The organism is Enterobacter cloacae complex sp. P29RS (assembly GCF_014893445.1).
Taxonomy (GTDB): Bacteria; Pseudomonadota; Gammaproteobacteria; order Enterobacterales; family Enterobacteriaceae; genus Enterobacter; species Enterobacter intestinihominis.
Window position 1 is genome coordinate 1 of sequence record NZ_JADBPZ010000018.1, and the last position, 111698, is coordinate 111698.

Consider the following 111698-nt stretch of genomic DNA (forward strand, 5'->3'; position numbering starts at 1 on the left):
TTTCGTCCGAGGACATTAAGAATCCATGTCACTTTGAGTGCCCACACAGATTGTCTGATAAATTGTTAAAGAGCAGTGCCGCTACGTTTTCGCTGCGGCGCGGGGTGTGCATATTACGCTTTCCCGCTTCAGAGTCAAGCGTTTATTTTGCTTTTCTCTGCTGACCCGGCGGCTTGCGTGCCGTTGTTCCGTGTCAGTGGAGGCGCATTATAGGGAGTTCTTCTGAAGTGACAAGAGGTAATTTAAAAAAAGTTTCTGACCGTGTTTTTTTTCACCAAAAGCGATGAGATCAAGCTACAAATTGTTCTAATTGATGTATCTGCAACCACAATCACACCTGAGATGGCATAATTAGCCGCATCAATATTTAAGGAATAAAAGCGATGCCATTAAGCGCACAACAGCTGGCAGCTCAAAAAAACCTGTCCTATGTGCTGGCAGAAAAGCTGGCTCAGCTGATCTTAGCGGGTAAATATGCCCCAGGTAGCATCCTGCCCAGCGAGATGGAGCTGGGGGATCAGTTTGGTGTAAGCCGTACCGCCGTTCGCGAAGCGGTAAAAACATTAACGGCGAAAGGGATGGTGCTTCCACGCCCGCGCATTGGCACCCGCGTTATGCCTCAGGGGAACTGGAACTTTCTCGATCAGGAGTTACTCACCTGGTGGATGACCGAAGATAACTTTAATCAGGTCGTCGATCACTTTCTGGTCATGCGCAGCAGTCTTGAGCCTCAGGCCTGTCTGCTTGCCGCCACGCTCGGCACAGCAGAGCAAAAAGCGCAGCTCAATACTTTTATGGAAGAGATGGTGGATCTGAAAAAGCACTTTAACCGCGAGCGCTGGATAGAGGTCGATATGGCCTGGCATGAACATATCTATAATATGAGCGGAAATCCTTTCCTGACCTCCTTTGCTTCTTTATTCCATTCTGTGTACCACACTTACTTTGCCTCTATCACACAGGATGAGGTGGTGAAGCTGGATCTGCATCAGGCGATAGTCGATGCCATTCAGGAAAGCGACGGGCAGCGAGCCCTGAGTGCGTGCCAGGCGTTGCTGGCCGCGCCAACCCACCAGCAGGTAAATAAATGACAGAGAAAAAAGCACGCAGTATGGCCGGATTGCCGTGGATTGCAGCCATGGCGTTCTTTATGCAGGCACTGGATGCCACTATCCTCAATACCGCCCTTCCCGCAATAGCCCAAAGCCTTAACCGCTCCCCACTGGCGATGCAATCCGCCATCATCAGTTATACCCTGACGGTGGCGATGCTCATTCCGGTCAGCGGCTGGCTGGCCGATCGTTTCGGCACGCGCAAAGTGTTTATGCTGGCGGTGACGCTGTTCACCCTCGGTTCTCTGGCTTGCGCCCTCTCTACCTCTCTGACGGAACTGGTTATCTTCCGCGTTCTACAGGGGATAGGCGGCGCGATGATGATGCCCGTCGCGCGTCTGGCGTTATTGCGCGCCTATCCGCGCAGCGAACTGCTCCCGGTGCTCAACTTTGTGACTATGCCGGGGCTGGTCGGCCCGATACTTGGCCCGGTTCTCGGCGGCGTACTGGTGACCTGGGCAAGCTGGCACTGGATCTTCCTGATTAATATTCCGATTGGTGTGGCAGGGCTAATCTATGCCCGCAAATATATGCCGAACTTCACCACACCACGACGCAGCTTTGATATGGGCGGCTTCTTCCTGTTTGGCCTGAGCCTGGTCCTGTTCTCCAGCGGGATGGAGCTGTTTGGCGAGAAAATCGTAGCGACGTGGCTGGCGCTGGCCATCATTCTTAGCGGTATTCTGCTGTTCCTTCTATATATCCGTCATGCGCGTCGCCATCCGACACCGCTTATCTCTTTATCTCTGTTTAACACCCGAACGTTTTCCGTCGGGATCGCGGGCAATATTGCCTCGCGTCTGGGCACGGGCTGCGTACCGTTCCTGATGCCGCTGATGCTCCAGGTCGGTTTCGGCTATCCGGCCCTGATTGCTGGCTGCATGATGGCCCCCACAGCGATGGGCTCAATTCTGGCAAAATCGACGGTCACGCAGGTGCTGCGCTGGTTTGGCTATCGTAAGACGCTGGTTGGCGTGACGATCTTTATTGGATTGATGATTGCGCAGTTCTCCCTGCAATCTGCGGCGTTACCCATCTGGATGCTGATCCTGCCGCTGTTTGTGCTGGGTATGGCCATGTCGACGCAGTTTACGTCGATGAACACCATCACCCTTGGGGACCTCACCGACGAGAATGCCAGCAGCGGCAACAGCGTACTGGCGGTCACTCAACAGCTGTCGATCAGCCTCGGGGTTGCCGTGAGCGCGGCGGTACTGCGGTTTTATGAAGGGTTTGACGGTACAAATACCGTTGAGCAGTTCCACTATACCTTTATCACCATGGGCGCGCTTACCGTGGTATCGGCGGTGGTCTTTATGTTGTTAAAACCAAAAGACGGCCGGAACCTGATTAAAGAGCGTCATAAAGATAAGGCTAAACCGAACCGCGTTCCATCAGAACAGGAGTAAGCTGCAAACGTTGCTGTTGCAGCGTGGGCTGAGCCATGCGGTGGATCAACACATCGATGGCCAGCTCACCCAGTTCATCCTTCGGCTGATGAATGGTGGTCAGCGGCGGCGTCATGTAGCGCGCCAGTTCGATATCATCATAACCGACGATCGCCATGTCGTCCGGAACACGTAATCCCGCCTGATACAGCGCCTGATAAGCTCCGAATGCCATCGCATCGTTACCGATAAACACCGCCTGCGGGCGCGACTCTTGCGCCAGCAGTTTCTGCATTGCTTCAAATCCACCATTAAATTCGAAATCGCCGGTGATGCGATAGCCATCAGGAATGGCAAGCCCCGCCCGTTCCATGGCCGAAAGATAGCCTTCCAGACGCAAGCGCGCCGGGGTTTTATCCAGCGGGCCGGTAATACAGGCGATGCGGGTATGGCCTTTATCTATCAGATGCTGGGTCGCCATATCGCCACCCAGCAGCGAGTTATCCTGGATCAGATCGCTGGTGCCATCGAACGGCGCCCAGTCCATCATGACCGTAGGAATAGAAGGGTAGCGCTGAATGATCTCTTTCGAGGGTTGATGCGTTTCGGTACAGAGCAGCAGCAGCCCGTCGACGCGTTTTTGCATCAGCGTCTCCAGGTTTCGGTTCATGCGCTGCTCATCGCCTTCGGTATTGCACAGCACCAGGCTGTAGCCGCGCTCGAAGCAGCTGCGCTCCACGCCGCGCACCAGTTCAGAATAAAAAGGGTTGGTACTGGCGGTGATCAGCATGCCGATGGTGCGCGTCTGGTTAAGCTTCAGGCTGCGGGCCAGCGCAGACGGCGCATAGTTGAGTTCTTTAATTGCAGCGTCAACTTTCTCCCGAATCGCCTCGCTGACGAAGCGATCCTTATTGATAACGTGGGAGACAGTCGAGGTAGAAACGCCCGCCATACGGGCGACATCTTTCATTGTGGCCAAGCGTTACCCCTGCTGACTTAAGAATTCATCAATCTCTTTACGCCATGGAACAGAAGGCTGAGCGCCTTTACGCGTCACCGCAATCGCAGCGGCGGCATGCGCGAAGCGAATCGCGTCATCCATTGCTTTTCCTTCCAGCAGCGCCGTTACCAGCGCACCGTTGAAGGTGTCTCCTGCGGCGATGGTATCAATGGCTTTGACCTTAAAGCCCGGCACGCGACGGCCTTCGCCATTGACGCTTGCCCACACCCCACGGCTGCCGAGGGTGATGATCACGGTGCCGATGCCTTTATCATGCAGCGCAAGCGCGGCACGCGCGGCATCGTCATCATTTTCGACACGGATACCCGTCAGCTTTTCCGCTTCGGTTTCGTTCGGGGTGATGATATCCACCAGCGCCAGCAGCTCGTCTGATAATACACGGGCAGGCGCCGGGTTAAGTACGACAGACGTATGATTTTCATGCGCAATTTTCGCAGCGGCCAGCACGCTTTCAACCGGTGACTCTAGCTGCATCAGCAGAGCTTCCGCTCCGGCGATGATCCCACGCTGCGCTTCGACGCGTTCAGTCGTTAACGCGGCATTAGCCCCCGCATGAATACCGATGACATTCTCACCTTCCGCATTGACGAAAATCAGCGCCACGCCGGTAGATTCCCCTGCAACCACGCTGACGGGTGCGATGTCGATGTTGTCGCTTGCCAGCTGTTTGCGTACGCGCTCGCCGGTATCGTCATCACCCGTACAGGCGATAAACGCGATATTTGCCCCGCTGCGTCCGGCGGCAACTGCCTGGTTTGCACCCTTACCGCCGAACGCGACCTGATACTGATTGCCGGTGACGGTTTCGCCCGGAGTGGGGAACGTTTCAAGGTTAAGAATGTGATCGGCATTGATACTGCCAAGGACGACGAGGTTGCCTGCGGTTTTCATGTATTGAGGTGTCCATCTGAGAGCGCCACCGGTATTACCCGGTGGCGTATGCCACACTTTTCTTTTATTTGGTGTCCCTCAGGCAGCCAGCGACTGCCTGAATCGCCTTTACTGCTTAATGACCAGTTTCAGGTCAACAGGATATTTGGCCTGAACTTTTTCGCCCTTCAGCACTTTATCGGCAGTTTGCACGCCAGTCGCGCCAATCTGCTCAGGCAGCTGAGCAATGGTCGCAGCCAGTTTGCCATCATTTACTGCTTTTTCACCATCCGGCGTGCCGTCAAATCCGACAACCATCACATCTGATTTACCCGCAGTCTGGAGCGCACGCAGCGCACCGAGCGCCATTTCGTCGTTCTGTGCGAATACCGCCTGCACATCAGGATGCGCGGTCAGCAGGTTCTGCATGACGTTCAGACCCTTTGTACGGTCGAAGTCTGCCGGCTGGCTCGCCAGCACGTTAAATTTGTGCGCCGCTACAGCCTGCTGGAAACCTTCACCACGTTCACGGGCCGCGGAAGTCCCGGCGATACCCTGCAACTCGATCACTTTCGCGCCTTCACCTGCTTTCTTCGCGATGTAGTCACCGGCGATTTTGCCGCCCAGTACGTTATCAGACGCAATATGGCTAACAACGTCGCCTTTGGTCGCCTGACGGTCCAGGGTGATTACCGGGATCTTCGCCTGGTTTGCCATCTTCACGGCGTTACCGACCGCGTCGGAATCGGTTGGGTTGATCAGCAGGATTTTGGTACCACGAACGGTTAAGTCCTGAACGTTAGCCAGCTCTTTCGCCGGGTTGTTCTGAGAATCCAGCACCACCAGGTTGTAACCCAGTTTGTCTGCTTCTTTCTGCGCGCCATCCTTCAGGGAGACGAAGAACGGGTTGTTCAGGGTAGAGACAACCAGCGCGATGGTATCTTTCGCCATGGCGTTAGCACTTACGGTTGCGCTCAGCGCGACAGCAGAAACCAGGGTAGCCAGTTTTTTCATGTTCATATCTAAGATGTCCTGTAGTGTCGTCAGTTACTGTTTTTTGTTGTCTACCAGTACCGCCAGCAAAATCACCACTGCCTTAACGATCATCTGGTAATAGGAGGAAACACCTAACAAATTCAAGCCATTATTCAGGAAACCGAGGATCAGTGCGCCGATCAATGTCCCAACAATGCGACCTTTACCGCCCGCAAGGCTCGTACCACCCAGAACCACTGCCGCGATGGCATCCAGCTCATAGCCCGTACCCGCCGTTGGCTGCGCGGAAGAGAGGCGCGCCACTTCGATGATGCCCGCCAGAGATGCCAGCAGACCGCACAGGGAGTAAACGATAATTTTAACTTTGTTGACGCTAATACCGGACAGACGCGTTGCCGATTCGTTACCGCCCAGCGCATAAATATAACGACCCAGACGGGTATGATGCAGCATGTACCATGCCGCCAGGAAGACGATAGCCATGATCCAGACTGGCGTCGGGATACCCAGCGGGCGTCCGATACCAAACCAGCCAAATAGATCGGCGTTTTCGGTAAAGCCGGTATTCACCGGGCTACCGTTGGTGTACACCATGGTGACGCCGCGCAGCAGCAGCATCATCACCAGCGTGGCAATAAACGCCTGTACGCGGCCTTTTGCCACAATCACGCCGGTTACCGCGCCAATTGCCGCACCTGCCGCCAGCGCAGCAGCAACGGCCACCAGCGCGTTGACCTCAATACCGACAATCGACGCGGCAATCGCACCGGTGAGCGCCAGCAGGGAACCGACGGACAGATCGATACCCGAGGTCAAAATCACCAGCGTCATCCCGACCGCCATAATGGCGTTGACGGAGGTCTGCTGAAGAATATTGAACAGGTTATTAACGGTAAAAAAGTTCGGGCTCATGGTCGAGACAATCGCGATCAGCACCAGCAGGGCAATCAGCGATTTTTGTTCCATCAGCCATGCCTTTGTGAAATAGCGGCGACCAGAAACAGCCTGGGTAGTCATCTTCTTACTCCTGATTCACGCGATTAAGCTTGCCCACAGCGGCAGCCATCAGAACTTCCTGGGTGGCCTGCTCGCGAGTGAATTCACCACCGAGATGCCCTTCATGCATGACGATAATGCGATCGCTCATGCCTAATACTTCTGGCATCTCGGAAGAGACCAGAATGATGCTCAGACCGTCGGCCTTGAATTGGTTAATCAGCTGATAGATCTCTTTTTTCGCGCCCACGTCAACGCCGCGAGTTGGCTCATCGAGGATCAGTACTTTCGGGCGCGTCATCAACCCGCGGGCAATCGCCACTTTCTGCTGATTACCGCCGGACAACAGGCCAATCGCCTGCTCCATCGATGGGGTTTTAACGTTAAAGAGACGGATAAAATCGCTGACCGCCTGCTGCTCATCTTTATGTTTCAGGCTGCCGCCGCTGCGGCTGAAATAGCGTAGCGCGGTCAGGGACATGTTCTCTTTTACCGACATGCCCAGCACTAAGCCGTCACGCTTACGGTCTTCGGAGATATAGACAATGCCGTTCGCCAGGCCATCCTGCGGCGAGCGGGTGACCACCTCATGGCCGTCAAGGGTAACGTAGCCGCTGGTGCGCGGCAGTGCGCCATAGAGCACTTTCATCAGTTCGGTACGTCCCGCGCCCATCAGGCCCGCGACGCCAAGGATCTCGCCCTTGCGCAGGGTAAAAGAGACGTCATCCACGCCCGGCCCGCAGAGGTTATCCACCTTCAGGCGGATCTCTCCTGGCGCTTTGTCCAGACGCGGATACTGGTCTTCGAGCTTACGTCCCACCATCATTTCAATCAGCGAATCTTCGGTCAGCGTGGCCACTTCACGCTCGGCAATGAACTGCCCGTCGCGGAAGACGGTGACGTCGTCGCAGATCTCGAAAATTTCTTTCATGCGGTGAGAGATATAGACAATGCCGCGCCCCTGGGATTTCAACTCACGGATCACGCGGAACAGGGATTCGGTTTCGGTATCGGTCAGGGCGTCGGTCGGTTCATCCATAATGATGACCTTCGACTCGAAGCTCAGCACCTTCGCGATCTCCACCATCTGCTGATCGCCGATGGAAAGGTCGCCCACCAGTCGGTCGCTCTTAAAGCGCAGATTCAGCTTCGCCAGCAGTTTGTCCGCTTCGGCATACATGGTTTTCCAGTCGATTTTGCCAAACCGGTTCACGAACTCACGGCCGAGGAAGATGTTCTCCGCAATGGTGAGCTGCGGGATCAGGTTCAGCTCCTGGTGGATGATGCCAATGCCCGCTTCCTGAGAGGATTTCGGGCCGTTGAAGGTGGTCTCTTTACCCAGCCACAGCAGCGAACCGGCATCGCGTTGATAGATCCCGGTCAGCACTTTCATCATGGTGGATTTGCCGGCGCCGTTTTCGCCCACCAGCGCCATTACACGCCCGGAATAGACGTTCAGCGCCGCGCCAGAGAGGGCTTTAACGCCCGGGAACGACTTATCGATCCCTTTGAGTTGCAGTAATGCGTCCATGATGGCCTCAGAAGGTGACGCCAGCACAGAGAATGATATTCGCATACGGGGAACACTCCCCGCTGCGAATCACCGCCTGACTGTCTGCGGTTTGTTGTTTGAACTGCTCGTGCGTTGTGTAACGAATTTCTATGGTGTTTCCCTGGTGCTGTTGCAGTTGCTCAATGTGGCTGAGCAACGTTTCGTGGAGTTGCGGATTATGTTGTTTGATTTCCGCCGCGAGAATGGCCGCCTCAACCTGCATCTCCGCCGTCACGACTTCCAGTACCTGCATGAACGAGGGTACGCCCTGCGTTAACGCCATATCGATACGGGTTGTGCTGCGCGGAACCGGTAAGCCTGCATCGCAAACCACCAGCGTATCGGTATGCCCAAGACGGGAAATCACCGATGATATTTCTGAGTTGAGTACTGTGCCTTTCTTCATTTTTTGCTCCACTAGCGAAACGTTTCGCTAAAAACAGTGTAGCCGCAGAAGTGTTCAGAAAACCATCATGACGTAACGGATTTGTGATCGGCGTCGAAACGTTTCGCTAAGTGAAATATTGAGGTGATTTTGGCGGGTATGTTGAGGATCTGGTAGGCCGGGTAAGCGCAGCGCCACCCGGCATTTTTTAAAAGGACTTAAATCTCGACCTGCGTCCCCAGCTCAATCACGCGGTTAGGCGGGATCTCAAACTGGTCAGGCGCACGCAGGGCGTTACGTTGCAGGATGAAATACAGCTTGCCGCGCAGGCGCAGATACCATGGGCGCTTGCCGATGATCAGCGACTCGTGCGACATAAAGAACGATGTCTCCATCATGCGGCAACTCAGCCCTTCCAGACCGCAGCGGTGGAATACCTCTTCCACGTTCGGCGTTTCGCGCCAGCCGTAGCTTGCCACCACGCGCCAGAAGGTTGGCGACAGCTGCTCAATCTGTACGCGTCGCACGTTGTGAACATACGGCGCATCTTCGGTGCGCAGCGTCAGCAGGATCACGCGCTCGTGCAGCACTTTGTTGTGCTTAAGGTTATGCATCAGCGCAAACGGGATCACGTTCAGCGCACGAGACATATACACCGCCGTACCCGGCACACGCACCGGCGGGGATTTCTCCAGCGAGGCGATCATCGCCTCCAGAGAATTACCGTGCTCATGCATACGACGCAGCAGGCGGAAACGTTCGCTCTTCCACGTCGTCATCACGATGAACATCACCAGACCCAGCGTCAGCGGCAGCCAGCCACCGGAGACAATCTTATCGAGGTTCGCAGAGAACAGCGGTACGTCGATGCAGAGGAAGCCAACCAGGATCAGCCCCACGAGGAACTTATTCCAGTGCCAGTTACGGTACGCCACGGTGGTAGAGAGAATAGAGGTCAACACCATCGTTCCGGTCACCGCGATACCGTACGCCGCCGCCAGGTTACTGGAGTGCTCGAAGCTGACGATAACAATCACCACCGCGAAATAGAGCAGCCAGTTGACGAACGGAATGTAGATCTGGCCTGACTCCATCTCAGAGGTATGGATAATGCGCATTGGGGAGAGATAACCCAAACGCACGGCCTGACGCGTCAGGGAGAATACGCCGGAAATAACAGCCTGAGAGGCAATGACCGTCGCCAGCGTCGCCAGGATCAGCATCGGAACCAGCGCCCAGTCCGGCGCCAGCAGGAAGAACGGGTTTTTAATCGCTTCAGGATGGGCAAGCAGCAGCGCGCCCTGGCCGAAGTAATTCAGCACCAGTGAAGGCAGAACAACGCTAAACCAGGCGACGCGAATTGGGAGTTTCCCGAAGTGGCCCATATCTGCATACAGCGCTTCAACACCGGTAATGGAAAGCACTACCGCGCCCAGCGCCACAAACGACACCACTTTATATTCCAGGAAGAAATGCACCGCCCACATTGGGTTCAGCGCGTGCAGGACATCCGGGTTGGCAATAATACTGCGTAAGCCCAGCGCCGCCAGGATCAGGAACCAGGCCAGCATAATAGGCGCGAACAGCTTACCCACCAGCCCGGTACCGTGTTTTTGTATAGCAAACAGCAACGTCAGCACGATAATAGCGAGTGGCACCACCCACGTATCAAGCTGTGGCGCGACAATCTCCAGCCCCTCTATGGCCGACATCACCGAAATCGCTGGCGTAATCACGACTTCCCCATAGAAGAAGCTGCCGCCAATCAGGCCAATGATGACCAGCACGGAGGTCATTCTTGCAGACGTATTGCGCCCCGCAAGGGACATCAGGGTCAGAATACCGCCCTCGCCCGCGTTATCAGCCCGCATAACGAAAGAGAGATACTTAAGGGAGACCACCAGGATCAGCAGCCAGAAGATGAGCGAGAGGAAACCAAATACGGCGTCACGCTCTACACCAAAACCAAACTGACCGGACAAACATTCACGAAGCGTATAAAGCGGGCTGGTGCCGATATCACCGTAGACAACCCCGATCGCTGCAAGCGTTACTGCGGGTAATGATTGCTTATTATCAGTGCTCATAGACTAGTCTTTTCGTTTGAATAACAAATGTGTGCTTAGTCCCTTGGCCCACAAAAAGCGCACAGTATGCACGATTCAATGCAAAATCGTACCCCTAAATGCAGCCGCATTAATGTAGCGCAAAGAAAATAGCGCCGCACTTCAGCCTATTACCAGGCCAGACCGAAACGTCTATACTCGCTTCAATTAGCCGCCACGACGGCGAAAGGATGCAAAACTATTATGGCTCACTCACATTTATTAGCAGAAAGAATTTCCCGCCTCAGCAGTGCGCTGGAGAAAGGCCTTTACGAGCGTAGCCACGCCATTCGCCTCTGTTTACTGGCGGCGCTGAGCGGGGAAAGCGTGTTTCTGCTGGGTCCGCCGGGCATTGCCAAAAGTCTGATCGCACGCCGCCTCAAATTCGCTTTCCAGAACGCTCGTGCATTCGAGTATTTGATGACGCGTTTCTCCACGCCGGAAGAAGTTTTCGGCCCGCTCTCCATTCAGGCGTTAAAAGATGAGGGACGCTATGAACGTCTGACGGCGGGCTATCTCCCGGAAGCGGAAATCGTCTTTCTTGATGAGATCTGGAAAGCCGGCCCGGCCATTCTGAATACCCTGCTGACGGCAATCAACGAACGCCGCTTCCGCAACGGCGCGAGCGAAGAGAAGATCCCCATGCGGTTGCTGGTGGCCGCGTCTAACGAACTTCCCGAAGCCGACAGCAGCCTGGAAGCACTGTATGACCGCATGCTGATCCGCCTGTGGCTGGATAAAGTCCAGGACAAATCGAACTTCCGCTCAATGTTGGTAAGCCAGCAGGACGAAAACGAAAATCCGGTGGCACCATCATTACAGGTCACGGACGAAGAGTATGACCAGTGGCAGGAAGAGATAGGCAAAATTAAGCTGCCCGATGCCGTCTTTGAGCTGATCTTCATGCTGCGCCAGCAGCTTGATTTATTGCCCTCCGCGCCGTACGTCTCCGACCGTCGCTGGAAAAAAGCCATTCGTCTGCTTCAGGCAAGCGCCCTGTTCAGCGGCCGCGATGCTGTCGCCCCCATCGATCTAATCCTGCTGAAAGACTGTCTGTGGCACGACGCAGAAGGGATGAATCTGATGCAGCAGCAGCTGGACGTTTTGATGACCGGGCACGCGTGGGGTCAGCAATCCATGCTTAATCAACTGGGGGCGATTGCCCAACGTCGTCTTCAGCTTCAGCAGCAGCAAAGTGACAAAACCGCGCTGAAGGTGAACCGTCTTGGCGGGATGTTTGCCCGTAAACCGCACTATGAACTGCCAGCCGAGCTGACTGACGCCTCGCTCACGCTTCTTCTTCAGCAGCCGCTAAAGCTTCATGATATGCAGGTGGTGCACGTGACGATCGAACGCGTTGCGCTGGTTCAGTGGCTGGATAAGGGCGGCGAGATCCGCGGTAAACTCAACGGTATCGGCTTTGCACAGCCGCTGTCGATGGAAGTCGACAGCAGCCAGCACCTTGTGATCCGCGACGTCAGCCTTCAGGGATCGCGCCTGGCGCTGCCGGGCACGGCCTCTGACAGTCTTCCGGAGGAGATCAAACAGCAGCTCGAAGCGCTGGATAACGAATGGCATCAGCAGCACACGCGCTTCAGCGAGCAGCAGAAATGCCTCTTTATCCATAGCGACTGGTTAGGTCGCATTGAAGCCAGCTTGCAGGATGTCAGCGCGCAGATTAAACAGGCGCGTCAATGCTAACGCTGGACACGCTTAACGTCATGCTGGCGGTTAGCGAGGAAGGGTTGATCGAAGAGGTCGTCATTACCCTGCTCGCTTCACCGCAGCTGGCGGCCTTCTTTGAAAAATTCCCGAAGCTCAGAAAGGCAATGACGGACGATCTTCCCCGCTGGCGCGATAACCTGCGCCAGCGGTTTAAGGAGACGGAAGTCCCGCCGGAACTGACAGAGGAAGTGGCTGGTTACCAGCAGTGCCAGCGGCTTTCAACGCCGCAGTTTATTGCCCAGCTACAGCAAACCCTGACGCTGCTAGATAACGTTCACTCCCCGTTTGCCAGCCAGGCCAGAGCGCTGGTCACGGACAACCCCAGCTTTACTCCCGCCCTGCATACGCTGTTTTTACAGCGCTGGCGGCTCAGTCTTGTCGTTCAGGCCACCTCTCTCAACCAGCAGTTGCTGGACGAAGAGCGCGAACAGCTGTTAAGCGAAGTTCAGGAGCGGATGACGTTAAGCGGCCAGCTAGAACAGGTGCTGGTGGAGAATGAAAACGCCGCCGGTCGACTCTGGGATATGAGTGCCGGTCAGTTAAAACGTGGCGATTATCAGTTGATCGTGAAGTACGGCGACTTTCTGGCACAACAGCCGGAGCTGATGAAGCTTGCTGAACAGCTTGGTCGTTCCCGGGAGGCCAGGTCAGTTCCAAAGAAAGATGCGCCGATGGAAACCTTTCGTACGCTGGTACGCGAGCCGTCCACCGTACCGGAGCAGGTGGACGGCTTACAGCAAAGCGATGATATCCTGCGCCTGTTGCCTACGGAACTCAGCACGCTGGGAATGACCGAACTGGAGTATGAGTTTTATCGTCGGCTGGTGGAAAAACAGCTTCTTACCTATCGGTTGCATGGCGAAGCCTGGCGCGAAAAAATCAGCCAGCGCCCGGTGGTGCATCAGGACTTTGATGAGCAACCGCGCGGTCCATTCATTGTTTGCGTAGATACGTCCGGATCGATGGGGGGATTTAACGAGCAGTGTGCAAAAGCGTTCTGCCTGGCTCTGATGCGCGTGGCGCTCGCCGATCGTCGTCGCTGCTACATCATGTTATTTTCCAGCGAAGTGGTGGGGTATGAACTGACCAGCCCACAGGGGCTGGAGCAGGCGATCCGCTTTTTAAGCCAGCGCTTTCGCGGCGGCACCGATCTGGCCAGCTGTTTTCGCAGCATCATTGAGCGCATGCAGGGCGGAGACTGGTACGACGCGGATGCGGTGGTGATTTCCGATTTTATTGCCCAGCGGCTGCCGGACGACGTCGTGAATAAAGTGAAGGAGATGCAGCGCGTGCACCAGCACCGTTTCCATGCCGTGGCGATGTCTGCACATGGAAAACCCGGCATCATGCGCATCTTCGATCACATCTGGCGCTTTGATACCGGGTTGCGTAGCCGCCTGCTCAGACGCTGGCGACGTTAATTAAAGAAGAGAACCGACGCTCTCACGTACCTGCTGCGGCCAGACCCCACACTGTACCTGACCGATATGGGACAGTTGCAACAGCAGCATGGTCAGACGAGACTGGCCAATACCACCGCCGATGGTCTGCGGCATTTCACCGCGCAGCAGCGCCTGGTGCCATTCCAGTTGCAGACGATCTTCATCACCGGTCACGGCCAGCTGACGCTTCAGTGCTTCAGCATCCACGCGGATCCCCATCGAAGAGAGTTCAAACGCATCTTCCAGAACCGGGTTCCAGACCAGAATATCGCCGTTCAGACCGGCATATTCGCTCTCGCCCACGGTGCTCCAGTCATCGTAATCCGGCGCACGGACGTCGTGACGTTTACCATCAGACAATTTCCCGCCAATGCCGATCAGGAATACCGCGCCCAGCTCTTTGGCGATCGCGCGTTCACGGCCTTTGGCATCCAGATCCGGGAAACGGCTCAGCAACTCCTGACTGTGAACAAAGTGGATCGTTTCCGGCAGGAACGGTGCCAGACCAAACTCTTTGCTCACGGCCGCTTCGGTCGCTTTGATCCCGGCGTAGATCGCCTCAACGGTGGATTTCAGCGTACCGACGTGACGCTCTCCGTCACCCATTACGCGCTCCCAGTCCCACTGGTCAACGTAGACAGAGTGAATGGGGGAGAGGCGGTCTTCATCGGGGCGAAGGGCTTTCATATGCGTGTAAAGCCCTTCGCCCGCGCTGAAGTCGTGTTGTCCCAGGGTTTGACGCTTCCACTTCGCCAGGGAATGAACCACTTCGAACTGGGCGTCTGGCAGTGTTTTCACTTTTACCTGTACCGCTTTTTCGCAACCAGACAAGTTATCCTGCGTCCCGTCACCCACGCGGCTCAGAATCGGCGCCTGCACTTCAATAAGGCCAAGCTTCTCTTCCAGCTGGCGAGAAAAATGGGATTTAACGAAACTGATCTGGCGTTGTTTTGCGATGTAAGCGGTTTTCATTATTTATACTCCTGCGTCCTGTTGATACTGATTAAGCAACAGAACAGGCGCTTAATTCAATAACCCATCAACAAAAAGCCACCTTCACTTTTGATTCGTTAAAATAAGACGCTAGAATAGAAGGAATCATTAATCTTCATAAGAAAAACCTATGGAAAATTATCAGATCGACAATCTGGACCGCGGCATTCTGGAAGCGCTCATGGCCAACGCACGCACCGCGTATGCCGAACTGGCGAAACAATTTGGCGTCAGCCCGGGGACCATTCACGTTCGCGTAGAGAAAATGAAGCAGGCCGGGATCATCACCGGCGCACGCATTGATGTCAGCCCGAAGCAACTCGGCTACGACGTCTGCTGCTTCATTGGCATTATTCTGAAAAGCGCCAAAGATTACCCCTCCGCGCTGGAGAAGCTGAACGCGCTGGATGAAGTCACTGAGGCGTACTACACCACCGGGCACTACAGCATCTTTATAAAGGTCATGTGCCGATCCATCGACGCTCTCCAGCAGGTACTTATCAACAAGATCCAAACAATCGATGAAATTCAGTCCACCGAAACCCTAATCTCCCTGCAAAACCCGATTATGCGTACTATCCGCCCGTGAACGGGCAATTTCATTCCCACATTTTCCACAGGTAGATCCCAGCTCGTTCACAGCGTACAATGGCCGCCTCTTTATCTGAGCGAGCGATCAATGGCGGACATTACTCTTATCAGCGGCAGCACCCTGGGCGGTGCGGAATATGTAGCGGAACATCTGGCTGAGAAGCTGGAAGACGCGGGCTTTTCTACACAAACGCTGCACGGACCGCTGCTGGAAGATCTACCGACTGACGGGGTCTGGCTGCTGATCACCTCCACGCACGGCGCGGGCGATCTGCCGGATAACCTGCAACCTTTATATGACGAACTGCTGGAACAACAGCCCGATCTGTCAAACGTCCGGTTTGGCGCTGTAGGGATCGGTAGCCGTGAATATGACACTTTCTGTGGCGCAATAGAGAAAGTAGAAGCTGCGGTGACCGCCTGCGGAGCAAAACAGCTGGGTGAAACACTGAAGATCAACATCCTCGATCATGATATTCCCGAAGATCCAGCCGAGATCTGGCTCGCGGAATGGAAAAATTTACTCAAAAACGATTAAAGATCGTGCGATCAGATGTGGATAACTCTGGTTAAAAGCTCGTATTAACCCGTAGTTATCCAAAGAACAACGTTAGTTTAGTTTTTGACCTGTGCATAAAGTGGCGATCTGATCCCAGCTTATACGGTCCAGGATCACCGATCATTCACAGCAAACGATCCTTCCTAACTGCATGATCTTATTTATGGGATCGGACTTATCCACAAAGGTCTGCGATCCTAATAAGAGATCACAATAGAACAGATCTCTAAATAAAAAGATCTTCTTTTTAATAGCCCAAGATCCCAATGCTTTCTCGAAAGACTAAAGTTGAGTAGAATCCACGGCCCGGGCTTCAATCCATTTTCATACCGCTTTACGCGAGGCAGACCACCATGTTTTATCAGGATCCTTTTGACGTCATCATCATTGGCGGGGGTCACGCAGGCACTGAGGCCGCAATGGCCGCAGCGCGAATGGGTCAGCAGACCCTGCTTTTGACACACAATATCGACACGCTGGGACAAATGTCCTGTAATCCGGCGATTGGCGGCATTGGGAAAGGACACCTGGTAAAAGAAGTGGATGCACTTGGCGGCCTGATGGCGAAAGCGATCGATCATGCGGGCATTCAGTTTAGGATACTAAACGCGAGTAAAGGTCCGGCTGTTCGCGCCACCCGTGCACAGGCAGACCGCGTGCTTTACCGTCAGGCTGTGCGCACCGCGCTTGAAAACCAACCGAACCTGATGATCTTCCAGCAGGCTGTAGAAGATCTTATCGTGGAAAACGATCGTGTTGTTGGCGCCGTGACCCAGATGGGTCTCAAGTTCCGCGCAAAAGCGGTGGTGCTGACGGTCGGGACATTCCTGGACGGTAAAATCCATATTGGTCTGGACAACTACAGCGGTGGCCGTGCGGGCGATCCGCCGTCGATTCCGCTGTCTCGTCGTCTTCGTGAGCTGCCGCTGCGCGTAAGCCGCCTGAAAACCGGCACGCCGCCGCGTATTGATGCGCGTACCATTGATTTCAGCGTTCTGGCACAGCAGCACGGTGATAACCCGATGCCGGTGTTCTCGTTCATGGGCAATGCGGCGCAACATCCGCAGCAGGTGCCGTGCTACATCACGCACACCAATGAAAAAACCCATGACGTGATCCGCAGCAACCTCGATCGCAGCCCAATGTACGCCGGCGTGATCGAAGGGATCGGCCCACGTTATTGCCCGTCGATCGAAGATAAAGTGATGCGCTTTGCCGATCGTAACCAGCATCAGATCTTCCTCGAACCTGAAGGGCTGACCTCGAACGAAATTTACCCGAACGGCATCTCCACCAGCCTGCCGTTCGACGTGCAGATGCAGATTGTGCGTTCAATGCAGGGGATGGAAAACGCGAAGATCGTTCGTCCTGGCTACGCTATTGAGTACGATTTTTTCGATCCGCGTGACCTGAAGCCGACGCTGGAAAGCAAATTCATCCAGGGTCTGTTCTTCGCAGGCCAGATTAACGGCACCACCGGGTACGAAGAAGCTGCCGCACAAGGGCTGCTGGCCGGTCTGAATGCCGCTCGCTTCTCTGCCGAGAAAGAGGGCTGGGCACCGGCGCGTTCTCAGGCTTACCTGGGTGTTCTGGTCGACGATCTCTGCACGCTGGGGACCAAAGAACCGTACCGCATGTTTACTTCTCGTGCGGAATATCGCCTGATGCTGCGCGAAGACAATGCCGATCTGCGTCTGACCGAGGTGGGCCGCGAATTGGGTCTGGTGGATGACGAACGCTGGGCGCGCTTCAACGAGAAGCTGGAGCGTATCGAACAGGAACGTCAGCGCCTGAAAACCACCTGGGTGAATCCGCAGGCGGAAACTGCTGCTGAAGTGAACGCTCACTTAACTGCGCCGCTTTCGCGCGAAGCCAGTGGTGAAGATCTGTTGCGTCGTCCTGAAGTCACCTACGAGAATCTGGTCAAACTGACCGCGTTCGCACCGGGCCTTGAAGACGCTGAAGCGGCTGAACAGGTCGAGATTCAGGTGAAATACGAAGGTTACATCGCGCGTCAGCAGGATGAGATCGAAAAACAGCAGCGCAACGAAAATACGCTACTGCCGGAAATGCTGGACTATCGTCAGGTGACGGGGCTTTCCAACGAAGTGATCGCTAAGCTGAACGATCACAAACCTGTGTCGATTGGCCAGGCCTCACGTATCTCCGGTGTCACACCTGCCGCGATTTCGATTCTGCTGGTGTGGCTGAAAAAGCAGGGTATGCTGCGCCGCAGCGCGTAATTAACATTGCTTTTGGCGGGTGGCGCTTCGCTTACCCGCCCTACTTAATCGTAGGCCCGGTAAGCGGCTGTGCCACCGGGCGAAAAATCTCTTAACAGGTATCCACCGTGCTCAATAAACTCTCTCGTCTGCTGGAACAGGCAGGTATTTCGCTCACCGATCACCAGAAAAATCAGCTGGTGGCCTATGTCGATATGCTGAACAAATGGAATAAAGCGTACAACCTCACCTCCGTACGCGATCCCAACGAGATGCTGATTCGCCATATTCTCGATAGCATCGTTGTGGCGCCGTATCTTACCGGTGAACGTTTTATCGACGTGGGCACCGGTCCGGGCTTGCCGGGCGTTCCGTTGTCTATTGTTCGACCGGAGAGTCATTTCACGCTGCTGGACAGTCTGGGCAAGCGCGTACGCTTTTTACGACAGGTTCAGCATGAGCTGAAGCTGGAAAACATCACGCCCGTGCAGAGCAGGGTAGAGGAGTTCCCGGCAGAGCCACCGTTTGACGGCGTTATCAGCCGCGCGTTTGCCTCACTCAATGACATGGTGAGCTGGTGCAAACACCTGCCGGCGGATAAGGGCCGTTTTTATGCGCTGAAAGGGCAACTTCCGGGGGACGAAATAGAGCAGCTTCCGGACGGTTTTGCAGTGGAATCCATTGAAAAACTCCAGATCCCTCAGCTCGAAGGTGAGCGTCATCTGGTGATAATTAAGCCAAACACATTTTAAAAAATTAATAAAAAATGTGGAATTTGTGCTGTTCTGATGGTGTTAAAAAGCAGCACATCCAGTCTGATTTGGCCGTAGTTAATTTAACCTTGTTGTCACCATGGATTTTCTTATGGTTAACCTGAAGTGATTCGTTCACCCTGAAGATAGTCAACCATGAAAATATCAGCCTGCTAAAAATGGGTAAAGGCAACAAGAATGAGATGTTAAATATTTATTAAGAATGTCAATAAAAGGTTTTTGTTGTATACGGCTCTGTTTTAAAAATAGTTGCGATTTTTTTGCTTTAATTTCAATCGGATGAAATAAATCGTTTTACGTCTTTGATAAATACCACTTTATCGCAAATGTGTATTTTGTGATCTCGTGCACGCTTTATCACCAACGTTTCCGCGCTGTTTGCAGTTTTGCCTGAAGGTTGGCACTGAGTTCAAAAGTTGAAAAATAGGACTGGGGAAAAATATTTAAACATTTATTCACCTTTTCGCTACTTAATGTTTGAAATCACGGGTACGCACCGTATAATTTGACCGCTTTTTGATGCTTGACTCTGAGCCTTAAAGGACGTTTTATACGACACGCGGCATACCTCGAAGGGAGCAGGAGTAAAAACGTGATGTCTGTGTCGCTCTTGAGTAGAAACGTTGCTCGTAAGCTTCTGTTCATTCAGTTTCTGGCTGTGATAGCAAGTGGACTGCTGTTTAGCCTCAAAGACCCCTTCTGGGGCATCTCCGCCGCGTGCGGAGGTTTGGCGGTGGTTCTGCCAAACGTGTTGTTTATGATTTTTGCCTGGCGTCATCAGGCGCATACACCCGCCAAAGGCCGCGTGGCCTGGTCCTTCGCTCTCGGCGAAGTGTGTAAGGTGTTGCTGACCTTTGCTCTACTGGTGATGGCGCTGGCGGTTTTGAAAGTGGTATTCATGCCGCTGATAGCAACGTGGGTTTTGGTGCTGGTGGTACAAGTTCTGGCTCCAGCTGTAATCAATAACAAAGGGTAAAAGGCATCATGGCTTCAGAAAATATGACGCCGCAGGATTACATAGGTCACCATCTGAATAACCTTCAGCTGGACCTGCGTACATTCTCGCTGGTGGATCCACATAACCCCCCGGCCACCTTCTGGACGATCAACATCGACTCCATGTTCTTCTCGGTGGTTTTGGGTCTTCTGTTCCTGGCCATGTTCCGCGGTGTTGCTAAACGAGCGACCAGCGGTGTTCCAGGGAAATTCCAGACGTTCATCGAGATGATCATCGGCTTCGTCCATGGCAGCGTCAAAGACATGTACCATGGTAAGAGCAAGCTGATTGCTCCGCTGGCCCTGACCGTGTTCGTTTGGGTCTTCCTGATGAACCTGATGGACCTTCTGCCTATCGATTTCCTGCCGTGGATCGGCGAGCATGTCTTCGGTCTGCCTGCCCTGCGCGTGGTTCCGTCTGCCGACGTGAACATCACCCTGTCGATGGCGCTGGGCGTATTTATCCTGATTCTTTTCTACAGCATCAAAATGAAAGGCGTAAGCGGCTTTGTGAAAGAGCTTACCTTGCAGCCGTTCAACCACTGGGCGTTTATTCCGGTCAACCTGATCCTGGAAGGCGTTAGCCTGCTGTCCAAACCTGTTTCACTGGGTCTGCGACTGTTCGGCAACATGTATGCGGGTGAGCTGATTTTCATTCTGATCGCGGGTCTTCTGCCGTGGTGGTCACAGTGGATTCTGAATGTGCCATGGGCCATTTTCCACATCCTGATCATTACGCTGCAAGCCTTTATCTTCATGGTTCTGACGATCGTCTATCTGTCGATGGCGTCTGAAGAGCACTGATTTTTTACCAACACTACTACGTTTTAATTGAAACAAACTGGAGACTGTCATGGAAAACCTGAATATGGATCTGCTGTACATGGCTGCCGCTGTGATGATGGGTCTGGCGGCTATCGGTGCTGCGATCGGTATCGGCATCCTCGGGGGCAAATTCCTGGAAGGCGCAGCGCGTCAACCTGATCTGATTCCTCTGCTGCGTACTCAGTTCTTTATCGTTATGGGTCTGGTGGATGCAATCCCAATGATCGCTGTAGGTCTGGGTCTGTACGTGATGTTTGCTGTCGCGTAGTAGTTGTTTTAAAACCCCAAGCCACAGAAATTTAAGAGGTATTGTGCTGTGAACATGAACGCAACAATCCTCGGCCAGGCCATCGCGTTTATTCTCTTTGTCTGGTTCTGCATGAAGTATGTATGGCCGCCTTTAATGGCTGCCATCGAAAAACGTCAGAAAGAAATTGCTGACGGTCTGGCTTCCGCAGAACGCGCTAAGAAAGATTTGGACCTTGCACAGGCCAACGCGACAGACCAGCTGAAAAAAGCGAAAGCTGAAGCTCAGGTAATCATTGAACAGGCTAACAAACGCCGTTCTCAGATCCTGGACGAAGCCAAAGCTGAAGCAGAACAGGAACGTACTAAGATCGTGACACAGGCTCAGGCTGAAATTGAAGCTGAGCGTAAACGTGCTCGTGAAGAACTGCGTAAGCAGGTTGCGATTCTGGCTGTTGCTGGCGCCGAGAAGATCATCGAACGTTCCGTGGATGAAGCTGCTAACAGCGACATCGTGGACAAACTTGTCGCTGAACTGTAAGGAGGGAGGGGCTGATGTCTGAATTTGTTACGGTAGCTCGCCCCTACGCCAAAGCAGCTTTTGACTTTGCTGTCGAACACCAAAATGTCGATCGCTGGCAGAATATGCTGGCGTTTGCCGCTGAGGTGACGAAAAACGAACAAATGGCCGAGTTGCTTTCTGGTGCGTTAGCGCCTGAAACCCTCGCCGCGTCGTTTATCGCCGTGTGCGGAGAGCAACTGGATGCCAACGGCCAGAACCTGATTAAGGTGATGGCGGAAAATGGTCGTCTCCGTGTGCTCCCGGATGTTCTCGAGCAGTTTGAGCACTTACGTGCCCTTAGTGAAGCTACCGCTGAAGTTGAAGTAACTTCCGCGACTGAACTGAGTGATGAACAGCTTGCGAAAATCACCGCCGCGATGGAAAAACGTCTGTCACGCAAAGTTAAGCTGAATTGCAAAATCGATAAGTCTGTAATGGCAGGCGTAATCATCCGTTCGGGTGATATGGTCATTGATGGCAGCGTACGCGGCCGTCTTGAGCGCCTTGCAGACGTCTTGCAGTCTTAAGGGGACTGGAGCATGCAACTGAATTCCACCGAAATCAGCGAACTGATCAAGCAGCGCATTGCTCAGTTCAGTGTTGTGAGTGAAGCTCACAACGAAGGTACTATTGTTTCTGTAAGTGACGGTGTTATCCGCATCCACGGCCTGGCCGATTGTATGCAGGGTGAGATGATTTCCCTGCCGGGTAACCGTTACGCTATCGCACTGAACCTGGAGCGCGACTCCGTAGGTGCCGTTGTGATGGGTCCATACGCTGACCTTGCCGAAGGCATGAAGGTTAAGTGTACTGGCCGTATTCTGGAAGTGCCGGTTGGCCGTGGCCTGCTGGGTCGCGTTGTTAACACCCTGGGTGCGCCAATCGACGGTAAAGGTCCGGTTGAGCACGATGGCTTCTCCCCAATCGAAGTTATCGCACCAGGCGTTATCGACCGTCAGTCCGTTGATCAGCCAGTGCAGACGGGTTATAAGTCCGTTGATGCCATGATCCCAATCGGTCGTGGTCAGCGTGAACTGATCATCGGTGACCGTCAGACCGGTAAAACCGCGATGGCAATCGACGCCATCATCAACCAGCGTGATTCCGGCATCAAATGTGTGTACGTGGCTATCGGCCAGAAAGCGTCCACCATTTCCAACGTGGTTCGTAAACTGGAAGAGCACGGCGCACTGTCTAACACCATCGTTGTGGTAGCTACCGCGTCTGAATCTGCTGCACTGCAATACCTGGCACCATACGCTGGTTGCGCAATGGGCGAATACTTCCGTGACCGCGGTGAAGATGCGCTGATCGTATACGATGACCTGTCTAAACAGGCTGTTGCTTATCGTCAGGTTTCCCTGCTGCTCCGTCGTCCACCAGGACGTGAAGCATTCCCGGGCGACGTATTCTACCTCCACTCTCGTCTGCTGGAGCGTGCTTCCCGCGTTAACGCGGAATACGTCGAGAACTTCACCAAAGGTGAAGTGAAGGGTAAAACAGGTTCTCTGACCGCTCTGCCGATCATTGAAACCCAGGCGGGTGACGTTTCTGCGTTCGTTCCGACCAACGTAATCTCCATTACCGATGGTCAGATCTTCCTGGAAACCAACCTGTTTAACTCCGGTATTCGTCCGGCGGTTAACCCGGGTATCTCCGTATCCCGTGTGGGTGGTGCTGCTCAGACCAAGATCATCAAGAAACTGTCCGGTGGTATCCGTACCGCGCTGGCACAGTATCGTGAACTGGCTGCGTTCTCTCAGTTCGCATCCGATCTGGACGAAGCAACCCGTAAACAGCTGAGCCACGGTCAGAAAGTGACCGAGTTGCTGAAGCAGAAACAGTACGCGCCAATGTCTGTTGCTCAGCAGGGCCTGGTACTGTTCGCGGCTGAACGCGGTTACCTCGAAGATGTGGAACTGGCGAAAATCGGTAGCTTCGAAGCCGCTCTGCTGGCTTACGTCGACCGTGATCACGCTCCGCTGATGCAAGAGATCAACCAGACCGGTGGCTATAACGACGAAATCGAAGGCAAGCTGAAAGCTATCCTCGATTCCTTCAAAGCAACCCAATCCTGGTAATCGTCCGGCGGCTTGTCTCAGGACAAGCCGTCTGGCATTGAGGAGAAGCTCATGGCCGGCGCAAAAGAGATACGTAGTAAGATCGCAAGCGTCCAGAACACGCAAAAGATCACTAAAGCGATGGAGATGGTCGCCGCTTCCAAAATGCGTAAATCGCAGGATCGCATGGCGGCCAGCCGTCCTTATGCAGAGACCATGCGCAAAGTGATTGGTCACCTTGCAAACGGTAATCTGGAATATAAGCACCCTTACCTGGAAGAACGCGACGTTAAGCGCGTGGGCTACCTGGTGGTGTCGACTGACCGTGGTCTGTGTGGCGGCTTGAACATTAACCTGTTCAAAAAACTGCTGGCGGATATGAAAGGCTGGTCCGATAAAGGCGTTCAGTGCGATCTGGCACTGATTGGCTCTAAAGGCGTCTCTTTCTTTAACTCCGTTGGTGGCAACATTGTCGCTCAGGTGACCGGTATGGGTGATAACCCGTCCCTGTCCGAACTGATCGGCCCGGTAAAAGTGATGTTGCAGGCCTACGATGAAGGCCGTCTGGACAGACTGTACGTTGTCAGCAACAAATTTATTAACACCATGTCTCAGGTGCCTACGCTCACTCAGATGCTGCCGTTACCGGCATCAGAAGATGACGAGCTGAAACAGAAAGCCTGGGATTACCTGTATGAACCCGATCCGAAACCGCTGCTGGATACCCTGCTGCGTCGTTACGTTGAATCTCAGGTTTATCAGGGCGTTGTAGAAAACCTGGCCAGCGAGCAGGCCGCACGAATGGTGGCGATGAAAGCCGCGACCGATAATGGCGGCAGCCTGATTAAAGAGCTGCAGTTGGTTTACAACAAAGCTCGTCAGGCCAGCATTACTCAGGAACTCACCGAGATCGTCTCGGGGGCCGCCGCGGTTTAACCAGGTTTACGAATTACGTAGAGGATTCAAGATGGCTACTGGAAAGATTGTCCAGGTAATCGGCGCCGTGGTGGACGTCGAGTTCCCTCAGGACGCCGTACCACGCGTGTACGACGCGCTTGAGGTACAAAATGGTAACGAGAGCCTGGTGCTGGAAGTTCAGCAGCAGCTCGGCGGCGGTATCGTGCGTACCATCGCCATGGGTTCTTCCGACGGTCTGCGTCGTGGTCTGGAAGTGAAAGACCTTGAGCACCCGATCGAAGTCCCGGTAGGTAAAGCAACACTGGGTCGTATCATGAACGTATTGGGTCAACCAATCGACATGAAAGGCGACATCGGTGAAGAAGAGCGTTGGGCTATCCACCGCGCGGCACCTTCCTACGAAGAGCTGTCCAGCTCTCAGGAACTGCTGGAAACCGGCATCAAAGTTATCGACCTGATGTGCCCGTTCGCGAAGGGCGGTAAAGTTGGTCTGTTTGGTGGTGCGGGTGTAGGTAAAACCGTAAACATGATGGAGCTGATCCGTAACATCGCGATCGAGCACTCCGGTTACTCCGTGTTTGCGGGTGTTGGTGAACGTACTCGTGAGGGTAACGACTTCTACCACGAAATGACCGACTCCAACGTTCTGGATAAAGTATCCCTGGTTTACGGCCAGATGAACGAGCCACCAGGAAACCGTCTGCGCGTTGCGCTGACTGGCCTGACGATGGCTGAGAAGTTCCGTGACGAAGGCCGTGACGTTCTGCTGTTCGTTGATAACATCTACCGTTACACCCTGGCCGGTACTGAAGTATCTGCACTGCTGGGTCGTATGCCTTCAGCGGTAGGTTATCAGCCTACGCTTGCGGAAGAGATGGGTGTTCTTCAGGAACGTATCACCTCTACCAAAACTGGTTCTATCACCTCCGTTCAGGCGGTATACGTACCTGCGGATGACTTGACTGACCCATCTCCAGCCACCACCTTTGCTCACTTAGATGCAACCGTGGTACTGAGCCGTCAGATCGCGTCTCTGGGTATCTACCCGGCCGTTGACCCGCTGGACTCTACCAGCCGTCAGCTGGATCCACTGGTTGTTGGCCAGGAACACTACGACACCGCGCGTGGCGTACAGTCCCTGCTGCAACGTTACCAGGAGCTGAAAGACATCATCGCCATCCTGGGTATGGATGAACTGTCTGAAGAAGACAAACTGGTGGTAGCACGTGCACGTAAGATCCAGCGCTTCCTGTCCCAGCCGTTCTTCGTTGCGGAAGTATTCACCGGTTCTCCAGGTAAATACGTTTCCCTGAAAGACACCATCCGTGGCTTTAAAGGCATCATGGAAGGCGAATACGATCACCTGCCAGAGCAGGCGTTCTACATGGTTGGTTCCATCGAAGAAGCCGTGGAAAAAGCCAAAAAACTTTAACGCCTTAATCGGAGGGTGATATGGCAATGACTTACCACCTGGACGTCGTCAGCGCAGAGCAACAAATGTTCTCTGGTCTGGTCGAGAAAATCCAGGTAACGGGTAGTGAAGGTGAACTGGGTATTTTCCCGGGTCACGCACCGCTGCTCACCGCCATTAAGCCTGGTATGATCCGCATCGTTAAACAGTTCGGTCATGAAGAGTTTATCTATCTGTCCGGCGGCATTCTTGAAGTGCAGCCAGGCAGTGTGACCGTTCTGGCCGATACCGCTATTCGTGGCCAGGATCTCGACGAAGCGCGAGCCCTGGAATCGAAGCGTAAGGCTGAAGAGCACATTAGCAGCTCTCATGGTGACGTGGATTACGCTCAGGCGTCTGCGGAGCTGGCCAAAGCGATCGCGAAACTGCGCGTTATCGAGTTGACCAAAAAAGCGATGTAACACCGGCTTGAAAAGCACAAAAGCCAGTCTGGATCCCAGGCTGGCTTTTTTTTTCGGCCTTAATTCATGATGAAAAAGATGTAGAATTTTAAGCATCAAACGTTTTTACTTCTCACACAAACTACCGTCAGGATGCGTATGTTAAACAGTGCGATGAGCGTGGTGATCCTTGCTGCAGGCAAAGGTACCCGCATGTATTCCGATCTGCCTAAAGTGCTCCACACACTGGCAGGAAAGCCAATGGTGCAGCATGTTATTGATGCAGCTAATGAATTAGGCGCCAGCCAGGTGCATCTGGTTTATGGACATGGCGGCGATCTGCTGAAAAAAACGCTGCGTGACGACAATCTCAACTGGGTGCTACAGGCAGAACAGCTGGGTACGGGTCATGCAATGCAGCAGGCTGCACCCTTCTTCGCTGATGATGAAGACATCCTGATGCTCTACGGCGACGTCCCGCTGATCTCCGTTGAAACCCTCACTCGCCTGCGTGAAGCCAAACCGCAGGGTGGCATTGGGTTGTTAACCGTCGTGCTGGACGATCCAACCGGCTATGGCCGCATTACGCGTGAAAACGGCAAGGTAACCGGGATTGTTGAGCATAAAGATGCCACTGACGAACAGCGTCAGATTCAGGAGATCAACACCGGCATCCTGATTGCGAACGGTGCGGATATGAAGCGCTGGCTGTCCAAACTCAATAATAACAACGCGCAGGGTGAATACTACATCACCGACATCATTGCGATGGCGTACCAGGAAGGGCGTGAGATTGCTGCCGTTCATCCGGCGCGTATCAGCGAAACGGACGGGGTAAACAACCGTCTACAGCTGTCACGCCTGGAGCGTATTTACCAGTCCGAGCAGGCAGAAAAACTGTTGCTGGCGGGCGTTATGCTGCGCGATCCGGCGCGTTTCGATCTGCGTGGCACGCTGACCCACGGGCGCGACGTTGAAATAGATACTAACGTTATCCTGGAAGGTAACGTCACGCTGGGCAACCGCGTCAAAATCGGCACCGGCTGTGTGATTAAAAACAGCGTGATCGGTGACGACTGCGAAATCAGCCCGTACAGCGTGGTGGAAGATGCCCATCTTGAGGCGGCATGTACCATTGGCCCGTTTGCGCGTCTGCGCCCGGGCGCTGAGCTGCTGGAAGGCGCTCATGTAGGTAACTTCGTGGAAATGAAAAAAGCACGTCTCGGTAAAGGCTCGAAAGCCGGTCATCTGACCTATCTGGGCGATGCGGAAATTGGCGACAACGTAAACATCGGTGCAGGGACGATTACCTGTAACTATGACGGTGCCAATAAGTTTAAAACCATCATCGGTGATGACGTGTTTGTAGGTTCCGATACCCAGCTGGTGGCGCCTGTTACCGTGGGCAAAGGCGTGACCATTGCCGCCGGGACAACCGTTACGCGCGATGTGGCCGAGAACGAGCTGGTGTTAAGCCGCGTTCCGCAGGTCAGTAAGCAGGGCTGGAAACGCCCGGTGAAGAAAAAGTAACGACAATATACACCCCTCACCCTGACCCTCTCCCCATAGGGGAGAGGGGAACTGAATGGTGCGGTTTTCACCCTCTCCCCTATGGGGAGAGGGCTGGGGTGAGGGGATAACATAATCCTCCCCCCACCAGCAGTACCCATAAAAATAACCCCACTCTCTACAAGGCTCGGGGTGCCCGGAAAGGGCAAATACAGGTCAGCGACAACGCATGGCATAACGCCATAATCAGGAAATCTAACTATGTGTGGAATTGTTGGCGCAGTTGCGCAGCGTGATATTGCTGAAATCCTTCTCGAAGGTTTACGTCGTCTGGAATACCGTGGTTATGACTCAGCCGGTCTGGCTGTCGTCGATGCAGAAGGTCATATGACCCGTCTGCGTCGTCTCGGTAAAGTGCAGATGCTGGCCCAGGCGGCGGAGGAACATCCGCTGCACGGTGGCACCGGTATTGCGCATACCCGCTGGGCGACTCACGGTGAGCCATCTGAAGGCAACGCACACCCGCATGTGTCTGAACACATTGTGGTGGTGCATAACGGCATTATCGAAAACCACGAACCGCTGCGTGAAGAACTGAAAGCGCGCGGCTATACCTTCGTCTCTGAAACCGACACCGAAGTGATTGCTCACCTGGTGCACTGGGAGCTGGCACAGGGCGGTACACTGCGTGATGCGGTGCTGCGCGCTATCCCTCAGCTGCGTGGTGCTTACGGTACGGTGATCATGGATTCCCGTGACCCGTCCACGCTGCTGGCCGCGCGTTCCGGTAGCCCGATGGTGATTGGTCTGGGCATGGGTGAAAACTTTATCGCTTCCGACCAGCTGGCGCTGCTGCCGGTTACCCGTCGCTTTATCTTCCTGGAAGAGGGCGACATTGCCGAGGTGACACGTCGCAGCGTGACCGTATTCGACACGAAAGGCGAGCAGGTTAAGCGCCAGGAAATCGAATCAAACCTGCAATACGACGCGGGCGACAAAGGTGCTTATCGTCACTACATGCAGAAAGAGATCTACGAACAGCCAAACGCCATTAAAAACACCCTGACCGGGCGCATCAGCCATGGTGAAGTGGATCTGAGCGAGCTGGGCGCCAATGCCAACGAAATGCTGAGCAAAGTCGAGCACATTCAGATCGTGGCCTGCGGTACCTCTTACAACTCCGGTATGGTCTCTCGCTACTGGTTTGAATCCCTGGCGGGCGTGCCGTGCGACGTCGAAATCGCATCTGAGTTCCGCTATCGTAAATCCGCTGTGCGCCGTAACAGCCTGATGATCACTCTTTCCCAGTCTGGCGAAACGGCCGATACCCTGGCGGCGCTGCGTCTGTCTAAAGAGTTGGGTTACCTGGGTTCGCTGGCCATCTGTAACGTACCGGGCTCCTCGCTGGTGCGTGAATCCGATCTGGCGCTGATGACTAAAGCGGGCACCGAAATCGGCGTCGCTTCCACCAAAGCGTTCACCACGCAGCTGACCGTTCTGCTGATGCTGGTGGCGAAGCTGGCGCGTCTGAAAGGCGAAGATGCTTCCGTTGAGCATGACATCGTTCACGGTCTCCAGGCGCTGCCGAGCCGTATCGAGCAGATGCTGTCTCAGGACAAGCGCATTGAGGCGCTGGCTGAAGATTTCTCTGATAAGCACCACGCTCTGTTCCTGGGCCGTGGCGATCAGTACCCTATCGCGCTGGAAGGCGCGCTGAAGCTGAAAGAGATCTCCTACATCCACGCGGAAGCCTACGCGGCAGGCGAGCTGAAACATGGCCCGCTGGCGCTGATCGATGCGGATATGCCAGTTATCGTGGTGGCACCTAACAACGAACTGCTGGAAAAACTGAAATCTAACATCGAAGAGGTGCGCGCCCGTGGTGGTGTACTGTACGTCTTTGCGGATAAAGATGCCGGTTTTGCCAGCAGCGACAACATGCACATCATCGAGATGCCGCATGTGGAAGAGGTGATTGCGCCGATCTTCTACACCGTACCGCTGCAACTACTGGCTTACCACGTCGCGCTGATCAAAGGCACCGACGTTGACCAGCCGCGAAATCTGGCGAAGTCCGTTACCGTAGAATAATCCTTCCAGGCTCCGCCATCCGGTGGAGCCTTTTTTTATGACAATCCGTCATTTTCAGCTATTTTATCAGTGTCACATAAAGAAAATATTACTGAAAACAAGCTGTCATAATAATCATTAAGCTTATGATTTATTTATGGATTTTTGCTTAATTTTAAGTGAAATTTTCTTTGTCATAAAACTGTCATATTTCGTACATTTATCTGTCACCTGTTTGTCCTATTTTGCTCATCGTAGCCACTTAAACAATGATTTACGAAATCCTTGCAGGAGACATTATGAAAGTTATGCGTACCACTGTCGCAACTGTTGTCGCCGCGACCTTATCTCTGAGCGCTTTCTCTGCTTTCGCAGCAGCAAGCCTGACTGGCGCTGGTGCAACCTTCCCTGCGCCGGTGTATGCCAAATGGGCGGATACCTACCAGAAAGAGACCGGTAACAAGGTCAACTATCAGGGTATCGGCTCCTCCGGTGGCGTAAAACAAATTACCGCGAATACCGTTGATTTCGGCGCATCCGACGCTCCGCTGTCTGATGAGAAACTGAATCAGGAAGGCCTGTTCCAGTTCCCGACCGTGATCGGCGGCGTTGTGCTGGCTGTTAACATCCCTGGCCTGAAATCAGGCGAGCTGGTGCTGGACGGCAAAACCCTGGGTGATATCTATCTGGGCAAAATCAAAAAATGGGATGACGAAGCCATCACGAAACTGAACCCGGGCGTTAAGCTGCCTTCGCAGAATATCGCGGTGGTTCGTCGTGCTGACGGCTCTGGTACCTCTTTCGTGTTCACCAGCTACCTGGCGAAAGTGAACGAAGAGTGGAAATCTAAAGTCGGTTCCGGCTCTACCGTTAACTGGCCAACCGGTCTGGGCGGTAAAGGCAACGACGGTATCGCTGCCTTCGTACAGCGTCTGCCTGGCTCTATCGGCTACGTAGAGTACGCCTACGCTAAGCAGAACAACCTGGCTTACACCAAACTGGTTTCTGCTGACGGCAAACCGGTTAGCCCGACCGAAGAGAACTTCGCTAACGCCGCAAAAGGCGCTGACTGGAGCAAATCCTTCGCGCAGGACCTGACCAACCAGAAAGGCGACGATGCATGGCCTATCACGTCTACCACCTTCATTCTGGTCCACAAAGAGCAGAAGAAGCCTGAGCAGGGTGCTGAAGTGCTGAAGTTCTTTGACTGGGCATACAAAAACGGCGGCAAACAGGCGAATGACCTGGATTACGCCAGCCTGCCAGACAGCGTGGTTGAGCAGATCCGTGCTGCATGGAAAACCAACGTGAAAGACAGCAGCGGTAAAGCGCTGTACTAACAGGATATTTTTGACGAAGATGGCGGGTGGCGCGCAGCGATCCCGCCCTACGGTTCATCCTGTAGGCCCGGTAAGCGTCAGCGCCACCGGGCATATTCGTAAGACGTCTCATAAAGAAGAGTAATTTATGGCTGCAACCAAGCCTGCATTTAACCCTCCGGGTAAAAAAGGTGACATGATTTTCAGCGCGCTGGTGAAACTGGCTGCGCTGATTGTGCTATTGCTGCTGGGCGGCATTATCGTGTCCCTCATTTTCTCCTCCTGGCCGAGCATTCAAAAATTTGGTTTCGCCTTCCTGTGGACCAAAGAGTGGGATGCGCCGAACGATATCTACGGTGCGCTGGTGCCGATTTACGGCACGCTGGTGACCTCTTTTATCGCTCTGCTGATTGCGGTGCCGGTAAGCTTCGGTATTGCCCTGTTCCTGACGGAGTTGGCACCAGGCTGGCTGCGACGTCCGCTGGGTATCGCCATTGAACTGCTGGCGGCCATCCCAAGTATCGTTTACGGCATGTGGGGCCTGTTTATCTTTGCTCCGCTGTTTGCGACGTACTTCCAGGAGCCGGTGGGTAATGTTCTCTCCGCCGTTCCGTTTGTGGGGGCCCTGTTCTCTGGCCCGGCATTCGGTATCGGTATTCTGGCGGCTGGCGTGATACTCGCCATCATGATTATTCCGTACATTGCGGCGGTCATGCGCGATGTCTTCGAACAAACCCCGGTGATGATGAAAGAGTCGGCCTACGGCATCGGCTGCACCACCTGGGAGGTTATCTGGCGCATCGTCCTTCCGTTCACCAAAAATGGGGTGATCGGCGGCATCATGCTGGGCTTAGGCCGCGCGCTGGGTGAAACCATGGCGGTGACCTTTATCATCGGCAACACCTACCAGCTCGACAGCGTGTCGCTCTACATGCCGGGGAACAGTATTACCTCTGCGCTGGCGAACGAATTTGCCGAAGCGGAATCCGGGCTGCACGTCGCAGCGCTGATGGAACTAGGCCTGATCCTGTTTGTTATTACCTTTATTGTGCTGGCTATCTCCAAGCTGATGATTATGCGTCTGGCTAAAAACGAGGGGGCACGCTAATGGCGACTCTCGACATGCAAAACACCGCTCAGCTTGCGGAATCTCGTCGTAAAATGCAGTCAAAGCGCCGGATTAAAAACCGCATTGCGCTGACGCTTTCCATGGCCACGATGGCGTTCGGCCTGTTCTGGCTGATCTGGATCCTGATGTCCACCATCACCCGTGGTATTGATGGAATGTCCCTGGCGCTGTTCACCGAGATGACGCCGCCGCCAAACACGGCGGGTGGTGGTCTGGCAAACGCCCTGGCGGGCAGCGGCCTGCTGATCCTGTGGGCGACCGTTTTCGGTACGCCGTTGGGCATCATGGCGGGTATCTATCTGGCGGAGTATGGCCGCAAGTCCTGGATCGCTGAAGTCATCCGCTTTATTAACGACATTCTGCTTTCTGCCCCGTCGATTGTGGTAGGTCTGTTTGTTTACACCATCGTGGTGGCGCAAATGGAACACTTCTCCGGCTGGGCGGGTGTGATTGCGCTGGCGCTGTTGCAGGTGCCTATCGTTATTCGTACCACTGAAAACATGCTGAAACTGGTGCCGGACAGCCTGCGTGAAGCGGCTTACGCACTGGGCACGCCGAAATGGAAAATGATTTCGGCGATCACCCTGAAAGCGTCCGTCTCGGGGATCATGACCGGTATCCTGCTGGCTATCGCCCGTATCGCTGGTGAAACCGCACCGCTGCTGTTTACCGCCCTCTCCAACCAGTTCTGGAGTACGGACATGATGCAGCCGATCGCCAACCTGCCGGTGACGATCTTTAAATTTGCGATGAGCCCATTCGCGGAATGGCAGCAGCTGGCCTGGGCCGGGGTGCTGATCATCACCCTTTGCGTACTGTTGCTGAACATTCTGGCGCGCGTCATTTTCGCGAAGCAGAAACACGGTTAAATTTTTGCGGCGCGGCACATCGCGGCGCCGAATGAGGAAATGAGTCAATGAGTATGGTTGATACTGCCCCGGGTAAGATTCAGGTTCGTGATTTGAACTTCTACTACGGCAAATTCCATGCCCTGAAGAATATCAACCTGGATATCGCGAAGAACCAGGTCACGGCATTTATCGGTCCGTCTGGCTGTGGTAAATCCACGCTGCTGCGCACCTTTAACAAAATGTATTCGCTCTATCCGGAGCAGCGCGCAGAAGGTGAAATTCTGCTGGACGGTGACAACATCCTGACCAATACCCAGGATATCGCCCTGCTGCGTGCGAAAGTGGGGATGGTGTTCCAGAAACCCACGCCGTTCCCGATGTCGATCTATGACAACATCGCCTTTGGTGTGCGTCTGTTTGAGAAGCTCTCCCGTGCGGATATGGACGAGCGCGTGCAGTGGGCATTGACCAAGGCCGCATTATGGAACGAAACCAAAGATAAACTTCACCAGAGCGGGTACTCTCTCTCCGGTGGACAGCAGCAGCGTCTGTGCATTGCGCGCGGTATCGCCATTCGCCCGGAAGTCTTGCTGCTGGATGAGCCGTGCTCAGCCCTTGACCCGATCTCAACCGGGCGTATCGAAGAGCTGATCACCGAGCTGAAGCAGGATTACACCGTGGTGATCGTCACTCACAACATGCAGCAGGCTGCCCGTTGTTCTGACCACACGGCGTTTATGTACCTGGGCGAGTTGATTGAGTTCAGCGATACGGACGCGCTGTTCACCCGTCCTGCGAAGAAACAAACCGAAGATTATATTACTGGCCGCTACGGTTGATTTGCCTTAGTGCATGTGGAGAAACCATGGACAACCTCAATCTTAATAAACACATTTCCGGCCAGTTTAACGCAGAGCTGGAAAGCATTCGCACCCAGGTGATGACCATGGGCGGCATGGTCGAGCAGCAGCTTTCTGATGCGATTACGGCAATGCACAACCAGGACAGCGAGCTGGCGAAGCGCGTTATCGAAGGCGATCACAACGTCAATATGATGGAAGTCGCCATCGACGAAGCGTGCGTGCGCATCATTGCCAAGCGTCAGCCAACCGCGAGCGACCTGCGTCTGGTAATGGCGATCATCAAAACTATCGCCGAGCTGGAGCGTATTGGTGACGTGGCGGATAAAATCTGCCGCACCGCGCTGGAGAAATTCTCCCAGCAGCACCAGCCGCTGCTGGTGAGCCTGGAGTCTCTCGGTCGCCACACCGTGCAGATGCTGCACGATGTGCTGGACGCTTTCGCGCGCATGGATCTGGACGAAGCGGTCCGTATCTACCGTGAAGATAAGAAAGTTGACCAGGAATACGAAGGCATAGTGCGTCAGCTAATGACCTACATGATGGAAGATTCCCGTACCATTCCAAGCGTGCTGACCGCGCTGTTCTGCGCGCGCTCAATTGAGCGTATTGGCGACCGCTGCCAGAACATTTGCGAATACATCTTCTACTTCGTGAAGGGACAGGATTTCCGTCACGTGGGCGGCGACGAGCTGGACAAGCTGCTGGCGGGTAAAGATCCGAAAGAGTGATATGTGTGGCGGGTGGCGCTATCGCTTACCCGCCCTACAATCCTTGTAGGCCGGATAAGCGTTAGCGCCATCCGGCTTTGTTTTTTCAGCGAGTAATATCCCACCCGCGCGCCTTCCACAGTTCCGGCAGCTGCGCCAGGTCTGTAAAGGTCGTCACTTTTGGATGATCGATCGGCTTGTTGTGCGGATCGGCGCAGAAGTAAAACACCTCCATCCCCGCATCAATCCCCGACTGCGCGCCCGCAGACGAGTCATCCACCAGGATGCAGTTCTCCACGTTGACGTTCATCGCCTTCGCCGCGTGGAACATCAATGCCGGATCCGGCTTCCAGCGCTGGATATCGTAGCCGCTGAACAGTTTTTCCGGGAAGTGGTGCAACATGTCCAGCTTGCCGAGTGAGTGCTGCATTTTGCTGACCGGGCCGTTAGAGACCACGCAGATCGGCACCGTCATCGCATCCAGCAGCGCGTTAGCGCCGGCGATAACTTCCAGCTCGGCGTCGAAGAGGCGTGCGACCTCGGCGCGGTACACCGGTTCCAGATCCGCTTTCGCCAGATCCACCCCGTGCTCTTCGTTAATGATGTCGATGATCTCGTACAGCTTCACGCCCTTAAAGCGTTTAAACACCTCTTCGAGATCGAGCGTAATGCCAAATTCCTGGAACATGGCGACATACGCGCGGGAACAAATGACCTCACTGTCGACCAGCGTACCGTCACAGTCGAAAAATACCGCTTCAATTCCGGACATGCCTTTCCCTTTTAACAAGTTTAACGTTTACGTACGACAGTTTAACGAGACGCAATCGTTGCCGTATAAGCAAAATCAATGAAAAAAGTATCCCGTAACCGCCACTATTGTCGCATTTTGGTATAGGATAGCGACGAATTTTCCCTCCTTGTTCGGAAATTGATGATGAGTCAACAACACACTACCCAGACATCTGGTCAGGGGCTGCTTGAGCGCGTGTTCAAACTGCGCGAGCACGGCACAACGGCACGCACCGAAGTGATCGCCGGTTTTACTACCTTCCTGACGATGGTCTATATCGTTTTCGTTAACCCGCAAATTCTGGGCGTGGCTGGCATGGACACCAGCGCCGTCTTTGTTACCACCTGTCTGATCGCGGCGCTTGGCAGCATCCTGATGGGCGTTTTCGCTAATCTGCCCGTGGCGTTGGCCCCGGCAATGGGTCTGAATGCGTTCTTTGCGTTCGTGGTGGTTCAGGCGATGGGCCTGCCGTGGCAGGTCGGGATGGGCGCTATTTTCTGGGGCGCGGTCGGCCTGCTGCTGCTGACCATCTTCCGTGTGCGCTACTGGATGATTGCGAACATTCCCGTGAGCCTGCGCGTGGGTATCACCAGCGGTATCGGTCTGTTTATCGGCATGATGGGGCTGAAAAACGCTGGCGTAATCGTGGCGAACCCGGAAACGCTGGTGAGTATTGGTAACCTGACCTCTCACAGCGTGCTGCTGGGCGTGCTGGGCTTCTTTATTATCGCGATCCTGGCGTCGCGTAACATTCACGCTGCGGTGCTGGTCTCTATCATCGTGACCACGCTGCTGGGCTGGATGCTGGGTGACGTGCATTACAGCGGTATTGTCTCTGCGCCACCGAGCGTTTCTACCGTGATTGGTCACGTTGATCTGGCGGGCTCGCTGAACCTGGGTCTGGCCGGAGTGATTTTCTCCTTCATGCTGGTCAACCTGTTTGACTCCTCCGGTACGCTGATTGGCGTGACGGACAAAGCGGGTCTGGCGGACGAGAAAGGCAAATTCCCGCGCATGAAGCAGGCGCTGTATGTGGATAGCATCTCGTCCGTTGCGGGTTCTTTCATCGGCACCTCGTCTGTTACCGCTTACATTGAATCCTCTTCCGGCGTGTCCGTGGGCGGCCGTACTGGCCTGACGGCGGTAGTCGTGGGTCTGCTGTTCCTGCTGGTGATCTTCCTCTCTCCGCTGGCGGGGATGGTGCCACCGTACGCGGCAGCTGGCGCGCTGATCTACGTCGGCGTGCTGATGACCTCGAGCCTGGCGCGCGTGAAGTGGGAAGATCTGACGGAAGCCGTTCCGGCGTTTATTACCGCGGTGATGATGCCGTTCAGCTTCTCGATCACCGAAGGTATCGCGCTGGGCTTTATCTCGTACTGTGTGATGAAGATCGGTACCGGCCGTTTCCGCGAACTCAGCCCGTGCGTGATGATTGTGGCGCTGCTGTTTGTGCTCAAGATTGTGTTTATTGACGCGCACTAAGGTGCGGTTTGTGGTGTCAGGTGGCGCTTCGCTTACCTGACCTACTGACGAGTGTAGGCCCGGTAAGCGCTAGCGCCACCGGGCTTTTTTATCAGGTTTTAACCCGCTTAATATAATCCCCAAACGCAGTCAGCTGACCAGAGAGATGGTCACGCGTACTCTGATCCACCACTTCACCCGTCTGCGGGTCGACTTTGTTCTGAATCACGCCGCCCATAAATTCCGGCTTGTTCATCACCATCGCATCCAGGAACACCAGGATCTGTCGCAGGTGATACTGGCAGCGCGCACCGCCGATGGCGCCCATTGAGCTGGTCTGGATCAGCACCGGTTTGCCTGACAGCGGCTGCTCCGGTAAACGGGATAACCAGTCAATCGCGTTCTTCAGACCACCCGGAACCGAGTAGTTATATTCTGGCGTTACAATCACTACACCATCAGCCTGACGGATCTGCTCGGCTATCGCCTCCACGCTGTGCGGGAACCCTTCTTCCTGCTGAACGTCAGCATCATAAAGCGGGATGTCGCCAATAGACGGCAGGGCGCTGATCTCCATTCCCGCAGGCGCCAGCTGTGGCAGCGTGCGCGCTACCATCCCGTTAAACGAACCTTTGCGCAGGCTTCCCAGTAACGTAACAACTTTCAACGTATCAGACATGATTACTCCTGTTTCATCATGATGACCCTGGACGGATCAGCTATGGGTGTATGCTTTTTCTGCCGGTAAACTGGTTAATCGCATCAGGCGCGCGGCGGGCTCGTTGGCGCGCTCAGGTACATCCGGAAGACTACGCCAACCGCGAATACTGTCAAACTCCCAGATTTTCAGCCGTTCGATGGCGGGGCTCACCGCAACGGACCAGATCAACACGTCCTCAGCGTCGCTGAGCGCCTCTACCAGCGAGGCTTTCGCGGCACGCAGGCGTCCGGAGCCGGGAAGCAGCTGCAACAGGCTGGCGTCGTCTGATGCCGCGCCGCTCAGTTTACGGATGCTCTGGCGAAGGGTGATGAGCTGCGCTCTGGCTTCAACGGGATCGTTCTGGTTACGTATCCACAGCTTTTCATTGCTGGAGAGCGGGTATTCATCGAGCGCGTTAGCACCATGGAAGCTGCGCGTGACGCGTTGCAGCTCCATATCCAGGCCGCAATCACCTTCAGTCGTCAGCGCGACGCCAACAATGTTGCCGGTATACGCAATGGAAAAATGGGGGAGTGCCGGGTCCGCAAAAACCGGGCGACCTTCTGGCTGGGTGAGTATGTCCGGTAATTCGCTGGTGCCGTACAGCATAAAAAGCAGTTCTGCGAGGAGCGCTCTGGAAGCTAAAAACCGCGTCCTGCGGTGTTCAGGTAGTTTGAGCGCCTCACTGTGACAGGCTGAAGAAATTCTGGCCGATACGAGATGCCCTTCCGTTAATGTTCCTCGTGCAAAGTGCGTAGCCATTTTTCGCTCCCTGATAATGGTCGTAGTCGGTTAAACGGTTACATGATTATCGCTTAACTCAGCTTCTGTTTTAATCAGTAAATAGAAATAAGAGAAGCCTGAGGACCGAACTTTACATTATCTTAGGCAAAAACCTGACCTGGCGCGGTATACAGGGCTTTTATAGTTTCGCGCAGCCAGATAATTTTTGGATTATGGCTGTTCCGCTTATGCCAGATTAGCGTAAAGGGTACGGTCAGCTTTTCTGCCTGCGCCTCATCGATGGGAATGGGAAGGCAGACCAGATTACGCTGGTGGAGTTGATTGTAGTGATGGCAGTAGTAGGGCGCAGTGGCAATGTAGTTGTGGTCCGGCTGAGCCGCCATAAACATCGACTGTTCAAAGCCGGGCAGGCTCATGGCGACGTTGCGCTCGCGGCCCATCTCTTTTAGCACTTCATCAAGCGCCCAGGTATCGCTGCGCTCCCAGAAGATGCTGATATGCGGGTAGCGCAGAAACGTCTCAAGGTTCCACGCTTCGTGAAGTGCCGGATGATCTTCTCGCAGATAGACGCACGGACGGTCGCTGAACAGGATTTCGTAGTCAATAAACCACGGCATCAGCTTTAGCAGCTCGCGGGAGCGCGGGTGCGTTTCGCGGCCGGTAAAACCGAGATCGACCTCTCCGCGCGTAATGGCGTCCAGCGAATCATAATCCCACTGGCGCAACTTCACCGTCGCCTGTGGGTAGCGCTCATTCACCTGCTCCAGCAGGGTGTTGAAGCGAATCAGCATCAGCGGCGTTTCGGCGGCGAGCACAAACTTGAGCCCGCCTGGAGAGCTATGGTGGAATTTATCGACGATCTGATTGCCAATCTGCATCCAGTCGGCCAGATCCTGTTCCAGACTCACCGTTAGCGGCGTGGGCAGTAGCCCTAAAGGCGTTTTCACAAACAGCGGATCGTCGAACCAGTCGCGCAGCTTCGCCAGCGATTTACTCACTGCGGACGGCGTCACGTTCATTCGCTTCGCGGCTTTGGTGACGCTGCGCTCCTGCAACAACAACTGCAGGCAAAGTAAAAGATTAAGATCGAGACTGCTGATGGGCTTCTTCATAGTGCGCCGCGGGCTGGATGACCATAAGTAAGGTAATGCAGAGTATGCTACAGCCAATCAGAACCCCGATCAGCATATTCAGCGCGTTAAGGCCGATCACCGCCGCCAGCCAAATCCACAGCGACGAACCGCAGACCTGCGCAATGCCCAGCACCGAGCTTGCCACGCCTGCCCGCAGTGAGAACGGGCCAAGCGCCTGACTCATCGCCACGCCGAAGCCGCCGGAGAATCCGGCGCAGATCAGGGTCATACCCACCAGCATCAGCGCATGTGAGGTGGCGGTCGCCAGAATCACGCCTGCGGCGAGAAACAGCGTCTGTGAAGTGAGCATCAGCGTGCGCTGGCGGAAGATATTGAGCGCAAAGGGCATCGAGAATGAAACTGCCATGCTGACCATCGCATTGAGCGCCATCACCGTCGAATACTCACCGCGATCGAAGCCTATCGTCTCCATCAGTAACACCGGGGAAACGTTTACATAGGTGAGGATCACCGCCACGCTGAGCGTGATGATGGCCAGGCGGCTCAGGAAAAAGCGATTCAGAAGCTTTTCAGCCGGATGAATGGTAGCAGCGTGGTGCGTCTGCTGCGAACCGGGATGGGTCTCTTTCAACACCGTCACGGACAGTATAAAGACGATGGCGCCCATTGTGGCCATGGTCCAGAAAAGGCTCTGCCACGGAAATTTCAGCATGATCAGGTAGCCTACAACCGGTGCCAGCACCGGGATGATGCAGGTAATGCCGTTCAGCATCGACAGCACCCTGGCGCGGCGCTGGGCGCTGAGGGTATCGCGCAGAATGGCAAACGCCACCACGTAACAGCCGCCTGCGCCAATGCCCTGGATAAAGCGCCCTGACAGGAACATTGTGCTTTCCTGAGCCATTGAACACAGTACCGATGCCAGCGTAAAGATAACCGCCCCCGTAATGGCGACGGGTTGACGGCCGGCTCTGTCCGCGATTTTCCCGGCAAATACCATCGACGACGCCATTCCCGCGAGGTAGGCCGAAAACGCGATGTGCAGTTGCGCCTCGCTGGCACCCAGATCGCGGGCAATATGCGGTAGCCCCACCAGATACATATCAATGCCGGACGGATACAGCAGAACTAATGCGAAACTACAAAACAGAAAACGAGCCATAAATCCCCCATAGATGCAGGCAAGCAGGATAGGGGGCATGGGGGGATTAAGCGAGTTGCCATTGGGACAATGGTGATTTCCCTGGAGGAAATCACCATGTTCTATCGGGAATTACTTACCAATACAGAAGCTCGAGAAAATCCGTCCCAGCAGATCGTCCGACGTAAACTCCCCGGTGATCTCGCTCAGATTCTGCTGTGCCAGACGCAGCTCTTCCGCCAGCAGTTCACCCGCCCACGCGCCGATCAGCTGCGCTTTGCCCTGGTCAAGATGGCGTGCCGCCTCTTCCAGCGCCTGCAGGTGACGGCGACGCGCCAGGAAGCCGCCTTCCATGCTGGTATCAAAGCCCATGCTCTGCTTGAGATGGTTACGCAGGTCGTCCACGCCTTCACCGGTCCGCGCCGACAGGCGGATCAGTGAGTGACCATTCACATCGCTGATACCGAGCGTTTCGCCGGTAACGTCGGCCTTATTGCGCACCACGGTGATCGGCAGTTTGGCCGGGAGACGGGCGATAAAGTCTGGCCAGATTTCTGCCGGGTCAACGGCGTCGGTTGTGGTTCCGTCCACCATAAACAGCACGCGGTCGGCCTGCTCGATCTCCTGCCAGGCGCGTTCGATACCGATACGCTCGACTTCATCGCTCGCATCGCGAAGGCCAGCGGTGTCGATGATGTGCAGCGGCATGCCGTCGATATGGATATGCTCGCGCAGGACGTCGCGGGTAGTGCCGGCTATGTCGGTCACGATCGCCGCTTCACGGCCCGCCAGGGCGTTCAGCAGGCTTGATTTCCCGGCGTTGGGGCGACCAGCAATCACCACCTTCATGCCCTCACGCAGCAGGCTGCCCTGGCGCGCTTCGGCGCGAACGGCATCCAGATCGTTCATCACCTGGTTGAGCTGGGCTTCGATTTTGCCGTCAGAAAGGAAGTCAATCTCCTCGTCCGGGAAGTCGATAGCCGCTTCAACATAGATTCGCAGGTGAGTAAGTGCTTCCACAAGGTGATTCACGCGTGCGGAAAATGCCCCCTGCAACGAGTTCAGCGCGGAGCGGGCTGCCTGTTCGGAACTGGCGTCGATCAGGTCGGCAATCGCTTCGGCCTGAGCCAGGTCGAGCTTATCGTTCAGGAAGGCACGCTCGGAGAACTCACCCGGCTTCGCAATGCGCAGGCCAGGCAGGGTCAGAATACGTTTTAACAGCAGGTCGAGGATCACCGGGCCGCCGTGACCCTGAAGCTCCAGCACGTCTTCGCCAGTAAAAGAGTTTGGGCCGGGGAACCACAGCGCAATGCCCTGGTCCAGCGAGGTGCCGTCGGCATCTTTAAATGGCAGATAATCAGCGTAGCGCGGCTTTGGCAGTTTACCCAGCACCGCTTCGGCCACCTCACGCGCCTTCAGGCCGGAGATGCGCAGAATGCCTACACCACCGCGTCCCGGTGGGGTTGCCTGGGCGACGATAGTGTCGTTATGGCTCATGGTTGCTCTCGTTCAATACAAATAAAAAAGGCGGTCAATCGACCGCCCTTATTTTAGCGTTAAGTTACCGAATCAGGACTTTTTCTTTTCGCGGCTATGCAGGCCACGTTTTTCCAGACCACGGTAAATCAGCTGCTGCTGGATGATGGTCACCAGGTTGCTGACGATATAGTACAGCACCAGACCTGACGGGAACCACAGGAAGAACACGGTGAAGATGACCGGCATAAAGGTCATGATCTTCTGCTGCATCGGGTCAGTCACGGTGGTCGGAGACATCTTCTGGATGAAGAACATCGTCACGCCCATCAGGATCGGCAGGATGTAGTACGGGTCCTGTGCGGACAGGTCATGGATCCACAGGGCGAACGGCGCGTGGCGCAGCTCAACGGAACCCATCAGCATGTAGTACAGCGCAAGGAAGATTGGCATCTGAATCAGCAGCGGGAAGCAACCACCCAGTGGGTTCACTTTTTCTGCTTTATACAGGGCCATCATCTCCTGGCTCTGACGCTGTTTGTCATCGCCCAGACGCTCACGCATAGCCTGAATCTTCGGCTGTAGCATACGCATCTTCGCCATGGAGGTGTACTGCGCTTTAGTCAGCGGGTACATGATGCCACGAACGATAAAGGTGATAACGATGATGGAGAAGCCCCAGTTACCCAGGAAGCTGTGGATGAACTTCAGCAGCTTAAACAGCGGCTGAGAGATGAACCACAACCAACCGTAATCAACGGTCAGATCCAGGTGCGGCGCAACGGCAGCCATTTTGTCCTGGATTTCCGGGCCGACCCACAGGGTGCTTGCCAGCTTACCGGTTTGACCCGGCTGCACCAGAACCGGCTGAGATTTGTAGCCGATGGCTGCAATACCGTTGCCGAGGTTCGCGGTGTAGAAGTTGTTCGTACCGTCGTTATTCGGTACCCACGCCGTCGCGAAATACTGTTGCAGCATTGCGACCCAACCGCCTTTAGAGCTGACGTTCAGGTTTTCGTTATCGGCAATGGTGTCGAATTTGTATTTCTCGTACTTGGTATCTGGCGTGGAGTAAGCCGCGCCACGGAAGGTATGCAGCGCAAAGTTGCTGCTTCCGGTGTCACGGTGAGACGGCAGATTGATGGACTGCTTCAGCTGACCAAAGGTAGAGATTTCCAGCGGTTTCGCACCGGTGTTCTGTACGCTGTAGCCCACGTTCACCGCATATTCACCGCGTTTCAGGGTGAAGGTTTTGGTGAAGGTGTTGCCTGCCGCGTCGGTGTAGGTCATCGGAATAACCAGTTCGTTCTGACCATCAGCCAGCACAAAGGTGTCATTCTCGACGTTATACAGTGGACGCGCACCGTTCGCCGGGTTATCCGGGCCATCACGACCGGTCAGGCCGCTCTGTGCCTGGTAGATAAACTCAGGCGTGGTTTCCAGTAACTGGAACGGTTCGGTAGACTTCAGCTCTTTCGGGTAGGTCAACAGCAGCGCCTGCTCAACATCACCACCACGGGTGTTGATAGTCAGCTCAAGCACATCGGTCTTAACCGTAATCTGTTTCCCCTGGCCACTGGCCGGTACGCCCTGGTCGGCGGCGCTACCCGCTGCGGTGGTCGTGGTCTGCGTGGTCTGCTGCTGGGGTTGAGGATTTTTATCCTGCTCCCATGCCTGCCAGATCATGAAAGACACGAACAACAAAGCGATGATAAGAAGATTGCGTTGCGAATCCATCGTTAGTGTTCTCTGGTATCAAAAGGTCCTGGAGGGACGGGGTCGTCTCCACCTGGGTGTAAAGGGTGGCATTTTAATACGCGTTTCACCGTCAACCAACTGCCTTTTATCACTCCAAACCTGCGCAATGCCTCAATTCCGTAGCTTGAGCATGTTGGCGTGAAACGGCAATGTGGCCCGAGTAGCGGACTAATCAGGCGTTGATAGACCCGAATGAGGGCTATCAGGACCCGCGAGCCAGGCGACAGTGGCGGCGCCATAATTTTTCCAACGCTTCCGAGAGAGCACGGTTATCGAGGTCGGCAACCCCTTTTTTAGCCACCACCACGAAATCCATTGAAGGCAGTTCGTGCTGACGTAAACGGAAGCTTTCACGCGTCAGACGTTTAATCCGGTTGCGTTCATGCGCACGCTTAACGTTTTTCTTGGCGACTGTGAGACCGATGCGGGGATGCCCCAGCGAATTTTGGCGGCCGAGGATGGTGATTTGCGGCGTGCCAGCCCGTAGTGGCTGCTGGAAGACGAAAGTGAAATGAGTGGGAGTTAACAAACGTAACTCCCTGGGAAATGCGAGCTTAACCACTCAGGGGTTAGCTTTATTACTTGGAAACGGTCAGACGAGCGCGGCCTTTAGCACGACGACGTGCCAGAACCTGACGACCATTTTTAGTAGCCATACGAGCACGGAAGCCGTGAGAACGGTTGCGCTTCAGTACAGACGGTTGAAAAGTGCGTTTCATGGCGATTTCTACCTAAACTTGAATAAATTCACTGACTTTTGCGTATACCCGAACGAGATTCGAACGACTAACGCCTCAGCGTGGGTGATTAAAGAGGCCGGATTGTAATAATTGTACACTCCGGAGTCAATTCTCTTTCCTTAAATCCCTGCGTATTTCCGCACGATTTCGCGTGGAAAATGAGCAACGAACGACGCAGGAAGATGAGCATCACGCGCCGGGTCGAGGATTATACGGGCTCGCCAACAAAGCGCAAGGATCCTCCTGGATCTTCGTTAGATCATTTAAGCCCAAAATTGTCTGTGCTCATTAAATTTTCCAATATGCGGCCTAAATCGCGAGGCACTCGCGTCAGGATCGTTTACACTTACCCGATTCCGGATCTTCCTGTGGATAAATCGGGAAGAATCTGTGAGAAACAGAAGATCTCTGGCTCAGTTTAGGCTATGATCCGCGGTCCTGATCGGGATCCAGCGATCCTGGCCGGGCATAAACACAACATCGTTCAGGCTCTATCAACGATAGCGTGTATAACCGCAGATAGCGGTTCGCACATCACCCTGATGGGGTCATGTCGATGTGCGCCAACAATCATGAATATTCAATAGTTTTCTTTTATTGTTCGAGTGGAGTCCGCCGTGTCACTTTCGCTTTGGCAGCAGTGTCTTGCCCGATTGCAGGATGAGTTACCAGCCACAGAATTCAGTATGTGGATCCGCCCATTGCAGGCGGAACTGAGCGATAACACGCTGGCTTTGTACGCGCCAAACCGTTTCGTGCTCGATTGGGTAAGGGATAAATACCTTAATAACATCAATGGACTGCTGAACGATTTCTGCGGGTCAGATGCCCCACAGCTGCGTTTTGAAGTGGGCACAAAGCCGGTCACCCAAACCGTTCGTGAAGTTGTCAATGTGGCAGCCCCTGCACAGGCGGCGCCCGCTCCAGCGCCTCGCGTTGCACCGGCTCGTCAGGGCTGGGATAACGTTCCGGCCCCCGCTGAGCCTACCTACCGCTCAAATGTTAACGTGAAACACACGTTCGATAACTTCGTCGAAGGTAAGTCGAACCAGCTGGCGCGCGCGGCGGCCCGCCAGGTTGCCGATAATCCCGGTGGTGCTTACAACCCGCTGTTCCTTTATGGCGGCACGGGTCTCGGTAAAACGCACCTGCTGCATGCGGTGGGCAACGGCATTATGGCGCGTAAGCCCAATGCCAAAGTAGTGTATATGCACTCCGAACGCTTCGTTCAGGACATGGTAAAAGCCCTGCAAAACAATGCGATCGAAGAGTTTAAACGCTACTACCGTTCCGTTGATGCGCTGCTGATCGATGACATCCAGTTCTTTGCCAATAAAGAACGATCGCAGGAAGAGTTTTTCCACACCTTTAACGCCCTGCTGGAAGGCAATCAGCAGATCATTTTGACCTCGGATCGTTATCCAAAAGAGATCAACGGCGTTGAAGATCGTCTCAAATCCCGCTTCGGCTGGGGCCTGACCGTGGCGATCGAGCCGCCGGAGCTGGAAACCCGCGTCGCGATCCTGATGAAAAAAGCCGACGAGAACGACATTCGCCTGCCGGGTGAAGTGGCGTTCTTTATTGCCAAGCGCCTGCGTTCCAACGTTCGTGAGCTGGAAGGGGCACTGAACCGCGTTATCGCCAACGCCAATTTTACCGGTCGTGCGATCACCATCGATTTTGTGCGTGAAGCGCTGCGCGATTTGTTGGCATTGCAGGAAAAACTGGTCACCATCGACAATATTCAGAAGACGGTGGCTGAGTACTACAAGATCAAAGTGGCAGATTTACTGTCTAAACGTCGTTCCCGCTCGGTGGCGCGTCCGCGTCAGATGGCGATGGCGCTGGCAAAAGAGCTCACCAACCACAGCCTGCCGGAAATCGGTGATGCGTTTGGTGGCCGTGACCATACGACCGTGCTGCACGCCTGTCGCAAGATTGAGCAGTTACGCGAAGAAAGCCACGACATAAAAGAAGATTTTTCCAATTTAATCAGAACATTATCATCGTGACGCTATGAAATTTACCGTTGAACGTGAACATTTATTAAAACCGCTGCAACAGGTGAGTGGCCCATTAGGCGGCCGCCCTACGCTGCCTATTCTTGGAAACCTGCTGCTTCAGGTCGCTGACGGTACGCTGTCGCTGACCGGCACAGATCTGGAAATGGAAATGATCGCGCGCGTTACGCTGACTCAGCCGCACGACGCGGGCGCGACCACGGTTCCGGCACGTAAATTCTTTGATATTTGCCGTGGGCTGCCGGAAGGCGCTGAAATCGCCGTGCAACTGGAGGGCGACCGCATGCTGGTGCGCTCTGGCCGCAGCCGTTTCTCCCTCTCCACGCTGCCCGCTGCGGACTTCCCGAACCTGGATGACTGGCAGAGCGAAGTTGAATTTACCCTGCCGCAGGCGACGATGAAGCGTCTGATTGAAGCCACGCAGTTCTCCATGGCGCATCAGGACGTTCGTTACTACTTAAACGGCATGCTGTTCGAAACCGAAGGTGAAGAGCTGCGTACCGTGGCTACAGACGGTCACCGTCTGGCGGTCTGTTCCATGCCGATTGGCGATTCACTGCCAAACCATTCGGTGATCGTACCGCGTAAAGGCGTAATTGAACTGATGCGTATGCTCGACGGCGGCGACACCCCGCTGCGCGTGCAGATCGGTAGCAACAATATTCGTGCCCACGTGGGCGATTTTGTCTTCACATCGAAGCTGGTAGACGGACGTTTCCCGGATTATCGCCGCGTATTGCCGAAGAACCCGGACAAAACGCTGGAGGCGGGTTGCGACATCCTCAAGCAGGCGTTCGCGCGCGCCGCTATTCTCTCCAACGAGAAATTCCGCGGCGTACGTCTGTACGTGAGTGAAAACCAGATCAAAATCACCGCCAACAACCCGGAGCAGGAAGAGGCAGAAGAGATTCTGGACGTCACCTACGCCGGGGCTGAGATGGAAATCGGCTTCAACGTCAGCTATGTGCTGGATGTGCTGAATGCACTGAAATGCGAGAACGTTCGCATCCTGCTGACTGACTCCGTTTCGAGCGTACAGATTGAAGATGCCGCATCACAGTCGGCTGCTTATGTTGTCATGCCAATGAGACTGTAATGTCGCTCACCCGTCTGTTGATCCGCGACTTTCGCAACATCGAGAGCGCGGATCTCGCTTTATCCCCTGGCTTTAATTTCCTGGTTGGCGCGAACGGCAGCGGCAAAACCAGCGTGCTGGAAGCCATCTATACGCTCGGTCATGGCCGGGCGTTTCGCAGTTTGCAGATTGGTCGCGTAATTCGCCACGAGCAGGATGCGTTTGTGCTGCATGGGCGCTTGCAGGGCGCCGAGCGGGAAACCGCCATCGGCCTGACCAAAGACAAGCAGGGCGACAGCAAGGTGCGCATCGACGGCACCGACGGCCACAAGGTGGCGGAGCTGGCACTGCTGATGCCGATGCAGCTGATTACGCCGGAGGGGTTTACTTTACTCAACGGCGGCCCCAAATACAGAAGAGCGTTCCTCGACTGGGGATGCTTTCACAATGAAGCCGGTTTCTTTAACGCCTGGAGCAATCTGAAGCGTCTGCTTAAACAGCGTAACGCCGCATTGCGCCAGGTCACGCGCTACGCCCAGCTGCGTCCGTGGGACATGGAATTAATTCCTCTTGCGGAACAAATCAGCCGCTGGCGTGCCGAATACAGCGCAGGTATCGCCGAAGACATGGCCGATACCTGCAAACAGTTTTTACCCGAGTTCTCTCTCACCTTCTCTTTCCAGCGTGGCTGGGAAAAAGAGACGGATTATGCCGAGGTGTTAGAGAGAAGCTTCGAGCGCGATCGCATGTTGACCTACACCGCGCACGGCCCGCACAAGGCGGATTTCCGCATTCGTGCCGACGGTGCGCCGGTGGAAGACACGCTGTCGCGCGGGCAGTTGAAGCTCCTGATGTGCGCGCTGCGCCTGGCGCAGGGGGAATTCCTCACCCGCGAAAGTGGGCGACGCTGCCTGTACCTGATAGATGATTTTGCCTCGGAACTTGACGACGCGCGGCGCGGGCTACTTGCCAGCCGCTTAAAAGCCACGCAGTCGCAGGTTTTCGTCAGCGCCATTAGCGCTGAACACGTTATGGACATGTCGGACGAAAATTCGAAGATGTTTACCGTGGAAAAGGGTAAAATAACGGATTAACCCAAGTTGAAATGAGCGAGAAACGTTGATGTCGAATTCTTATGACTCCTCCAGTATCAAAGTCCTGAAAGGACTGGATGCGGTGCGTAAGCGCCCGGGTATGTATATCGGCGACACGGATGACGGCACCGGTCTGCACCACATGGTATTCGAGGTGGTAGATAACGCTATCGACGAAGCGCTCGCGGGTCACTGTAAAGACATCGTGGTCACGATCCATGCGGACAACTCCGTGTCCGTTACCGATGACGGTCGTGGCATCCCAACCGGTATTCACCCGGAAGAGGGCGTATCTGCTGCGGAAGTTATCATGACCGTTCTGCACGCAGGCGGTAAGTTCGATGATAACTCCTATAAAGTTTCCGGCGGTCTGCACGGCGTAGGCGTATCCGTAGTAAACGCCCTGTCGCAGAAGCTGGAGCTGGTTATCCAGCGCGAAGGCAAAATTCACCGCCAGATTTACACCCATGGTGTGCCGCAGGCACCGCTGGCCGTTACCGGTGATACCGACAAAACCGGTACCATGGTGCGTTTCTGGCCGAGCCTTGAAACCTTCACCAACGTCACCGAATTCGAGTACGAGATCCTGGCGAAACGCCTGCGTGAACTGTCGTTCCTGAACTCCGGCGTGTCGATTCGACTGCGCGACAAACGCGACAACAAAGAAGACCACTTCCACTACGAAGGCGGTATCAAGGCGTTCGTTGAGTATCTGAACAAGAACAAAACGCCAATTCACCCGAATATCTTCTACTTCTCTACTGAAAAAGACGGTATCGGCGTGGAAGTGGCACTGCAGTGGAACGATGGTTTCCAGGAAAACATCTACTGCTTTACCAACAACATTCCACAGCGCGACGGCGGTACGCACCTTGCGGGCTTCCGCGCGGCGATGACCCGTACCCTGAACGCCTACATGGACAAAGAAGGCTACAGCAAAAAAGCGAAAGTCAGCGCCACCGGTGACGATGCCCGTGAAGGCCTGATTGCCGTGGTCTCCGTGAAGGTGCCGGATCCGAAATTCTCCTCACAGACCAAAGACAAGCTGGTCTCTTCTGAGGTGAAATCGGCGGTTGAACAGCAGATGAACGAACTGCTGAGCGAATACCTGCTGGAAAACCCGTCCGACGCGAAAATCGTGGTGGGTAAAATTATCGATGCGGCGCGTGCCCGTGAAGCGGCGCGTAAAGCCCGTGAAATGACCCGCCGTAAAGGCGCGCTGGACCTGGCAGGCCTGCCGGGCAAACTGGCTGACTGCCAGGAACGCGATCCGGCGCTTTCTGAACTGTACCTTGTGGAAGGGGACTCCGCGGGCGGTTCTGCAAAGCAGGGCCGTAACCGCAAGAACCAGGCGATTCTGCCGCTGAAGGGTAAAATCCTTAACGTTGAGAAAGCGCGCTTCGACAAGATGCTCTCTTCTCAGGAAGTGGCGACGCTCATCACCGCGCTCGGCTGCGGCATCGGTCGCGACGAGTACAACCCGGACAAACTGCGCTATCACAGCATCATCATCATGACCGATGCGGACGTCGACGGCTCGCACATTCGTACGCTGCTGTTGACCTTCTTCTATCGTCAGATGCCGGAAATCGTTGAGCGCGGCCACGTCTACATTGCCCAGCCGCCGCTGTATAAAGTGAAGAAAGGCAAGCAGGAACAGTACATTAAAGATGACGAGGCGATGGATCAGTACCAAATCGCGATCGCCCTTGATGGTGCGACCCTGCACGCAAACTCCAGCGCGCCAGCGCTGGCCGGTGAACCGCTGGAGCGTCTGGTCTCCGAGTTCAACGCCACGCAGAAAATGATTGGCCGTATGGAGCGTCGCTATCCGAAAGCGCTGCTGAAAGAGCTGATTTATCAGCCGACCCTGACCGAAGCCGATCTGAGCAACGAGCAGACCGTCACCCGCTGGGTGAACACCCTGGTGAGCGAGCTGAACGAGAAAGAGCAGCACGGCAGCCAGTGGAAGTTTGACGTTCAGCAGAACGCTGAGCAGCAGTTCGAGCCGATTGTTCGCGTGCGTACCCACGGCGTCGATACCGACTACCCGCTGGAGCACGAGTTTGTTACCGGTCCGGAATACCGCCGTATCTGCACCCTCGGCGAGAAGCTGCGTGGTCTGATCGAAGACGACGCGTTTATCGAACGTGGCGAGCGTCGTCAGCCGGTAGCCAGCTTCGAACAGGCGCTGGAGTGGCTGGTGAAAGAGTCCCGTCGTGGCCTCTCTATTCAGCGTTATAAAGGCCTGGGCGAAATGAACCCGGACCAGCTGTGGGAAACCACCATGGATCCGGAAAGCCGTCGCATGCTGCGCGTCACCGTTAAAGACGCAATCGCAGCGGATCAGCTGTTCACTACCCTGATGGGTGACGCGGTTGAACCACGTCGCGCCTTCATCGAAGAGAACGCCCTGAAAGCGGCGAATATCGATATTTAACGGTTGTTTTTGTGGGGCTCATTCCAAATGATGTCTCATAAAGAATGCAGTCGGCTAATAACAAAAAAGAGAGTGACATGATGTCACTCTCTTTTTTTTACTTATATTTGAATATCAATAAAACGAAGTCGATCTCATTGATGTGATCCTCGCCCAGGAGTATATACCCCGATAAAGAGTATGGTGGTCTGTTAAAGTTGAAATCGGTACGGAAAAAGGAATAAACCGTATGAGCAGCAGGAGCGATATTATCGGGGCCGATGAATGGCAGGTAACGACCCGCAGCGGCCTCGTCTACAGTGAGGTCCTCGGTTGGATCGACCTGGGGCATGCCAGGGGCGAAGATATTTCCCTGCTTCTGGCTGATTTCAGCAGCGGCGAAGCCAGTGGCAGACCTTATTACACGATTGCATACAATCAGAGAATGAATATCGGGAAAGGACTGGCCGGAACGGGTAAGTTTGTTCGCTGGGAAATAAAACGTGGGCGCTCGATGTCAGAAATTAACAGCATTGCCCTGGCTATGATGATGGATACCGCGAGAAATTTTGAAAATTACCAGTCCCGCGCTTTTTTCAGTTGGTACACCGATAGCGGGTTCAGCGGAGAAGACCTGGTGTCGGATCTGCTCGGTTTTTACAGGGCGCTGATTCCTTCGGATTACCGGGCTCAGTTGCGGCCTGTCAGTCGTGAAAGCGCACTACGCCGCTGGGATCATTACGGACCGATCGGTAATTTCAAGAACCGGGGTTTTCTTCCATTGATTTTTCCCGACCCTGATGACCTTAATATCCGGCATGAACCCTATAAAGGCCCGCTTCCCCGCTTTATGAGGTGGGTAACGCCGTTTGATAACTTCAGCTCAGACATTGTTCGTATTCTTAACGATAACGGCACATATCATTCCTTCTTTACCCACTCAGGACGACGTTGAGCATGAAAAAGTTAGCCATATTTTCAGGGTTGGCCATCGGGATTGTCACGTTAGCATACCTCTTTTTGGCATATGAGCCTGAGATGACATATCGTGAATCAGATAGGGTTCGCTATCATCTTTACACCCCAGAATCGATTAAGCAGGCACCACGCCTGTCACCGGATTATACCTTCAGCCACTCTGCTGCAAATGGACAGCCAGAGACCGCTGGCGTGTGCTTTAGCGGGGTATCTGATGCCGCTGCACTAAAACAATATCTTGTTTCGCGTGGCTACGCCTTTGCCAGAAAGGCCCCCGTCGGGGAGCTATGGACGTCAGAACGTCATCGGGATGTGTACTTCACTGTTATCAGCAGGGTTTCGCCTGGCAGGCAAGTTTGCCTTTTTGAATCAGAACGTTAACTTGCACCTTCGACGCGGCTTGCAGGAAAGTCCAGCGACATCACTGACGGTAAACGGCTGGCAAGCGTATCGACAGCAATTCTAACCCTCAGCGGCAGATGCGGCGTCTGCTGCCAGACTGCATGAACGTCGAAGCGCACGTCCGGTGCCTGCTTTAAAAGCGGGATGAGTTTTCCCTGATGTATTTCTCTGCGGGCCATCCAGCAGGGCAACCACGCAAGGCCGTGTCCGGCCAGCGCAGCGTCGCAGATTGCCTGTAAATCATCCATATTGAGCGATGAGCGGGGAGTAAAGGTGTGCGATCTCCCTTCGCTATCCATTAGCTGCCAGGGCAGCACTCTGCCTGATCGCAGATAGTTAATGGCAGTGTGGTGGGGTAAATCAGCAACGTTTTCTGGCTGGCCGTTCTTCATCAGGTAATCCGGGGCGGCACACAGCACCATGCGATGCTCGCCCAGCCTTCTGGCGACCAGCAGGCTGCTGTCCTGCAGCGTGCCGTTACGTACCGCCATATCAAAGCCTTCCTCTACCAGATCCACCACGCGGTCGCTGAATGACATTTCAAGCTCAAGCCCAGGATGTTCCTGCGTCAGTTCTATCAGCAGTGGCGCGACGCACTGGCGACCAAACAGAACCGGCATGGCGACGCGCAGGCGGCCGCTGACCTGCTGCTTCCCTGTTTCAAGCAGCGACTCCGCGCCCCGAATCTCCTCCAGCGCGCGAAGGCAGCGTTCATAAAACAGAGCGCCGTTGTCGGTCAGCCTCTGGCTGCGGGTGGTACGCTGGAAAAGACGTACGCCCAGCCGCTCTTCAAGACGAGCAATGCTTTTTCCTACCGCCGAGCGCGACAAATGCAGACGGACGGCGGCCTGCGCAAAACTTCCCGCCTCAACGGCGGCCACAAATACAGGTATATCCTTCAGCGTATCGGTCATGAATTGTATCCACTGCGTCATCAATTATGGGAAAACTTATCGCCACTGGCGACCAAACGTCAACGGTAGACTGTCAGTCCTAAAGCTTATTTGATGGCAGGAGAGAAAAAATGACAGAAACAATGCAGCGCTGGTCAATGAACGCCCTTGGGCGCGAGAGCCTTCAGCTTGTTCAGGTGCCTGTGTCACAGCCAGGCCCGGGGGAGGTTCGCGTAAGGGTTAATGCCGTTGCGCTCAACTACCGGGATAAAATGGTGATTGAAGGCACGATGCCGATTCCGCTTTCCTTCCCGTTTACCCCAGCATCTGACATGGCAGGCGTGGTGGACAGCATTGGCGAAGGCGTTACGCGTTTCAAACCCGGCGCACGCGTCATCTCAACCTTCTTCCCGGAATGGATCGACGGCAAGCCGCAGGCAGACGCGCGCGATTTGCCCTATAAAACGTCCGGTGGATACTTCCAGGGCATGCTGGCCGAATATGTGATTGTGAGTGAAAACGCGCTGGTGGCGTCCCCGGAAAGCCTGGATGACGCTGAGGCCAGCACGCTTCCTTGCGCGGGGCTTACCGCATGGTTCGCGCTGGTGGAGCGCGGTCATTTACGCGCCGGGCAATCGGTGCTGGTACAAGGCACGGGCGGTGTGGCGCTATTCGCTTTGCAGATAGCAAAAGCGCACGGCGCAGAAGTTATTGTTACGTCGGGGAGTGATGAAAAACTGGCTCTAGCCAAAAAGCTGGGAGCCAGCCAGGGCATCAACCGACTGAAAGGCGACTGGGCTGAAAATACGCTGGCACTGACGCAGGATCGCGGCATCGACCATATTATCGAAACCGTGGGTGGGGAGAACCTGAGACATTCCCTTCGCGCGGTAGCCGTTCACGGGCGTATCTCCGTTATTGGCGTGCTGGCCGGAACGGACATTTCCCTGCCTGCTGGCGAGCTGCTGCTGAAATCCCCCGTCATTCAGGGAATTGGGGTTGGACACCGCCGGGCGCTGGAAGATTTTGTCCGTGCTGTTGATGTCACGGAGTTAAAACCGGTGATTGAACATCGCTATCGTTTTGACGAACTGGAACAGGCGCTTGAGCATCTGGATCGCGGTGCGTTTGGCAAAATCGTTCTCACCCGCGAGTGAGTTCTTGTTCCCGGGATAAATACAAAAGGGGCTTTTTGTTGCGCAAGGTAGCTCTATTTTTGTGTGCTTAATCGCGTTAGCATGAGATAGCACTCATTTATCCCGGGGACCTCATGGCTATCAAACTCATTGCAATCGATATGGACGGCACGCTGCTGCTGCCAGACCACACTATCTCTCCTGCCGTTAAAAATGCGATCGCCGCCGCACGTGAAAAAGGCGTGAACGTGGTGCTCACCACCGGACGCCCGTATGCCGGGGTGCACAGCTACCTGAAAGAGCTGCACATGAATCAGCCTGGCGATTACTGCATCACCTATAACGGCGCACTGGTGCAAAAGGCAGCCGATGGCAGCACGGTGGCGCAAACTGCACTGAGCTATGATGACTACCGTTTCCTGGAAAAGCTCTCCCGCGAAGTGGGCTCTCACTTCCACGCGCTCGATCGCAATACGCTTTACACCGCCAACCGCGATATCAGCTATTACACGGTGCACGAGTCCTACGTTGCAACCATTCCACTGGTGTTCTGCGAAGCGGAAAACATGGACCCGGCAACCCAGTTCCTGAAAGTGATGATGATTGATGAACCTGCGGTTCTCGACAAAGCCATCTCACTCATTCCGGCTGAGGTAAAAGAGAAATACACCGTGCTGAAAAGTGCGCCGTACTTCCTCGAAATCCTCGATAAACGCGTCAATAAAGGCACGGGTGTCAAATCGCTTGCCGATGCGCTGGGCATCAAGCCTGAGGAGATTATGGCGCTGGGCGACCAGGAAAACGATATTGCGATGATCGAATATGCAGGCATGGGCGTGGCGATGGATAACGCCATCCCGTCGGTGAAAGAAGTGGCGAACTTCGTCACCAAATCTAACCTGGAAGACGGCGTGGCTTATGCGATTGAGAAATTTGTCCTGTCCTAACAGCTGTCTGTAATCATCAGCCTCGGTTATCAACCGGGGCTTTTTTTGCGCTGAATTTATCGAATTGTTCTTTTTGTGATCTGGATTGTAGTACAACATTAACTGATTGTACTACATTGTCACCACGGCAAAGGCGAAAGGACTCACGTTTGTACTGCAAAAGTGAGGCGAAATTCAGCGGTCGCGGTAAAGTAGTGATGGACTTACAGAGCACAAGGACTCTCCATGACACTCAATAAAACCGATCGCATTGTCATCACGCTGGGCACTCAGATTGTGGGTGGCAAATACGTTCCCGGTTCGCCGCTGCCAGCAGAGGCGGAACTGTGCGAGGAGTTTGAAACCTCGCGCAACATCATCCGGGAAGTGTTCCGCTCGCTGATGGCGAAGCGGCTGATTGAAATGAAGCGCTATCGCGGCGCGTTTGTTGCGCCGCGTAACCAGTGGAACTACCTCGATACCGATGTTCTGCAATGGGTACTGGAAAACGACTACGACCCACGGCTTATCGGCGCGATGAGCGAAGTCCGAAATCTGGTGGAACCGGCCATCGCCCGCTGGGCGGCAGAGCGCGCAACGTCAGGTGACCTGGCACAGATTGAGTCGGCGTTAAACGACATGATCGCCAATAACCAGAATCGGGAGGCGTTCAACGAGGCGGACATTCGCTACCACGAGGCGGTACTGCAGTCGGTGCATAACCCGGTGTTACAGCAGCTTAGCGTGGCGATCAGCTCGCTACAGCGAGCAGTATTTGAACGTACCTGGATGGGCGATGAGGCCAACATGCCGAAAACGCTTCAGGAACATAAAGCGCTGTTCGATGCGATACGGCATCAGGACGGCGATGCGGCAGAGCAGGCGGCACTGACCATGATCGCCAGCTCGACACGAAGGTTGAAGGAAATCACATGACATCACGCTACATCGCAATTGACTGGGGATCGACCAATCTGCGCGCCTGGCTCTACCAGGGGGAGCAGTGTCTGGAAAGCAGGCAATCAGAAGCAGGTGTGACGCGCCTGAACGGTAAATCCCCCGAAGCGGTGTTAGCAGAGGTGACACAAAACTGGCGCGACGGTACTACGCCAGTGGTGATGGCCGGAATGGTCGGCAGTAACGTGGGCTGGAAGGTTGCGCCTTACCTGTCGGTTCCGGTGCATTTCACCGCCGTTGGCGAGCAGTTAACGTCCGTTGGCGACAATGTCTGGATTATTCCCGGTTTATGCGTCTCTCGCGACGATAACCATAACGTGATGCGCGGCGAAGAGACGCAGCTGCTCGGGGCGCGCACCCTTTCTCCTTCTTCTGTCTACGTCATGCCCGGGACGCACTGCAAATGGGTCCAGGCGGATGCTGAGCAAATTCATGATTTCCGCACGGTGATGACCGGCGAACTGCACCACTTGCTGCTTAAGCATTCGCTGGTGGGGGCCGGTTTGCCGGAGCAAACCCCTTCGCCGGAAGCGTTTGCTGCCGGGCTTGAGCGCGGGATCGCATCCCCTGCCGTTTTGCCGCAACTTTTTGAGGTTCGCGCCTCGCACGTGCTGGGAAATCTTCCGCGCGAGCAGGTCAGCGAATTTCTGTCCGGCCTGCTGATTGGCGCAGAAGTCGCCACTCTGAGCGACGCGTTCGCCGGGCAGCAGGCCATCACGCTCGTCGCGGGTTCATCGCTGACGTCTCGTTACCGCCAGGCGTTCCACGCTATCGGACGGGATGTTGCTGCGGTGGAAGGCGACACGGCATTTCAGGCAGGCATAAGGAGCATCGCTCATGCAGTGGCAAACTGAACTTCCCCTGATCGCGATTTTGCGCGGTATCACGCCCGGTGAGGCCTTAGCGCACGTTGGCGCGGTGATCGACGCCGGGTTCGACGCGGTGGAAATCCCGCTCAACTCCCCGGAATGGGAAAAAAGCATTCCGGCAGTTGTTAAGGCGTTCGGTGATAAGGCGCTGATTGGTGCTGGTACCGTATTACAGCCGGAGCAGGTGGATGAACTGGCGAAGATGGGCTGCAAGCTTATCGTCACACCGAATATCAACCCCGAGGTGATCCGCCGGGCGGTGGATTACGGCATGACCGTATGCCCGGGTTGCGCCACGGCCACAGAAGCCTTTGCCGCCCTCGATGCGGGCGCACAGTCTCTCAAAATTTTCCCGTCGTCGGCCTTTGGCCCGGATTACATCAAAGCGCTGAAAGCGGTCTTACCCGCCAGCGTGCCGGTCTTTGCCGTGGGCGGCGTCACGCCGGAAAACCTGGTGCAGTGGATAAAAGCGGGTTGTGCGGGCGCGGGGCTGGGCAGCGATCTCTATCGTGCCGGACAGCCCGTTGAGCGTACCGCACAGCAGGCGGCAGCATTTGTGAAAGCGTATCGAGAGGCAGTGCAATGAAAATAACCAAACTTACCACGTACCGTTTACCCCCGCGTTGGATGTTCCTGAAAATCGAAACCGACGAAGGCGTGGTTGGCTGGGGCGAGCCGGTGATTGAAGGCCGTGCGCGTACGGTTGAAGCCGCGGTTCACGAGCTGGGTGAATACCTGATTGGCCAGGATCCGGCGCGCATCAACGACCTGTGGCAGGTCATGTACCGGGCGGGATTTTACCGTGGCGGTCCGATCCTGATGAGCGCCATCGCCGGTATCGATCAGGCGCTGTGGGATATCAAAGGCAAAGTGCTGAATGCCCCGGTCTGGCAATTAATGGGCGGCCTGGTGCGAGACAAAATCAAAGCCTACAGCTGGGTGGGCGGTGACCGCCCTGCGGAAGTGATCGACGGTATCCGGCAGCTGCGCAACATCGGTTTTGACACCTTCAAACTCAACGGCTGCGAAGAGATGGGCGTTATCGACAACTCGCGCGCGGTAGACCGGGCGGTGAACACCGTGGCGCAAATCCGCGAGGCTTTCGGCAACGAGATTGAGTTTGGCCTGGATTTCCACGGCCGCGTCAGCGCGCCAATGGCCAAAGTGCTGATTAAAGAGCTGGAGCCGTATCGCCCGCTGTTTATTGAAGAGCCTGTTCTGGCCGAGCAGGCGGAATACTATCCAAAACTGGCTGAACAGACGCACATTCCCATCGCGGCGGGGGAGCGTATGTTCTCGCGCTTCGAGTTTAAGCGCGTGCTAGAAGCGGGCGGCATTGCGATCCTGCAACCGGACCTCTCCCACGCGGGTGGCATCACCGAATGCTACAAAATTGCCGGCATGGCAGAAGCCTACGATGTGGCGCTGGCACCGCACTGTCCGCTTGGGCCGATTGCGCTGGCAGCCTGTCTGCATGTGGACTTCGTCTCCCGTAATGCAGTGTTCCAGGAACAAAGCATGGGCATTCACTATAACAAGGGCGCGGAGCTGCTCGACTTTGTGAAAAACAAGGAAGATTTCAGCATGGAAGGCGGTTTCTTTAAACCTTTAACGAAGCCGGGCCTTGGCGTGGAGATCGACGAAGCCAAAGTCATTGAGCTGAGTAAAAGTGCGCCGGACTGGCGTAACCCACTGTGGCGTCATGAAGACGGTTCCGTAGCCGAGTGGTAAATGCGCGTCATACTTCGCGCTGGTGATGCGTTGGCTGCGTTTTCTTACCCCGGTCACATACTTTTGTATGCTCCCGGGGATGCGAAAACTTGCCGCCTTCCCCCAGCACGAATTATTTAGCGCATTCCGTTTACGTTTTTAATTAAAAAAACCAAATACACCCTCTGTAAATTACAGGGCATGGTGAGCGGCTTCGCTATGCCCAAAATCTGGAGACAGATTGCGATGGATATTCCAGTTACTGCTACAAAAACCGGGCGTCGTCGTTACCTGACGCTGATCATGATCTTTATTACCGTGGTCATTTGCTATGTAGACCGCGCCAACCTCGCCGTGGCCTCGGCCCATATTCAGGAAGAGTTTGGCATCACCAAAGCGGAAATGGGCTACGTCTTCTCGGCGTTTGCCTGGCTGTATACGCTCTGCCAGATCCCCGGCGGCTGGTTCCTTGACCGCGTGGGGTCACGTCTGACCTACTTTATCGCTATTTTGGGCTGGTCCGTGGCGACCCTGTTCCAGGGCTTCGCCACCGGGCTGATATCGCTGATAGGCCTGCGCGCCATCACCGGGGTGTTTGAAGCGCCCGCGTTCCCGACCAACAACCGCATGGTGACCAGCTGGTTCCCTGAACACGAACGCGCTTCCGCTGTTGGTTTTTACACCTCCGGGCAGTTTGTTGGTCTGGCGTTTCTGACGCCGCTGTTAATCTGGATCCAGGAGCTGCTGAGCTGGCACTGGGTGTTCATCGTCACCGGCGGGATCGGCATTATCTGGTCGTTAATCTGGTTTAAGGTCTATCAGCCGCCGCGTCTGACCAAAAGCATCACCAAAGCCGAACTGGACTACATCCGCGACGGCGGCGGTCTGGTGGATGGCGATGCGCCAGTGAAAAAAGAGGCGCGCCAGCCGCTGACCAGAGCGGACTGGAAGCTGGTCTTCCACCGTAAGCTGGTGGGCGTATATCTGGGCCAGTTCGCGGTGACCTCCACGCTGTGGTTCTTCCTCACCTGGTTCCCGAACTATCTGACCCAGGAAAAAGGGATAACCGCGCTGAAGGCGGGCTTTATGACCACCGTACCCTTCCTTGCGGCGTTTTTCGGCGTCCTGCTCTCGGGCTGGCTGGCGGATAAGCTGGTGAAAAAAGGCTTCTCACTGGGCGTTGCGCGTAAAACGCCGATTATCTGCGGACTGCTGATCTCTACCTGCATCATGGGAGCGAACTACACCAACGATCCAGTGTGGATCATGACCCTGATGGCGGTAGCGTTCTTCGGGAACGGTTTTGCCTCCATCACCTGGTCGCTGGTGTCGTCCCTGGCACCGATGCGGCTGATTGGCCTGACCGGTGGCGTGTTTAACTTCGTTGGCGGCCTGGGCGGGATCACCGTGCCGCTGGTCATCGGTTACCTGGCGCAGGACTACGGCTTTGGTCCGGCTCTGGTGTATATCTCTGCCGTGGCGCTGATCGGCGCGCTCTCCTACATCCTGCTGGTAGGTGACGTGAAACGAGTAGGCTAATCCCTTCGGATGTTTTACCCTGATGCGATAACCGCGCATCAGGGTATTTTCATGAAACAAATCACCTTCGCTTCCCGCAACCACCAGCTCACCAACATCAACATCTGGACGCCAGACAGCCAGTGGCTTGTCTATGATGTCCGCCCGTCCGGCGCGTCGTTTACCGGTAAAACCATTGAGCGGGTCAACGTCGGTACGGGCGAGGTTGAGGTGATCTACCGTGCGACTGACGGCGCGCATGTCGGCGTGGTGACCGTTCATCCTGCCGGGGAGAAATATGTTTTTATCCACGGCCCGAAAAACCCGGATGCAGACTGGCAGTATGATTTTCACCATCGTCAGGGAGTGATTGCGCACAACGGCCAGGTGAGCAATCTTGATGCGATGGATATCACCGCGCCTTACACGGCGGGGGCGCTGCGTGGCGGCAGCCACGTTCACGTTTTTAGCCCGAACGGGCAGTTCGTCAGCTTTACCTACAACGACCATGTACTGCACGCGCGCGATCCGCAGCTGGATTTGCGTAACGTCGGGGTGGCGGCGCCTTTTGGTCCGGTAAATCCACAGGGGAACCATCCGCGGGAATATGCTGGCACCTTCTGGAGCGTGCTGGTAAGCCGGACAACGCCGAACCCGCAACCGGGCAGCGATGAGATCAACCGCGCCTATGAAGAGGGCTGGGTGGACAACGACAGGCTGGCGTTTATCGGCGATACGGTGTCTGCGAAAGGCGAGAAAGTGCCCGAACTGTTTATTGTGGACCTTCCCAAGGACGAGCAGGGCTGGAAACGGGCGGGCGATGCGCCGTTGCAGGGGACGCCGGATACAATGCCCGCGCCGCCTGCGGGCGTAACGCAACGTCGCTTAACCTTCACCCACCAGAAGGCGTATCCGGGGCTGGTGAATGTGCCGCGCCACTGGGTGCGCAGCAATCCGCAGGGGACGCAGATTGCGTTTTTAATGCGGGACGATAACGGCGTTGTGCAGCTGTGGCTTATCTCCCCTGAGGGCGGCGAGCCGCGTCAGCTGACCCACGCTGAGCGTGATATTCAGTCGGCCTTTAACTGGCATCCTTCCGGCAACGGGCTGGGATTTGTGCTTGCAGGCCGCATTGCCTGCTGCGATGCGCAGACCGGAGAGGTGACGTTTTTGACGTCCGATCATGGCAACCCGCCGTCTGCTGACGCTGTGGTGTTTTCCCCGGACGGACGTTTTGTTGCGTGGATGGAAGAGAAGGACGGTTTCCGCCAGCTGTGGCTAACGGAAACCGCACAGAATTAGCGCGGGGTCATCTCTGCGGGTGGGATGACGGAGTTAGTCGCCAGCGTCTCCTGCTCGCTTTTCTCAACGCGCGAACGCACTGAGCTGTCGGTGCGGAACATATCCCACGGCAGCAGAAGCGTATCGGCAACCGCCGTAAACGGCATATCAAGAATCGCCAGAGATTTGGTACCCCAGTTTGTCTCATCATCAGAGATCATGGCGGCACTGGCGCGCGTCCCCGGATATGTTCCTTCTTTACCGCCGGTGTGCGACATCACGCTCGAACACCCGCAAAGTAAAACAACCCCGCTGAACGTCGCCAGCTTAATCAGAACATTTCTCATCATCACTCAGTCATCATTAGTAGCACGGCATTGACCTGCAACTCAGGGTTATAGCGAGGCGCGTCCAAAATGGATAGCTCAAAACTCCCGCACTGTGGTCGCCATCGCAATTTAACCCTTTGTGCTGTGCCCCTGAGTCTATGCGACAACCAGCAAAGTGCAAAAAAATCTCACATCAACAGGCTTGAAAAGGCCGTATCCAGACCCATTTTAAGAATGTAACCCGATAACGGACACGCCTGATGGGTGTTCGGGGAAGCAGAAGCCTGTCCATGGTGGAAGGCTACATTTTCTCGCTGATTCCAGGAGTTTTTATCTATGCGTAATTTCGATCTCTCTCCGCTATACCGTTCTGCCATTGGTTTTGATCGTCTGTTCAACCACTTAGAAAACAACCAGAGCCAGAGCAACGGCTATCCTCCTTACAACGTTGAATTGGTTGACGAAAACCACTATCGCATTGCGATTGCTGTCGCCGGTTTCGCAGAGAGTGAACTGGAGATCACCGCGCAGGACAATCTGCTGGTGGTGAAAGGCTCCCATGCGGGCGAGCAGAAAGAACGAACCTACCTCTACCAGGGCATCGCAGAGCGCAACTTTGAACGCAAGTTCCAGCTGGCTGAGAACATCCACGTCAAGGGCGCGAACCTGGTGAACGGCCTGTTGTTTATCGAACTGGAACGTGTGATTCCGGAAGAGAAAAAACCGCGTCGTATCGAAATCAATTAATTAAGCGGGTCGCGGCTGCGGCCCACCTGAAATTGCTTGCCGTAAAGGGAGCATATGCGAATCCGTAAGGGTTTGCAGGTACAACTGCGCACAAAAATAAACTGTGCCGAACTCGCTTCTCAGAAGGAGATTTAGTATGCGTAACTATGATTTTTCCCCCCTGCTGCGTCAGTGGATCGGTTTTGACAAACTGGCTAACGCGCTGCAAAGCGCAACCGAACAGCAGACGTTTCCGCCGTACAACATCGAAAAAAGCGATGATAACCACTACCGCATCACGCTTGCGCTGGCCGGGTTTCGTCAGGAAGATCTCGACATCCAGCTTGAGGGTACGCGCCTGACCGTTAAAGGGTCACCGGAAAAACCTGACACCGAGACCAAATGGTTGCATCAGGGGCTTGTCACTCAGCCGTTTAGCCTGAGCTTTACCCTGGCAGACCATATGGAAGTTTCTGGCGCGACGTTCACTAACGGGCTGCTGAATATTGACCTCACCCGTAACGTGCCGGAAGCTATCGCGCCGCAGCGTATCGCCATTAGCGACAGGCCGGCGTTAAACAGTTAACAAACCCGCCGAAACTGTAGGTCGGGTTAGGCGCAGCCGCCACCCGACAACGCTCACAGACCGCACAAGGCCCTGCCCCGGCAGGGCTTTTTTGTGCGCCATCGCCCATACAACCGCCGCCAGCTCTGAGAGAATCCTTGATATAACTAAGGTTATGCACAGGATGTGGAACATGAGTGATATCGCGTTAACCGTCAGCGTGTTGGCCCTTGTCGCGGTAGTGGGGCTATGGCTGGGGAATATCAAAATCCGCGGCGTCGGGTTTGGGATTGGCGGAGTGCTTTTCGGCGGGATTTTTGTCGGCCATTTTGCCGACCAGCTTGGGTGGGTGCTCAGCGCCGATATGCTGCATTTCATCCAGGAGTTCGGCCTGATCCTCTTTGTGTATACCATCGGTATTCAGGTGGGGCCGGGCTTCTTCGCTTCCCTGCGCGTCTCCGGTTTACGCCTTAATCTCTTTGCCTTCGGCATCGTCGTAATGGGTGGGCTGGTCACCGCCATTCTGCACAAACTCTTCGCTATTCCGCTGCCCGTCGTGCTGGGCATCTTCTCCGGCGCCGTAACCAATACGCCCGCGCTCGGGGCGGGCCAGCAAATTCTGCGCGATCTGGGTATCCCTGCTGATGTCGTCGATCAGATGGGGATGAGCTACGCCATGGCCTATCCGTTTGGCATTTGCGGTATTTTGCTCTCCATGTGGCTGGTGCGCGTGCTGTTCCGCATTAACGTCGAGCAGGAGGCGAAAGAGCATGAAAGCACGCTGACCAACGGCCATGCGCTTATTAAAACCATCAACATTCGCGTCGAAAACCCCAACCTGAATAATATGGCGATACAGGATGTCCCCATTCTGAACAGCGCGACCATTATCTGTTCACGCCTGAAACGTGACGACACGCTGATGGTGCCTTCACCTGACACCCTCATTCAACACGGCGATCTCCTGCATCTGGTAGGGCAACCGGCGGATTTAAACAATGCCCGGCTGGTGATTGGTCAGGAGGTGGATACCTCGCTCTCAACCCGTGGAACGGACATGCGCGTGGAGCGCGTGGTAGTGACCAATGAGAAGGTTCTGGGCAAGAAAATACGCGATTTGCAGGTTAAAGAGCGTTATGACGTGGTGATCTCCCGGCTTAACCGCGCCGGTGTCGAGCTGGTGGCCAGCCAGGATGCCAGCCTGCAATTCGGTGATATTCTCAACCTCGTCGGGCGTCCTTCATCCATTGATGCCGTAGCGAACATGGTGGGCAACGCCCAGCAAAAACTCCAGCAGGTGCAGATGCTGCCGGTCTTTATCGGCGTCGGGCTTGGCGTCATGCTTGGCTCCATCCCCCTGTACGTGCCCGGCTTCCCGGTAGCACTGAAGCTGGGGCTGGCAGGCGGGCCGCTCATTATGGCGCTGATCCTCGGGCGTATCGGCTCCATCGGTAAGCTCTACTGGTTTATGCCGCCGAGCGCTAACCTGGCGCTGCGGGAGTTGGGCATCGTGCTGTTTCTGGCGGTGGTGGGGCTGAAATCCGGCGGCGATTTTGTCGATACTCTGGTGAACGGCGAAGGGATGAGCTGGGTAGGCTATGGCATATTCATTACCGCCATCCCGCTGATAACGGTCGGATTACTGGCGCGTATGTTCGCTAAAATGAACTATCTCACGCTGTGCGGCATGCTGGCCGGTTCCATGACCGATCCGCCCGCGCTGGCGTTCGCCAATAACCTGCACGCCACCAGCGGCGCGGCGGCGTTGTCCTACGCCACGGTCTATCCGCTGGTGATGTTTTTGCGCATTATCACCCCGCAACTACTGGCGGTGCTGTTCTGGGGGATGGGCTAATAAGTCTTCCGGGTGGATACGCCGCAGATGGTAGTCCACCTGGTAATCGCTGGTGTTCCGGAACATCACGGAATAGTTGAGGAACTCGCCGCTGTCGCTGTAGGAAAGAGAGGTGATGCGCAGCAGCGGCGTCTGTTCCGGCAGATTCATATAACCGGCCAGCTGTTTATCTGCCAGCACTGGCGTCAGGCTCTCGTAGTTGCCGCTAATGGTGATCCCGCACTCCTTCTCGATGTAATCAAACTTAGACCCTTCGAGATGCGCCAGGGAAAGATTGCGGAACAGCTTCACCGGCATAAAGCTGTCCTCCAGCATCAGCGGTTTTCCGTCCACGTAACGCACCCGCCTTGAAAAATAGATCCGCTCATCAACCTGAATCCGCAGCTGGCTGGCGATGGCGGGCGGCGCGGGCATCACTTCAAACTGCAACACCTTGCTCTGCACTTCTTTCCCCTGCTGGCGCAGTACCTCCACCAGCCCGGTCAGGTTAGTCGTTTCATGATGAACGTCTTTGCGCGCCACGAACGTCCCGCTGCCGTGTCGACGTTCAACCAGCCCCCAGCTTACCAGCAGATCCAATGCCTTGCGGATGGTCATCCGGGCTACGCCAAACTCCTTTGCCAGCGCTTTTTCGCCGGGTAACGGGCTGCCAATGTTGTAGTCCGACGAATTGAGCCGTAGCCGCAATCTGTCGGCAATAGATTTGTAGATCACCTGTAGACCTCTGCTCGCCCGTTATGGCGTGGATTACGTCTTAACTTGTCCATATTTGCTATCAAAAGTAGACCTGATTGGTCAAATTAAAACCATGAATGCGATCACGAATCGCAGCGGCACGCCATGTTCCCGCATCAGTAACTTCTTATGCTCACCTCAGGCCAGTAAAAAATCATAAAGGCCTCTACCCCTACAGGTTGTTTCATGAGGATTTAAAAATGCTCAGTCAAATACAACGTTTTGGCGGCGCCATGTTCACCCCGGTTTTACTGTTTCCCTTTGCCGGGATCGTGGTCGGGATCGCCATCATGCTTCGCAACCCGCTGTTTGTCGGCGAAGCTTTAACGGCCCCCGATCATCTGTTCGCGCAGATTGTTCACATCATCGAAGAGGGCGGCTGGGCGGTGTTCCGCAATATGCCGCTGATTTTTGCTGTCGGCTTACCGATTGGCCTGGCAAAGCAGGCGCAGGGCCGCGCCTGTCTGGCGGTGCTGATTAGCTTTCTGACCTGGAACTACTTTATCAACGCGATGGGGATGACCTGGGGTCACTTCTTTGGCGTCGACTTCTCTGCTGAACCCACTGCTGGCAGCGGGCTGGCGATGATTGCCGGAATCAAAACGCTTGATACCAGCATCATCGGGGCGATTATCATTTCCGGGCTCGTCACCGCTATCCACAACCGATTTTTCGACAAGCCGTTGCCAGTCTTCCTGGGGATTTTCCAGGGCACCTCGTTTGTCGTTATCCTCGCGTTCTTCGTGATGATCCCCTGCGCCTGGCTGACGCTGCTGGGCTGGCCGAAAGTGCAGATGGGCATTGAGTCCCTGCAGGCGTTCCTGCGCTCTGCCGGTGCGCTCGGCGTATGGGTCTATACCTTCCTGGAACGCATTCTGATCCCAACCGGATTGCACCACTTCGTCTACGGTCCGTTTATTTTCGGCCCGGCGGCGGTAGAGGGCGGCATTCAGGTCTACTGGGCGCAGCACCTGCAGGAATTCAGCCAGAGCACTGTGCCGCTAAAAACACTGTTCCCTGAAGGCGGCTTCGCCCTGCACGGCAATTCGAAAGTGTTTGGCTCGGTCGGGATTGCGCTGGCGATCTGGTACACCGCGTCGCCGGAAAACCGCGTCAAGGTTGCGGGGCTGCTGGTTCCGGCCACGCTTACCGCCGTGCTGGTGGGTATTACCGAACCGCTGGAGTTCACCTTCCTGTTTATCTCGCCGTTGCTGTTTGCTATCCACGCCGTGCTGGCCGCAACGATGGCGACGGTGATGTATACCTTCGGGGTGGTGGGGAACATGGGGGGCGGTCTGCTGGACCAGTTCCTGCCGCAAAACTGGATCCCGATGTTCCATAACCACGCCTCGACGGTATTCACCCAGATTGGCATCGGCCTCTGCTTCACCGCTCTCTATTTCGTGGTCTTCAGGACGCTTATCGAACGTCTGAATCTAAAAACGCCGGGCCGGGAAGAGAGCGAAATCAAGCTCTACAGCAAGGCCGACTATAAGGCGGCGCGTGGGCAAACCACCGCCCCGGCAGCAGCCAGCCAGCAGGTCGGACAGGCCGCTGGGTTCTTACAGGCGCTCGGCGGCGCAGCAAATATCGAAAGTATCAATAACTGCGCCACCCGCCTGCGTATCGCCCTGGTGGATATGACGAAAACCCAAAGCGACGACGTCTTCAAAGCCCTGGGCGCACACGGTGTGGTGCGGCGCGGCAACGGCATTCAGGTGATTGTCGGTCTGCACGTTCCTCAGGTGCGCGACCAGCTGGAATCGCTGATGAAAACCCCTTTAACAAACGAACAAACCACTCTGACAGAGGCTATATCATGAAAAAATTCTCAGTTGTTATTGCAGGCGGCGGCAGTACATTCACGCCTGGTATCGTCCTGATGCTGTTAGCCAACCGTGACCGTTTCCCGCTGCGTGCGCTGAAGTTCTATGACAATGACGGAGCACGTCAGGAGGTTATCGCCGAGGCGTGCAAAATCATCCTCAGGGAGCAGGCGCCTGAGATTGAATTTAGTTACACCACCGATCCGAAAGCAGCCTTTACCGATGTGGATTTCGTGATGGCGCATATTCGCGTGGGCAAATACCCGATGCGTGAAAAAGATGAAAAAATCCCGCTGCGCCACGGCGTGCTGGGCCAGGAAACGTGCGGGCCGGGTGGCATCTCCTACGGCATGCGCTCCATCGGCGGCGTGCTTGAGCTGGTAGATTATATGGAGCAGTACTCCCCGAAAGCGTGGATGCTGAACTACTCCAACCCGGCGGCGATTGTCGCGGAAGCCACGCGCCGCCTGCGTCCGAACGCGAAAATCCTCAACATCTGCGACATGCCGATCGGCATTGAAGGCCGTATGGCGCAAATCGTCGGCCTGAAAGACCGCAAAGAGATGCGCGTGCGCTACTACGGTCTGAACCACTTCGGCTGGTGGACGTCGATTGAAGATCTGAACGGAAACGATCTGATGCCGAAGCTGCGTGAATACGTGGCGAAAAACGGTTATGTTCCGCCTTCGGAAGATGTGCATACTGAAGCGAGCTGGAACGATACCTTCGCCAAGGCCAAAGACGTACAGGCGCTGGATCCGGACACCATGCCGAACACCTACCTGAAGTATTACCTGTTCCCGGACTATGTGGTCGCCCATTCCAACCCGGAGCGTACCCGCGCCAATGAAGTGATGGATCACCGTGAGAAGCATGTATTCAGTTCATGCCGGGCGATTATCGAAGCCGGTCATTCTTCTGCCGGTGAACTGGAAATCGACGAACATGCATCGTACATCGTCGATCTGGCGACCGCGATTGCCTTTAATACCCAGGAACGCATGTTGCTGATTGTGCCTAACAATGGGGCTATCCATAATTTTGACGCCGACGCGATGGTAGAAATTCCGTGTCTGGTCGGCCACAACGGACCGGAGCCGCTGACCGTGGGTGATATTCCTCACTTCCAGAAAGGGCTCATGAGCCAACAGGTGGCGGTGGAAAAACTGGTGGTGGACGCCTGGGAGCAGCGCTCGTATCAGAAACTCTGGCAGGCGATTACCCTGTCGAAAACCGTACCGAGCGCATCGGTGGCGAAGGCGATTCTGGACGATCTGATTGAAGCTAATAAGGATTACTGGCCAGAGCTGCACTAATCTTTCTGACCGGCATCGCCAGATGCCGGTCTCCTTGTCCTGGCTGAATTACGCTATGCTGAAGCCTGCATGATGCACGACAAGGAACCTTCATGAACATTTCCCGCCTCGGTGAAGCGCCGGACTACCGCTTCTCACTGGCTAACGAACGCACGTTCTTAGCGTGGATCCGCACCGCCCTGGGCTTTCTGGCCGCAGGCGTCGGCCTTGATCAGCTCGCCCCCGATTTTGCCACTCCGTTGATTCGCGAAGTGCTGGCCCTGCTGCTGTGCCTGATTGCCGGCGTGCTGGCGATTTATGGCTATCTGCGCTGGCTGAGAAATGAAAAAGCGATGCGTCTGAAGCAGGATCTCCCCTACACGCGCGGTTTGATCATCATCAGTACGATTTTGCTGATGGTTGCGGGCGTAGTGATGTTACTGGTGCTGTATGCCGGATAGCCGCAAAGCGCGGCGGGAAGCGGACCCCGGGCTTCAGCCGGAGCGAACCTCGCTGGCCTGGCTGCGCACGCTGCTGGGGTATGGTGCGTTGATCGCGCTTGCCATTAAGCACAACTGGCACCGCACGGGGGCGCCATTCTGGATCTCCATTGTTGTGCTGGCGCTGGTAGCCATCATTTTATGGCGCTACACCCGCAGCCGTAACCTGATGGACGTGGCGCAGAGCGACTTTGTACAGCCGAAGGCGGTGCGGGATAAGTTCCTTATCGCCCTGGCCGTGCTGTCGCTGTCACTGCTGTTTGCGGTCACCCACATTCAACAAATTTTGCACCTGTAGGCCGGGTAAGGCGCAGCCGCCACCCGGCATATTTACTTCCCTTTCGCTAAATATTTCGCCATCTCGTCTTCCGGCACCATGCCGCCGCCGGTCGCCCAGACCAGGTGTGTAGTGTTAGCATTCGCCGTTATGCGTACCGGCCCGGCCATCCCCGCCAGCGCCGACGGCTCCAGACAAATGCCTTCTTCCTGCGCCAGCCAGCCGAGCAGGTCGTACATGCTTTGATCTGAGAGGGTATAGAACCCGTCAAGCAGACGCTCCATCGCGCGGCCCACGAAGCCGGACGCGCGACCTACCGCCAGACCGTCCGCCGCCGTCACGTTATCAATACCCAGATCCTGCACGGCGATTTCATCGTGCAGCCCGGTGTAAACGCCCAGCAGCATGCACGGGGAGTGCGTGGGCTCGGCGAAGAAACAGTGGACGTTATCGCCAAAGGCCAGCTTCAGGCCAAACGCCACGCCGCCGGGGCCGCCGCCGACGCCGCACGGCAGATAGACATTCAACGGATGTTCAGCATCCACCGCGCGCCCCTGCGCGGCAAACTGCGCTTTCAGGCGCTCACCTGCAACCGCGTAGCCCAGGAACAGCGTGCGTGAGTTCTCATCGTCAATAAAGAAACAGTTTGGATCGCTTTCCGCCGCTTTGCGCCCTTGCTCCACGGCCACGCCATAATCCTGCTCATATTCCACGACGATCACGCCGTGGCTGCGCAGTTTGGCTTTCTTCCACTCGCGGGCGTCGGCGGACATATGCACCGTGACCTTAAAGCCGATGCGCGCGCTCATAATGCCAATGGACATCCCCAGGTTGCCGGTTGAACCCACCGCGATGCTGTACTGGCTGAAGAAGGCTTTAAAGCGTGGCTCCAGCAGGATGCTGTAGTCATCTTCAACGCTCAGCAACCCGGCTTCCAGCGCCAGTTTTTCCGCATGGGCCAGCACCTCATAGATACCGCCGCGCGCTTTAATGGAGCCGGAAATCGGCAGATGGCTGTCTTTTTTCAGCAGCAGCGTGCCTGGAATGGCCTTGCCGGACTCTTTCTCCAGCCGCTTTTGCATCGCCGGGATCGCGACCAGTTCGGATTCGATAATCCCGCCCGTTGCCGCCGTTTCCGGGAAGGCTTTCGCCAGATACGGCGCGAAGCGTTTCAGGCGCGCATGCGCGTCGTCCACGTCGGCTTTGGTCAGCCCGACATATGGCAACCCTTCCGCCAGCGTCGTGGTGTTCGGATTAAGCCAGGTGATCTCTTTCAGGGCAATCAAATCCGCCAGCAGCGGAAACCGGTCAATGAGGCCGGTCAGGTCAGTCGTTTTCATAATCTGTCTCAGAATTTAGTTCGTTTTGACTCTACACCAATTGTGAAAAAGCATGCTAAATACAGAGTAAAGCATTTGATTATTTGCAAGGGGCGTCGTGTTAAAGCCGTTAATTGTCACCGTGTTAGCGCTCGCTTCCGGCTGGGCCTGTGCCGCTGAGCCACCCCTGACGGCTGCCCGTTACGCGCAGATGCTGGGCGTCGGAATGGATGTCGACTGGGCCCGTACCGAGCGCGGTATCCGCGAGTTCGACCCGCTGGTGGTCCGTGATTTCCAGGCGAAAGGCATACATCATGTCCGTATTCGGGTGGCGGGCGAACCGACGGAAGCGCGGCTGATTCACCTGCGTAAGCTGGTGGAGGCTTGCGAGCAATACGGCGTCATCCCCATCATCGCCTATCAGGCCGATGAATATAAAAACGATCCGAAAGCGGATACCGAAAAAGCGGTGATCAACTGGTGGATTGCCGTGGCGCACTATTTTGGTCAGAGCTCGCCGTTGCTGGGGTTTGACCTGATCTACGAACCGGCGGACAAGCTCAACCACAACGTTGCTTCGCTCAACCGGGTGTATGAGAAAGCGATCAAAGACATTCACGTCATTGATGCCAGCCGCATGATTTTTATCGCCCCTCGTCTGCGCGCCGCGCCGGAGGATTTATCCAGCCTGAAGCTGCCCGCACACAGCCAGAATTACCTGCTGGCGGAATGGCATATTTTCCCCTGGGGTCCGCTGAAAACGAACGGCAAATACCCGTGGACGTCCGGAACCGCGGCTGAGAAAGCGGCTATCCGTAACCGAATCAATGCCGCGCTGCACTGGCAGCAAAAAACCGGGCACGTTAGCTGGGTCGGGGGCTGGGGCGTGGGGGAGTCAAACCACCTCACGCCAACCGCTTCGCAAATGGCCTTCGCCAACTTTATGGCCTGCGAGCTGCAAAAGGCGAAAATCCCGTATGCGCTTAACGCGGACTTCCAGTTTTACGACGGGGAAGAGGGCGCCTGGCGGCCTGCGCCAGAGCCGTTATTACAGGCGATGATTGCGCCCGTGTGTGAAAAGCCCGGCGAGAAGCCGGGCCATCATGCGGTTAAACCGGCTGTTCGTGATGCGGGACGCGCGACGCCAGCGGCAGCCAGCACAGCAAAATCAGCAGCCCCATCAGGGTCATCAGCAGGCCCAAACTCGCCTGCCCGGTCTGCGGCATCATAGCCGAAAGCCAGGCCAGCGCGCCGGAACCGATATTCTGTAAACCTCCGACCAGCGCGCCTGCCGTGCCCGCGAGGAACGGGAACGGCTCCATTGCGCCGCTGGTGGCGAGCGGGAACAGCATGCCCGCGCCGAAGAAGAACAGCGCCGCCGGGATGAGCAACGTCCAGACCGACATCACGTCAAACAGCCCCGGGATCCACATCATCAGCCCGGCCAGTAGACAGCTGATCACTGACTGCCACATCAGCGTAGAGAAGCGTTTGTTCGGACGTCCGGCGAACCATGCGCCGAAGAACGCCGCCGGGATCGGCAGAATAAACAAAATGCTCACCACCATGCTGCTCAGGCCAAGACCTGCGCCCAGCAGCACGCCGGAACAGGCTTCAAACACCGCAATGCCCGCCAGGCCGCCGATTAGCATCAACAGATAACAGGTAAACGACCCATTACCGAACAGCGTTTTGTAGCTGGCGATGAGCTTCGTGCGCGGCGCGTCCTGCGGACGTGTTTCCGGCATCCAGCGCGCCATGCTGAAGGTGACAATAATGCACAGCACCAGCAGGAAGGCGTAACAGGCGCGCCAGGACCAGACGGTGTCCAGCAGACCCCCAATCAGCGGGGCGAGCAGCGGGCTGACCAGAATGCCCATATTTAACAGACTGTTGGCGTGGCGAAGTTGGGTGCCCTGGTACATATCACGCGGCAGGGTACGCGCCATGACCCCGCCGACGCCGGTGCCCACGCCCTGGAGGGCGCTGGCGGCAATCAGGATGGTCAGGCTGTGCGTAGTAATGGCAATCACCGTCGCCACCATGAAAATGCTCATGCCCACCAGAATGACCGGACGACGCCCGACGCGATCGGACAGGGGACCATAAACCAGCTGTGAAACGCCATAGGTCAGCAGGTAGGCTGCCATCACGCTCTGTACCGCACCTTCGCGGACGCTCAGATCTTTTGCCATATCGGCAATCGCCGGAATGTAGATGGTTTGCGCCATCTGCCCGACGGCCACCAGTAACACCAGCATCAACAATAAGTTCACGTTCCGTTGCTTTTTCATGTCGCTGAATACTTTTGCCAAAAGAGATAAATAAAGAATAAGTGACTACGCATTCCCATAAATGCGCGAGGAATCTACCACAGAGAGATGACAATTTAAGCATTGCTGTGATGAATGACAGAAGGCGTTAAGGCAGGATTTGTAAACAAGATCGGCAACTAATGTTGCCAGCGAATTACGCCAGGCGCAGCAGGACCGCACCGGCTGCAATACCCAGCGCCGCCGCGATGCGCAGGCCCACAACCTTCTCTTTTAAAAGCACAAATGCGATGAATGCGCCGAAGAGAATAGAGGTTTCACGTAGTGCGGCGACCACCGCCAGCGGCGCCTGGGTCATCGCCCAGAGTGCCAGACCGTAAGATCCCATCGTCCCGACGCCGCCGAGCAGTGTAACGCACAGGAGACGAACAAATATGGCCAGCATGCGGCAGTCGGCTGGGGCGAGAAGGGGAGTAAAATCAGCGCAATAAGCGCGGCTGAACCGCTGACCCCGATCGCCGAGTAGAGCTTGTCCGTTCCGGCTTTAACGATGGCGTTCCAGCTGGCATGCAGCAGTGCGGCGAACAGTAAAATGCAGAAAACGGTGATGGACATGGCGGATCGGTTGGTGAAATGTCATCCAACTGTAACATTCCCCCGTCGAGGCTGCCAGCCGCTTACACTGCGCAAAAAAGGCGGTGCGTCACCCGGGGCTCGTCTGACACAAGCCTGAAGCCCGCCCGATGATAAAATCCGTACGCGGTTTCCGGCGCATGGGTATTAAGAAAATCAAACCAGATGCTGGCATCCGCCATCACCACGGTCAAAAGTTGTTTTCCAATCCCCAGCCCACGGCACTTTTCGCTGACGTAGAGATGACGAATACGTCCGGCGCGCGGCTGCTGGCTGAATGGATCGCGATTTAGACCGCACACGCCCACCAGCCTGCCGTTAAGAAACGCCCCCAGCAGCTTTTCACCCGGCGCGTTAAAGCGATTCTCACCGCGCTGCCAGTTCTCTTCCAGCCTGCGCAGCATATTGAAATTTAACGCGATACTCTCGGCCTTCAGGGCGATATAGCCCGGTTCATCAGGCGTAACAGGCTCAATTAACAGACGCGACATAGCATTCCCTCGTTATTAAAGAGGGGCGGTTGCCCGCCCCTCTCAGGTGCGACTTGAACCTGAATCACTTAACGTATTTCAGGACAGCATCAAGCAGTTGCAATACAGCAACAATGAGTTTGAGGACAAGTATGACCATATCCACGACGCTCATACGCGTCTCCTTTTGGTTAAAAGGAGCACGATGCTGGCGTACCTTTCCGCCGCCTGTGGCCAGCACCTGGATTGACGTAACACAGTGTGCTCACTTCAGGGGTTAAGGCACTGACGGCACCACCCGTTTCAGCCAGGACTTCGTTGCGCCGGTAAACTGCGGCCCCCTCGCTCACTGCGAACACCCTCAGTATAGATAAATACTGTATGCATGAACAGTATTTTATGGACAAATTTTGGAAGGCGATCCATACTCAAAAACGTCAAAATCCGTGCCGGAATTGCGCGTTCGTCTTCGATCGCGTATACTTTTTGCGTTGACGTAACACAGTGTGTTCTGCGGCGACCAACCGCAAAACCCTGATAAAAACCTCGCTTAGGCGGGGTTTTTTGTTTTCTGACGAAGTGAAAATAGTATCCTCCGTTGACTTATTGGCAATAGGCGTTATCGTTGCCATAATGGCAACGGACGCGGCAGGCAAGCAGGATGCATTTAATCTCAATGAAGGCAATTTTGGATGCGGTAAGCCAGTTCCCGCAATACAGAGAAGAGCTTCTCTTTTTAGGACGAGTTATTGAAAAGAGCCACTGCCCGACGCCCGCTGCACTGAGAAAACTTTTCCCAACGCTGGATAACTTCAAGTATCTTGATAAGCATTATGTTATTGATATTGCAAATAACAATCTCAGAGTAGTGGCTCTCATATTCTTTGAAAGCCAAAAGTTTTATGTGCGCCATGTTTTTACTCATAAGGAATATGACCGTTTTACGGAGAAACATCGCACTAAGGGGAAGAAATGATGATCGTCGCTGATGCAATGAAAGCTACGCACGCCCTTGTTGCGGCCGTTCCTTTACTGGGTGAACAGCCGAGCGAGAAAGATTATAAGGATGCGCTTGAGCTGGTTGAGTATCTCCTTATGAACGAGCCCAATAGCCCCTTGCTGGATATTGTTTGCGCCAGAATTAGCCATTACGAAGCTAATCGGCCAGAGATAGTCGCATTACGCAAGGAGATGGTGTCCGTTCCCGTCGGAATTGCAGTTTTGAGAACCTTGATGGATCAATACAATCTGACGATATCGGATTTTAAGGATGAAATTGGTAGTAAATCGATGGTTTCACGGGTTCTGAATGGTCAGAGACAGCTTACTCTGAACCATATTAAAAAGCTGGCGGCCAGATTTGGGGTATCACCTGCGCTATTTATTGAGTGAGTAAAAACCCTTTATTGAGTGTCATCGCCCAACAAACGAAACGTGATCCCTGACGCATTTTTGCGCAGTTGAAAATATTTCCATTGTCACATCCGAAAACCTGTGTTTGTATAAATTCTATCAATGATTCCAAACACAGGTCCCCAATGACTTCATCCATCTTCACCTCGACCCTACTAAAAACTGCGCAACCTGCCGCAGTGGTCGTCGTGCGTGTGGTGGTGGTCGTCGGCAATGCGCCGTAGGGACTGGATCAACACACGAATCCAAAACCCCGCCGGCGCAAACCGGGCGGGGTTTTTCGTTTAAGAGCCTCCCCGGAAAGTCGGCCCAGAAGAAAAGGACTGGAGCATGGCAAGTTCGGGCACAACATACACAAAAACGCGTTTCACCGGCGCGCAGCTGATTGTTCATTTACTGGAACGACAGGGCATCACCACCGTTGCGGGCATCCCGGGTGGGACCGTGCTGCCGCTGTATGATGCGTTAAGCCAAAGCACACAGATCCGCCACGTGCTGGCGCGCCACGAGCAGGGCGCAGGCTTTATCGCTCAGGGCATGGCGCGTACCCAGGGTAAACCGGCGGTCTGTATGGCCTGCAGCGGGCCGGGCGCCACTAACCTGGTGACCGCCATCGCCGATGCGCGCCTCGACTCCATTCCGCTGATCTGCATTACCGGCCAGGTGCCGTCCTCGATGATCGGTACCGATGCGTTCCAGGAAGTGGATACCTACGGTATCTCTATCCCCATCACCAAACATAACTATTTAGTTCGCGATATCAGCGAGCTGCCTCAGGTGATCAGCGATGCGTTTCGCATTGCCCAGTCTGGCCGCCCGGGTCCGGTGTGGATAGACATTCCTAAGGATGTCCAGACCGCAGAAATTGAGATCGACGTCCTGCCCGAGCCGGGCAAGCGTGCCCCGGCGCCGGAATTCAACGCTGAGAGCGTGCGCGATGCCGCCGCCATGATTAACGCGGCGAAACGCCCGGTGCTCTATCTGGGCGGCGGGGCGATCAACGCCGCGGATGAAATCCGTCAGTTCGCTGAAAAAGCCAGCCTGCCTACCACCATGACCCTGATGGCGCTCGGCATGCTGCCAAAAGCGCACCCGCTCTCTCTCGGCATGCTGGGCATGCACGGCGCGCGCAGCACCAACTACATCCTGCAAGAGGCGGATTTGCTGATTGTTATGGGGGCGCGTTTTGATGACCGGGCGATCGGCAAAACCGAGGAGTTCTGCCCGAACGCCAAAATCATTCATGTGGATATCGACCGCGCCGAGCTGGGTAAAATCAAGCAGCCGCACGTGGCGATTCAGGGCGACGTGGCCGAAGTGCTGGCACAGCTGATCCCACAGACGGAGGCAAACGACCGCGCCGACTGGCGCCAGCTGGTAGCCGATCTGCAACGCGAGTTCCCGGGCACTATCCCAACCGAGGGCGACCCGCTGAGCCACTATGGCCTTATCAACGCCGTTGCCGCCTGCGTGGATGACAGCGCGATTATCACCACCGACGTCGGCCAGCATCAGATGTGGACCGCCCAGGCGTATCCGCTTAACCGCCCGCGCCAGTGGCTGACCTCCGGCGGCCTTGGCACCATGGGCTTCGGCCTGCCAGCAGCGGTTGGCGCGGCGCTCGCCAACCCGGACCGTAAGGTGATCTGCTTCTCCGGTGACGGCAGCCTGATGATGAACATTCAGGAGATGGCGACGGCAGCCGAAAACCAGTTAGACGTCAAAATCATTCTGATGAACAACGAGGCGCTGGGCCTGGTACACCAGCAGCAGAGCCTGTTCTATAAGCAGGGCGTGTTTGCGGCGACCTATCCGGGGATGATCAACTTCATGCAGATTGCCGCTGGTTTTGGCCTGCACACCTGCGATCTGAACGCCGAAGAAGATGCCCACGCGGCGTTGCAGGATGCGATTTCTCGTCCGGGCCCGGCGCTGATCCACGTGCGTATCGACCCTGAACAAAAAGTGTATCCGATGGTGCCGCCGGGTGCGGCCAATACTGAGATGGTGGGGGAATAAGCCATGCAGAAACAATGTGATAATGTCATTCTGGAACTCACCGTCCGCAACCACCCTGGCGTCATGACCCACGTCTGCGGGCTGTTTGCCCGACGTGCGTTTAACGTGGAAGGCATTCTGTGCCTGCCGATTCAGGGCAGCGAGCACAGCCGTATCTGGCTACTGGTGAACGACGATCAGCGTCTGGAGCAGATGATGGCGCAGATCGACAAGCTGGAAGATGTCACCAAAGTGGCACGCAACCAGTCCGATCCCACCATGTTTAACAAAATTGCGGTGTTTTTCGAGTAAATCACTTAAGGTAAAAGGCTTTTGCCGGATGGCGCTGCGCTTATCCAGCCTGCAAGGACGTTACACGTAGGCCGGATAAGGCGTTTACGCCGCCATCCGGCGTGTTCACGCATCAGGATCAAACCATGACCACCATCGCCCTTATCGACGACCACCTTATCGTCCGCTCCGGCTTTGCCCAGCTTTTAAACCTCGAACCGGATTTTCAGGTCGTGGCCGAGTTTGGCTCCGGTCGCGAGGCGCTGGCGGGCCTGCCGGGACGCGGGGTGCAGGTCTGTATCTGCGACATCTCAATGCCGGATCTCTCCGGGCTGGAGCTGTTAAGCCAGCTGCCGAAAGGGATGGCGACCATTATGCTCTCCGTCCACGACAGCCCGGCGCTGGTCGAGCAGGCGCTCAACGCGGGCGCGCGCGGCTTCCTCTCTAAACGCTGTAGCCCCGACGAGCTGATTGCCGCCGTGCGCACCGTCTCCACCGGCGGCTGCTACCTGACGCCGGATATCGCCATCAAGCTGGCGGCGGGACGGCAGGATCCGCTCACCAGACGCGAGCGTCAGGTGGCAGAGAAACTTGCCCAGGGCATGTCGGTGAAAGAGATTGCCGCGGAGCTGGATCTGTCCCCGAAAACCGTGCATGTTCATCGCGCCAACCTGATGGAAAAACTCAACGTCAGTAACGATGTCGAGCTGGCGCGCCGTATGTTTGACAGCTGGCAATGAGTCCCGTTTTTTCACGGCTGATCGCCGTCGTCGCCAGCTTTTTTATCTTCTCCGCCGCATGGTTCTGCCTGTGGAGCATCAGCCTGCATCTGGTGGAACGCCCGGAGCTGGCGGTGCTGCTTTTCCCCTTTGGCCTGCGTCTGGGACTGATGCTTCAGTGCCCGCGCGGATACTGGCCCGTTTTGCTGGGCGCAGAGTGGCTGATGCTGATCTGGCTGGCGCAGGAAGTGGCGCTGGCGCATCTGCCCTTATTGATGACCGGAAGCCTGCTCACGCTTATCCCGGTCGCCCTGATTTCCCGCTACCGTCACCAGCGCGACTGGCGCACGCTGCTGCGTCAGGGGGCGGCGCTGATTGCCGCCGCGCTGTTGCAGTCCCTGCCGTGGGTGGGCGAAAAGGAGGTGCTCAACGCCCTGCTGCTGACCCTCACCGGCGGCCTGACGCTGGCACCGACCTGCCTGGTTTTCTGGCATTACCTTACCAGCACCGTCTGGCAGCCGCTCGGCCCGGCGCTGGTCTCCCAGCCGGTGAACTGGCGCGCCCGGCACCTGATCTGGTATCTGCTGCTGTTTGTGGTGAGCCTGTGGTTGCAGCTTGGTCTGCCCGCTGAATTATCACGCTTCACGCCGTTTTGTCTGGCGCTGCCGATCATCGCCCTCGCCTGGCACTACGGCTGGCAGGGGGCGCTGATCGCGACCCTAATGAACGCCATCGCGCTGATCGCCAGCCAGACCTGGCACGATCATCCGGTAGATCTGTTGCTCTCGCTGCTGGCCCAGAGCCTGACCGGGCTGCTGCTGGGGGCGGGCATCCAGCGCCTGCGCGAGCTGAACCAGTCTCTGCAAGCCGAGCTGGCGCGCAACCGCCGTCTGGCGGAGCGTCTGCTGGAGACGGAAGAGAGCGTGCGCCAGGAGGTTGCCCGCGAGCTGCACGATGACATCGGCCAGACCATCACTGCCATCCGCACCCAGGCGGGCATTGTCCAGCGCCTGGCGGCAGAAAACGCGGGTGTGAAGCAGGGCGGGGCGCATATCGAACAGCTTTCGCTGGGTGTCTATGACTCCGTTCGCCGCCTGTTAGGGCGGCTGCGCCCGCGCCAGCTTGACGATCTGTCCCTGGAGCAGGCGGTGCGTTCCCTGATGCGCGAGATGGAGCTGGAAAGCCGCGGGATAGTCAGCCATCTCGACTGGCGCATCAATGAAGCTACCCTGAGCGAAGGTCAGCGCGTGACGCTGTTCCGCGTCTGTCAGGAGGGGCTGAACAACATCGTCAAACACGCCAGTGCCAGCGCGGTCACGATCCAGGGCTGGCAGCAGGACGAGCGCCTGATGCTGGTGATTGAAGACGACGGCTGCGGCCTACCGCCGGGCTCCGGCCAGCAGGGCTTTGGCCTGGCGGGCATGCGCGAGCGCGTGAAGGCGCTCGGCGGCACGCTGACGATCTCCTGCACCCACGGGACGCGCGTCAGCGTCAGTTTGCCGTTAAGGACGCACCATGTTTAAAACCCCCGCCAGCGCCGCCCCGTTAGGCAACAAAGCGGAAATCGACGCCCGCTATCGCTACTGGCGACGTCATATCCTGGTCACTATCTGGCTCGGCTACGCGCTGTTCTACTTCACCCGCAAAAGCTTCAACGCCGCCGCGCCGGAGATCCTCGCCAGCGGCGTGATGACGCGCACCGACATCGGCCTGCTGGCGACGCTGTTTTACATCACCTACGGTCTGTCGAAGTTCTTCTCCGGCATCGTCAGCGACCGCTCCAATGCGCGCTATTTCATGGGCGTTGGGCTGATCGCCACCGGCGTGGTGAACATCCTGTTTGGCTTCTCGACGTCGCTGTGGGCCTTCGCCCTGCTGTGGGCGCTGAACGCCTTTTTCCAGGGCTGGGGCGCGCCGGTCTGCGCCCGTCTGCTGACCGCCTGGTACTCACGCAATGAGCGCGGCGGTTGGTGGGCCGTCTGGAACACCGCGCATAACGTCGGCGGAGCGCTGATCCCGATGGTGGTGGGGGCTGCCGCGCTGCACTACGGCTGGCGTGCGGGGATGATGATTGCCGGTGGCCTCGCGATTGTCGCCGGGCTGTTCCTCTGCTGGCGCCTGCGCGACAGGCCGCAAACCGTCGGCCTTCCACCGGTGGGCGACTGGCGGCACGACGAGATGGAGATCGCCCAGCAGCAGGAGGGGGCCGGGCTGTCCCGCCAGCAGATCCTCACCAAATACGTACTGAAAAACCCCTACATCTGGCTGCTGTCGCTCTGCTACGTGCTGGTCTACGTGGTGCGCGCGGCCATCAACGACTGGGGCAACCTGTACATGTCCGAGACGCTCAGTGTGGATCTGGTGACCGCCAACTCGGCAGTGACCATGTTTGAACTGGGCGGGTTTATCGGCGCGCTGGTGGCGGGCTGGGGCTCGGACAAGCTCTTCAACGGCAACCGCGGGCCGATGAACCTGATTTTCGCCGCCGGAATTTTGCTCTCCGTCGGCTCGCTGTGGCTGATGCCGTTCGCCAGCTACGTGATGCAGGCGGCGTGCTTCTTCACCATCGGTTTTTTCGTCTTTGGCCCGCAGATGCTGATCGGCATGGCGGCGGCAGAGTGCTCCCACAAAGAGGCGGCAGGCGCGGCGACGGGCTTTGTCGGGCTGTTTGCCTACCTCGGCGCATCGCTCTCCGGCTGGCCGCTGGCGCGGGTGATCGACATCTGGCACTGGAGCGGGTTCTTCGCGGTGATCGCCATCGCGGCGGGCATCTCCGCCCTGCTGTTGCTGCCGTTTTTGCACGCGCAGGCACCGCGCGAAGCGTGACGCGCCTCACCTTTTGCTGCCGAGTCGCGCAAAACTAAGAAATTTTCCCGGTTTCACCTGGACGCTGTCTCAGGCATCTCTCCTGGCTGGTTTTTACAATGCTGCAAAAATCAGCTCAGGAGTAACTCAGTCATGCTGGCCTTCTTAAATCAGGTGCGCAAGCCGACCCTGGATCTGCCGCTCGACGTGCGGCGCAAAATGTGGTTCAAACCGTTCATGCAGTCCTATCTGGTGGTCTTCATCGGCTACCTGACTATGTACCTGATCCGCAAAAACTTTAACATCGCGCAGAACGACATGATCTCCACCTACGGGCTGAGCATGACGCAGTTGGGGATGATTGGCCTGGGCTTCTCCATCACCTATGGCGTGGGGAAAACTGTCGTTTCCTACTATGCGGACGGCAAAAACACCAAGCAGTTCCTGCCGTTTATGCTGATCCTCTCTGCCATCTGTATGCTCGGCTTCAGCGCCAGCATGGGCGCGGGCTCCGTCAGCCTGTTCCTGATGATCGCCTTTTACGCCCTGAGCGGTTTCTTCCAGAGCACCGGCGGGTCGTGCAGCTACTCCACCATCACCAAATGGACGCCGCGCCGCAAGCGGGGGTCGTACCTCGGCATGTGGAACATCTCCCACAACCTCGGCGGAGCGGGTGCGGCAGGCGTGGCGCTGTTCGGCGCGAACTACCTGTTCGACGGTCACGTCATCGGCATGTTTATCTTCCCGTCGATTATTGCCCTGATTGTTGGCTTTATCGGCCTGCGCTACGGCAGCGATTCCCCGGAATCGTACGGCCTCGGCAAAGCCGAAGAGCTGTTCGGGGAAGAGATCAGCGAAGAGGACAAAGAGACCGAAGAAAACGAGATGTCCAAATGGCAGATCTTTGTTGAGTACGTGCTGAAAAACAAAGTGATTTGGCTGCTCTGTTTCTCGAACATCTTCCTGTACGTGGTGCGCATTGGTATCGACCAGTGGTCCACAGTGTATGCCTTCCAGGAGCTGAAGCTTTCTAAAGAAGTGGCGATTCAGGGCTTCACCCTGTTTGAAGTGGGCGCGCTGGTCGGCACGCTGCTGTGGGGATGGCTCTCCGACCTCGCCAATGGCCGCCGCGCGCTGGTGGCCTGCGTCGCGCTGGCACTGATTATCGCCACCCTTGGCGTCTACCAGCACGCCAGCAACCAGTACATTTACCTGGCGTCCCTGTTCGCGCTCGGCTTCCTGGTGTTTGGTCCGCAATTACTGATCGGTGTGGCGGCAGTGGGCTTCGTCCCGAAAAAAGCGATCGGCGCCGCCGATGGGATTAAGGGCACCTTCGCCTACCTGATCGGCGACAGCTTCGCCAAGCTGGGTCTGGGGATGATCGCCGACGGCACGCCGATTTTCGGCCTTACCGGCTGGGCGGGCACCTTCGCCGCGCTGGATGCCGCCGCGATTGGCTGTATCGTCCTGATGGCGATGGTTGCGGTGCTGGAAGAGCGTAAGATCCGCCGTGAGAATCGTGCGCAGAAATTAAAAGCAGCCTGAGTGTGCAGGTAACTTCTTTGCCCGGTGTGTGATGCCGGGCTTTTTTATTTTGCACGGCCTACCTTTACTCCGCTTTACACACTCGCTCCTCTCTATGCTCTACAGTGTTTTTGCTGCCGCCTTTCGTGCAGCCTTAGCCCTTTTGCTAACGGAGAGCTTGCATGTTAACCCGACGATTGTCCTGCCTTGCGCTGCTGATGGCGCTCGCGTCCCCCGCAATGGCCGCGGATGCCCCCACCTACGGCGAGAAGCTGGAAGGTTTTGACTACGGCTGGCCGGTAAAACACTTTACCTTTACCTCGCAGAACCAGCCTCTGGATATGGCTTACCTGGACGTGAAACCGGAAAAACCCAACGGCCGCACCGTGGTGCTGATGCACGGCAAAAACTTCTGTGCTGGCACCTGGGACGGCACTATCCGCGCGCTGTCGGCCGGTGGGTATCGCGTGATCGCCCCTGACCAGATTGGTTTTTGTAAATCCACCAAGCCGGAGCATTACCAGTACACCTTCCAGCAGCTGGCGGATAACACCCACGCGCTGCTTAAAACGCTGGGCGTCGAGCGCGTGACGGTTATAGGACATTCGACCGGCGGCATGCTGGCAACCCGCTATGCGTTGATGTGGCCGCAGCTGGTGGAGCAGCTGGTGATGGTGAACCCGATTGGTCTGGAAGACTGGAAAGCGCGCGGCGTGCCGCATATTACGGTCGACCAGTGGTACCAGCGCGAGCTGAAAGTCAGCGCCGACGGTATTCGTCAGTACGAGAAAAACACCTACTACGCCGGGGAGTGGAAGCCGGAGTACGAGCGCTGGGTCACCATGCTCGCCGGGCTGAACAACGGGCCGGGTAAAGCGCGCGTGGCGTGGAACTCGGCGCTGCTCTACGACATGATTTATACCCAGCCGGTTGTCTATGAATTTAGCGAGCTGAAGATGCCGGTATTATTGATGATCGGTACGAAGGACAATACCGCCATCGGGAAAGATCTCGCCCCACCGGAGATCCGCAAGACGCTCGGCAATTACGCGGTGCTGGGCAAAGAGACGGCGAAGCGCATTCCGCACGCGACGCTGGTCGAGTTTAACGACATGGGCCACGCGCCGCAGATGCAGGATCCTGAACGTTTCCACGACGCGCTGCTGAAAGGGCTTCAGGCGCGCTGACGGGTCTCCAGCAACAGCCCGCGCAGCCACGCCTGCGCGGGATTGCTTTCATCGCAATTATCCAGCTTTTTTCGGTTCACTATTCTGGCCGTTCCCGCTGTTGACGCGCTGCGTTTCCCGCTATGATGGGCGGCTAGTCTAAGGAGAACGCATGGTCTGGATAATGCTGGCAACGCTTGCCGTGGTATTTGTGGTTGGATTTCGTGTCCTGACCTCAGACTCCCGCCGCGCCATCAAACGTTTAAGCGAGCGGCTGGGCATCACCCCGATGCCGGTCGAGTCGATGATCGATCAGTTCGGTAAAACGCCGGGCAATGAGTTTATCCGCTACCTCGAGCGCCCCGACGAGGCACATCTGCAAAATGCGGCGCAGGTGCTGCTCATCTGGCAGGTCTGCATTGTCGACGGCAGTGAAGAGAATCTGCATACCTGGCACCGTATGCTGCGTAAAGCCCGCCTTGCCGCACCCATTACCGATGCGCAAATTCGACTGGCACTTGGCTTTATGCGCGAAATGGAGCCCGATCCGCAGGAGCTGAACGCCTTCCAGCTGCGCTATAACCAGCTATTTCTGCCGGAAGAAGGTGTGTTTTATCTGCATTAAGCCTTTTTGGCGCACAAGATATTCTGAGCGTTCAGGATCTCCTCTCTGTTTTCATTGAGGCGAGTTGCAGCATAGATATCAATATTTAATCTCTTTGCCTCATCGTCCGTTAGTTCGCGATAGCATAGTCCCTCCTGATTGAAGGTGCATTTTGACTGAGGCAGCAGCGCAAACCCTTTCCCTCTTGCGATACGGCTTAGCATCACGAGGGAATCATCCGGCTCTTTAATACGCTTCAGCGGCGTTTTCAGCGTGTCAAAGTAGCTTTCGCATTTGTCATAGAATGACGGATTAGCGCTTCTCGAAAACCAAAAAAGTGGAAGATCGCTAATGTCTTGCAGCGAGACTTTCTCTTTCAGACTGGCAGGATGTAAAGAAGGCATTGCGATGAGCAACGGTTCCTGGCATACCCAGCGGTATTGAACAATGTCTTCATGACCCGTCCCTTTTTCCCCGGTCAGCACCAGATCCAGCATATTTTTAGACAAGCTTTGCAGCAGCTGTGCTGACGTCAGGTCGGGCGTTTCAACGTCATCTCCGGCGTTCATTTTTTGAAGCTGGGTATTTACAGGTTCAATATATTCAAAATTAAGCGTGCGCGTGAGACCGATGCGCAGACTCGTTTCTGAAGAGTGAGGGTCTTCTTTTAAGCTGCTGATGTCTTTGAGTATTTTTTCTGCCTGAACGACCAACGCTCGACCTGCTTCAGTAAGGCTAACGTCATGCGTGCTGCGACTGAACAACTGACGTTTCAACACCGCTTCAAGACATTTTATCTGACGCGTCAGAGGCGGTTGAGTCATGCGCAGACGTTCGGCAGCCTTACGAAAGTTCAGTTCATGTGCAACAGCGAGAAAGCATTGTAATTGTTTGATACTGGGCAGGTTATTGCTGATTAAATGTTCTGCTGTAGCCATACGTGGGTCCTAAGTGCGAAAAGGTATTTCGTCTTTTTCCATTTCGATATTACACGCTTAATGCTGGCAGCAAAACCCGTTTTAACAGTAATACAAAAAATATATTACAAATTTAACAATTCCAATAGTTTCCTGTATTGATAAATTTCTATCCGAATCCTCACTTAATCAATACTCGGAGTAATTATGTCGTCTAAATATGTACTGGTATCACGCTTCCCATTAAAAAACACTTTTTCTGAAAAAGAATTTACTTCCTTAAAAAGCAGTGAAACCGTTCGCTACTATACCTGTGAAGAAAACGGCGTTAATGAGTTGTTGGAATTACGCGCATTCAATGATATTAAAGAGATTGCATGGGTTGAGAATGAAATGGAATCCATGTTCCATCGTTTCTCTGAGGTTCTTTCTGCCGATATCCGTCGCGAACTGCTTAAGTTTGTTGAATCCCCAATTGATAATAAAAATAGCTTGCCAGAATCAAATTATATTCAACTCCGACACGTCGAAGTGCCTGCGCATAACTATCAGCAGTACCGTCAGTGGCGCGATGAAACCATTTTTAATGTTGTAAGAGATAACAAAGATAAGATTGAAAGTTTCGAAGCGTTTCATTCACTGATCAGCGGTGTTCCGGGTGTAATGTTTATCTCCTCATTCAACGGCGATAAATCAGCATATAAAGAAGCATTTACCAATGCGCGTTATCAGGAAATTATTCAACAGGCCGGCGATAACTTCATTACTGGCGGTAACGACGGCCTTTATACACGTATCTATCGTGCTTGCTGTTGTTGAGGGACAATGAATGAACTGTAAAAAGTTGGTAGTTGTTGGCGATAAATTTAATGAATTTGCCAATGGTAAAGATGTACTGACTATATCTCAGCTAGAATTATTGACTCAAATCCCTGCGAATATCATTGATAAAGAACATGAAATTATTGTTGGGCAGGGCGTGCGCAAGGATTTTGCTGGAAAGGTAATTTCAAATCAGGCAAGAAATGCGATCCATGGTAATAAGTTGAAAATATGCTCTCTGGAAAAACTGGTTAGCGACAAAAAAAATGCTTATTGCCATAAAAGACTGGAACAGAATGTACTTATAGGACCTGCGGAACAAGCTGAGCATAACCACGATCTTTATGCGATGCCGCTGTTAATCGATGAGCGTTGCGAATTGATGGCGGATCATCAGACGGGGCAGCATATTCAGGGAATGCTCCTGGTTGAAGCCAGCCGACAGGCCTTTATTGGCGTCACCGAAGAATTTATTTACCAACAGGAAAGCGGACGCTATTACGTCATTAACAGCATGGCAATCAATTTCGCCAGTTTCCTGTTCCCTTTACCGGCGCTGGTCCACTTTGAATTTCTTGAAAAAGATATTAACGACCGCCGGGGGCGTTTCAAGGCTCAGGTTCGCGTCACTCAGCACCAAACGCTTTGCGCGACAATGGATGTCTCGTTCACCGTTTATCCTTCCGCCCTGATTACAGAGAGAGAGAAATCTCTGGCTGAGGTTGCCATGCAGGCGACCATTGTTGAGCAGCAAGGGGTGACTCAGGGGGTAACGCATGCCTGAATTGCGTAGCCAGAAATACCGTCTGGCTGCTACCACGCAGGGGCCGCTTTACCCCCCTGCGGAGGTCATGGACGGGAAGGGTAATTTTGTCGTGGTTGGCATGGTGCCAGGAGATAATGGACTGCAGTGGCGAAGCGTCATTGTCTCTCCGGACAGCCCGCTTCCGGCATTTGGGGAAGTCGCACCCTATAACATTCTGTGCGATCTGAAAAAGATGACTCAGGACGCGTTGAAGGACATCATTCTTCATACTCTTCCTTTACCCATTCCGATGAACAACTATCGGATGATTTTCTCCCCAGAACAGCGGCCGCAGGCCAATAATGAAATAAGGCCTGGCCTGCCACTTCATGAAGGCTATATCGCGGATTATCGAAGCAGCGATGGAAAGCGAGAGATCGAGCCAGTGACCCTCGCTGCCTGGCTAGAGGCAGAGGGCACCTTTGAGGTCACATTGTCCGAAGATAAGAAACGAGCCAGGTTCACGTTTTCGTTCCGGAGCCTTGTTCCGGATAGCGTTTACACCGTGATGAGTCTCAGGGAAAACGATCTAGCCTCGGAGGATCCGAGCAGGCCAGGTCCGCTGGGAATACCCAACGTATTTATAACCGATAGCGAAGGTAATGCCGAATATTGGGCAGAGTTGACCGATCCTTTTCCGGCTCCGGCGAGGAAAGGAAACAGAATTATTAACGTAGTCGTACTTTATATGAGCTCGCGTCAGAGCTACGGCGGTGCAATTGGCTTTTACGGTCTTGGTGGCGATATCCATGCCCAATTAAAACTCAAAGGCCGTTCCTTCGATGAATTTACAACTATAGAGTGAGAAAAGTATGCCATTTGTTCATGTTATGACCTGGCCTGCGAAAGATGAAAATCAAATCATCAGACTCCAGGAAGATATTACATTTGCCGTTCACAAAAATACGGGTGCGCCGCTCGATAAAATTTCCGTGGTGGTTTCTGAAATTGCCCCTTCCCGCTGGGCGGATGCAGGCGTGTCTGGGAAGGATAAAGATTTTCCTGTTAAGAGTCGAAGAAAAAACTACGAGGAATAAAGTTTGCGTAAACATGCCGCTTTTTTTGATGTTGATGAAACGCTTATAAATATTAAAAGCATGTTTGATTTCTATGATTTCTGGTGCAGGGAAAATAATCAAAACGATCGTCTTCAACGCTATATGTCTCGTTTTCGCGCCGACGTAAAAAACGGTGTGCTAAGGGAGACTCTGAACCGAGAATATTATCGCCAGTTTAAAGGTGTGTCTTGTCGTTATCTGGAAGAAATGGGTGAGAAGTGGTTCAGGCGTAAGCTGGAAAGCGAGTTTTTTATTGAGAGTGCTGTTTCAGCCCTTAAAAAACATCAGAATCAGAACATTTATACCGTATTTATATCGGGCTCTATGCTTCCGATTCTTTCACCTATTGCAAAATATCTTGGGGTAACGGAAGTACTCTGTGCGCCGGTGATAATAAATGACGCAGGTGAGTTGACGGGTGAAATCGGCCTGCCTCAAACAATTGGAACAGGTAAAAAAGACGCGCTTTTAGCCTTTTGCGATGATAAAGAGATTAACCCCGCGGATTGTTATGCCTACGGCGACGATCTTTCGGATATTCCAATGCTTGAAGCCACTGGCCATCCCGTGTGTGTGGGAAAGCATTCCGCGCTTACCAGATATGCAACTGAAAAAAATTGGCACATTATTTAAATCCTTATTGAGGTAAGTAGTATGACTTCAGAACTCTCTCCGCAAAATATGACGTTAAGGTCATGGCTTGCTTTATTCATTCTGGCTATTTCAACCTTTACTATTGTCACCACCGAACTGGCGCCAGTCGGATTATTAACGCCAATCGCAGAGGGGCTACAGTCTTCGGAATCTGCGGTGGGCATGACCGTGTCGCTTTATGCTTGGGTGGGGGCGTTGAGTGCGCTGTTTGCCTCCGTCTGTTTAGGAAATGTGTCCAGAAAGCGGCTTTTACTTGTGCTCACCGTGGTGCTTCTGGTCTCTAACGTTATGGCTGCGACGGTAAACGTCTATAGCATGCTGCTTAGCGCCCGCGTACTGGGTGCGCTCGCTCACGGCGCATTCTGGGCGATGATCGGCGCGACGGCGGTGGCTATGGTCCCTGCCAGATATATAGGGGCCGCGACGTCAATCGTATTTGGTGGTGTTTCCGCAGCAAGCGTTTTTGGCGTACCGGTATCCAACTATATTGGTATTCACTTCGGCTGGCGTCAGGCATTTTGGCTGATGGCCGCGCTGAGCGTAATTGCCTTTGTGGGTATTAGCGTTCTTGTTCCCCGGATTACCAGCAAAAGCGCGCTCGGGCTGGATGCGCTTAAAGGCGTGCTGAAATCATCAACATTATGGAAAATCTACTCAGCAACCTTGCTGGCTGTGACAGCTCACTTTGCCGCCTTTACGTACATTGAACCCTGGCTACACACGCAGAGTTCACTGTCCACCACCATTATTCCTGCTGTGCTTTTTGTTTACGGCATCGCGGGACTTGCAGGTAATTTCCTGACCGGCGTGTTGATTGATAAGTATCTCAAGCTGACGGTCTCTTTGTCTGTACTGCTAATCTGTGCAGTGCTGTTGTTCCTGGGCCTGTCTGGTTCCTCGCTCTCTGCTGCGTTGATCTTCACAAGTATGGTTATCTGGGGTGTCGCCGTATCAGGAATATTTGTCGGTTTCCAGACGTGGGTTTTACGTATGGCAGAGGATAAAGCCTTCCCGGCCTCCGCAATCTACGTTTCGTTTTTCAATACCGCCATTGGTATCGGTGCGTCAGTCGGTGCCTGGATGGTTTCATCATTTTCAATGCCGCTCCTGTATATCGTCGCCGGTACGGCCATCGGTCTGTCCGTTCTGCTTGTCGCGGTTATTCCGGCAACGTTGACCGCAAAACAATCCCGTATGGAGAAATCTTATGAGTCAAATTAATGACCGCACGCGTTATGGCAGAGAGATTATGGACCGTCTTGAAGCGGGGCTCGCGGATAAAGTCACCCGCCGCCTGAGCGAGCTGGACCCGGGGCTGCCCGCCCTGATTACCGACTATGCGTTCGGGGATGTGGTGGGTCGTCCGGGACTGGATCTCAAAACGCGCGAAATGTTGACCGTCGCCTCGCTTGTGACGCTGGGTAATGCCATGCCGCAGCTAGAACTGCATATGAGAGGCGCGCTCAATACCGGCGTGACGCCGGAAGAGCTGCTTGAAATTGTGATACAGATGGCGGTATATGCTGGCGTTCCCGCCTGCATGAATGGTCTTACTGCATACCGCGCGGCAATGGCCGCGACGGGCCATACCTTGCCAGGACTGAAGGGAAGTGACGCATGAGCGAGATTGTTATTATTGCAGCCCGCCGCACGGCGACGGGCGCATTTCAGGGCGCGCTTGCGGAGCATTCAGCCTCTGACCTGGGAAGCCGCGTCATTCAGGCGCTCCTGAAAGAATCTGGCGTAGAAGCCAGTCATATCTCTCAGGTCATTATGGGACAGGTTCTTACTGCGGGGTGCGGCCAGAACCCGGCCCGACAGTCGGCACTGAATGCTGGATTGCCCGTAGATACGCAATGCCTGACGGTAAACAAAGTGTGCGGGTCCGGGCTTAAGGCGGTCCATCTTGGCATGCAGGCGCTGAAGACGGGTGAAGCTGAGTTTGTTATCGCCGGTGGTCAGGAGAGTATGTCCAACGCGCCGCATATCGCCACGACGTCGCGTAGCGGAACGCGGCTGGGTAATATTACTCTCAAAGATAGCCTGGTTTCTGACGGGCTCTGGGATGCCTTCAACGATTATCACATGGGTATCACCGCAGAGAATGTTGCGACGGAGTTTGGTATCAGCCGCGAAATGCAGGATGAATATGCCCTTGTCTCTCACCACAATGCGCTTGAAGCGCAGGCGCGTGGCATTTTCGAGCGTGAAATTATCCCTGTTGAGTGGCAGACGCGAAAAGGTGAAACGATAAGCGTGGAGAGGGATGAAGGACCCCGTGCAACCAGTATCGAAAAATTGACGAAACTGAAGCCTGTCTTCCGAAAAGAGGGTACGGTGACGGCGGGAAATGCTTCATCGTTGAATGACGGTGCCGCTGCGGTCCTGCTTTGTACGCGTGAGACTGCCGAAGCGCGTGGCTTGCCGGTTCTGGCATCGCTGGGCGTATTTTCCAATTCCGGTATCCAGCCGGCATTAATGGGTGCAGCCCCGATTCAGGCCATTGCCGACTGTCTTTCCCGCTCGGGATGGAAGCCTGAGGATGTCGATCATCTTGAATCCAACGAAGCGTTTGCCGCCCAGGCGCTGGCCGTGATTCAGCAGACCGGGATTTCTCCGGATCGTATCAATCCATACGGCGGGGCAATCGCGCTTGGGCATGCGATAGGTGCATCTGGCTGCCGAATTTTGGTGACGCTGGTTCATTCCCTGATCCGTAATGATGCCAGGCGTGGCGTTGCCGCACTGTGCGTTGGCGGCGGGGAAGGCGTCGCGTTGAGCGTTTATCGCTAACGGCGTATCTGTGAATATAAAAAAACCGGGGAAACCCGGTTTTTTATTTTCAAGATGCTGTATCAGGCATTCACGCCCTTCATACCCTCGGCAGAATAACGATCGCCTTTAATCGCTACCCGGCGATGAAGGTTGTTCAACGATTCGATATCGCTCTTCTCAAGCACAGTATCGGCAGCGCGCGCGTTTTCGGCCAGATAGTTGACGTGCTTAGTACCCGGAATGGGAACCAGCCGATCGTATTGTGCTAACAGCCAGGCAAGCGCAATCTGACCTGCGGTACAGCCGTACTTTGTCGCCAGTGGGGTAATGATATCGAGCAACTGGCGATTATGATCGAGGCTGGACTGAACAAATCGTTCGTTATTCTTGCGGAAATCACCTTCTGCAAAATCGTTGTTGTTCAGGTATTTTCCCGTCAGGAAGCCTCTGCCAAGAGGTGAGTAGGGCACCAGGCCAATACCTAGCGCTTTCACGACCGGCAAAATGTTTTCCTCGATGTCTCGTGTCCACAGAGAATATTCTGTTTGCAATGCGGTGACCGGATGCACCGCATGAGCCCGTTGCAGCGTTGAAGCCGACACTTCGCAAAGGCCGATGTGGTTGATCTTGCCCTCTTTAACAAGGGTGCGCAGACAATCCATACTCTCTTCGATCGGGGTTGCGTTGCTCACTCTGTGAAGATAAAAGAGGTCGATTCGTTCCACGCCAAGCCGCTTTAGGGACTCATTACAGCAGCGGATGATATAATCAGGCGTATTGTTGATAGTGCGGGCGTAGGACTCGTCAGGAGAGCGATCGATGCCGCACTTCGTGGCGATTTTAAACTGCTCACGAGTGCTTTTATCCAGACCGGCAAGAAAATGACCAATCAGTCTTTCATTATGACCACGACCATATAAATTTGCGGTATCAATAAACGTCACATTTAGATCGATAAGGCTATGCAATACCTGTAGTGAGGCTTTGTCATTAGTCTGGCCATAAAATTCACTCAGACCCATGGCACCGTAGCCGACGGCACTGACGGTAAGATTTTGAGATAAAGTACGTGTTTTCATAGTTTCTCCTTTTCAGACGCTATGATTGTTTCACCTCAATTGTGGTTACTGAATTTTCATTTTCGTTATGCTGAAAAGGTATCAGTGACCGCCGATCTGTCTTCCGAATCTTTAAAAACGGCAAAAGTTGTCAAATCGTTAAATTCGTCACACTTTTGATGATAAACTGCGCGACTTTTCCGCACGTTTTTATCTCAGGTGATGCCATGACAGAACATATCCAGCCCACGACTCCGCCGCAGGCCAAAGAGGTGTCTCGCCCCAACTGGTCGGCGGTTTTCTCCGTGGCGTTCTGCGTCGCCTGCCTGATCACCGTTGAGTTTCTGCCGGTCAGCCTGCTGACGCCGATGGCGCAGGATCTGGGCATTTCCGAAGGCGTGGCGGGGCAGTCCGTTACCGTCACCGCCTTTGTGGCGATGTTCGCCAGCCTGTTTATCACCCAGGCGATTGGCACCATTGACCGTCGTAAAGTGGTCATCCTGTTCAGCGTGCTGCTGACGCTCTCCTGCCTGCTGGTCTCTTTCGCTGAAAGCTTCACCCTGCTGCTGCTGGGTCGCGCCTGCCTGGGGCTGGGGTTAGGCGGCTTCTGGGCGATGTCGGCCTCGCTGACCATGCGCCTGGTGCCCGCGCGCACCGTGCCAAAAGCGCTGTCCGTTATCTTCGGCGCGGTCTCTATTGCGCTGGTGATTGCCGCGCCGCTGGGCAGCTTCCTTGGTGGGATTATCGGCTGGCGTAACGTCTTTAACGCGGCGGCAGTGATGGGCGTGCTGTGCATTATCTGGGTGTGGAAAGCGCTACCGTCTCTGCCGGGTGAAGCGGCGCACCACAAACAGAACATGTTCGCGCTGCTCAAGCGTCCGGGCGTGCTGGCGGGGATGACCGCCATCTTCATGGCCTTTGCCGGGCAGTTTGCCTTCTTTACCTATATTCGCCCGGTGTATATGACCATGGCGGGCTTTGACGTGGATGGCCTGACGCTGGTGCTGCTGAGCTTCGGTATCGCCAGCTTCGTCGGCACCTCACTGTCGTCTCAGTTCCTGAAGCGCTCCCTGAAGGTGGCGCTGGCGGGTGCGCCGCTGGTGCTGGCGATCAGTGCCGCGGTGCTGGTGCTGTGGGGCAGCGACAAGTGGGTCGCATCGGCGATTGCGATTGTCTGGGGCTTTGCCTTTGCGCTGGTGCCGGTGGGCTGGTCGACGTGGATCACCCGCTCGCTTGCCGATCAGGCGGAAAAAGCCGGGTCGATTCAGGTGGCGGTGATCCAGCTGGCGAACACCTGCGGCGCGGCGGTGGGCGGCGTAGCGCTCGACCATCTGGGGCTGACGTCACCGCTGGTGATCTCCGGTACGCTGATGCTGCTGACCGCGCTGCTGGTGGCGGGGAAGGTTAAGGCGAAGTAGTCAATTTTCCCCCTCACCCTAACCCTCTCCCCATAGGGGAGAGGGGACTGCTCGGTGCTGTCTTTTCACCCTCGCCCCTTTGGGGAGAGGGCCGGGGTGAGGGGACATTCGCTTAAGCCGATGCCTTAACCCTTCTGCGTGAATCCATCGAAATCAACACCACCGACGACACAATCAGCAGCGTTCCCAGCCAGTCCGGCAGGGTGAATGCCACCCCCAGCAAAACCACCGACAGCAGCGCGCTGCTCAGGGGTTCGGCGCAGCTCAAAATGCTTGCCTTCGGCCCGCCGATCATCTGCGCGCCCTTCAGATACAGGCTGAACGTCAGCGCGGTGCCAATCACCACCAGGTAGAAAAACGCCAGCAGCAGGCCGCCGTCAATGGCGAAGGTGGTGCCGCGTCCGGCGTAGAACGGCGTCAGCATTAGTCCCGCAATCAACATACTCCAGCCGACAATCGGCAGCGTGCCGTAGCGGGCGATAAGCGTTGATGGATAGGTGGTGTAAAACGCCGCAGCAAACGCCGAGGCGATACCGAAGAACAGTGCGGCAGGCGAGATGGAGAGCGACGTCGGGTCGCCGTGGGTCACCAGCAGGAAGGTACCCACAAGCGATGTCAAAATCGCCGACAGGACAAACATGCCGGGACGCTTCTTCCGCGCCAGGGCGAACCACGCCACGATGATGGTTGGCGACAGGAACTGAAGCACGGTGGCCGTAGCGGCGTTGGATTTTTCAATCGTCAGCAGGAAGGTGAGCTGCACGGTGAGCGCGCCAACCAGCGAGAAAAACAGCAGGCTGAGGGCGTCCTTGCGGTTTTTGATGACCGAGAAAATCTTGTCGCCGTGAACGAAGGAGAGCGTCAGCAGGATCACGCCGGTAAACAGCAGGCGAACCATGGTCAGGTAAGGTGAAGAAATGTGGCTTTTCTCCATGATGTACTGCGCGCAAACCCCGGAACTGCCCCATAAAACGGCGGCGATCAGGACGTTGAGCATCCCTTTGCGTGTGGAACCCATGTTCTCCCCTGTTATGTTGTCGTTAATTGGCCAACAGCATAGCATGGTTGTGTGCGGCATGATGCCCTCACCCCGGCCCTCTCCCACGGGGAGAGGGGGAAAACCGTAGGCCGGGTAAGCGTAGCGCCACCCGGCATGTTGTTGACCTTAGAACCACGCCTCCCACATCGCGCCGACGTTGAAGTCATCGAGCGTTTCGTCTTTGGTGTTGTTCACGCGCGCGGTGCGTTCGTTGTCCACTTTGCCGCCGGTCACGTAGAAGCGCAGCATCGGACGGAACTCCGGCCCCATGGCGATAGACATGTTCTGCGACAGGGTCAGCTTCCAGCCCTTGTTGTCGCCGCCGTTGTCGTAATCTACGTGCTGCCAGCCCGCTTCCAGCCAGGTGGAGTGAACGTCGTTCCACCAGTGCATCGGGCGCACGATGGCGTTGTAGTTCTTACGGTTATCGGTGTCATCACGGCTGTTGTCATAGTCGTGGAAGGCGAGGATGTACTCCACCTGCGTGGCCTGGGTGAATTTATACAGCCCTTCGAAGCTGGCGTAGACCGTGGTCAGGTCTTCGGTTTTATTGAACACGCTGTTGTCCGAATTATCGGAGTAGCGGGCGATCACCTTGTTCACACCGCTGTCGTTGGTGTGGCTCAGCACCACGCCGCCCTGCCAGGCGTTCAGACGCTCGTCGCTCTCAACGGCTTTGGAGTCAAAACCGTAGTTGGCGTACAGCTCCAGGTCGATCGGGCCGAGCTTCATGCCGTGGATTTTTGAGGTGGCAGCGTAGTTGCCCTTGTCACCCGTGCCGGAGCCGCCGGTACAGGTGATGCGCGACGGGTTGGCTTCATCTTCCATCACTTCCGGGCTACAGGATTCCACCGCCGCCACGGCAGCCACGTCGAACTGCACGCCGCCGATGTCGAAGTTCTTCACCCCGGCGCCCTGGCCATCGTGGTTCATCCAGAAGTAATCGTTGATGCCCTGCTGCGGACGCTGGTGGAAGTCACGACCGGCCCAGAAGTAGGCGTTCGGGTTGGAGGCCATAATGTTGGTCACCCCGGCGTAGGCTTTTTTGAGGTTAACTTCGTCGCCCCAGTGGTCGATCATCACGTTGATGTCCCAGATGGCGCCGTTATCACCCTTGAAGGCCTTGGAGAGCTGGAATTCCCCGCCGTTGCCTTCGTTACCCAGACGACCAATCGCGGACGCGCCGTTGTAGGAGCCGTCCACCGCCACATACTTCTGGTCAGCGGCCTGGAAGTGCGCGCCGTAGCGGGCGTAGCCGGTAAATTTGATGCCAAACGGAATCGCCATGTCCGGGGATTGCGCTGCGCTCTGCGGCTCGGTGATGACGTCCGCTTTTTTCGCGACCGCCGCATCCATTTTCGCCTGACGCTCGGCCAGGGCTTTATCCACCGCTTTCGCCACAATGGCGTCAATTTGCTCCTGCGTAAATTCTTGCGCGAGCACGGAAATTGGACAAAGCGCGGCGATAACCGCCATGGTTAATGGAAGTTTTTTAATCGTATTCATGGTTATCTCAATATAGTTTAATTTTATTCAGACAATAACCATCCCGCTCCGATCTGACAGAATATGTCGCTATCATCAGAACAAGTGGATTTCTAGTTTTAGGTACAGAGGTATTACATTAAATTATTTCGCCATAGACTATCTCTGATATAAATGAATAATCTCTTCAGATAATTCACGCGCTAATAGCGAATTCATTAAATGATCCTGCGCGTGCACCATAATTAAGGTCATCGGCTGGCGGGCTTCGCCCGCGTCCTGCTCGATCAGTTTGGTCTGCATCTTGTGTGCCTGGCGCGCGTAGCCATCGGCTTCACGCAGCAGGCTTTTGGCTTCGTCAAGGTTGCCCTGGCGCGCCGCATGCAGCGCTTCGAAGCACAGGCTGCGGGACTGACCGGCGTTGACGATAATTTCCATTACGGCTTCTTCTAATGCGATCATCATTTTTACTCTTTATCAAAGCAATTATTTAAGGCGGTAGCGGCAAACCACTCTCCGCTTTTTTTAATGGTGCGCTGCTGCGTCTCCAAATCGAGCTGAATAAAACCGTAGCGGTTTTTATAGGCATTGCACCACGACCAGTTATCAATAAACGTCCACATATGGTAGCCCAGACAATTGCAGCCTTCGCTAATACCTTTATGCAGCCACGCTAAATGCTCAGAAATAAATTCGATGCGGTACCGATCGTTTATCTGACCGTTTTCAATAAAGCGCTGCTCGTTTTCGACACCCATCCCGTTTTCAGAAATAAAACAGCGGGGGTTACCGTAATTGTCGCGCAGGTTAACCAGAATATCGTAAATACCCGGCTCGTAGATTTCCCAGCCGCGGTACGGGTTCATCTTACGGCCCGGCATCTCGTAGCTATCAAAGAACCACTCCGGCATAAACGGCGCCTGCGGGTTCACCGCGCTGTCGCGACACTTCACGCGGCGCGGTTGATAGTAGTTAACGCCGAGCAGGTCGATTTTCCCTTCCGCAATCAGGAAACCGTCTTCCGGCTTGCAGGCGGGTAGCTGATCGTAAGATTTCAGCAATGCCACCAGGTCGGCCGGATACTCCCCGCGCAGCACCGGGTCGAGGAAGCTGCGGTTAAACATCAGATCCGCGATATGCGCCGCCTTCACGTCCGCCGGGTTCTGCGAACGCGGGTATGACGGCGTCAGGTTCAGCACGATGCCGATCTCCCCCGCGTAATGCCCGGCGCGGTAAGCCTGAACGGCCTTCGCATGGGCCAGCACCGTGTGATATGCCACGGTCGCCGCCCGACGAAAATCCACCACGTTCGGGTAATGGAAATCGTACAGATAACCGCCTTCCACCGGCACGATCGGCTCGTTGAAGGTAAACCAGTGCAGCACGCGGTCGCCAAACAGCTCGAAGCAGATCTGCGCATAGCGGGCGTAGGCGTCCACTACGTCACGGTTTTCCCAGCCGCCTATCTCCTGCATCGCCATCGGCATGTCGAAATGGAACAGGGTGATAAACGGCGTGATGCCCTGTTCATTTAGCTCATCAATGACCTGATTATAAAAATCGACCGCGTCCGGGTTCACTTCACCGATACCGTCGGGGATCAGGCGCGCCCAGCTAATCGAGGTGCGAAAGCTGTTGTGGTTCAGCTGCTTCAACAGCTGAATGTCCGTTTTCCAGTGCTGATAAAACGTGGAGGTGTGCTGCGGTCCCACGCCGTTGTGAAAACGGTTCGGCTCGCGGGCAAACCAGTAGTCCCACGTGGTTTCACCCTCTCGTGTCCCTTCCGTCTGGAGAGCGGAGCTTGCGCTGCCCCACCAGAAGTTATCGGGAAATGCGTATTTCATGACCCTTCCTCTTTGACTTAATTGCTAACTGTTTCAGCGGTGCCGACGGTTGCCTGGGCTTTCTGCTCTTCATTTTTGATGAGCGTACGCTCATAGGCGCGCAGGAATGGCAGGTACATCAGGGCGGACATCACCATGCAGACCAGGCACATCACCACCGGGCTCAGCGCCCAGTTCGCCGCCCACGAGGCGCCAATCGGCGCGGGCGTGGTCCACGGGGTTAACGAAACCACCTGGGCCAGCCAGCCGAGTTTGGTTGCGCCGTACGCCAGGCAGGCATTGACCAGCGGAACAAACACGAACGGGATAAACAGCATCGGGTTCATGATGATCGGCGCGCCGAACAGAATCGGTTCGTTGATGTTAAAGAAGCTTGGCACAACGCCCATTTTGCCGATGGTGCGCAGGTGAGTGGCGCGGCTGCGCAGCAGCAGGAACGCCAGCGGCAGGGTCGAGCCTACGCCGCCAATCAGCAGGTAGTGATCCCAGAAACCTTGCAGATAAACGTGCGGCAGCGCCGCGCCCGCCGCCAGCGCCGCCTGGTTTGCAGAGAGGTTCGCCATCCAGAACGGGTTCATGATGCCGGTGACAATCAGCGACCCGTGGATACCGGCAAACCAGAAGATCTGGCACAGCAGAACGGAGAGCAGAATCGCGGGCAGCGAGTCAGACGCAGACACCAGCGGCTCCAGCAGGTGCATAATCGCCTGCGGGATGATCATCCCGGTCTGCGCTTCAATGAACAGGTTCAGCGGATGTAGGGTACCAATCACCACCATCACCGGGATCAGGATCTCAAACGAACGCGCCACGCCGGTCGGCACCTCTTTCGGCAGGCGGATGGTGACGTTGTTCTGCTTCAGCCACGCGTACACACGGGTGGAGTAGATCGCGGTGATAAGCGCAGTGAAGATGCCCTGACCCGACAGATACTGCGTCGAAATTTTGCCGTCGGCATACGGCGCGGCGACCAGCAGGAAGGCCATAAAGGCCAGCAGACCGGACATCACCGGATCGAGGTTAAACTGACGTCCCAGGCTCGCCCCAATCCCCACCGAGATGAAGAAGGTCATGACGCCCATGCTGAGGTTAAAGGGCAGCATCAGCTGTTCGCGGTAGGTCTCGGAGAAATCCAGCCAGCCGCGGGCGAAGCTGTTGGTGGTATCCGCCGAAAACGGCGGGAAGATAAACACCAGCATAAACGAGCCGATGATCATAAACGGCAGCGCGGCGGTAAAGCCGTCGCGGATGGCAATCACATACTTTTGCTGACCGAGCTTCGCGGCCAGCGGCGTAATTGACTGTTCAATCACCGCGACCATGGATTGATATAACGAACTCATGTGAACACCTTTTAGTGTGCCGCTTCGATGAGCGACAGAGCATAGTCCAGTACTTTATCGCCACGCTGCATGCCGTAATCCATCATGTCGATGGGCTGCACCGGTATGCCTTGCGTCGCTGCCTTGTCTGAGAGCGTCTTTAACATGTATTTCACTTGCGGTCCGAGAAGCACCACCTGATAGTGCGGAAACTGCGTATCAAATTCGGATACGCCATACGCATCTATCTTCACGGGCAAGCCCCGTTCTTTTGCAACATCGATCATTTTGCTGACCAGCAGGCTGGTGGACATCCCGGCAGAGCAGCACAGCATAATCTTGAACATCGACGACCATCCTCAAAATGTAAAAAGTTATTGCGATGATGATTGGACATGATACGGAAACCGGTTTCCATTCATAAAAGACAGAAGTGTGACAACCATCAATATCCACTACTTATGACGCTAATTAACCGGATGTGGGTCACATAATTTGGCTGTTTTGACATCAAATTGAGTGGAAACGGAAAATCGGTTTCCATGGAAAACGGAAACGGATATACTCCGTTCTGGCTATAATGTGAGCCGTAGCGGTGATGGAAATTACAGACGCCAGTTGCGTCTGACAGGGGAGAAAGATGTCTACAATCAACGATGTATCGCGTCTGGCCGGGGTGTCCAAAGCCACGGTATCACGGGTGTTGAGCGGGTCGCGTGGCGTTAAAGAAGCCAGCCGACAGGCTGTTCTGAGAGCGGTGGATGAGCTGAACTATCGTCCCAACGTGATCGCCCAGTCGCTGCTCAGCCAGTCGACGGGCTGCATTGGGGTGATTTGCGCGCAGGAGAACATTAACCAGACCACCGGTTACCTGTACGCGCTGGAAAAACACCTCAGCCAGCATCAAAAACATCTGCTGCTGCGTTTCGCACACACGAAAACAGAAGTGATGAACGCCCTTGAAGAACTCTCCTGCGGCTTATGTGATGACATTCTGGTGATTGGCGCGCGTTTCCCGCTGGACGTGGACATGGACAACGTCATTCTGGTCGACTGTATGGAAGCCGATAACGCCAACAGCATTCAGTTCGATCACGCGTTCGCGGCTGAAACGGCCTGCAACTATCTCACCAGCCAGGGGCGTCGCCAGATAGCACTGATCCACCCGCACGGCAGCGGCTTTGCCGATCAGGTGCTGCTGGGTTACAAACATGCGCTGGAGAAAAACTTCCTGCCCTTTAATCGCAACCTCGTGTTTATGGACGCGACTTCATCGTCCGTTGCGCTTCAGGAATTACTCAACAACGCGTCCACGCTGAACTTCAACGCGCTGCTGGTGGCAGACGAGCAGGAAGCCCAGCGGGTGATCCCGCAGTTACAGGCGTTTAATAAATCGGTACCGGAAGACATCATGGTCTTCAGCCTCGGCGGTTCGCTGCATCTGCCGGGTATTCCGGTGATCCCGGCCATTGAGTATTCCATGGACGCCATGGCGGCGCGCATCGTGAGCTGGCTGACGGCGAAAACGCAGATGCTCGGGTCCTACGTTCTGCGTGGGGATTTGATTATTCCGGATGTGCGGAAGCGTTAAACATGTGATGTAGGCCGGGTAAGGCGCAGCCGCCACCCGGCGCTCAACCCTCAGTAATCTTCCATACAATCCACCTGACTTACTGCATCCCAGTAGGCGTCCAGGTTGTCACGCTTCACGGCGGTGATGGCATTTTTGATCAGCAGCTGATTGGCCTCAGACGACAAAATCATCGCCTGCCAGGCCTTATCGCTCTGCTTTTTCTGCGGGGTACAGGTTTTCTTCACATCTTTCAGGACCTGCTGTTTTATCTGGGCCTCTTTCTCCGGAGCGCTCTTCTCCTGCGCGTGAACAAACGCAGCGAAAATCAGGCAAACGAGCAGGCAAACCAGGTGTGCAGATTTCATTGAGACCTCCGGTAAAGTCACAGGCTTTCCCTGAAATGTATCGTTACATTCAGGCAGGCGATTCCAGCCGAAAGTATGAATTTACTTTTCACCTGGTATGAGAATCGCCCTCTCAGGCCGTTACTGAACCCCTCCACCCAGCGATTGCCACAGCGTGATGCGGTTTTCCAGGTCGGTTTGCTGCAAGGCAATCAGTGATTCCTGTGCCGACCACAGCGACCGCTGCGCGGTGAGCACCGTCAGATAATCGCCCGCGCCAGCCTTGTAACTGCGCGTCGCCACATCCAGCGTTTTTTGCTCCGCCGCCACGTATTCACGCTGGGCATCAAGCTGTTCGCTCAACGTTTCGCGCCGCGCCAGCGCGTCGGCCACGTCCTTAAACGCGCTCTGGATGGTCTTCTCATAGGTGGCGATTAGCCCCTTCTTCTCCGCTTCCGCATAGCGCAGCTGCGCCATATTGTTGCCCCCGCTAAACAGCGGCAGGGTGATGGACGGCGCGAACGACCAGACCTTCATGCCGTGGCTGAACAGGGATGACAGCGAATCGCTGCCGACGCCCGCGCTGGCGGTCAGTGAAATGGTCGGGAAGAAGTTGGCGCGTGCCGCGCCGATGTTGGCGTTAGCGCTCAGCAGGTTATGTTCCGCCTCCTGAATGTCCGGGCGACGCAGCAGCGCGCTGGAGCTGACGCCCGCCGGGATCAGCGTGATGGCGTTATCGCTCAGGCTCTCCAGCGTGCCGGGCAGCAGGTTCTCGGGCACCGTATCGCCCGCCAGCAGGTTAAGGGCGTTTTTGTCCTGCATCACCAGCGTCTGGTAGCTCGCCACGCTGGCGCGCGCCTGCTGGTAAACCGCCATCGCTTCACTGACGTCCGTGGCCGCTGCCACACCTACTTCCTGCTGACGTTTGACGATTTTGAGCGAGTTCGCGGCGCTCTCCAGGGTGGATTTCCCCAGCGCCAGATTGCTGTTATCCGCCGCCAGCGTCACCCAGGCCGTGGTCAGCTCGCTGACCATTGTCAGGCGCGTGTTCTGCGCGGTGAACTCGCTGGCAAGCCAGGTTTCACGCGCGGCGCGCGACAGGCTCTGGTTGCGGCCAAACAGATCCAGTTCGAAGCTGGAGACCGTGCCGTTGGCTTCGTCGCTCGTCGCGACGCCGCTCGCCAGCGTGCGGCTGCGGGTGTGGCTCAGTTCCGCGTCCACCGTCGGGAACAGGGACGAGCGCGTTTCGCCATACTGGGCACGGGCGGCGTCGATATCCGCAATCGCTTTTTGCACGTCGCGGTTGCTGTTGAGCGCCATCGTCACCACGCTTTTCAGCCGCGCATCATTCATCACCTGCTGCCACTGGCTCACCACGGCGCTGGCTTCGCCGTGCGCGCCGGGCAGTGTGGCCGGAACGGGCGCGTCCGGGCGCTGATACGTGGGATCTAATGACACACAGCCTGCGCTCAGCAGTGCTAACGCTAAAACAGTTACACGAAACATTATGACCTCCGGTTTGCGTGCTTACCGGAGAACAGACGTTTCACCAGTACAAAGAATAAAGGAACAAAGAAGATAGCCAGCAGCGTCGCGGCCAGCGTCCCGCCGATAATGCCGGTGCCGATCGCCACGCGGCTGTTGGCCCCCGCGCCGGTGGCAATCGCCAGCGGCGTCACGCCTGCGATAAACGCCAGCGAGGTCATGATGATCGGACGCAGACGCGTCTGGGCGGCCCGCAGGGCGGCGCGCGTCAGTGAGTAGCCTTCGGCCACTTTGGCTTCGGCAAACTCGACAATCAGAATGGCGTTCTTCGACGACAGACCGATGGTGGTCAGCAGCGCCACCTGGAAATAGACATCGTTGCTCAGGCCGCGCAGGGAGGCGGCAATGGCCGCGCCCAGCACCCCAAGCGGGATCACGAGGATCACCGAAATGGGCACCGACCAGCTCTCATACAGTGCCGCCAGGCACAGGAACACCACGAGGATGGAGAGGGCATAAAGGCTCATCGCCTGACCGCTCGCCAGTTTTTCCTGCAACGACAAACCGCTCCACGCCCAGGTGCTGCCGGACGGCAGGTTATTCGCCAGCTGCTCCATTTTGCTCATCGCCGTACCGGAGCTGGCGCCGCTGGCGTTCTCGCCCTGAATTTCATACGCCGCCGAGCCGTTGTAGCGCACCAGGCTTTCCGGGCCATACTCCCAGCGGGTAGTGGCGAAGGCGGAGAATGGGGTCATAGTGCTGTCGCTGCCGCGCACATACCATTTGTTGAGATCCGACGGTACCGCGCGATAGTCGCTGTCGCCCTGGATGTAGACCTTTTTCACGCGGCCACGGTCAATGAAGTCGTTCACGTAGGTGCCGCCCCAGGCGCTGGACAGGGTGTCGGTGACGTCGCTCAGGGAGAGCCCCAGCGACACGGCTTTGTTGTTATCGATATCCACCTGAAGCTGCGGCATCTGCGGCAGATCGTTGGCGCGCACGGCGTGCAGCGAGCTGTCCTGATTCGCTTCGCCAATCAGCTGGTTACGCAGTTTCAGCAGCGCGTCGCGGTCGGTGCCGCCGCTCGCCATCAGCTCAAAGGTAAAGCCGTTGCTCTGGCCCAGACCGTCCACTGCCGGCGGTGTCATCGCAAAGATGGTGGCATCGCGGATGGCGCTCAGCTCCTGCGTGGCGCGCAGGGCAATGGCCTGCGCGGTGTTTTCCTCGCCTTTACGCTCTGACCAGTTTTTCAGGGAGACGAACGCCATCCCGGCGTTCTGGCCGCTGCCGCTGAAGCTGAAACCTTCGACGGTAAAGATCACGTCGGTATTGGCTTTCTCTTTGGTGAGGAACCACTCGCGTACCTGGCGGCTTACCTCTGCGGTACGCACCGCGGTTGCACCGGCAGGGAGGGTGTACTGCACCATGATTTCACCCTGGTCTTCGGTTGGCAGGAAGCTGCCCGGCAGTTTCAGCATGGCGAACCCCATCGCGCCGCAGAGCAGGGCGAAGATCACCAGCATGCCGCCGGAACGGCGCAGGGCGCGCAGAACCTTATTCTGATAGCCGTGCTCGGTCTTACTGTAGAAGCGGTTAAACGCGCCGAAGAAGCCCTTTTTGTGCGGAGCGGTGTGATTCAGGATCGAGCCGCACAACGCGGGCGTCAGGGTCAGCGCCACCACCACGGAGAGGAACATCGCTGAAATAATGGTGACCGAGAACTGACGGTAAATGACCCCGGTAGAGCCGCCGAAGAAGGCCATCGGCAGGAATACCGCAGAGAGCACCAGCGCAATGGCGATCAGCGCGCCGGAAATTTCGCCCATCGATTTTTCGGTCGCTTCCCGGGCGGGCAGCCCTTCGTCGCGCATAATACGCTCGACGTTTTCCACCACCACGATGGCGTCATCCACCAACAGTCCTATCGCCAGCACCATGGCAAACAGCGTCAGGGTGTTGATGGAGTAACCGAACAGCGCCAGCACGCCGAAGGTGCCCAGCAGCACCACCGGCACCGCCAGCGCCGGGATCAGCGTCGCGCGGATGTTTTGCAGAAACAGGTACATCACCACCACCACGAGGATAATGGCTTCGAACAGGGTCTGAATCACGTCCTCAACGGAGATCTTGATGAACTCGGTGCTGTCTTTCGGGTAGGCCACGTCGTAGCCTTCCGGCATCGACTTTTTGAACTCGGCGATCTTGTCTTTTACCGCCGTGGCGGTGTTAAGCGCGTTGGCGCCCGGCGAGAGCATCACCGCCATACCCGCCGCCGGGTGGCCGTTCAGCTTCGCGGTGGCGGTGTAATCTTCGCTGCCCATCTCCACGCGCGCGACGTCGCTGATGCGCACCACCGCACCGTTGGACTGGCTCTTGACGATGATTTTTTTGAACTCATCGACCGTTTGCAGACGCGACTGAGCGCGAACGGTGGCGGTCAGCTGTTGGGCGTTCGACGAGGGCAGCGCGCCGATTTTACCGGCGGAGACCTGCACGTTCTGCGCTTCAATCGCGCTCTGCACGTCGGAGGGCATCAGCGAGTACGACGCCAGCTTAGCCGGGTCGAGCCAGATGCGCATCGCGTATTCTGCGCCAAACACCTGCAGGCTGCCGACGCCATCCACGCGCGCCAGCGGATCCTGCATATTACTCACCAGCCAGTCGGCGATATCCGAGCTGCTGGCGGTATCGGTTTTGTCATACACGCCCATGATCAGCAGGAAGTTGCTCTGGGATTTTTCGACGGTGATCCCGGACTGCTGCACCTCGGTCGGCAGGCGTGATTCCGCCTGCTGGACTTTGTTCTGCACCTGTACCTGAGCGGTGTCCGGATCGGTTCCCTGTTCAAACGTGACGTTGATGCTCACCGAACCGTCCGAGCTGCTGGTGGAGGTGAAGTAGAGCAGGTTATCCAGCCCGGTGAGCTGCTGCTCGATCACCTGCGTCACGCTGTTCTCCAGCGTTTGTGCGGAGGCGCCGGTGTAGGTGGCGGATATTTTGATCGACGGCGGGGCAACGTCCGGGTACTGCGCAACGGGCAGCGTGCGGATCGCCAGTATCCCGGCGAGCATGATGAGAATGGCGATAACCCAGGCAAAGACCGGGCGACGCACGAAGAAACGGGAAAACATCAGGCGTTTCCTCCGTTGGTTTTCATCTCTTCAGCTTTCACTTCCTGCCCGGCGGTGACTTTGTCGGTGCCTTCCACAATCAGCTTATCGCCCGCCTTCAGGCCATTCAGCACCAGCCATTTATCGCCATAGGTGTCGCCCGTCTCCAGCTGACGCTGCTCGACCTTGTTGCTGGCGTTCACCACCAGCGCGGTGGCGGTACCTTTGGCGTCGCGAGTGATGCCCTGCTGCGGCGCGAGGATCGCGTCATTCATGATGCCTTCATCCACTCGGGCGCGGACGAACATGCCCGGCAGAAGCTGATGCTGCGGGTTCGGGAAGACGGCGCGCAGGGTGACTGAGCCGGTAGACTCATCCACCGCCACTTCGGTTAACGCCAGATGGCCTTTTTCGCTGTAGCTGCTGCCGTCTTCGAGGATCAACGACACGTTCAGCGTATCGCTGTTGCTGGCGAGGGTTTGCTTGCGTAATCGCAGCAGATCGGCGCTGGAACGGGTTAAATCGACGTACATACTGTCCAGCCCGCGAATAGTGGCCAGCGCGGTATCCTGCTGGGCGGTCACCAGCGCGCCGGGGGTCACAGAGGAGATGCCGATACGTCCGGCAATCGGCGCGGTGACGGTGGTCCAGTTGAGGTTAATGCGGGCACTTTCCAGCGCGGCTTTCTTTGACTCGACGCTGGCCTTGTCCTGCGCGCAGGTGGACTTCGCGTCTTCCGCATCCTGACGTGATACACCGTCATCCTTAACCAGCTGCGCATAGCGCCGGGCTTTCTGGCAGTCGGCCTGCACCAGCGCCTGCGCCTGTTTTAGTGCGGCGGCAGCTTCATCATAAGCGGCGCGGTAGCTGGAAGGATCGATCTGATACAGCGCCTGCCCGGCCTTGACCGTATCGCCTTCGGTGAAGAGCCGTTTCTGAATAATGCCGCCCACCTGAGGGCGCACTTCGGCGCTCATCGCGGCGGCGGTGCGGCCGGTCAGCTCGCTGACCACGGACACCGGCTGGCTCATGAGTGTGACAATCCCCACTTCCGGAAGAGGACGCTGGGGAGCAGATGTTTGCGCATTATCGCACCCTGTCAGGAGGAGTAATGCTGCGATGGAGGTTGTTATGGTTTTCATAATCTTTTTCCAGGGTGAACGAAGCCTGCCCTGTTAATCGCTTAACAGGGAGGAGGGCTAATTAAAAGCACAGCGATCTCGCATCTCTGGCAGAGCCAGAAATGAAAAAAGGGAAATTACTTATTTCCGCTAATTATTCACATGCGATTACTTCGCAGAGAAAAGCATATTTAAAATATTCTGGTATATGGGCTCTAATTGTTCTGACGGTACTTTTAAAGGCGTGAGTCGACGGTAAATCGTGCCTTCGATCATCACGGCGGTAATCTCCACGCAGCAGCGAATATGCTCATCGCTCAGGTGGGGGAACTGCTTTTTCAGGTGCTCACAGGCGTTGGCGAACATGCGGGCTTCGGCTTCGATCAGCATGTTTGCCACCAGCGGATTGCGCGTGGCCTCTGCGGACATTTCGAGCATTAGCGCGTCATCATCTTCGTTAAGCGTCTGGCGCCAGGCAAGCGCCTGCGGCATCCCTTCAACCAGGGTTTTGCCCTGCATCTCCTCAATACGTGAGTCGATAATGCGCCGGATCATCTCTTCAATGATCGCGTCTTTGTTACTGAAATAGCGATAGATTTGTCCGACGCTGAGCCTGGCTTCGCTGGCGATCTGCGACATGCTGGCAGCGTGAAATCCACTGGCGCGAAAGCAGCGGCGCGCGGCGGTGATGATTTCGTCCTGCCGTAGTTTTTGTCGTTCTTCCAGCTTTGTGCTCATCGTCGGCTACCGTAAAAAGTGAGAATGATCGTTCTCATTATACGTTTTCGGAGCCTATTGGAAAGGTTTTTTTTATTTACATATTGAATGAATATTTCCTTGTTTAAACAATGGAGGAAATAAGGAGTTTTTATGAAGGTTAAGCTGTGAGATATTCAGATTGCGCTGAAAATAAGGAGAGATTTATGCACCTGAGCATTACAGATAAAGTCACGGCTGAAGAAAAAGAAGAATTATTAACGGGGCTAAGAGCCTATAACGCGCAGTATTTAGATCTGGCGACGTTTAGTGGCGATATTGGCGTATATGTGCGGGACGACAACGGCATCATGCTGGGCGGGTTAATCGGCGTACGTAAAGGCGACTGGCTGAATATCGACTTTCTGTGGGTCAGCGACAGGGTGCGGGGAACGGGCGTCGGCAGCCAGCTGATCAAAACGGCTGAAGAGGAGGCCCGTCGTAAAGGGTGTCGTCACGCGCTGGTGGATACGGTCAGCTTCCAGGCGCGTCCGTTCTATGAAAAACAGGGTTATCAGGTGCAGATGTCCTTGCAGGATTACCCTTATCAGGGAATGCAGAGACACTATCTGACCAGGGATCTTTAACCGCCGATCCCGTTGCCGATCACGGCTAACACGTGGCGCACAACGATCTCCGGCGAGAGGGCATTAAGCCTCTCGTCATTGCGCATGCGAGAGAAAGGCACCAGCACCAGGCTCAGCAGCGTCGTGAACAGCAGTTCGGGGGCCAGCGCCGGATTCAGCTTTCCTTCCTGCTGCCAGCCTTTGATGGTTGCCAGCGTGGTGTGATATTTCTCATCGCCAAAGCGCTCCTGCAAATGCGTACGCAGTACCGGCATCTCGCCGATCACCTCCTGCATCCACAGCGGGGCAAACCAGCGATACTTTTCCGCCAGTTCGGCCAGCACCCTGACCATTTCCGTCAGGGCATCCACCGGCGAATCCCGGTTGTCGGCGAAAATCGCCCCGATCCGCTCACGTAACGGCAGGAAGCGCTCCTCAATCATCGCATCCAGTAACTGTTCTCTGGAGTTGAAGTAGTAGTGCAGCATGGCGGGCGTCACGCCGGCTTCGCGGGCAATAGCGTTCAACGACGTATTGGCGATCCCCTGGCGGGAGAAGAGGTTCAGGGCGATGTCCAGCAGCTGTTCGCGGCTGGCGGTAACGCGCTTGCCGCCGCGCGGACGTCCGGGACGGCGGGGTTCAGAATTGTCTTTTAGTGCTGGCACGGTCACGCTGTCTCTTGATCTTATCCATAACTTACCTGAATATTAATTATTCGATTAATTAATTTCAAGCGATCTCTTATGGAGTCCGACGTAATGACTCAACCTGCGAAAAAGGCGCCGTCGATTAAGCTGCTGTTCAGCGCGCTCCTGCTGGTGATGCTGCTCTCGGCGCTGGATCAGACCATTGTCTCCACCGCGCTGCCGACCATCGTCGGTGAGCTGGGCGGGCTGGATAAGCTCTCCTGGGTGGTGACAGCCTATATCCTCAGTTCGACCATCGTGGTGCCGCTGTATGGCAAATTCGGCGATCTGTTTGGCCGAAAAATCGTTCTGCAAATCGCGATTGTGCTGTTTCTTGTAGGGTCCGCGCTGTGCGGTCTGGCGCAGAACATGACCCAGCTGGTGCTGATGCGCGCCCTGCAAGGGCTGGGGGGCGGCGGTCTGATGGTGATCAGCATGGCTGCCGTGGCGGACGTGATCCCGCCTGCCGATCGGGGTCGCTATCAGGGGTTGTTTGGCGGCGTGTTTGGCCTGGCGACGGTGATAGGGCCGCTGATCGGCGGGTTTATCGTTCAGCACGCATCCTGGCGCTGGATTTTCTACATCAACCTGCCGCTGGGGCTGTTTGCGCTGCTGGTGATTGGCGCGGTATTCCACGGCAGCGCGCGGCGCAGCAAGCATGAGATTGATTACCTGGGGGCGATTTACCTCAGCATGGCGCTGCTGTGCATCATTCTGTTTACCACCGAGGGCGGTACGATCCGCCAATGGAACGACCCGCAGCTGTGGTGCATTCTGGCCTTCGGCCTGACGGGGATCGCCGGGTTTATTTACGAAGAGCGGCTGGCGTGGGAGCCGATTATCCCGCTGTCGCTCTTCCGCGACCGCAGCTTCCTGCTCTGTAGCCTGATTGGCTTTATCATCGGCATGTCCCTGTTTGGCTCGGTAACGTTCCTGCCGCTCTATTTACAGGTGGTGAAAGACGCCACGCCAACGCAGGCCGGCTTGCAGCTGATCCCCCTGATGGGCGGGCTGTTGCTCACCTCCATCATCAGCGGGCGCATCATCAGCCGCACCGGGAAATACCGTCTGTTCCCGATCCTCGGCACGCTGCTCGGCGTGGTGGGGATGGCGTTACTGACGCGCATTTCAATCACCTCCCCAACCTGGCAGCTGTACCTGTTTACCGGCGTGCTGGGCATGGGGCTGGGACTGGTGATGCAGGTGCTGGTGCTGGCGGTGCAGAACAGCGTGTCAGCCGATCAATACGGCGTAGCGACCTCTGGGGTGACGCTGTTCCGTTCCATTGGCGGGGCGATTGGCGTTGCGCTGTTTGGCGCGGTGTTCACCCATATTCTGCAATCAGGGCTGACCGACAGGCTGCCGGAAGGGGCGGAACTGCCGCGCGAACTTAATCCCGTTGCCATACACCATCTGCCTGATGCCCTGCGTCTGGACTATCTGGATGCGTTCGGCTCGGCGATCCATGCGGTGTTCATGCTGGCGGCGGGGATTATGGTGCTGGCGTTTGTGCTGTCGTGGTTTTTGCGCGAAGCGCCGCTGCGTCGGCAGGCGTGAGGTTAGCGGTTCTGCTTGCGCCTGGACTACCGTAGCCTGATGCCCATCGCCCGGTGGCGCTACTGTATGACCGGATACATAGGTAACAGATCAGACCGGGAACATAGGTAACACTTTTCAGTCTATCCGGAGCACACTCTGGGTTTTTCGGTCGTAGT

108 protein-coding genes, 2 pseudogenes and 1 other annotated feature are annotated in these 111698 nt (G+C 55.6%); of the genes and pseudogenes, 70 read left to right on the plus strand and 40 right to left on the minus strand.

Translation table 11 applies throughout. The annotated features are described in order from the left end of the window. Nucleotides 1-383: 383 nt before the first annotated feature. Together IM282_RS14335 and mdtD are read left to right on the plus strand one after the other, a co-directional pair. Nucleotides 384-1091 (plus strand): FadR/GntR family transcriptional regulator, encoded by a 708-nt coding sequence (locus IM282_RS14335; RefSeq protein ID WP_023298937.1) that lies wholly within the window; start codon nucleotides 384-386, stop codon nucleotides 1089-1091. Next, nucleotides 1088-2521 (plus strand): multidrug transporter subunit MdtD, encoded by a 1434-nt coding sequence (gene mdtD / locus IM282_RS14340; RefSeq protein WP_022649863.1) that lies wholly within the window; start codon nucleotides 1088-1090, stop codon nucleotides 2519-2521. The genes IM282_RS14335 and mdtD overlap by 4 nt, the downstream gene beginning before the upstream one ends. On the opposite strand, the gene rbsR is transcribed toward mdtD, so the two are convergent. The 7 genes from rbsR to kup form a co-directional block, all read right to left on the minus strand. Further along, nucleotides 2487-3479, minus strand: a complete 993-nt coding sequence (gene rbsR, locus IM282_RS14345; RefSeq protein ID WP_074143179.1) for a ribose operon transcriptional repressor RbsR — start codon at nucleotides 3477-3479, stop codon at nucleotides 2487-2489. The genes mdtD and rbsR overlap by 35 nt on opposite strands. A 3-nt stretch (nucleotides 3480-3482) precedes the next feature. Beyond that, complete coding sequence (gene rbsK, locus IM282_RS14350) at nucleotides 3483-4412, minus strand: ribokinase (RefSeq protein WP_003862399.1); 930 nt, start codon at nucleotides 4410-4412, stop codon at nucleotides 3483-3485. A gap of 108 nt (nucleotides 4413-4520) precedes the next feature. After that, nucleotides 4521-5411 carry a ribose ABC transporter substrate-binding protein RbsB gene (gene rbsB / locus IM282_RS14355; RefSeq protein ID WP_003862397.1) on the minus strand — a complete coding sequence of 297 codons (891 nt, stop codon included), beginning with the start codon at nucleotides 5409-5411 and terminating at the stop codon, nucleotides 4521-4523. A 27-nt stretch (nucleotides 5412-5438) separates the two neighbouring features. Next, complete coding sequence (gene rbsC / locus IM282_RS14360; protein WP_022649866.1) at nucleotides 5439-6404, minus strand: ribose ABC transporter permease; 966 nt, start codon at nucleotides 6402-6404, stop codon at nucleotides 5439-5441. Nucleotides 6405-6408: 4 nt separating this feature from the next. Beyond that, complete coding sequence (gene rbsA / locus IM282_RS14365; RefSeq protein ID WP_022649867.1) at nucleotides 6409-7914, minus strand: ribose ABC transporter ATP-binding protein RbsA; 1506 nt, start codon at nucleotides 7912-7914, stop codon at nucleotides 6409-6411. Nucleotides 7915-7921: 7 nt separating this feature from the next. Continuing rightward, nucleotides 7922-8341, minus strand: coding sequence for a D-ribose pyranase (gene rbsD / locus IM282_RS14370; RefSeq protein WP_003862392.1), 420 nt, complete (start codon nucleotides 8339-8341; stop codon nucleotides 7922-7924). Nucleotides 8342-8538: 197 nt separating this feature from the next. Continuing rightward, a complete protein-coding gene (gene kup, locus IM282_RS14375) occupies nucleotides 8539-10407 on the minus strand; it encodes a low affinity potassium transporter Kup (RefSeq protein ID WP_192970513.1) in 1869 nt (622 codons plus the stop codon). 222 nt (nucleotides 10408-10629) lie between these two features. On the opposite strand from kup, the gene ravA reads away from it, so the two are divergent. Together ravA and viaA are read left to right on the plus strand one after the other, a co-directional pair. Further along, on the plus strand, nucleotides 10630-12126 hold the full coding sequence (gene ravA, locus IM282_RS14380) for an ATPase RavA (protein ID WP_022649869.1): 1497 nt from the start codon (nucleotides 10630-10632) through the stop codon (nucleotides 12124-12126). Next, a complete protein-coding gene (viaA, locus tag IM282_RS14385; RefSeq protein WP_048966198.1) occupies nucleotides 12120-13571 on the plus strand; it encodes an ATPase RavA stimulator ViaA in 1452 nt (483 codons plus the stop codon). The genes ravA and viaA overlap by 7 nt, the downstream gene beginning before the upstream one ends. On the opposite strand, the gene asnA is transcribed toward viaA, so the two are convergent. Beyond that, nucleotides 13572-14564, minus strand: a complete 993-nt coding sequence (asnA, locus tag IM282_RS14390) for an aspartate--ammonia ligase (protein ID WP_003862385.1) — start codon at nucleotides 14562-14564, stop codon at nucleotides 13572-13574. It lies immediately after the preceding gene. Between the two features lie 151 nt (nucleotides 14565-14715). Here asnA and asnC point away from each other — a divergent pair, with 151 nt between their 5' ends. The 20 genes from asnC (at nucleotide 14716) to phoU (ending at nucleotide 34657) form a co-directional block, all read left to right on the plus strand. After that, the gene (asnC, locus tag IM282_RS14395; protein WP_003862383.1) at nucleotides 14716-15174 is read left to right on the plus strand and encodes a transcriptional regulator AsnC; all 459 of its coding nucleotides are present in this window, start codon (nucleotides 14716-14718) and stop codon (nucleotides 15172-15174) included. A 90-nt stretch (nucleotides 15175-15264) separates the two neighbouring features. Beyond that, nucleotides 15265-15714, plus strand: a complete 450-nt coding sequence (gene mioC / locus IM282_RS14400) for an FMN-binding protein MioC (protein ID WP_003862381.1) — start codon at nucleotides 15265-15267, stop codon at nucleotides 15712-15714. Between the two features lie 374 nt (nucleotides 15715-16088). Beyond that, entirely contained in the window at nucleotides 16089-17978 is a 1890-nt protein-coding gene (gene mnmG / locus IM282_RS14405) for a tRNA uridine-5-carboxymethylaminomethyl(34) synthesis enzyme MnmG (RefSeq protein WP_022649871.1), read from the plus strand. A 107-nt stretch (nucleotides 17979-18085) separates the two neighbouring features. Continuing rightward, nucleotides 18086-18709, plus strand: a complete 624-nt coding sequence (gene rsmG / locus IM282_RS14410) for a 16S rRNA (guanine(527)-N(7))-methyltransferase RsmG (RefSeq protein WP_022649872.1) — start codon at nucleotides 18086-18088, stop codon at nucleotides 18707-18709. Between the two features lie 616 nt (nucleotides 18710-19325). Then, a complete protein-coding gene (gene atpI, locus IM282_RS14415) occupies nucleotides 19326-19706 on the plus strand; it encodes a F0F1 ATP synthase subunit I (RefSeq protein ID WP_003862375.1) in 381 nt (126 codons plus the stop codon). A gap of 8 nt (nucleotides 19707-19714) precedes the next feature. After that, entirely contained in the window at nucleotides 19715-20530 is an 816-nt protein-coding gene (gene atpB, locus IM282_RS14420) for a F0F1 ATP synthase subunit A (protein ID WP_022649873.1), read from the plus strand. 49 nt (nucleotides 20531-20579) lie between these two features. Next, nucleotides 20580-20819: a F0F1 ATP synthase subunit C gene (atpE, locus tag IM282_RS14425; protein ID WP_000429386.1), complete on the plus strand. Its 240-nt coding sequence runs from the start codon at nucleotides 20580-20582 to the stop codon at nucleotides 20817-20819. 48 nt (nucleotides 20820-20867) lie between these two features. After that, nucleotides 20868-21338, plus strand: a complete 471-nt coding sequence (gene atpF / locus IM282_RS14430; protein WP_003862370.1) for a F0F1 ATP synthase subunit B — start codon at nucleotides 20868-20870, stop codon at nucleotides 21336-21338. Nucleotides 21339-21352: 14 nt separating this feature from the next. Beyond that, entirely contained in the window at nucleotides 21353-21886 is a 534-nt protein-coding gene (gene atpH / locus IM282_RS14435; protein ID WP_003862369.1) for a F0F1 ATP synthase subunit delta, read from the plus strand. Nucleotides 21887-21898: 12 nt separating this feature from the next. After that, nucleotides 21899-23440 (plus strand): F0F1 ATP synthase subunit alpha, encoded by a 1542-nt coding sequence (atpA, locus tag IM282_RS14440; RefSeq protein WP_006808751.1) that lies wholly within the window; start codon nucleotides 21899-21901, stop codon nucleotides 23438-23440. Nucleotides 23441-23491: 51 nt separating this feature from the next. Then, the gene (gene atpG / locus IM282_RS14445; protein ID WP_003862364.1) at nucleotides 23492-24355 is read left to right on the plus strand and encodes a F0F1 ATP synthase subunit gamma; all 864 of its coding nucleotides are present in this window, start codon (nucleotides 23492-23494) and stop codon (nucleotides 24353-24355) included. Nucleotides 24356-24386: 31 nt separating this feature from the next. Beyond that, the gene (gene atpD, locus IM282_RS14450; RefSeq protein ID WP_003862362.1) at nucleotides 24387-25769 is read left to right on the plus strand and encodes a F0F1 ATP synthase subunit beta; all 1383 of its coding nucleotides are present in this window, start codon (nucleotides 24387-24389) and stop codon (nucleotides 25767-25769) included. Nucleotides 25770-25789: 20 nt separating this feature from the next. Continuing rightward, nucleotides 25790-26209, plus strand: a complete 420-nt coding sequence (locus IM282_RS14455) for a F0F1 ATP synthase subunit epsilon (RefSeq protein WP_006177560.1) — start codon at nucleotides 25790-25792, stop codon at nucleotides 26207-26209. 138 nt (nucleotides 26210-26347) lie between these two features. Continuing rightward, nucleotides 26348-27718, plus strand: coding sequence for a bifunctional UDP-N-acetylglucosamine diphosphorylase/glucosamine-1-phosphate N-acetyltransferase GlmU (gene glmU / locus IM282_RS14460; RefSeq protein WP_023298943.1), 1371 nt, complete (start codon nucleotides 26348-26350; stop codon nucleotides 27716-27718). A 240-nt stretch (nucleotides 27719-27958) separates the two neighbouring features. Further along, entirely contained in the window at nucleotides 27959-29788 is a 1830-nt protein-coding gene (gene glmS / locus IM282_RS14465) for a glutamine--fructose-6-phosphate transaminase (isomerizing) (RefSeq protein WP_032626716.1), read from the plus strand. 278 nt (nucleotides 29789-30066) lie between these two features. Then, a complete protein-coding gene (pstS, locus tag IM282_RS14470) occupies nucleotides 30067-31107 on the plus strand; it encodes a phosphate ABC transporter substrate-binding protein PstS (RefSeq protein ID WP_022649876.1) in 1041 nt (346 codons plus the stop codon). 127 nt (nucleotides 31108-31234) lie between these two features. Beyond that, entirely contained in the window at nucleotides 31235-32194 is a 960-nt protein-coding gene (gene pstC, locus IM282_RS14475; RefSeq protein ID WP_022649877.1) for a phosphate ABC transporter permease PstC, read from the plus strand. After that, nucleotides 32194-33084 carry a phosphate ABC transporter permease PstA gene (pstA, locus tag IM282_RS14480; RefSeq protein WP_022649878.1) on the plus strand — a complete coding sequence of 297 codons (891 nt, stop codon included), beginning with the start codon at nucleotides 32194-32196 and terminating at the stop codon, nucleotides 33082-33084. The genes pstC and pstA overlap by 1 nt, the downstream gene beginning before the upstream one ends. 47 nt (nucleotides 33085-33131) lie before the next feature. Continuing rightward, complete coding sequence (gene pstB, locus IM282_RS14485; protein ID WP_003861154.1) at nucleotides 33132-33905, plus strand: phosphate ABC transporter ATP-binding protein PstB; 774 nt, start codon at nucleotides 33132-33134, stop codon at nucleotides 33903-33905. 26 nt (nucleotides 33906-33931) lie between these two features. Beyond that, a complete protein-coding gene (gene phoU / locus IM282_RS14490) occupies nucleotides 33932-34657 on the plus strand; it encodes a phosphate signaling complex protein PhoU (protein WP_003861153.1) in 726 nt (241 codons plus the stop codon). 85 nt (nucleotides 34658-34742) lie between these two features. On the opposite strand, the gene yieH is transcribed toward phoU, so the two are convergent. Then, a complete protein-coding gene (yieH, locus tag IM282_RS14495; protein ID WP_022649879.1) occupies nucleotides 34743-35408 on the minus strand; it encodes a 6-phosphogluconate phosphatase in 666 nt (221 codons plus the stop codon). Nucleotides 35409-35573: 165 nt separating this feature from the next. Here yieH and adeP point away from each other — a divergent pair, with 165 nt between their 5' ends. After that, complete coding sequence (adeP, locus tag IM282_RS14500) at nucleotides 35574-36911, plus strand: adenine permease AdeP (protein WP_139152660.1); 1338 nt, start codon at nucleotides 35574-35576, stop codon at nucleotides 36909-36911. Nucleotides 36912-37002: 91 nt separating this feature from the next. On the opposite strand, the gene IM282_RS14505 is transcribed toward adeP, so the two are convergent. The 9 genes from IM282_RS14505 to rpmH all read right to left on the minus strand — a co-directional run bounded on the left by IM282_RS14505 (nucleotide 37003) and on the right by rpmH (nucleotide 44522). Beyond that, nucleotides 37003-37569 (minus strand): NADPH-dependent FMN reductase, encoded by a 567-nt coding sequence (locus IM282_RS14505; RefSeq protein WP_022649881.1) that lies wholly within the window; start codon nucleotides 37567-37569, stop codon nucleotides 37003-37005. A gap of 36 nt (nucleotides 37570-37605) precedes the next feature. Further along, nucleotides 37606-38352 carry a 4'-phosphopantetheinyl transferase superfamily protein gene (locus IM282_RS14510; RefSeq protein ID WP_023298947.1) on the minus strand — a complete coding sequence of 249 codons (747 nt, stop codon included), beginning with the start codon at nucleotides 38350-38352 and terminating at the stop codon, nucleotides 37606-37608. A 122-nt stretch (nucleotides 38353-38474) separates the two neighbouring features. Next, complete coding sequence (gene yidZ, locus IM282_RS14515; protein WP_022649883.1) at nucleotides 38475-39446, minus strand: HTH-type transcriptional regulator YidZ; 972 nt, start codon at nucleotides 39444-39446, stop codon at nucleotides 38475-38477. Continuing rightward, entirely contained in the window at nucleotides 39415-40590 is a 1176-nt protein-coding gene (locus IM282_RS14520) for an MFS transporter (RefSeq protein ID WP_032677160.1), read from the minus strand. The genes yidZ and IM282_RS14520 overlap by 32 nt, the downstream gene beginning before the upstream one ends. A 111-nt stretch (nucleotides 40591-40701) precedes the next feature. Then, nucleotides 40702-42066, minus strand: a complete 1365-nt coding sequence (mnmE, locus tag IM282_RS14525) for a tRNA uridine-5-carboxymethylaminomethyl(34) synthesis GTPase MnmE (RefSeq protein ID WP_058677089.1) — start codon at nucleotides 42064-42066, stop codon at nucleotides 40702-40704. 72 nt (nucleotides 42067-42138) lie between these two features. Next, nucleotides 42139-43782, minus strand: a complete 1644-nt coding sequence (gene yidC, locus IM282_RS14530; RefSeq protein ID WP_023298949.1) for a membrane protein insertase YidC — start codon at nucleotides 43780-43782, stop codon at nucleotides 42139-42141. A 2-nt stretch (nucleotides 43783-43784) separates the two neighbouring features. After that, nucleotides 43785-44042 (minus strand): membrane protein insertion efficiency factor YidD, encoded by a 258-nt coding sequence (gene yidD, locus IM282_RS14535; RefSeq protein ID WP_001307474.1) that lies wholly within the window; start codon nucleotides 44040-44042, stop codon nucleotides 43785-43787. After that, nucleotides 44006-44365 (minus strand): ribonuclease P protein component, encoded by a 360-nt coding sequence (gene rnpA / locus IM282_RS14540; RefSeq protein ID WP_006808764.1) that lies wholly within the window; start codon nucleotides 44363-44365, stop codon nucleotides 44006-44008. Before rnpA ends, yidD begins: the two co-directional genes overlap by 37 nt. Before the next feature lie 16 nt (nucleotides 44366-44381). After that, nucleotides 44382-44522, minus strand: a complete 141-nt coding sequence (gene rpmH / locus IM282_RS14545; protein WP_000831330.1) for a 50S ribosomal protein L34 — start codon at nucleotides 44520-44522, stop codon at nucleotides 44382-44384. A gap of 638 nt (nucleotides 44523-45160) precedes the next feature. Between rpmH and dnaA the strand changes: the two genes are divergently transcribed. The 6 genes from dnaA to IM282_RS14575 all read left to right on the plus strand — a co-directional run bounded on the left by dnaA (nucleotide 45161) and on the right by IM282_RS14575 (nucleotide 52511). After that, complete coding sequence (gene dnaA / locus IM282_RS14550; protein WP_003861124.1) at nucleotides 45161-46555, plus strand: chromosomal replication initiator protein DnaA; 1395 nt, start codon at nucleotides 45161-45163, stop codon at nucleotides 46553-46555. 4 nt (nucleotides 46556-46559) lie between these two features. Continuing rightward, nucleotides 46560-47660, plus strand: a complete 1101-nt coding sequence (gene dnaN, locus IM282_RS14555; protein WP_003861122.1) for a DNA polymerase III subunit beta — start codon at nucleotides 46560-46562, stop codon at nucleotides 47658-47660. Then, nucleotides 47660-48733, plus strand: coding sequence for a DNA replication/repair protein RecF (gene recF, locus IM282_RS14560; RefSeq protein ID WP_022646527.1), 1074 nt, complete (start codon nucleotides 47660-47662; stop codon nucleotides 48731-48733). Before dnaN ends, recF begins: the two co-directional genes overlap by 1 nt. Before the next feature lie 28 nt (nucleotides 48734-48761). Continuing rightward, the gene (gene gyrB, locus IM282_RS14565; RefSeq protein WP_023305131.1) at nucleotides 48762-51173 is read left to right on the plus strand and encodes a DNA topoisomerase (ATP-hydrolyzing) subunit B; all 2412 of its coding nucleotides are present in this window, start codon (nucleotides 48762-48764) and stop codon (nucleotides 51171-51173) included. Between the two features lie 229 nt (nucleotides 51174-51402). Further along, nucleotides 51403-52107 carry a hypothetical protein gene (locus tag IM282_RS14570; protein WP_022646529.1) on the plus strand — a complete coding sequence of 235 codons (705 nt, stop codon included), beginning with the start codon at nucleotides 51403-51405 and terminating at the stop codon, nucleotides 52105-52107. Nucleotides 52108-52109: 2 nt separating this feature from the next. Continuing rightward, nucleotides 52110-52511, plus strand: coding sequence for a hypothetical protein (locus IM282_RS14575; RefSeq protein WP_046621904.1), 402 nt, complete (start codon nucleotides 52110-52112; stop codon nucleotides 52509-52511). On the opposite strand, the gene IM282_RS14580 is transcribed toward IM282_RS14575, so the two are convergent. Further along, nucleotides 52508-53446, minus strand: coding sequence for a LysR family transcriptional regulator (locus tag IM282_RS14580; RefSeq protein ID WP_192970514.1), 939 nt, complete (start codon nucleotides 53444-53446; stop codon nucleotides 52508-52510). The two genes, IM282_RS14575 and IM282_RS14580, sit on opposite strands and share 4 nt — an antisense overlap. A 110-nt stretch (nucleotides 53447-53556) precedes the next feature. Between IM282_RS14580 and IM282_RS14585 the strand changes: the two genes are divergently transcribed. The 8 genes from IM282_RS14585 to IM282_RS14620 all read left to right on the plus strand — a co-directional run bounded on the left by IM282_RS14585 (nucleotide 53557) and on the right by IM282_RS14620 (nucleotide 61843). After that, nucleotides 53557-54582, plus strand: coding sequence for an NAD(P)-dependent alcohol dehydrogenase (locus tag IM282_RS14585; protein WP_045620988.1), 1026 nt, complete (start codon nucleotides 53557-53559; stop codon nucleotides 54580-54582). Nucleotides 54583-54695: 113 nt separating this feature from the next. Beyond that, on the plus strand, nucleotides 54696-55508 hold the full coding sequence (gene yidA, locus IM282_RS14590; RefSeq protein ID WP_192970515.1) for a sugar-phosphatase: 813 nt from the start codon (nucleotides 54696-54698) through the stop codon (nucleotides 55506-55508). Nucleotides 55509-55733: 225 nt separating this feature from the next. After that, nucleotides 55734-56423, plus strand: coding sequence for a D-galactonate utilization transcriptional regulator DgoR (gene dgoR / locus IM282_RS14595; protein WP_003861109.1), 690 nt, complete (start codon nucleotides 55734-55736; stop codon nucleotides 56421-56423). Continuing rightward, complete coding sequence (locus tag IM282_RS14600) at nucleotides 56420-57298, plus strand: 2-dehydro-3-deoxygalactonokinase (protein WP_022646534.1); 879 nt, start codon at nucleotides 56420-56422, stop codon at nucleotides 57296-57298. The genes dgoR and IM282_RS14600 overlap by 4 nt, the downstream gene beginning before the upstream one ends. Next, complete coding sequence (locus IM282_RS14605; protein ID WP_038414979.1) at nucleotides 57282-57899, plus strand: 2-dehydro-3-deoxy-6-phosphogalactonate aldolase; 618 nt, start codon at nucleotides 57282-57284, stop codon at nucleotides 57897-57899. Before IM282_RS14600 ends, IM282_RS14605 begins: the two co-directional genes overlap by 17 nt. Continuing rightward, nucleotides 57896-59044 (plus strand): galactonate dehydratase, encoded by a 1149-nt coding sequence (dgoD, locus tag IM282_RS14610; RefSeq protein ID WP_003861103.1) that lies wholly within the window; start codon nucleotides 57896-57898, stop codon nucleotides 59042-59044. The genes IM282_RS14605 and dgoD overlap by 4 nt, the downstream gene beginning before the upstream one ends. Before the next feature lie 180 nt (nucleotides 59045-59224). Then, entirely contained in the window at nucleotides 59225-60562 is a 1338-nt protein-coding gene (locus tag IM282_RS14615; protein WP_192970516.1) for an MFS transporter, read from the plus strand. Between the two features lie 51 nt (nucleotides 60563-60613). Next, nucleotides 60614-61843, plus strand: a complete 1230-nt coding sequence (locus tag IM282_RS14620) for a DUF3748 domain-containing protein (RefSeq protein WP_226839880.1) — start codon at nucleotides 60614-60616, stop codon at nucleotides 61841-61843. Here IM282_RS14620 and IM282_RS14625 read toward each other — a convergent pair. After that, complete coding sequence (locus IM282_RS14625; RefSeq protein ID WP_032622035.1) at nucleotides 61840-62172, minus strand: YceK/YidQ family lipoprotein; 333 nt, start codon at nucleotides 62170-62172, stop codon at nucleotides 61840-61842. The genes IM282_RS14620 and IM282_RS14625 overlap by 4 nt on opposite strands. A 247-nt stretch (nucleotides 62173-62419) precedes the next feature. Then, nucleotides 62420-62494, plus strand: a sequence feature (ROSE (Repression Of Heat Shock gene Expression) occurs in the 5'-region of heat shock genes and acts as an RNA thermometer to modulate expression.). On the opposite strand from IM282_RS14625, the gene ibpA reads away from it, so the two are divergent. From ibpA to IM282_RS14640, 3 genes are all read left to right on the plus strand, one after another. After that, nucleotides 62488-62898 (plus strand): small heat shock chaperone IbpA, encoded by a 411-nt coding sequence (gene ibpA / locus IM282_RS14630; RefSeq protein ID WP_003861094.1) that lies wholly within the window; start codon nucleotides 62488-62490, stop codon nucleotides 62896-62898. (Overlaps the previous feature by 7 nt.) Nucleotides 62899-63034: 136 nt before the next feature. Next, complete coding sequence (ibpB, locus tag IM282_RS14635; RefSeq protein WP_022646539.1) at nucleotides 63035-63463, plus strand: small heat shock chaperone IbpB; 429 nt, start codon at nucleotides 63035-63037, stop codon at nucleotides 63461-63463. Between the two features lie 172 nt (nucleotides 63464-63635). Next, entirely contained in the window at nucleotides 63636-65297 is a 1662-nt protein-coding gene (locus IM282_RS14640) for a putative transporter (protein WP_022646540.1), read from the plus strand. On the opposite strand, the gene IM282_RS14645 is transcribed toward IM282_RS14640, so the two are convergent. Then, entirely contained in the window at nucleotides 65265-66011 is a 747-nt protein-coding gene (locus IM282_RS14645; protein ID WP_022646541.1) for a GntR family transcriptional regulator, read from the minus strand. The genes IM282_RS14640 and IM282_RS14645 overlap by 33 nt on opposite strands. A gap of 221 nt (nucleotides 66012-66232) precedes the next feature. On the opposite strand from IM282_RS14645, the gene IM282_RS14650 reads away from it, so the two are divergent. From IM282_RS14650 to IM282_RS14665, 4 genes are all read left to right on the plus strand, one after another. Further along, nucleotides 66233-67855 carry an alpha-glucoside-specific PTS transporter subunit IIBC gene (locus IM282_RS14650; protein ID WP_022646542.1) on the plus strand — a complete coding sequence of 541 codons (1623 nt, stop codon included), beginning with the start codon at nucleotides 66233-66235 and terminating at the stop codon, nucleotides 67853-67855. Next, complete coding sequence (locus IM282_RS14655; protein WP_058646762.1) at nucleotides 67852-69174, plus strand: 6-phospho-alpha-glucosidase; 1323 nt, start codon at nucleotides 67852-67854, stop codon at nucleotides 69172-69174. Before IM282_RS14650 ends, IM282_RS14655 begins: the two co-directional genes overlap by 4 nt. A 92-nt stretch (nucleotides 69175-69266) precedes the next feature. After that, entirely contained in the window at nucleotides 69267-69614 is a 348-nt protein-coding gene (locus IM282_RS14660; RefSeq protein WP_022646544.1) for a YidH family protein, read from the plus strand. Next, complete coding sequence (locus IM282_RS14665; RefSeq protein ID WP_022646545.1) at nucleotides 69604-69951, plus strand: DUF202 domain-containing protein; 348 nt, start codon at nucleotides 69604-69606, stop codon at nucleotides 69949-69951. The genes IM282_RS14660 and IM282_RS14665 overlap by 11 nt, the downstream gene beginning before the upstream one ends. Nucleotides 69952-69983: 32 nt before the next feature. Here the strand turns inward: IM282_RS14665 and dsdA are convergent, their stop codons facing one another. Continuing rightward, the gene (gene dsdA, locus IM282_RS14670; protein WP_126490083.1) at nucleotides 69984-71270 is read right to left on the minus strand and encodes a D-serine ammonia-lyase; all 1287 of its coding nucleotides are present in this window, start codon (nucleotides 71268-71270) and stop codon (nucleotides 69984-69986) included. Nucleotides 71271-71367: 97 nt separating this feature from the next. Here dsdA and IM282_RS14675 point away from each other — a divergent pair. After that, a pseudogene (locus tag IM282_RS14675) lies at nucleotides 71368-72453 on the plus strand (cellulase family glycosylhydrolase); the annotation flags it as partial. Here the strand turns inward: IM282_RS14675 and emrD are convergent. From emrD to tisB, 4 genes and pseudogenes are all read right to left on the minus strand, one after another. Next, nucleotides 72359-73543: a multidrug efflux MFS transporter EmrD gene (gene emrD / locus IM282_RS14680; protein WP_023298963.1), complete on the minus strand. Its 1185-nt coding sequence runs from the start codon at nucleotides 73541-73543 to the stop codon at nucleotides 72359-72361. The pseudogene IM282_RS14675 and the gene emrD sit on opposite strands and share 95 nt — an antisense overlap. A 175-nt stretch (nucleotides 73544-73718) precedes the next feature. Beyond that, a pseudogene (locus IM282_RS14685) lies at nucleotides 73719-74137 on the minus strand (EamA family transporter). Nucleotides 74138-74199: 62 nt separating this feature from the next. Continuing rightward, the gene (locus IM282_RS14690) at nucleotides 74200-74646 is read right to left on the minus strand and encodes a GNAT family N-acetyltransferase (RefSeq protein WP_023298965.1); all 447 of its coding nucleotides are present in this window, start codon (nucleotides 74644-74646) and stop codon (nucleotides 74200-74202) included. A gap of 64 nt (nucleotides 74647-74710) precedes the next feature. Next, complete coding sequence (tisB, locus tag IM282_RS14695; protein WP_022646551.1) at nucleotides 74711-74800, minus strand: type I toxin-antitoxin system toxin TisB; 90 nt, start codon at nucleotides 74798-74800, stop codon at nucleotides 74711-74713. A gap of 486 nt (nucleotides 74801-75286) precedes the next feature. Between tisB and IM282_RS14700 the strand changes: the two genes are divergently transcribed. From IM282_RS14700 to IM282_RS14750, 11 genes are all read left to right on the plus strand, one after another. After that, a complete protein-coding gene (locus IM282_RS14700; RefSeq protein ID WP_022646552.1) occupies nucleotides 75287-75601 on the plus strand; it encodes a type II toxin-antitoxin system HigB family toxin in 315 nt (104 codons plus the stop codon). Further along, the gene (locus IM282_RS14705) at nucleotides 75601-76017 is read left to right on the plus strand and encodes a type II toxin-antitoxin system HigA family antitoxin (protein WP_275062041.1); all 417 of its coding nucleotides are present in this window, start codon (nucleotides 75601-75603) and stop codon (nucleotides 76015-76017) included. The genes IM282_RS14700 and IM282_RS14705 overlap by 1 nt, the downstream gene beginning before the upstream one ends. 146 nt (nucleotides 76018-76163) lie before the next feature. Continuing rightward, the gene (gene ivbL / locus IM282_RS14710; protein ID WP_057979964.1) at nucleotides 76164-76262 is read left to right on the plus strand and encodes an ilvB operon leader peptide IvbL; all 99 of its coding nucleotides are present in this window, start codon (nucleotides 76164-76166) and stop codon (nucleotides 76260-76262) included. A 106-nt stretch (nucleotides 76263-76368) separates the two neighbouring features. After that, the gene (gene ilvB, locus IM282_RS14715; RefSeq protein WP_154849737.1) at nucleotides 76369-78057 is read left to right on the plus strand and encodes an acetolactate synthase large subunit; all 1689 of its coding nucleotides are present in this window, start codon (nucleotides 76369-76371) and stop codon (nucleotides 78055-78057) included. A gap of 3 nt (nucleotides 78058-78060) precedes the next feature. After that, on the plus strand, nucleotides 78061-78348 hold the full coding sequence (gene ilvN, locus IM282_RS14720) for an acetolactate synthase small subunit (RefSeq protein ID WP_015570113.1): 288 nt from the start codon (nucleotides 78061-78063) through the stop codon (nucleotides 78346-78348). Between the two features lie 125 nt (nucleotides 78349-78473). Then, on the plus strand, nucleotides 78474-79067 hold the full coding sequence (uhpA, locus tag IM282_RS14725; RefSeq protein WP_022646555.1) for a transcriptional regulator UhpA: 594 nt from the start codon (nucleotides 78474-78476) through the stop codon (nucleotides 79065-79067). Beyond that, entirely contained in the window at nucleotides 79064-80569 is a 1506-nt protein-coding gene (gene uhpB / locus IM282_RS14730) for a signal transduction histidine-protein kinase/phosphatase UhpB (protein WP_022646556.1), read from the plus strand. Before uhpA ends, uhpB begins: the two co-directional genes overlap by 4 nt. Beyond that, a complete protein-coding gene (locus IM282_RS14735) occupies nucleotides 80562-81872 on the plus strand; it encodes an MFS transporter (protein WP_192970518.1) in 1311 nt (436 codons plus the stop codon). The genes uhpB and IM282_RS14735 overlap by 8 nt, the downstream gene beginning before the upstream one ends. A 132-nt stretch (nucleotides 81873-82004) precedes the next feature. Beyond that, complete coding sequence (gene uhpT / locus IM282_RS14740) at nucleotides 82005-83396, plus strand: hexose-6-phosphate:phosphate antiporter (protein ID WP_022646558.1); 1392 nt, start codon at nucleotides 82005-82007, stop codon at nucleotides 83394-83396. 161 nt (nucleotides 83397-83557) lie between these two features. After that, nucleotides 83558-84562: an alpha/beta fold hydrolase gene (locus IM282_RS14745; RefSeq protein ID WP_063150650.1), complete on the plus strand. Its 1005-nt coding sequence runs from the start codon at nucleotides 83558-83560 to the stop codon at nucleotides 84560-84562. 151 nt (nucleotides 84563-84713) lie between these two features. Beyond that, nucleotides 84714-85166 (plus strand): DUF1198 domain-containing protein, encoded by a 453-nt coding sequence (locus tag IM282_RS14750; RefSeq protein ID WP_014830062.1) that lies wholly within the window; start codon nucleotides 84714-84716, stop codon nucleotides 85164-85166. On the opposite strand, the gene IM282_RS14755 is transcribed toward IM282_RS14750, so the two are convergent. Beyond that, nucleotides 85163-86083 (minus strand): LysR family transcriptional regulator, encoded by a 921-nt coding sequence (locus tag IM282_RS14755; RefSeq protein WP_045308255.1) that lies wholly within the window; start codon nucleotides 86081-86083, stop codon nucleotides 85163-85165. The two genes, IM282_RS14750 and IM282_RS14755, sit on opposite strands and share 4 nt — an antisense overlap. Before the next feature lie 186 nt (nucleotides 86084-86269). On the opposite strand from IM282_RS14755, the gene IM282_RS14760 reads away from it, so the two are divergent. Genes IM282_RS14760 through IM282_RS14795 form a run of 8 tightly spaced genes read left to right on the plus strand, consistent with a single transcriptional unit; the run spans nucleotide 86270 to nucleotide 92194 of the window. Further along, on the plus strand, nucleotides 86270-86881 hold the full coding sequence (locus tag IM282_RS14760) for a hypothetical protein (RefSeq protein WP_045308254.1): 612 nt from the start codon (nucleotides 86270-86272) through the stop codon (nucleotides 86879-86881). Nucleotides 86882-86891: 10 nt separating this feature from the next. Continuing rightward, a complete protein-coding gene (locus IM282_RS14765) occupies nucleotides 86892-87668 on the plus strand; it encodes an AfsA-related hotdog domain-containing protein (RefSeq protein ID WP_045308253.1) in 777 nt (258 codons plus the stop codon). Further along, nucleotides 87661-88494 carry a hypothetical protein gene (locus IM282_RS14770; protein ID WP_045308252.1) on the plus strand — a complete coding sequence of 278 codons (834 nt, stop codon included), beginning with the start codon at nucleotides 87661-87663 and terminating at the stop codon, nucleotides 88492-88494. Before IM282_RS14765 ends, IM282_RS14770 begins: the two co-directional genes overlap by 8 nt. Before the next feature lie 7 nt (nucleotides 88495-88501). Then, the gene (locus tag IM282_RS14775; RefSeq protein ID WP_045308251.1) at nucleotides 88502-88726 is read left to right on the plus strand and encodes a 2-hydroxymuconate tautomerase; all 225 of its coding nucleotides are present in this window, start codon (nucleotides 88502-88504) and stop codon (nucleotides 88724-88726) included. Between the two features lie 3 nt (nucleotides 88727-88729). Continuing rightward, a complete protein-coding gene (locus tag IM282_RS14780) occupies nucleotides 88730-89380 on the plus strand; it encodes an HAD family phosphatase (RefSeq protein WP_192970519.1) in 651 nt (216 codons plus the stop codon). Between the two features lie 21 nt (nucleotides 89381-89401). Then, nucleotides 89402-90622, plus strand: coding sequence for an MFS transporter (locus tag IM282_RS14785; protein ID WP_063148196.1), 1221 nt, complete (start codon nucleotides 89402-89404; stop codon nucleotides 90620-90622). Continuing rightward, a complete protein-coding gene (locus IM282_RS14790; protein ID WP_028014973.1) occupies nucleotides 90609-91022 on the plus strand; it encodes a carboxymuconolactone decarboxylase family protein in 414 nt (137 codons plus the stop codon). The genes IM282_RS14785 and IM282_RS14790 overlap by 14 nt, the downstream gene beginning before the upstream one ends. After that, entirely contained in the window at nucleotides 91019-92194 is a 1176-nt protein-coding gene (locus IM282_RS14795; protein WP_045308247.1) for an acetyl-CoA C-acetyltransferase, read from the plus strand. Before IM282_RS14790 ends, IM282_RS14795 begins: the two co-directional genes overlap by 4 nt. 62 nt (nucleotides 92195-92256) lie before the next feature. Here the strand turns inward: IM282_RS14795 and IM282_RS14800 are convergent, their stop codons facing one another. Further along, nucleotides 92257-93255 (minus strand): aldo/keto reductase, encoded by a 999-nt coding sequence (locus IM282_RS14800; protein ID WP_045308246.1) that lies wholly within the window; start codon nucleotides 93253-93255, stop codon nucleotides 92257-92259. A 206-nt stretch (nucleotides 93256-93461) separates the two neighbouring features. Here IM282_RS14800 and nepI point away from each other — a divergent pair, with 206 nt between their 5' ends. After that, a complete protein-coding gene (gene nepI / locus IM282_RS14805; protein ID WP_023298972.1) occupies nucleotides 93462-94652 on the plus strand; it encodes a purine ribonucleoside efflux pump NepI in 1191 nt (396 codons plus the stop codon). Nucleotides 94653-94764: 112 nt separating this feature from the next. Here nepI and IM282_RS14810 read toward each other — a convergent pair whose 3' ends face one another. The 6 genes from IM282_RS14810 to IM282_RS14835 form a co-directional block, all read right to left on the minus strand. Beyond that, nucleotides 94765-95670, minus strand: coding sequence for an EamA family transporter (locus tag IM282_RS14810; protein ID WP_023298973.1), 906 nt, complete (start codon nucleotides 95668-95670; stop codon nucleotides 94765-94767). A gap of 147 nt (nucleotides 95671-95817) precedes the next feature. Then, nucleotides 95818-97197, minus strand: coding sequence for a carbohydrate porin (locus tag IM282_RS14815; protein ID WP_022646562.1), 1380 nt, complete (start codon nucleotides 97195-97197; stop codon nucleotides 95818-95820). Nucleotides 97198-97335: 138 nt separating this feature from the next. After that, entirely contained in the window at nucleotides 97336-97638 is a 303-nt protein-coding gene (locus IM282_RS14820; RefSeq protein ID WP_014168006.1) for a PTS lactose/cellobiose transporter subunit IIA, read from the minus strand. 5 nt (nucleotides 97639-97643) lie between these two features. Next, nucleotides 97644-99020, minus strand: a complete 1377-nt coding sequence (locus IM282_RS14825) for a glycoside hydrolase family 1 protein (protein WP_063148195.1) — start codon at nucleotides 99018-99020, stop codon at nucleotides 97644-97646. A gap of 17 nt (nucleotides 99021-99037) precedes the next feature. Next, nucleotides 99038-100363 (minus strand): PTS sugar transporter subunit IIC, encoded by a 1326-nt coding sequence (locus IM282_RS14830; protein ID WP_022646565.1) that lies wholly within the window; start codon nucleotides 100361-100363, stop codon nucleotides 99038-99040. An 11-nt stretch (nucleotides 100364-100374) separates the two neighbouring features. Beyond that, nucleotides 100375-100689, minus strand: coding sequence for a PTS sugar transporter subunit IIB (locus IM282_RS14835; protein WP_003861034.1), 315 nt, complete (start codon nucleotides 100687-100689; stop codon nucleotides 100375-100377). A gap of 293 nt (nucleotides 100690-100982) precedes the next feature. Here IM282_RS14835 and IM282_RS14840 point away from each other — a divergent pair, with 293 nt between their 5' ends. Continuing rightward, complete coding sequence (locus IM282_RS14840; protein WP_022646566.1) at nucleotides 100983-101933, plus strand: LacI family DNA-binding transcriptional regulator; 951 nt, start codon at nucleotides 100983-100985, stop codon at nucleotides 101931-101933. Nucleotides 101934-101983: 50 nt separating this feature from the next. Here the strand turns inward: IM282_RS14840 and IM282_RS14845 are convergent, their stop codons facing one another. The 5 genes from IM282_RS14845 to IM282_RS14865 all read right to left on the minus strand — a co-directional run bounded on the left by IM282_RS14845 (nucleotide 101984) and on the right by IM282_RS14865 (nucleotide 108713). Beyond that, on the minus strand, nucleotides 101984-102280 hold the full coding sequence (locus IM282_RS14845; RefSeq protein WP_003861030.1) for a YicS family protein: 297 nt from the start codon (nucleotides 102278-102280) through the stop codon (nucleotides 101984-101986). A 120-nt stretch (nucleotides 102281-102400) separates the two neighbouring features. After that, a complete protein-coding gene (locus tag IM282_RS14850; RefSeq protein WP_192970520.1) occupies nucleotides 102401-103765 on the minus strand; it encodes an efflux transporter outer membrane subunit in 1365 nt (454 codons plus the stop codon). Further along, the gene (locus IM282_RS14855; RefSeq protein WP_032626664.1) at nucleotides 103765-106875 is read right to left on the minus strand and encodes an efflux RND transporter permease subunit; all 3111 of its coding nucleotides are present in this window, start codon (nucleotides 106873-106875) and stop codon (nucleotides 103765-103767) included. Before IM282_RS14855 ends, IM282_RS14850 begins: the two co-directional genes overlap by 1 nt. Continuing rightward, nucleotides 106875-107996 carry an efflux RND transporter periplasmic adaptor subunit gene (locus tag IM282_RS14860; RefSeq protein ID WP_038414997.1) on the minus strand — a complete coding sequence of 374 codons (1122 nt, stop codon included), beginning with the start codon at nucleotides 107994-107996 and terminating at the stop codon, nucleotides 106875-106877. The genes IM282_RS14855 and IM282_RS14860 overlap by 1 nt, the downstream gene beginning before the upstream one ends. 147 nt (nucleotides 107997-108143) lie before the next feature. Beyond that, complete coding sequence (locus IM282_RS14865; protein ID WP_022646570.1) at nucleotides 108144-108713, minus strand: TetR/AcrR family transcriptional regulator; 570 nt, start codon at nucleotides 108711-108713, stop codon at nucleotides 108144-108146. Nucleotides 108714-108898: 185 nt separating this feature from the next. On the opposite strand from IM282_RS14865, the gene IM282_RS14870 reads away from it, so the two are divergent. Beyond that, nucleotides 108899-109318, plus strand: coding sequence for a GNAT family N-acetyltransferase (locus tag IM282_RS14870; RefSeq protein WP_058646775.1), 420 nt, complete (start codon nucleotides 108899-108901; stop codon nucleotides 109316-109318). Here the strand turns inward: IM282_RS14870 and IM282_RS14875 are convergent. Beyond that, nucleotides 109315-109962, minus strand: coding sequence for a TetR/AcrR family transcriptional regulator (locus tag IM282_RS14875; protein ID WP_032622106.1), 648 nt, complete (start codon nucleotides 109960-109962; stop codon nucleotides 109315-109317). The two genes, IM282_RS14870 and IM282_RS14875, sit on opposite strands and share 4 nt — an antisense overlap. A gap of 78 nt (nucleotides 109963-110040) precedes the next feature. On the opposite strand from IM282_RS14875, the gene IM282_RS14880 reads away from it, so the two are divergent. Then, nucleotides 110041-111540, plus strand: coding sequence for an MDR family MFS transporter (locus IM282_RS14880; protein WP_192970521.1), 1500 nt, complete (start codon nucleotides 110041-110043; stop codon nucleotides 111538-111540). Nucleotides 111541-111698: the final 158 nt, after the last annotated feature.

Bases quoted from the DNA above. Each gene is read 5' to 3' on its own strand.
- IM282_RS14335 (WP_023298937.1), top strand. From the start codon at position 384: ATGCCATTAAGCGCACAACAGCTGGCAGCTCAAAAAAACCTGTCCTAT.
- mdtD (WP_022649863.1), top strand. From the start codon at position 1,088: ATGACAGAGAAAAAAGCACGCAGTATGGCCGGATTGCCGTGGATTGCA.
- rbsK (WP_003862399.1), bottom strand. From the start codon at position 4,412: ATGAAAACCGCAGGCAACCTCGTCGTCCTTGGCAGTATCAATGCCGAT.
- rbsB (WP_003862397.1), bottom strand. From the start codon at position 5,411: ATGAACATGAAAAAACTGGCTACCCTGGTTTCTGCTGTCGCGCTGAGC.
- rbsC (WP_022649866.1), bottom strand. From the start codon at position 6,404: ATGACTACCCAGGCTGTTTCTGGTCGCCGCTATTTCACAAAGGCATGG.
- rbsA (WP_022649867.1), bottom strand. From the start codon at position 7,914: ATGGACGCATTACTGCAACTCAAAGGGATCGATAAGTCGTTCCCGGGC.
- rbsD (WP_003862392.1), bottom strand. From the start codon at position 8,341: ATGAAGAAAGGCACAGTACTCAACTCAGAAATATCATCGGTGATTTCC.
- kup (WP_192970513.1), bottom strand. From the start codon at position 10,407: ATGAGCACTGATAATAAGCAATCATTACCCGCAGTAACGCTTGCAGCG.
- ravA (WP_022649869.1), top strand. From the start codon at position 10,630: ATGGCTCACTCACATTTATTAGCAGAAAGAATTTCCCGCCTCAGCAGT.
- viaA (WP_048966198.1), top strand. From the start codon at position 12,120: ATGCTAACGCTGGACACGCTTAACGTCATGCTGGCGGTTAGCGAGGAA.
- asnA (WP_003862385.1), bottom strand. From the start codon at position 14,564: ATGAAAACCGCTTACATCGCAAAACAACGCCAGATCAGTTTCGTTAAA.
- asnC (WP_003862383.1), top strand. From the start codon at position 14,716: ATGGAAAATTATCAGATCGACAATCTGGACCGCGGCATTCTGGAAGCG.
- mioC (WP_003862381.1), top strand. From the start codon at position 15,265: ATGGCGGACATTACTCTTATCAGCGGCAGCACCCTGGGCGGTGCGGAA.
- mnmG (WP_022649871.1), top strand. From the start codon at position 16,089: ATGTTTTATCAGGATCCTTTTGACGTCATCATCATTGGCGGGGGTCAC.
- atpI (WP_003862375.1), top strand. From the start codon at position 19,326: ATGTCTGTGTCGCTCTTGAGTAGAAACGTTGCTCGTAAGCTTCTGTTC.
- atpB (WP_022649873.1), top strand. From the start codon at position 19,715: ATGGCTTCAGAAAATATGACGCCGCAGGATTACATAGGTCACCATCTG.
- atpE (WP_000429386.1), top strand. From the start codon at position 20,580: ATGGAAAACCTGAATATGGATCTGCTGTACATGGCTGCCGCTGTGATG.
- atpH (WP_003862369.1), top strand. From the start codon at position 21,353: ATGTCTGAATTTGTTACGGTAGCTCGCCCCTACGCCAAAGCAGCTTTT.
- atpA (WP_006808751.1), top strand. From the start codon at position 21,899: ATGCAACTGAATTCCACCGAAATCAGCGAACTGATCAAGCAGCGCATT.
- atpG (WP_003862364.1), top strand. From the start codon at position 23,492: ATGGCCGGCGCAAAAGAGATACGTAGTAAGATCGCAAGCGTCCAGAAC.
- atpD (WP_003862362.1), top strand. From the start codon at position 24,387: ATGGCTACTGGAAAGATTGTCCAGGTAATCGGCGCCGTGGTGGACGTC.
- IM282_RS14455 (WP_006177560.1), top strand. From the start codon at position 25,790: ATGGCAATGACTTACCACCTGGACGTCGTCAGCGCAGAGCAACAAATG.
- glmU (WP_023298943.1), top strand. From the start codon at position 26,348: ATGTTAAACAGTGCGATGAGCGTGGTGATCCTTGCTGCAGGCAAAGGT.
- glmS (WP_032626716.1), top strand. From the start codon at position 27,959: ATGTGTGGAATTGTTGGCGCAGTTGCGCAGCGTGATATTGCTGAAATC.
- pstS (WP_022649876.1), top strand. From the start codon at position 30,067: ATGAAAGTTATGCGTACCACTGTCGCAACTGTTGTCGCCGCGACCTTA.
- pstC (WP_022649877.1), top strand. From the start codon at position 31,235: ATGGCTGCAACCAAGCCTGCATTTAACCCTCCGGGTAAAAAAGGTGAC.
- pstA (WP_022649878.1), top strand. From the start codon at position 32,194: ATGGCGACTCTCGACATGCAAAACACCGCTCAGCTTGCGGAATCTCGT.
- pstB (WP_003861154.1), top strand. From the start codon at position 33,132: ATGAGTATGGTTGATACTGCCCCGGGTAAGATTCAGGTTCGTGATTTG.
- phoU (WP_003861153.1), top strand. From the start codon at position 33,932: ATGGACAACCTCAATCTTAATAAACACATTTCCGGCCAGTTTAACGCA.
- yieH (WP_022649879.1), bottom strand. From the start codon at position 35,408: ATGTCCGGAATTGAAGCGGTATTTTTCGACTGTGACGGTACGCTGGTC.
- adeP (WP_139152660.1), top strand. From the start codon at position 35,574: ATGAGTCAACAACACACTACCCAGACATCTGGTCAGGGGCTGCTTGAG.
- IM282_RS14505 (WP_022649881.1), bottom strand. From the start codon at position 37,569: ATGTCTGATACGTTGAAAGTTGTTACGTTACTGGGAAGCCTGCGCAAA.
- IM282_RS14510 (WP_023298947.1), bottom strand. From the start codon at position 38,352: ATGGCTACGCACTTTGCACGAGGAACATTAACGGAAGGGCATCTCGTA.
- yidZ (WP_022649883.1), bottom strand. From the start codon at position 39,446: ATGAAGAAGCCCATCAGCAGTCTCGATCTTAATCTTTTACTTTGCCTG.
- IM282_RS14520 (WP_032677160.1), bottom strand. From the start codon at position 40,590: ATGGCTCGTTTTCTGTTTTGTAGTTTCGCATTAGTTCTGCTGTATCCG.
- mnmE (WP_058677089.1), bottom strand. From the start codon at position 42,066: ATGAGCCATAACGACACTATCGTCGCCCAGGCAACCCCACCGGGACGC.
- yidC (WP_023298949.1), bottom strand. From the start codon at position 43,782: ATGGATTCGCAACGCAATCTTCTTATCATCGCTTTGTTGTTCGTGTCT.
- yidD (WP_001307474.1), bottom strand. From the start codon at position 44,042: ATGGCGCCGCCACTGTCGCCTGGCTCGCGGGTCCTGATAGCCCTCATT.
- rpmH (WP_000831330.1), bottom strand. From the start codon at position 44,522: ATGAAACGCACTTTTCAACCGTCTGTACTGAAGCGCAACCGTTCTCAC.
- dnaN (WP_003861122.1), top strand. From the start codon at position 46,560: ATGAAATTTACCGTTGAACGTGAACATTTATTAAAACCGCTGCAACAG.
- recF (WP_022646527.1), top strand. From the start codon at position 47,660: ATGTCGCTCACCCGTCTGTTGATCCGCGACTTTCGCAACATCGAGAGC.
- gyrB (WP_023305131.1), top strand. From the start codon at position 48,762: ATGTCGAATTCTTATGACTCCTCCAGTATCAAAGTCCTGAAAGGACTG.
- IM282_RS14570 (WP_022646529.1), top strand. From the start codon at position 51,403: ATGAGCAGCAGGAGCGATATTATCGGGGCCGATGAATGGCAGGTAACG.
- IM282_RS14575 (WP_046621904.1), top strand. From the start codon at position 52,110: ATGAAAAAGTTAGCCATATTTTCAGGGTTGGCCATCGGGATTGTCACG.
- IM282_RS14580 (WP_192970514.1), bottom strand. From the start codon at position 53,446: ATGACCGATACGCTGAAGGATATACCTGTATTTGTGGCCGCCGTTGAG.
- IM282_RS14585 (WP_045620988.1), top strand. From the start codon at position 53,557: ATGACAGAAACAATGCAGCGCTGGTCAATGAACGCCCTTGGGCGCGAG.
- yidA (WP_192970515.1), top strand. From the start codon at position 54,696: ATGGCTATCAAACTCATTGCAATCGATATGGACGGCACGCTGCTGCTG.
- dgoR (WP_003861109.1), top strand. From the start codon at position 55,734: ATGACACTCAATAAAACCGATCGCATTGTCATCACGCTGGGCACTCAG.
- IM282_RS14600 (WP_022646534.1), top strand. From the start codon at position 56,420: ATGACATCACGCTACATCGCAATTGACTGGGGATCGACCAATCTGCGC.
- IM282_RS14605 (WP_038414979.1), top strand. From the start codon at position 57,282: ATGCAGTGGCAAACTGAACTTCCCCTGATCGCGATTTTGCGCGGTATC.
- dgoD (WP_003861103.1), top strand. From the start codon at position 57,896: ATGAAAATAACCAAACTTACCACGTACCGTTTACCCCCGCGTTGGATG.
- IM282_RS14615 (WP_192970516.1), top strand. From the start codon at position 59,225: ATGGTGAGCGGCTTCGCTATGCCCAAAATCTGGAGACAGATTGCGATG.
- IM282_RS14620 (WP_226839880.1), top strand. From the start codon at position 60,614: ATGAAACAAATCACCTTCGCTTCCCGCAACCACCAGCTCACCAACATC.
- IM282_RS14625 (WP_032622035.1), bottom strand. From the start codon at position 62,172: ATGATGAGAAATGTTCTGATTAAGCTGGCGACGTTCAGCGGGGTTGTT.
- ibpA (WP_003861094.1), top strand. From the start codon at position 62,488: ATGCGTAATTTCGATCTCTCTCCGCTATACCGTTCTGCCATTGGTTTT.
- ibpB (WP_022646539.1), top strand. From the start codon at position 63,035: ATGCGTAACTATGATTTTTCCCCCCTGCTGCGTCAGTGGATCGGTTTT.
- IM282_RS14640 (WP_022646540.1), top strand. From the start codon at position 63,636: ATGAGTGATATCGCGTTAACCGTCAGCGTGTTGGCCCTTGTCGCGGTA.
- IM282_RS14650 (WP_022646542.1), top strand. From the start codon at position 66,233: ATGCTCAGTCAAATACAACGTTTTGGCGGCGCCATGTTCACCCCGGTT.
- IM282_RS14655 (WP_058646762.1), top strand. From the start codon at position 67,852: ATGAAAAAATTCTCAGTTGTTATTGCAGGCGGCGGCAGTACATTCACG.
- IM282_RS14660 (WP_022646544.1), top strand. From the start codon at position 69,267: ATGAACATTTCCCGCCTCGGTGAAGCGCCGGACTACCGCTTCTCACTG.
- IM282_RS14665 (WP_022646545.1), top strand. From the start codon at position 69,604: ATGCCGGATAGCCGCAAAGCGCGGCGGGAAGCGGACCCCGGGCTTCAG.
- dsdA (WP_126490083.1), bottom strand. From the start codon at position 71,270: ATGAAAACGACTGACCTGACCGGCCTCATTGACCGGTTTCCGCTGCTG.
- emrD (WP_023298963.1), bottom strand. From the start codon at position 73,543: ATGAAAAAGCAACGGAACGTGAACTTATTGTTGATGCTGGTGTTACTG.
- IM282_RS14690 (WP_023298965.1), bottom strand. From the start codon at position 74,646: ATGTCGCGTCTGTTAATTGAGCCTGTTACGCCTGATGAACCGGGCTAT.
- tisB (WP_022646551.1), bottom strand. From the start codon at position 74,800: ATGAGCGTCGTGGATATGGTCATACTTGTCCTCAAACTCATTGTTGCT.
- IM282_RS14700 (WP_022646552.1), top strand. From the start codon at position 75,287: ATGCATTTAATCTCAATGAAGGCAATTTTGGATGCGGTAAGCCAGTTC.
- IM282_RS14705 (WP_275062041.1), top strand. From the start codon at position 75,601: ATGATCGTCGCTGATGCAATGAAAGCTACGCACGCCCTTGTTGCGGCC.
- ivbL (WP_057979964.1), top strand. From the start codon at position 76,164: ATGACTTCATCCATCTTCACCTCGACCCTACTAAAAACTGCGCAACCT.
- ilvB (WP_154849737.1), top strand. From the start codon at position 76,369: ATGGCAAGTTCGGGCACAACATACACAAAAACGCGTTTCACCGGCGCG.
- ilvN (WP_015570113.1), top strand. From the start codon at position 78,061: ATGCAGAAACAATGTGATAATGTCATTCTGGAACTCACCGTCCGCAAC.
- uhpA (WP_022646555.1), top strand. From the start codon at position 78,474: ATGACCACCATCGCCCTTATCGACGACCACCTTATCGTCCGCTCCGGC.
- uhpB (WP_022646556.1), top strand. From the start codon at position 79,064: ATGAGTCCCGTTTTTTCACGGCTGATCGCCGTCGTCGCCAGCTTTTTT.
- IM282_RS14735 (WP_192970518.1), top strand. From the start codon at position 80,562: ATGTTTAAAACCCCCGCCAGCGCCGCCCCGTTAGGCAACAAAGCGGAA.
- uhpT (WP_022646558.1), top strand. From the start codon at position 82,005: ATGCTGGCCTTCTTAAATCAGGTGCGCAAGCCGACCCTGGATCTGCCG.
- IM282_RS14745 (WP_063150650.1), top strand. From the start codon at position 83,558: ATGTTAACCCGACGATTGTCCTGCCTTGCGCTGCTGATGGCGCTCGCG.
- IM282_RS14750 (WP_014830062.1), top strand. From the start codon at position 84,714: ATGGTCTGGATAATGCTGGCAACGCTTGCCGTGGTATTTGTGGTTGGA.
- IM282_RS14755 (WP_045308255.1), bottom strand. From the start codon at position 86,083: ATGGCTACAGCAGAACATTTAATCAGCAATAACCTGCCCAGTATCAAA.
- IM282_RS14760 (WP_045308254.1), top strand. From the start codon at position 86,270: ATGTCGTCTAAATATGTACTGGTATCACGCTTCCCATTAAAAAACACT.
- IM282_RS14765 (WP_045308253.1), top strand. From the start codon at position 86,892: ATGAACTGTAAAAAGTTGGTAGTTGTTGGCGATAAATTTAATGAATTT.
- IM282_RS14770 (WP_045308252.1), top strand. From the start codon at position 87,661: ATGCCTGAATTGCGTAGCCAGAAATACCGTCTGGCTGCTACCACGCAG.
- IM282_RS14775 (WP_045308251.1), top strand. From the start codon at position 88,502: ATGCCATTTGTTCATGTTATGACCTGGCCTGCGAAAGATGAAAATCAA.
- IM282_RS14785 (WP_063148196.1), top strand. From the start codon at position 89,402: ATGACTTCAGAACTCTCTCCGCAAAATATGACGTTAAGGTCATGGCTT.
- IM282_RS14790 (WP_028014973.1), top strand. From the start codon at position 90,609: ATGAGTCAAATTAATGACCGCACGCGTTATGGCAGAGAGATTATGGAC.
- IM282_RS14795 (WP_045308247.1), top strand. From the start codon at position 91,019: ATGAGCGAGATTGTTATTATTGCAGCCCGCCGCACGGCGACGGGCGCA.
- IM282_RS14800 (WP_045308246.1), bottom strand. From the start codon at position 93,255: ATGAAAACACGTACTTTATCTCAAAATCTTACCGTCAGTGCCGTCGGC.
- nepI (WP_023298972.1), top strand. From the start codon at position 93,462: ATGACAGAACATATCCAGCCCACGACTCCGCCGCAGGCCAAAGAGGTG.
- IM282_RS14810 (WP_023298973.1), bottom strand. From the start codon at position 95,670: ATGGGTTCCACACGCAAAGGGATGCTCAACGTCCTGATCGCCGCCGTT.
- IM282_RS14815 (WP_022646562.1), bottom strand. From the start codon at position 97,197: ATGAATACGATTAAAAAACTTCCATTAACCATGGCGGTTATCGCCGCG.
- IM282_RS14820 (WP_014168006.1), bottom strand. From the start codon at position 97,638: ATGATCGCATTAGAAGAAGCCGTAATGGAAATTATCGTCAACGCCGGT.
- IM282_RS14825 (WP_063148195.1), bottom strand. From the start codon at position 99,020: ATGAAATACGCATTTCCCGATAACTTCTGGTGGGGCAGCGCAAGCTCC.
- IM282_RS14830 (WP_022646565.1), bottom strand. From the start codon at position 100,363: ATGAGTTCGTTATATCAATCCATGGTCGCGGTGATTGAACAGTCAATT.
- IM282_RS14835 (WP_003861034.1), bottom strand. From the start codon at position 100,689: ATGTTCAAGATTATGCTGTGCTGCTCTGCCGGGATGTCCACCAGCCTG.
- IM282_RS14840 (WP_022646566.1), top strand. From the start codon at position 100,983: ATGTCTACAATCAACGATGTATCGCGTCTGGCCGGGGTGTCCAAAGCC.
- IM282_RS14845 (WP_003861030.1), bottom strand. From the start codon at position 102,280: ATGAAATCTGCACACCTGGTTTGCCTGCTCGTTTGCCTGATTTTCGCT.
- IM282_RS14850 (WP_192970520.1), bottom strand. From the start codon at position 103,765: ATGTTTCGTGTAACTGTTTTAGCGTTAGCACTGCTGAGCGCAGGCTGT.
- IM282_RS14855 (WP_032626664.1), bottom strand. From the start codon at position 106,875: ATGTTTTCCCGTTTCTTCGTGCGTCGCCCGGTCTTTGCCTGGGTTATC.
- IM282_RS14860 (WP_038414997.1), bottom strand. From the start codon at position 107,996: ATGAAAACCATAACAACCTCCATCGCAGCATTACTCCTCCTGACAGGG.
- IM282_RS14865 (WP_022646570.1), bottom strand. From the start codon at position 108,713: ATGAGCACAAAGCTGGAAGAACGACAAAAACTACGGCAGGACGAAATC.
- IM282_RS14870 (WP_058646775.1), top strand. From the start codon at position 108,899: ATGCACCTGAGCATTACAGATAAAGTCACGGCTGAAGAAAAAGAAGAA.
- IM282_RS14880 (WP_192970521.1), top strand. From the start codon at position 110,041: ATGGAGTCCGACGTAATGACTCAACCTGCGAAAAAGGCGCCGTCGATT.